General features: G+C 59.0%; 92 protein-coding genes and 2 pseudogenes. 56 read left to right on the forward strand and 38 right to left on the reverse strand.

The window, feature by feature from the left end:
* Window positions 1–181 precede the first annotated feature (181 nt).
* Complete coding sequence (xylB, locus tag KGB21_RS15455) at window positions 182–1,678, forward strand: xylulokinase (protein ID WP_223505595.1); 1,497 nt, start codon at window positions 182–184, stop codon at window positions 1,676–1,678.
* Window positions 1,679–1,691: 13 nt separating this feature from the next.
* A complete protein-coding gene (locus KGB21_RS15460) occupies window positions 1,692–2,630 on the forward strand; it encodes a carbohydrate kinase family protein (RefSeq protein ID WP_223505596.1) in 939 nt (312 codons plus the stop codon).
* Window positions 2,631–2,728: 98 nt separating this feature from the next.
* Here KGB21_RS15460 and KGB21_RS15465 read toward each other — a convergent pair whose 3' ends face one another.
* Complete coding sequence (locus tag KGB21_RS15465; protein ID WP_223505597.1) at window positions 2,729–4,030, reverse strand: OprD family porin; 1,302 nt, start codon at window positions 4,028–4,030, stop codon at window positions 2,729–2,731.
* A 342-nt stretch (window positions 4,031–4,372) separates the two neighbouring features.
* Here KGB21_RS15465 and KGB21_RS15470 point away from each other — a divergent pair, with 342 nt between their 5' ends.
* Window positions 4,373–4,645 (forward strand): DUF2790 domain-containing protein, encoded by a 273-nt coding sequence (locus KGB21_RS15470; protein WP_223505598.1) that lies wholly within the window; start codon window positions 4,373–4,375, stop codon window positions 4,643–4,645.
* A 90-nt stretch (window positions 4,646–4,735) separates the two neighbouring features.
* Window positions 4,736–5,131, forward strand: coding sequence for a hypothetical protein (locus tag KGB21_RS15475; protein ID WP_034146574.1), 396 nt, complete (start codon window positions 4,736–4,738; stop codon window positions 5,129–5,131).
* On the opposite strand, the gene KGB21_RS15480 is transcribed toward KGB21_RS15475, so the two are convergent.
* Window positions 5,128–5,400, reverse strand: coding sequence for a DUF1652 domain-containing protein (locus tag KGB21_RS15480; protein WP_223505599.1), 273 nt, complete (start codon window positions 5,398–5,400; stop codon window positions 5,128–5,130). The genes KGB21_RS15475 and KGB21_RS15480 overlap by 4 nt on opposite strands.
* Window positions 5,401–5,706: 306 nt before the next feature.
* Here KGB21_RS15480 and eco point away from each other — a divergent pair, with 306 nt between their 5' ends.
* Window positions 5,707–6,189 (forward strand): serine protease inhibitor ecotin, encoded by a 483-nt coding sequence (gene eco, locus KGB21_RS15485; RefSeq protein ID WP_223505600.1) that lies wholly within the window; start codon window positions 5,707–5,709, stop codon window positions 6,187–6,189.
* Window positions 6,190–6,251: 62 nt separating this feature from the next.
* Here eco and ilvA read toward each other — a convergent pair.
* The 3 genes and pseudogenes from ilvA to KGB21_RS15500 all read right to left on the reverse strand — a co-directional run.
* A pseudogene (gene ilvA, locus KGB21_RS15490) lies at window positions 6,252–7,247 on the reverse strand (threonine ammonia-lyase, biosynthetic); the annotation flags it as partial.
* Between the two features lie 460 nt (window positions 7,248–7,707).
* Window positions 7,708–8,631: a magnesium transporter CorA family protein gene (locus KGB21_RS15495; RefSeq protein WP_223505602.1), complete on the reverse strand. Its 924-nt coding sequence runs from the start codon at window positions 8,629–8,631 to the stop codon at window positions 7,708–7,710.
* Window positions 8,632–8,638: 7 nt separating this feature from the next.
* Window positions 8,639–10,213 carry a RimK family protein gene (locus KGB21_RS15500; protein WP_223505603.1) on the reverse strand — a complete coding sequence of 525 codons (1,575 nt, stop codon included), beginning with the start codon at window positions 10,211–10,213 and terminating at the stop codon, window positions 8,639–8,641.
* A 92-nt stretch (window positions 10,214–10,305) separates the two neighbouring features.
* On the opposite strand from KGB21_RS15500, the pseudogene rimI reads away from it, so the two are divergent.
* Window positions 10,306–10,749 (forward strand): annotated as a pseudogene (rimI, locus tag KGB21_RS15505) (ribosomal protein S18-alanine N-acetyltransferase); the annotation flags it as partial.
* A 121-nt stretch (window positions 10,750–10,870) separates the two neighbouring features.
* Here the strand turns inward: rimI and KGB21_RS15510 are convergent.
* Complete coding sequence (locus tag KGB21_RS15510; RefSeq protein WP_223505604.1) at window positions 10,871–12,007, reverse strand: PQQ-dependent sugar dehydrogenase; 1,137 nt, start codon at window positions 12,005–12,007, stop codon at window positions 10,871–10,873.
* A 50-nt stretch (window positions 12,008–12,057) separates the two neighbouring features.
* On the reverse strand, window positions 12,058–12,402 hold the full coding sequence (locus KGB21_RS15515; RefSeq protein ID WP_223505605.1) for a hypothetical protein: 345 nt from the start codon (window positions 12,400–12,402) through the stop codon (window positions 12,058–12,060).
* A 193-nt stretch (window positions 12,403–12,595) separates the two neighbouring features.
* Here KGB21_RS15515 and KGB21_RS15520 point away from each other — a divergent pair, with 193 nt between their 5' ends.
* Window positions 12,596–13,456: a Ku protein gene (locus tag KGB21_RS15520; RefSeq protein WP_034146582.1), complete on the forward strand. Its 861-nt coding sequence runs from the start codon at window positions 12,596–12,598 to the stop codon at window positions 13,454–13,456.
* Window positions 13,457–13,574: 118 nt separating this feature from the next.
* Here the strand turns inward: KGB21_RS15520 and lpxO are convergent, their stop codons facing one another.
* Window positions 13,575–14,474 carry a lipid A hydroxylase LpxO gene (gene lpxO, locus KGB21_RS15525; protein WP_223505606.1) on the reverse strand — a complete coding sequence of 300 codons (900 nt, stop codon included), beginning with the start codon at window positions 14,472–14,474 and terminating at the stop codon, window positions 13,575–13,577.
* A 136-nt stretch (window positions 14,475–14,610) separates the two neighbouring features.
* Here lpxO and KGB21_RS15530 point away from each other — a divergent pair, with 136 nt between their 5' ends.
* A complete protein-coding gene (locus tag KGB21_RS15530) occupies window positions 14,611–14,904 on the forward strand; it encodes a hypothetical protein (RefSeq protein WP_223505607.1) in 294 nt (97 codons plus the stop codon).
* A gap of 51 nt (window positions 14,905–14,955) precedes the next feature.
* Entirely contained in the window at window positions 14,956–16,542 is a 1,587-nt protein-coding gene (locus KGB21_RS15535; RefSeq protein ID WP_080757843.1) for an ABC-F family ATPase, read from the forward strand.
* Window positions 16,543–16,557: 15 nt separating this feature from the next.
* On the opposite strand, the gene KGB21_RS15540 is transcribed toward KGB21_RS15535, so the two are convergent.
* Window positions 16,558–16,740 (reverse strand): hypothetical protein, encoded by a 183-nt coding sequence (locus KGB21_RS15540; protein ID WP_223505608.1) that lies wholly within the window; start codon window positions 16,738–16,740, stop codon window positions 16,558–16,560.
* Window positions 16,741–16,775: 35 nt separating this feature from the next.
* On the opposite strand from KGB21_RS15540, the gene KGB21_RS15545 reads away from it, so the two are divergent.
* Both KGB21_RS15545 and KGB21_RS15550 read left to right on the forward strand, forming a co-directional pair.
* A complete protein-coding gene (locus KGB21_RS15545) occupies window positions 16,776–17,972 on the forward strand; it encodes an MFS transporter (RefSeq protein WP_223505609.1) in 1,197 nt (398 codons plus the stop codon).
* Window positions 17,973–18,138: 166 nt separating this feature from the next.
* Entirely contained in the window at window positions 18,139–18,567 is a 429-nt protein-coding gene (locus KGB21_RS15550; protein WP_223505610.1) for a tail fiber domain-containing protein, read from the forward strand.
* 19 nt (window positions 18,568–18,586) lie between these two features.
* Here KGB21_RS15550 and KGB21_RS15555 read toward each other — a convergent pair whose 3' ends face one another.
* The gene (locus KGB21_RS15555; protein WP_034146587.1) at window positions 18,587–19,624 is read right to left on the reverse strand and encodes an alpha/beta hydrolase family protein; all 1,038 of its coding nucleotides are present in this window, start codon (window positions 19,622–19,624) and stop codon (window positions 18,587–18,589) included.
* A gap of 167 nt (window positions 19,625–19,791) precedes the next feature.
* The gene (locus KGB21_RS15560) at window positions 19,792–20,403 is read right to left on the reverse strand and encodes an FMN-dependent NADH-azoreductase (protein WP_034146588.1); all 612 of its coding nucleotides are present in this window, start codon (window positions 20,401–20,403) and stop codon (window positions 19,792–19,794) included.
* 130 nt (window positions 20,404–20,533) lie between these two features.
* Between KGB21_RS15560 and KGB21_RS15565 the strand changes: the two genes are divergently transcribed.
* Window positions 20,534–21,442: a LysR substrate-binding domain-containing protein gene (locus KGB21_RS15565; RefSeq protein ID WP_223505611.1), complete on the forward strand. Its 909-nt coding sequence runs from the start codon at window positions 20,534–20,536 to the stop codon at window positions 21,440–21,442.
* Window positions 21,439–21,798 carry an MmcQ/YjbR family DNA-binding protein gene (locus KGB21_RS15570; RefSeq protein ID WP_034146590.1) on the forward strand — a complete coding sequence of 120 codons (360 nt, stop codon included), beginning with the start codon at window positions 21,439–21,441 and terminating at the stop codon, window positions 21,796–21,798. The genes KGB21_RS15565 and KGB21_RS15570 overlap by 4 nt, the downstream gene beginning before the upstream one ends.
* Before the next feature lie 113 nt (window positions 21,799–21,911).
* Here KGB21_RS15570 and KGB21_RS15575 read toward each other — a convergent pair whose 3' ends face one another.
* Together KGB21_RS15575 and KGB21_RS15580 are read right to left on the reverse strand one after the other, a co-directional pair.
* Window positions 21,912–22,340, reverse strand: coding sequence for a DUF1294 domain-containing protein (locus tag KGB21_RS15575; RefSeq protein ID WP_223505612.1), 429 nt, complete (start codon window positions 22,338–22,340; stop codon window positions 21,912–21,914).
* Window positions 22,337–23,167 (reverse strand): undecaprenyl-diphosphate phosphatase, encoded by an 831-nt coding sequence (locus tag KGB21_RS15580; protein ID WP_223505613.1) that lies wholly within the window; start codon window positions 23,165–23,167, stop codon window positions 22,337–22,339. Before KGB21_RS15580 ends, KGB21_RS15575 begins: the two co-directional genes overlap by 4 nt.
* Window positions 23,168–23,427: 260 nt before the next feature.
* Here KGB21_RS15580 and KGB21_RS15585 point away from each other — a divergent pair, with 260 nt between their 5' ends.
* The 9 genes from KGB21_RS15585 (at window position 23,428) to KGB21_RS15625 (ending at window position 32,071) form a co-directional block, all read left to right on the forward strand.
* A complete protein-coding gene (locus tag KGB21_RS15585; RefSeq protein ID WP_223505614.1) occupies window positions 23,428–25,062 on the forward strand; it encodes a methyl-accepting chemotaxis protein in 1,635 nt (544 codons plus the stop codon).
* A gap of 100 nt (window positions 25,063–25,162) precedes the next feature.
* Complete coding sequence (pnuC, locus tag KGB21_RS15590) at window positions 25,163–25,726, forward strand: nicotinamide riboside transporter PnuC (RefSeq protein WP_034146594.1); 564 nt, start codon at window positions 25,163–25,165, stop codon at window positions 25,724–25,726.
* Entirely contained in the window at window positions 25,723–26,253 is a 531-nt protein-coding gene (locus KGB21_RS15595) for an AAA family ATPase (RefSeq protein WP_223505615.1), read from the forward strand. Before pnuC ends, KGB21_RS15595 begins: the two co-directional genes overlap by 4 nt.
* A gap of 352 nt (window positions 26,254–26,605) precedes the next feature.
* A complete protein-coding gene (locus tag KGB21_RS15600; protein ID WP_223505616.1) occupies window positions 26,606–27,043 on the forward strand; it encodes a hypothetical protein in 438 nt (145 codons plus the stop codon).
* A 1-nt stretch (window position 27,044) separates the two neighbouring features.
* A complete protein-coding gene (locus KGB21_RS15605; RefSeq protein ID WP_034146597.1) occupies window positions 27,045–27,617 on the forward strand; it encodes a hypothetical protein in 573 nt (190 codons plus the stop codon).
* A gap of 51 nt (window positions 27,618–27,668) precedes the next feature.
* Window positions 27,669–29,207: a hypothetical protein gene (locus KGB21_RS15610; protein WP_034146598.1), complete on the forward strand. Its 1,539-nt coding sequence runs from the start codon at window positions 27,669–27,671 to the stop codon at window positions 29,205–29,207.
* 61 nt (window positions 29,208–29,268) lie between these two features.
* Window positions 29,269–29,949: a C39 family peptidase gene (locus tag KGB21_RS15615; RefSeq protein ID WP_034146599.1), complete on the forward strand. Its 681-nt coding sequence runs from the start codon at window positions 29,269–29,271 to the stop codon at window positions 29,947–29,949.
* 33 nt (window positions 29,950–29,982) lie between these two features.
* Window positions 29,983–30,744, forward strand: coding sequence for a hypothetical protein (locus KGB21_RS15620; protein WP_034146600.1), 762 nt, complete (start codon window positions 29,983–29,985; stop codon window positions 30,742–30,744).
* A gap of 46 nt (window positions 30,745–30,790) precedes the next feature.
* Window positions 30,791–32,071, forward strand: a complete 1,281-nt coding sequence (locus KGB21_RS15625; RefSeq protein ID WP_223505617.1) for a hypothetical protein — start codon at window positions 30,791–30,793, stop codon at window positions 32,069–32,071.
* A gap of 52 nt (window positions 32,072–32,123) precedes the next feature.
* Here the strand turns inward: KGB21_RS15625 and KGB21_RS15630 are convergent, their stop codons facing one another.
* Entirely contained in the window at window positions 32,124–33,449 is a 1,326-nt protein-coding gene (locus KGB21_RS15630; RefSeq protein ID WP_034146602.1) for a sigma-54 dependent transcriptional regulator, read from the reverse strand.
* Window positions 33,450–33,792: 343 nt separating this feature from the next.
* Here KGB21_RS15630 and KGB21_RS15635 point away from each other — a divergent pair, with 343 nt between their 5' ends.
* The 3 genes from KGB21_RS15635 (at window position 33,793) to nhaB (ending at window position 37,212) form a co-directional block, all read left to right on the forward strand.
* On the forward strand, window positions 33,793–34,059 hold the full coding sequence (locus KGB21_RS15635) for a hypothetical protein (RefSeq protein WP_034146603.1): 267 nt from the start codon (window positions 33,793–33,795) through the stop codon (window positions 34,057–34,059).
* A 283-nt stretch (window positions 34,060–34,342) separates the two neighbouring features.
* A complete protein-coding gene (locus tag KGB21_RS15640; RefSeq protein WP_223505618.1) occupies window positions 34,343–35,656 on the forward strand; it encodes a hypothetical protein in 1,314 nt (437 codons plus the stop codon).
* A 53-nt stretch (window positions 35,657–35,709) separates the two neighbouring features.
* Window positions 35,710–37,212, forward strand: a complete 1,503-nt coding sequence (gene nhaB, locus KGB21_RS15645; protein ID WP_223505619.1) for a sodium/proton antiporter NhaB — start codon at window positions 35,710–35,712, stop codon at window positions 37,210–37,212.
* Between the two features lie 62 nt (window positions 37,213–37,274).
* Here the strand turns inward: nhaB and KGB21_RS15650 are convergent, their stop codons facing one another.
* The 3 genes from KGB21_RS15650 to gnd are packed head-to-tail and all read right to left on the reverse strand — an operon-like array spanning window position 37,275 to window position 40,593.
* On the reverse strand, window positions 37,275–38,096 hold the full coding sequence (locus KGB21_RS15650; protein WP_223505620.1) for an HAD family hydrolase: 822 nt from the start codon (window positions 38,094–38,096) through the stop codon (window positions 37,275–37,277).
* A complete protein-coding gene (zwf, locus tag KGB21_RS15655) occupies window positions 38,093–39,616 on the reverse strand; it encodes a glucose-6-phosphate dehydrogenase (RefSeq protein WP_223505621.1) in 1,524 nt (507 codons plus the stop codon). The genes KGB21_RS15650 and zwf overlap by 4 nt, the downstream gene beginning before the upstream one ends.
* The gene (gnd, locus tag KGB21_RS15660; RefSeq protein ID WP_034146608.1) at window positions 39,613–40,593 is read right to left on the reverse strand and encodes a phosphogluconate dehydrogenase (NAD(+)-dependent, decarboxylating); all 981 of its coding nucleotides are present in this window, start codon (window positions 40,591–40,593) and stop codon (window positions 39,613–39,615) included. Before gnd ends, zwf begins: the two co-directional genes overlap by 4 nt.
* Before the next feature lie 274 nt (window positions 40,594–40,867).
* Here gnd and KGB21_RS15665 point away from each other — a divergent pair, with 274 nt between their 5' ends.
* The 4 genes from KGB21_RS15665 to KGB21_RS15680 all read left to right on the forward strand — a co-directional run bounded on the left by KGB21_RS15665 (window position 40,868) and on the right by KGB21_RS15680 (window position 45,787).
* Window positions 40,868–41,044 carry a DUF6026 family protein gene (locus KGB21_RS15665; RefSeq protein WP_223505622.1) on the forward strand — a complete coding sequence of 59 codons (177 nt, stop codon included), beginning with the start codon at window positions 40,868–40,870 and terminating at the stop codon, window positions 41,042–41,044.
* A 199-nt stretch (window positions 41,045–41,243) separates the two neighbouring features.
* Window positions 41,244–42,989, forward strand: a complete 1,746-nt coding sequence (locus tag KGB21_RS15670; protein WP_034146609.1) for a phosphoethanolamine transferase CptA — start codon at window positions 41,244–41,246, stop codon at window positions 42,987–42,989.
* Window positions 42,990–43,224: 235 nt separating this feature from the next.
* The gene (locus KGB21_RS15675; protein WP_223505624.1) at window positions 43,225–45,465 is read left to right on the forward strand and encodes a TonB-dependent siderophore receptor; all 2,241 of its coding nucleotides are present in this window, start codon (window positions 43,225–43,227) and stop codon (window positions 45,463–45,465) included.
* Window positions 45,466–45,571: 106 nt separating this feature from the next.
* Window positions 45,572–45,787 carry a hypothetical protein gene (locus KGB21_RS15680; protein ID WP_034146611.1) on the forward strand — a complete coding sequence of 72 codons (216 nt, stop codon included), beginning with the start codon at window positions 45,572–45,574 and terminating at the stop codon, window positions 45,785–45,787.
* Between the two features lie 131 nt (window positions 45,788–45,918).
* On the opposite strand, the gene KGB21_RS15685 is transcribed toward KGB21_RS15680, so the two are convergent.
* The 3 genes from KGB21_RS15685 to zapE all read right to left on the reverse strand — a co-directional run bounded on the left by KGB21_RS15685 (window position 45,919) and on the right by zapE (window position 48,293).
* Window positions 45,919–46,410, reverse strand: coding sequence for a GNAT family N-acetyltransferase (locus KGB21_RS15685; RefSeq protein WP_223505626.1), 492 nt, complete (start codon window positions 46,408–46,410; stop codon window positions 45,919–45,921).
* Window positions 46,411–46,573: 163 nt separating this feature from the next.
* Window positions 46,574–47,155, reverse strand: a complete 582-nt coding sequence (locus KGB21_RS15690) for a DinB family protein (RefSeq protein ID WP_223505628.1) — start codon at window positions 47,153–47,155, stop codon at window positions 46,574–46,576.
* A 19-nt stretch (window positions 47,156–47,174) separates the two neighbouring features.
* The gene (gene zapE / locus KGB21_RS15695) at window positions 47,175–48,293 is read right to left on the reverse strand and encodes a cell division protein ZapE (RefSeq protein WP_223505630.1); all 1,119 of its coding nucleotides are present in this window, start codon (window positions 48,291–48,293) and stop codon (window positions 47,175–47,177) included.
* A 170-nt stretch (window positions 48,294–48,463) separates the two neighbouring features.
* Here zapE and KGB21_RS15700 point away from each other — a divergent pair, with 170 nt between their 5' ends.
* Entirely contained in the window at window positions 48,464–49,516 is a 1,053-nt protein-coding gene (locus KGB21_RS15700) for an aldo/keto reductase (RefSeq protein WP_223505631.1), read from the forward strand.
* Between the two features lie 98 nt (window positions 49,517–49,614).
* Here KGB21_RS15700 and speB read toward each other — a convergent pair whose 3' ends face one another.
* Both speB and KGB21_RS15710 read right to left on the reverse strand, forming a co-directional pair.
* Entirely contained in the window at window positions 49,615–50,574 is a 960-nt protein-coding gene (gene speB / locus KGB21_RS15705; RefSeq protein ID WP_034146615.1) for an agmatinase, read from the reverse strand.
* Between the two features lie 13 nt (window positions 50,575–50,587).
* A complete protein-coding gene (locus KGB21_RS15710; RefSeq protein WP_034146616.1) occupies window positions 50,588–51,679 on the reverse strand; it encodes a polyamine ABC transporter substrate-binding protein in 1,092 nt (363 codons plus the stop codon).
* A 101-nt stretch (window positions 51,680–51,780) separates the two neighbouring features.
* Here KGB21_RS15710 and KGB21_RS15715 point away from each other — a divergent pair, with 101 nt between their 5' ends.
* The 3 genes from KGB21_RS15715 (at window position 51,781) to KGB21_RS15725 (ending at window position 54,937) form a co-directional block, all read left to right on the forward strand.
* On the forward strand, window positions 51,781–52,674 hold the full coding sequence (locus tag KGB21_RS15715; protein WP_223505633.1) for a LysR family transcriptional regulator: 894 nt from the start codon (window positions 51,781–51,783) through the stop codon (window positions 52,672–52,674).
* A gap of 260 nt (window positions 52,675–52,934) precedes the next feature.
* Window positions 52,935–54,407, forward strand: coding sequence for a nucleobase:cation symporter-2 family protein (locus KGB21_RS15720; RefSeq protein ID WP_034146712.1), 1,473 nt, complete (start codon window positions 52,935–52,937; stop codon window positions 54,405–54,407).
* Between the two features lie 59 nt (window positions 54,408–54,466).
* The gene (locus KGB21_RS15725; RefSeq protein WP_223505635.1) at window positions 54,467–54,937 is read left to right on the forward strand and encodes an LEA type 2 family protein; all 471 of its coding nucleotides are present in this window, start codon (window positions 54,467–54,469) and stop codon (window positions 54,935–54,937) included.
* A gap of 13 nt (window positions 54,938–54,950) precedes the next feature.
* Here KGB21_RS15725 and KGB21_RS15730 read toward each other — a convergent pair whose 3' ends face one another.
* Window positions 54,951–55,874: a carbon-nitrogen hydrolase family protein gene (locus KGB21_RS15730; protein ID WP_223505637.1), complete on the reverse strand. Its 924-nt coding sequence runs from the start codon at window positions 55,872–55,874 to the stop codon at window positions 54,951–54,953.
* 84 nt (window positions 55,875–55,958) lie between these two features.
* Here KGB21_RS15730 and KGB21_RS15735 point away from each other — a divergent pair, with 84 nt between their 5' ends.
* Window positions 55,959–56,867 (forward strand): LysR family transcriptional regulator, encoded by a 909-nt coding sequence (locus KGB21_RS15735; protein WP_223505639.1) that lies wholly within the window; start codon window positions 55,959–55,961, stop codon window positions 56,865–56,867.
* Between the two features lie 18 nt (window positions 56,868–56,885).
* On the opposite strand, the gene KGB21_RS15740 is transcribed toward KGB21_RS15735, so the two are convergent.
* Window positions 56,886–57,140 (reverse strand): hypothetical protein, encoded by a 255-nt coding sequence (locus KGB21_RS15740; RefSeq protein WP_223505641.1) that lies wholly within the window; start codon window positions 57,138–57,140, stop codon window positions 56,886–56,888.
* Window positions 57,141–57,303: 163 nt separating this feature from the next.
* Between KGB21_RS15740 and KGB21_RS15745 the strand changes: the two genes are divergently transcribed.
* Window positions 57,304–57,621: a YqjD family protein gene (locus KGB21_RS15745; RefSeq protein WP_034146622.1), complete on the forward strand. Its 318-nt coding sequence runs from the start codon at window positions 57,304–57,306 to the stop codon at window positions 57,619–57,621.
* A gap of 105 nt (window positions 57,622–57,726) precedes the next feature.
* Here the strand turns inward: KGB21_RS15745 and KGB21_RS15750 are convergent, their stop codons facing one another.
* Window positions 57,727–58,767: an Ldh family oxidoreductase gene (locus KGB21_RS15750; protein WP_223505643.1), complete on the reverse strand. Its 1,041-nt coding sequence runs from the start codon at window positions 58,765–58,767 to the stop codon at window positions 57,727–57,729.
* 241 nt (window positions 58,768–59,008) lie between these two features.
* Here KGB21_RS15750 and KGB21_RS15755 point away from each other — a divergent pair, with 241 nt between their 5' ends.
* Both KGB21_RS15755 and KGB21_RS15760 read left to right on the forward strand, forming a co-directional pair.
* On the forward strand, window positions 59,009–63,823 hold the full coding sequence (locus KGB21_RS15755) for a DUF6543 domain-containing protein (RefSeq protein ID WP_223505645.1): 4,815 nt from the start codon (window positions 59,009–59,011) through the stop codon (window positions 63,821–63,823).
* Window positions 63,824–64,013: 190 nt separating this feature from the next.
* On the forward strand, window positions 64,014–65,018 hold the full coding sequence (locus KGB21_RS15760) for a FecR family protein (protein WP_223505647.1): 1,005 nt from the start codon (window positions 64,014–64,016) through the stop codon (window positions 65,016–65,018).
* 54 nt (window positions 65,019–65,072) lie between these two features.
* Here the strand turns inward: KGB21_RS15760 and KGB21_RS15765 are convergent, their stop codons facing one another.
* On the reverse strand, window positions 65,073–67,418 hold the full coding sequence (locus KGB21_RS15765; RefSeq protein ID WP_223505649.1) for an acylase: 2,346 nt from the start codon (window positions 67,416–67,418) through the stop codon (window positions 65,073–65,075).
* A gap of 247 nt (window positions 67,419–67,665) precedes the next feature.
* Between KGB21_RS15765 and KGB21_RS15770 the strand changes: the two genes are divergently transcribed.
* Window positions 67,666–68,037 carry a fe2+ zn2+ uptake regulation protein gene (locus tag KGB21_RS15770; RefSeq protein WP_034146627.1) on the forward strand — a complete coding sequence of 124 codons (372 nt, stop codon included), beginning with the start codon at window positions 67,666–67,668 and terminating at the stop codon, window positions 68,035–68,037.
* 18 nt (window positions 68,038–68,055) lie between these two features.
* On the opposite strand, the gene KGB21_RS15775 is transcribed toward KGB21_RS15770, so the two are convergent.
* Window positions 68,056–68,244 (reverse strand): hypothetical protein, encoded by a 189-nt coding sequence (locus KGB21_RS15775; protein ID WP_034146628.1) that lies wholly within the window; start codon window positions 68,242–68,244, stop codon window positions 68,056–68,058.
* Window positions 68,245–68,637: 393 nt separating this feature from the next.
* Here KGB21_RS15775 and KGB21_RS15780 point away from each other — a divergent pair, with 393 nt between their 5' ends.
* From KGB21_RS15780 to KGB21_RS15845, 14 genes are all read left to right on the forward strand, one after another.
* Entirely contained in the window at window positions 68,638–69,084 is a 447-nt protein-coding gene (locus tag KGB21_RS15780; protein WP_223505651.1) for a DUF411 domain-containing protein, read from the forward strand.
* Complete coding sequence (locus KGB21_RS15785) at window positions 69,084–69,518, forward strand: YqaA family protein (protein WP_223505729.1); 435 nt, start codon at window positions 69,084–69,086, stop codon at window positions 69,516–69,518. The genes KGB21_RS15780 and KGB21_RS15785 overlap by 1 nt, the downstream gene beginning before the upstream one ends.
* A gap of 83 nt (window positions 69,519–69,601) precedes the next feature.
* A complete protein-coding gene (locus KGB21_RS15790; protein WP_223505653.1) occupies window positions 69,602–70,624 on the forward strand; it encodes an alpha/beta fold hydrolase in 1,023 nt (340 codons plus the stop codon).
* A 13-nt stretch (window positions 70,625–70,637) separates the two neighbouring features.
* On the forward strand, window positions 70,638–71,588 hold the full coding sequence (locus KGB21_RS15795; protein WP_223505655.1) for a D-2-hydroxyacid dehydrogenase family protein: 951 nt from the start codon (window positions 70,638–70,640) through the stop codon (window positions 71,586–71,588).
* Window positions 71,589–72,164: 576 nt separating this feature from the next.
* Window positions 72,165–73,751: a glycogen synthase GlgA gene (gene glgA / locus KGB21_RS15800; RefSeq protein WP_223505657.1), complete on the forward strand. Its 1,587-nt coding sequence runs from the start codon at window positions 72,165–72,167 to the stop codon at window positions 73,749–73,751.
* Window positions 73,752–73,763: 12 nt separating this feature from the next.
* Window positions 73,764–75,560 carry a malto-oligosyltrehalose trehalohydrolase gene (gene treZ / locus KGB21_RS15805; RefSeq protein ID WP_223505659.1) on the forward strand — a complete coding sequence of 599 codons (1,797 nt, stop codon included), beginning with the start codon at window positions 73,764–73,766 and terminating at the stop codon, window positions 75,558–75,560.
* Complete coding sequence (gene malQ / locus KGB21_RS15810; RefSeq protein ID WP_223505662.1) at window positions 75,557–77,635, forward strand: 4-alpha-glucanotransferase; 2,079 nt, start codon at window positions 75,557–75,559, stop codon at window positions 77,633–77,635. Before treZ ends, malQ begins: the two co-directional genes overlap by 4 nt.
* Window positions 77,632–80,394, forward strand: a complete 2,763-nt coding sequence (locus KGB21_RS15815; protein ID WP_223505664.1) for a malto-oligosyltrehalose synthase — start codon at window positions 77,632–77,634, stop codon at window positions 80,392–80,394. Before malQ ends, KGB21_RS15815 begins: the two co-directional genes overlap by 4 nt.
* A 31-nt stretch (window positions 80,395–80,425) precedes the next feature.
* Window positions 80,426–80,746, forward strand: coding sequence for a DUF2934 domain-containing protein (locus tag KGB21_RS15820; RefSeq protein ID WP_223505666.1), 321 nt, complete (start codon window positions 80,426–80,428; stop codon window positions 80,744–80,746).
* 210 nt (window positions 80,747–80,956) lie between these two features.
* On the forward strand, window positions 80,957–83,116 hold the full coding sequence (glgX, locus tag KGB21_RS15825) for a glycogen debranching protein GlgX (protein WP_223505668.1): 2,160 nt from the start codon (window positions 80,957–80,959) through the stop codon (window positions 83,114–83,116).
* A gap of 163 nt (window positions 83,117–83,279) precedes the next feature.
* Window positions 83,280–84,038 carry a PIG-L deacetylase family protein gene (locus tag KGB21_RS15830; protein WP_223505669.1) on the forward strand — a complete coding sequence of 253 codons (759 nt, stop codon included), beginning with the start codon at window positions 83,280–83,282 and terminating at the stop codon, window positions 84,036–84,038.
* Window positions 84,039–84,199: 161 nt separating this feature from the next.
* A complete protein-coding gene (locus KGB21_RS15835) occupies window positions 84,200–85,000 on the forward strand; it encodes an endonuclease/exonuclease/phosphatase family protein (protein WP_223505671.1) in 801 nt (266 codons plus the stop codon).
* A 276-nt stretch (window positions 85,001–85,276) separates the two neighbouring features.
* Complete coding sequence (locus tag KGB21_RS15840) at window positions 85,277–87,994, forward strand: autotransporter outer membrane beta-barrel domain-containing protein (RefSeq protein ID WP_223505672.1); 2,718 nt, start codon at window positions 85,277–85,279, stop codon at window positions 87,992–87,994.
* A 313-nt stretch (window positions 87,995–88,307) separates the two neighbouring features.
* On the forward strand, window positions 88,308–89,375 hold the full coding sequence (locus KGB21_RS15845; RefSeq protein WP_223505674.1) for an autotransporter outer membrane beta-barrel domain-containing protein: 1,068 nt from the start codon (window positions 88,308–88,310) through the stop codon (window positions 89,373–89,375).
* Window positions 89,376–89,498: 123 nt separating this feature from the next.
* Here KGB21_RS15845 and glgB read toward each other — a convergent pair whose 3' ends face one another.
* The 3 genes from glgB to KGB21_RS15860 form a co-directional block, all read right to left on the reverse strand.
* Entirely contained in the window at window positions 89,499–91,733 is a 2,235-nt protein-coding gene (glgB, locus tag KGB21_RS15850) for a 1,4-alpha-glucan branching protein GlgB (protein WP_223505676.1), read from the reverse strand.
* Between the two features lie 2 nt (window positions 91,734–91,735).
* A complete protein-coding gene (gene treS / locus KGB21_RS15855; protein WP_223505678.1) occupies window positions 91,736–95,077 on the reverse strand; it encodes a maltose alpha-D-glucosyltransferase in 3,342 nt (1,113 codons plus the stop codon).
* A 200-nt stretch (window positions 95,078–95,277) separates the two neighbouring features.
* Window positions 95,278–97,275, reverse strand: a complete 1,998-nt coding sequence (locus KGB21_RS15860) for an alpha-1,4-glucan--maltose-1-phosphate maltosyltransferase (RefSeq protein ID WP_223505679.1) — start codon at window positions 97,273–97,275, stop codon at window positions 95,278–95,280.
* A gap of 205 nt (window positions 97,276–97,480) precedes the next feature.
* Between KGB21_RS15860 and KGB21_RS15865 the strand changes: the two genes are divergently transcribed.
* Window positions 97,481–97,648 (forward strand): hypothetical protein, encoded by a 168-nt coding sequence (locus tag KGB21_RS15865; RefSeq protein WP_223505681.1) that lies wholly within the window; start codon window positions 97,481–97,483, stop codon window positions 97,646–97,648.
* 625 nt (window positions 97,649–98,273) lie between these two features.
* Here the strand turns inward: KGB21_RS15865 and KGB21_RS15870 are convergent.
* Window positions 98,274–98,777, reverse strand: coding sequence for an MgtC/SapB family protein (locus KGB21_RS15870; RefSeq protein WP_034146645.1), 504 nt, complete (start codon window positions 98,775–98,777; stop codon window positions 98,274–98,276).
* 121 nt (window positions 98,778–98,898) lie between these two features.
* Between KGB21_RS15870 and KGB21_RS15875 the strand changes: the two genes are divergently transcribed.
* From KGB21_RS15875 to mapR, 3 genes are all read left to right on the forward strand, one after another.
* The gene (locus tag KGB21_RS15875) at window positions 98,899–99,132 is read left to right on the forward strand and encodes a DUF3203 family protein (RefSeq protein ID WP_223505683.1); all 234 of its coding nucleotides are present in this window, start codon (window positions 98,899–98,901) and stop codon (window positions 99,130–99,132) included.
* 195 nt (window positions 99,133–99,327) lie between these two features.
* Complete coding sequence (gene ccoG, locus KGB21_RS15880) at window positions 99,328–100,740, forward strand: cytochrome c oxidase accessory protein CcoG (RefSeq protein ID WP_223505685.1); 1,413 nt, start codon at window positions 99,328–99,330, stop codon at window positions 100,738–100,740.
* A 141-nt stretch (window positions 100,741–100,881) separates the two neighbouring features.
* Entirely contained in the window at window positions 100,882–102,255 is a 1,374-nt protein-coding gene (mapR, locus tag KGB21_RS15885; RefSeq protein ID WP_223505687.1) for a GntR family transcriptional regulator MpaR, read from the forward strand.
* A 9-nt stretch (window positions 102,256–102,264) separates the two neighbouring features.
* Here mapR and KGB21_RS15890 read toward each other — a convergent pair whose 3' ends face one another.
* From KGB21_RS15890 to tpx, 7 genes are all read right to left on the reverse strand, one after another.
* The gene (locus KGB21_RS15890; protein ID WP_034146649.1) at window positions 102,265–103,011 is read right to left on the reverse strand and encodes an SDR family oxidoreductase; all 747 of its coding nucleotides are present in this window, start codon (window positions 103,009–103,011) and stop codon (window positions 102,265–102,267) included.
* Between the two features lie 211 nt (window positions 103,012–103,222).
* Window positions 103,223–105,304 (reverse strand): EAL domain-containing protein, encoded by a 2,082-nt coding sequence (locus KGB21_RS15895; RefSeq protein WP_223505689.1) that lies wholly within the window; start codon window positions 105,302–105,304, stop codon window positions 103,223–103,225.
* Window positions 105,305–105,618: 314 nt separating this feature from the next.
* Entirely contained in the window at window positions 105,619–107,100 is a 1,482-nt protein-coding gene (locus KGB21_RS15900) for an efflux transporter outer membrane subunit (protein WP_223505691.1), read from the reverse strand.
* Entirely contained in the window at window positions 107,097–110,204 is a 3,108-nt protein-coding gene (locus tag KGB21_RS15905; RefSeq protein ID WP_223505693.1) for an efflux RND transporter permease subunit, read from the reverse strand. Before KGB21_RS15905 ends, KGB21_RS15900 begins: the two co-directional genes overlap by 4 nt.
* Window positions 110,201–113,305 (reverse strand): MdtB/MuxB family multidrug efflux RND transporter permease subunit, encoded by a 3,105-nt coding sequence (locus tag KGB21_RS15910; RefSeq protein WP_223505695.1) that lies wholly within the window; start codon window positions 113,303–113,305, stop codon window positions 110,201–110,203. Before KGB21_RS15910 ends, KGB21_RS15905 begins: the two co-directional genes overlap by 4 nt.
* Window positions 113,302–114,618: an MdtA/MuxA family multidrug efflux RND transporter periplasmic adaptor subunit gene (locus KGB21_RS15915; RefSeq protein ID WP_223505697.1), complete on the reverse strand. Its 1,317-nt coding sequence runs from the start codon at window positions 114,616–114,618 to the stop codon at window positions 113,302–113,304. Before KGB21_RS15915 ends, KGB21_RS15910 begins: the two co-directional genes overlap by 4 nt.
* 178 nt (window positions 114,619–114,796) lie before the next feature.
* Window positions 114,797–115,297 carry a thiol peroxidase gene (gene tpx, locus KGB21_RS15920; protein ID WP_034146655.1) on the reverse strand — a complete coding sequence of 167 codons (501 nt, stop codon included), beginning with the start codon at window positions 115,295–115,297 and terminating at the stop codon, window positions 114,797–114,799.
* Window positions 115,298–115,343 lie beyond the last annotated feature (46 nt).

The following is a 115,343-nucleotide window of genomic DNA, read 5'->3' on the forward strand; positions in this document are numbered from 1 at the left end:
TCTACAGACAAGGTCAGGAGCAAGTCCTGCCTTCAGGAGCAGTCGGCCTCCCCCAGAAACACATCTTTGTGACAACGACGATGAGCTTAGCGGTTCTCATCGAGTGTTTGGCCAACATACAAGGAGCAAGCTTGCTCGCGATTGCCCAACCAAGATCCACCTGACACATCAAGGACCTGCCATGGCAAACCCACAACTCTTCCTCGGCATTGACTGCGGCACCCAAGGCACCAAAGCCGTCATCCTCGATGCTGTTAGCGGCGACGTCCTTGGGCAAGGTGCCGCCGCGCACAAGCTGATCAGCGGCACCAACGGTCGTCGTGAACAAGACACCGCGCAGTGGCTGGACGCTTTCACGCTCGCCACCCGTCGAGCGCTAGTGGCAGCCAATGTCGATGGCCAGGACATCCTCGGCATTGGCGTGTCAGGCCAGCAACATGGCTTGGTGCTGCTCGACGATCAAGGCCAGGTGCTGCGCCCGGCCAAACTCTGGTGCGACACCGAAACCACAGCGCAAAACGATCGACTGCTCAAACACCTGGGCGGCGAAAAAGGCTCGCTGGAACGCCTGGGCGTGGTCATTGCGCCGGGCTATACGGTCTCGAAACTGCTGTGGACCCAGGAACAGCACCCCGACGTATTTGCCCGAATCGCGGGCATCCTGCTGCCCCACGATTACCTGAACTTCTGGCTCACCGGTCGCTGCTGCAGCGAGTACGGCGATGCTTCCGGCACTGGCTATTTCAACGTGCGCACCCGCCAATGGGACTTGCAGTTGCTGCGTGACATTGATCCCAGCGGGCGCCTGCAAGCGGCGTTGCCGGAGCTGATCGATGCCCACCAAGCGGTCGGCACGTTGCTGCCGGGCATCGCCGAACACCTGGGCATCAATCCCTGCGCGCTGGTGTCCAGCGGCGGTGGCGACAACATGATGGGCGCCATCGGCACCGGCAACATCAAACCGGGCGCGATCACCATGAGCCTCGGATCATCCGGCACAGTGTACGCCTACGCCGAGCAGCCGAAGGTCAGCGCGGACGCCGCGGTCGCTACGTTCTGTTCCTCCAGCGGCGGCTGGTTGCCGTTGATCTGCACCATGAACCTGACCAATGCCACTGGGATGATTCGCGAATTGTTCGACCTGGATATCGAGTGTTTCAACGCCCTGGTCGCCCAGGCCCCGATCGGCGCGGAAGGCGTGAGCATACTGCCATTCCTCAACGGTGAACGTGTCCCCGCCCTGCCCCACGCCACCGGCAGCGTGTTGGGCCTGACCATGAGCAACCTGACCCGGGCCAATCTGTGCCGCGCCGTGGTCGAAGGCACAACCTTCGGTTTGCGTTTCGGGCTGGACCTGCTGCACCACAATGGCTTACAAAGCCGCAGCATTTGCCTGATCGGTGGTGGCTCGAAGAGCCCGGTGTGGCGACAGATCGTCGCCGACACCATGAACATGAAAGTCGTCTGCCCCGAGCAAAGCGAAGCCGCCGCCCTCGGCGCAGCGATTCAGGCGGCGTGGTGCACGTCGTGGGCAAACGGTCACGAGGACAGTCTGGCGCAACTGTGCGAGCGTTGCGTAAAGCTCGACCCGGCCTGTGAAACCTTGCCGATTGCAGAAAACGTGGCGGCCACGCGGTTGGCCTACGAACGCTATCAACAGCACGTCGCAACCCTTTAAAGAGCGATCAACTATGTATCTGGTGTGTGGTGAAGCGCTGTTCGATTTCTTCAGTGAAGACGATGTCAGCGGCCTGGCTTCAAAAGTGAATTTCAAGGCAATTGCCGGGGGCTCGCCGTTCAACGTTGCGGTGGGTTTGCGCCGTTTGGGCGTGGACGCGGCGCTGTTTGCCGGACTCTCGACCGACTACCTCGGCCGGCGCTTGCTGCAAGTGCTGCAAGAAGAAGGTGTACGGACGGACTATCTGGTGGACTTTGCCGCCCCCACCACCCTGGCAATGGTTGCGGTCGGCGCCAATGGCTCGCCGCACTACAGTTTCCGGGGTGAAGGCTGCGCCGATCGCCAACTCAAACCCGAGCATCTGCCGGAACTGAGACCTGAAGTGCGCGGTTTACACATCGGTTCGTTCTCGCTGGTGGTGCAGCCGATTGCCGACACGCTGCTGGAATTGGTGCGCCGGGAAAGCGGCAAGCGTCTGATCAGCCTTGATCCGAACGTGCGGCTCAATCCGGAGCCGAACATTGAGTTGTGGCGTTCGCGGGTGGCGACGCTGGTCGAGCATGCCGATCTGATCAAGGTCAGCGATGAAGATTTGAGTTTGTTATATCCCGAGCAAGATCCAGCGCGGGTGATTGAGGGCTGGTTGCAACACCGTTGTCAGCTGGCGTTCATGACCCGTGGGGGCGAAGGTGCGACGGTGTTCAGCCGGGTTCACGGTTCGTGGTCGGTGCCGGCCTGCCCGGTGGACATCGCTGATACCGTAGGCGCTGGCGATACCTTCCAGGCTGCGTTGATTGCCTGGTTGACCGAGCAACAACTGGATTCGATTGAGGGCGTGCGGCGACTGAGTCGCGAGCAGATCGACGGGATAGCCAGGTTCGCCGTGCAGGCGGCGGCGCTGACATGCAGCAAGACAGGGCCGGATTTGCCGTACCGCCATCAGTTAGCCTGACGCCTAACGTGTAGGAGCTGCCGAAGGCTGCGATCTTTTGATTTTGCTTCTCAAGATCAAAAGATCGCAGCCTTCGGCAGCTCCTACAGGGGCCCACCTTACAAAATCGAGAAGTTGTAGCTGACAATCAACCGCGTCTCATCCACGTCCCGGGCATATTTCTCGTAGTTGGTGCGATAGGTCGCATTGCGCAACCGCAGGCTGACATCTTTGAACGTCCCGCTCTGCACCACGTATTTGAGCTCGCTGTCGCGCTCCCACTCTTTGCCTTCCTGATCGCTGCCCGGCACCTTGATGTGATCGCCGTTCACATAGCGGGTCAGGAAACTCAGCCCGTTGATGCCGATGGCCTTGAAGTCATAGTCGTATCGCAACTGCCACGAGCGTTCCTGCGCGGCGGCGAAGTCGTTGACCTGCACATAGTTGACCAGATACGGATTGCTGCCATCCAGGTACGGCATCGAGTTGTCGCCGTTCATGCGCTGCCAACCGGCGCTGAACGTATGCCCACTGATGGCGTAAGCGAGCATTCCACTCAAGGCGCGGTTGTCGATGGCACCAGCGCGAGCGTCGCCGCTGTCGGCACTCTTGAGCAGGCGCAAATCGGCCTTGAGCAAGCCGCCGCCCAATGGCTGGTTGGCCAGCAAACCGAGGAAGTGCTGACGATAGATATCTTCCAGTTCGGCGTAATGATATTGGCCGGTCAGCCGTTCGTTGATCTTGTAATCGAAGCCGTACATGTCGAAATGATCGGCGGTGATGTTGCAGGCATAGCGCTTGTTCTTGCAGTGCACGCGGATGTCCTGGGAATCAGTGGAATCCCGGGCGGTGTACTTGTCCAGGCGTGCCGCCATGAAATTCAGGTCTTTCACTTCTCTGGACGTGAGCATCGCGCCGTTGAACATGGTCGGCAACAAGCGACCGTCGTTGTACTTCAGCAGCGGCACATCCGGGAGCAAGGCTCCGTACTTCAGCACACTTTGCGAGAAGCGGACTTTGGCGGTCAGCCCAAGCTTGGTGTATTCGTCCGCCGAACCGCGCGGGTCATTCCCGCTGGATGGCAGCAGCCCGCTATTGCTACTGTCGGGACTTGAATCGAGCTTGAACCCCGCCATGCCCAATGCATCGACACCGAAACCCAGCGCGCCTTCGGTGTATCCCGATTGCAGATTAAGAATGAAACCCTGGGCCGACTCTTCGCGTTTCGAAGCGCCCTGTTCGGTAGAAGTGTGCCCATCACGAAAGTCGCGGTTGAAATACACCGTACGGGATTCGATTTTCGCCGTGGTGTCGTCGATAAAACCGCTCGCTTGAGCCGGCCCGGTAAAACCGGCGCACAGGACTAAAGCGCCGAAGCCAAGTGACTGGCGCGCGGAGAGCAACGTAAAAGGGGGACGCATTAAAAACTCCAACAATGCAGCGTCTGCGCCAGGGCGCAATCAGCCAGAAATAGCCTTCATCCGATCCAATAAACGGGCCGGACTGAAGTGAAGACGCGGGGTGAACGACAATGATGGCAGAAGGCTTTTTATGACTGCAGACGACTTTAGTCTGAAAAATGACTGTATTTGCCGCCGAACGGTAGTGGCTAAACGACAGGTGGCGTTCAGACGGGTTAACCAATGCTTAATCGCGCAGTCCAACACTCTACTGGACCGCACGCCCTCAGAGTCCTCTGACGCCCAGTGCGGCAGGTTCGACGCCACGTCGAGCAAACTTGCGTCTGCACTGGAGATCGCCCCATGAACTCGCGCGCCTTGCTTGTTTCAATCGCCCTTGTCTGCGCCACATCAACCGGCATTGCACAGGCCGATGACACTGCCACTTCCGCAAATGTGCCGTCCTATCACTACGGCATGCCGCTGCACGTCGGCAAAGTGATTGACCTCAGCGAACCCGACACACTGGAATGCATAGTGGTAACGGCGAATATGAAGTACATCGACGATCAATCAGGCCAACCCGCAGAAATCGCCTACCGTAAACTTTCTGACGCCTGTCGTTATCAGAACTGACTGAAAAGTCTGAAATAGCACCTTGCGGTATTCGTGGGGCCATTCAGGCGCTATGCTCTAGCGCCTCCCACACTGCCGCAAGGATTCGCCATGCAGTTGTCGTTTCGTACGTTGTCGATTTTTACCGCCATTTTGTGTTTTTTGCTGGCGCTGGCCTGGGGCGTGATGCCCGACTGGTTGCTGGCTTCCTGGGATATTGAATATTCGCTGGCGGCAGGATTGATCGCGCGCCGTATCGCCGTGCTGTTCGTAGCGCTGGGCGTGATGTTTTATCTGGTCCGCAATGAGGCACCATCCGCTACACGCAATGCACTGACCCATGGCTTTGTAGTGGGATGCTGGGGGCTGGCAGTCTTGGGCTTCGGCGAATGGCTCAATGGCCACGTCGGACCGGGCATTCTGCTTGCTGTCGGAGTTGAACTGGCGCTGGGCCTGGCGTTTTTCCAGACCCGGCGCGTGTCGGTGGAATTTGAAACAACCGCTTAAAGTGCCTTGCGCATTCCTTGGCTATGCCCGGGCTCTGCGTAATGGTTCTGAAGATCGGAGCGCAGTACCGCTATCAGTTCGTTAATTTCCCGACAGCCATTGAGTTGCTGGGCATCGATTCCGGTTTTTAATAGATCGAGTTGATCGGTTTCACCATCGGCATACACTTTTACGGTCATCGATAAATCCGGCGACAGCGTGCATTGACAGCGTTTCGGTAGAAAACTGCTTTCAATAATGTTGCGCAGTTCCAAGGCAGAAAGAAACATGGCGACCCTCTCCTTTTTGTGAGATTGCCAAATCAACTATCGACGCTGGCTCATCTGAAATCCCGGTCAGCTTGAGAACAGCTACAGCATAAAACATGCCTTGAATTTCGCTGCACAGCTCATCGGTAAATCAAGGGCTTAATGTAAGGGCTTGTAAAAACCCTCATGCAAATTGCGAAAAAGGCCGCTGGCAACCCTGCAATTTGCACGCTGAGGCGAAAGGTTTGCATTGGCCGCTGACGCCGTCGAGAATAGCGCTCAGCCGATCCAGTATCCGCTCACCTCACACATACGCAAGGAGGCATCATGGGTTCATCGACCATCAGCACCACCGTTGGGCTGATTGCAATGACGCTGTCGAGCATCGTCAACGCGGCAAAACTCGAAGATGTCGCGCCCTTCCCGAAACCGGAAAGCGGCTTCACCCGCCAGGTCATACACCTCGCCCCGCAACCCCGTGAAGAAGACTTCCAGGTCGAAATCCTCGCCGGCAAGACCCTGGCCGTCGACTGCAATCGACAACGCCTGGGCGGAATCCTCGAAGAGAAAAACCTCGAGGGCTGGGGTTACCCGTTTTACCGTCTGGAAAAAGTCATCGGTCCAATGAGCACGATGATGGCCTGCCCGGAAGGCACCAGCAAACAAGACTTCATGCCTGTGGTCGGTGACGGTTTCATGCTGCGCTACAACAGCAAATTGCCGATCGTGCTCTATGTGCCAAAGGACATTGAGGTTCGCTATCGGGTGTGGTCTGCGTCCAGCAAAGTCGAGAAAGCCGTCGCCGAGTAACCGTGAAGCGGACGTGTACACATCCGCATATCGGCTGACTCGCTTCACGCCGGGGCGTCGCACAACGCGGCGCGCTCGGCCACATGCCGCAAACTGTCAAAATTGATATTGGCCCCCGAATCGATGGCCACGAAAGTCTTTCCACGGGCACCTCTTTGCGCCACATATTTCTTGATACCAGCCACCGCCAATGCACCGGAAGGTTCGGTGATCGAGCGGGTATCGTCATAGATGTTCTTGATGGCGGCGCAGAGTTCATCGTTGCTGACGGTGAGCACCTCATCGACGCAAAACCGACACACTTCGAAGCCGTAGGCACCGATCTGCGCAACCGCGACGCCATCGGCGAAGGTGCCGACATGAGGCAGAACGACGCGCTGATCCGCCTGTAATGCTGCTTGCAGGCAGGCTGAATGCTCGGACTCGACGCCGATGATGCGTATCTCGGGCCGAAGATATTTGACGTACGCCGCGATGCCAGCGATCAACCCGCCACCGCCCACCGGCACAAAAATCGCATCCAAAGCACCTTGGTGCTGACGCAGGATCTCCATGGCGACGGTGCCCTGCCCCGCAATCACATCCGGGTCGTCAAAGGGCGAAACAAAGGTTTTCCCGGTTTTTTCGGCCAGCTCCAGCGCGTAGGCCAGGGCAAATGGAAAACTCTCCCCGTGCAGCAACGCATCCGCGCCACGACTGCGCACCCCCAGCACTTTCAGTTCCGGTGTGGTGGCAGGCATCACTATCGTCGCGTCGATCCCCAATTCACGCGCCGCCAATGCCACGCCTTGGGCGTGATTACCAGCCGAAGCCGTGACCACGCCCCGGGCCTTTTGCTCAGCGCTCAGTTGCACCAGTTTGTTGTAGGCACCACGAACCTTGAAGGAAAACGTCGGTTGCAAGTCTTCGCGCTTAAGCAGGATTTGATTGCCCAAGGCCAAGGACAGTGCGGCTGCGGGTTGCAAGGGTGTGCGCACCGCCAGCTCATAGACCGGCGCGGCAAGGATTTTTTTGACGTAATGCTCAAGCAGGGTTTGTTGTTCGGTCGTGCAATTCATCTCAATCTCCTTATATCCGGATCTCCGATGTGGAAGCTGCCGAAGGCTGCGCTCTTTTGATTTTCAAAAGCAAAAGATCGCAGCCTTCGGCAGCTCCTACACGGATATTGCGGTCCGGTCGTTTCAAAACCCAGGAGACAGAAAATGAAAACCCGCCTCTAGGGCGGGTTGGGTGCTGCAGTCGTGAGCTAGCCCGCCAAATGAGGAATGGCGGTAATAATGCTTGGCTGGCAGCGAAATACGGTGGAAGTCATGTCCGGAAATTAGCCGGGCGTTGATGGCATGTCAATGGTCAATATTCTGGAACTCAACAGAGCTGATCCGGCCATTTCGGCTGATCTGGAAATTGCTATCGCCAGCAAGCCGGCTCCTACAGGTATTGCATCAACCCAAATCCCGACACGCTCCCCGATCCGTGGGAGCCGGCTTGCGGGCGATAGCGATTTGTCTGTCGCTCGAATTACTTCGCCAAGCGCTTGAGCCCAAGCACCATCACTCCCGCCCCAATCATCATCGCGGTCAAAAACAACGGATACGAAACCCACCACGGCGATCCCGCGGTCATCATGCTGAATTCCGACATGCCGCCAATGCTCGCAATCAGGTTCAGCGGCAGGAAAACCACGTTGATCAGCGTCAGTTTGCGCAGCAGGTTGTTCATGCTGTTGTTCATCAGGTTGCCCCGGGCGTCGATCAGACCGGAAAACACCGTCGAATAGATTTCTGCCTGTTTGTAGCATTGGTTGTTTTCGATGATCAGATCGTCGATCAGGCCAATGGCATGGGCGCCGAAGTGCTCCTTTTCAGCATGATTGCGCAGCCGGGTCAAGACCGCGCCGTTGCTGTGGATGGCGTTGATGTAATAGATCAGGCTTTCGCTGAGGTTGAACATCTGGATCAGGTGCTGGTTTTGCATCGACGCGTTGAATTTCTGCTGCAACTCCCGGGCTACCAACTTGATGACTTTGAGGTGGCCCAAGTAGTGATGGATGTTGTTGAACAATAGATCGAGCAGGACATCCAGCGGGGTGTTCAACGCCTGGCGCTTTCCGAGCCCGTTTAAAGGTGCGTCGTCCGTGGCAATCACCAGCAAGCGATCGGGGCAAAACAGTAACCCGCAAGACGACACTTCGAAGGCAAGGCTGCCGGCGCCCGAGTAATTCTCCGGGCGTTTCCAGATCAGGAACAGGTTGTCGGGGTGGAACTCGATACGTGAGACCTCGTCCGGGTCCAGCGCCGAGGCCAGCGCGTGGTCATCGAGTTTGAAATGGCTGTGCAGCAGGTCGCGCTCGGCCGAATCGGGATTGCTGAACAGCATGACTTCAGCGTCCATCCCATCTACCGCGTGCAGTGCGCCAAGAGTCAATTGAAAGCGCTTGATCATCGGCGGTTCACCAGGCCTGGCCGCGACGTTTGAGCTCCAGGCGCCGGATGAACTCTTCCAGCACCAGTGAATACAGATCGTCCTGCAAATAGGCGTCTTCGATGCCCGCGTCCATGTTCGGGTTGTCGTTGACTTCGATCACCACCACTTTGTCGCCAGACTGCTTGAGGTCGACGCCATACAAACCATCACCGATCAGATTGGCGGTTTTCACCGCCAGTTCCACCACTGCCCGTGGTGCTTCGTGAACCGCCAGGGTGCGGCATTCGCCGTTGATGTCCTGGCCCTTGGCCTTGTGGTTGTAAATCTGCCAATGGCCCTTGGACATGAAGTACTGGCAGGCAAAAATCGGCTTGCGATTGAGCACGCCAATGCGCCAGTCGTACTCGGTGTAGAAGAATTCCTGAGCCAGCAACAGCACCGAGTGTTCGAACAGTTCTGCGGTGGCTTCGAGCAAGGCCTGCTGGCTTTCAACCTTGATCACGCCCCGGGAGAAACAGCCGTCGGGGATCTTCAACACCAACGGGAAACCCAGCCGCTCGCCGACGCGCTCGAAGTCTTCGGGTCGTTCCTTGTAAAGGATTTCGGTCGCGGGCATGCCCAGTTGATGACTCCTGAGCAGGTCCGTTAGGTAGACCTTGTTGGTGCAGCGCAGGATCGACGCGGGGTCGTCCATCACCACCAGCCCTTCGCTCTCGGCTTTCTTGGCGAAGCGGTAAGTGTGGTTGTCGACGCTGGTGGTTTCGCGGATCAACAGACCGTCGTATTCGGCAATCCGCGCGTAGTCCTTGCGTTCGATCAACTCGACGTCGATGCCCAGCGTCCTGCCGACCCTGATGAAATTATCCAGCGCCTTGGGGTTTGACGGCGGCAAAGCTTCCTGCGGATCGTGCAGGATGGCCAGGTCGTAACGGGCCAGCCGTTTAGAACGTGGCACTCGCCAGATCTTGCGACTGAAACTGTCCAGCGAGTTGGCGAATTGATCTTCCTGGTCTTCGCGCAACTTATGCAACGCACCAGACTTGATGCCGACTATGTGCCAACCGTTAGTTCGACGAAACTCAACTAACAGAATGGGACAAGCGAATACTTCAAATATCTGTCTCGCCAAATCCTGTAATGGCTCGATATGCGTCTTGCCGAAATACAGGGTCAAGGTGAAGCCTTCGGTGTCACTGTAAATATGATGGCTGAGCGCTTTCCCCAAAGTCTTATCCAGATCATCCAGCGCCAGACCGTACAAGGATTTTCGGGTCAACTCACTGATGGTCCGGACCGACGGAATGACCTTGTGCCCACGGGCCTCCGCCAGCAGCGAGCAGTAATAGCCGTGGCCCAGGTACTTGTAGCTGCGGCAAAGGTTGATCACCTGAATACGTTTGCCCTGCTCGTTATCGCGGGTCTGCTCGAGGTATTCCTGGGCCGTGACGATGTCTTCGCTAGGAAAATAGGAAGCCCAGTCTTCCTTGCGTTCGACGATGATAATCAACTGGCTGGAAGTTCTACTCGGCTCATTTAAAAACGTTGCCGACGTTAAAGTTTGCTCCGATACTTCGCGCCAATGACCTTGTACCGCTGACATAGTGATGGATCCGTTGGAGAACTAGACCTTTCCTATTAAGCACGAACTTTTTTGAAAGTCTCGTTTCATTACGCAACTTTTACGGGGGTTATATGAGTCTGGTTATTCGGTTGGCGGTGATTGAAGATGTACCGGCACTGCTCAAGCTTGAAGAGCAATGTTTCACCACGGACCGGCTCAACCGTCGCAGCTTTCAATGGCTGATCACCCACGCACACGGGCAACTGCTGGTGGCGCAGCACGGCGAGCATCTGGTGGGTTACGCCGTGGTGCTGTTCCATCGTGGAACGTCGTTGGCGCGGCTGTATTCGATTGCGATCGATGCCCAGGCTCGGGGCTGCGGATTGGGCAAGCAGTTGCTTGATCGCGTCGAAGCGTGCGCGCAGGAGCACGATTGCGCCTGTTTGCGTTTAGAAGTGCGTATCGATAACCCGGGGGCGATCGCGCTGTATGAACGCAACGGCTATCAGCGCTTCGCATTGATTCATGACTATTACCAGGATCACGCCGACGCACTGCGCCTGGAAAAACGCATCGGACCAGCCATGGGGTAAACCTGTGGCGAGGGAGCTTGCTCCCGCTCGGCGGCGAAGCCGCAAAACCGGAGGGCGCTTCGCACCCCAGCGGGAGCAAGCTCCCTCGCCACAAAAGCGACGGTTACTTCAGGCCTATCTTGTAAAGTCCGCCATCCTCTTCATCGGTCAGCACATACAAATACCCATCCGGCCCCTGCCGCACGTCGCGGATACGCTTGTTGAATTCACCCAGCAAGCGTTCTTCGTGAACCACCTTGTCGCCCTCGAATTGCAGGCGAATCAGCTCCTGAGTGACCAACGCTCCGATAAACGCGTTGTGTTGCCAGGCCTTGAAACGGTCGCCGTCGTAGAACGCCAAGCCGCTTAAACCGGGGGACTTTTCCCAGACATGGTGCGGCCGAACGGTGCCTTCTGCGGTTTTGCCGTTGGCTTCCGGGATCGGCAAGCCAGAGTAGTTTTTGCCATGGGTAGCCAGCGGCCAACCGTAATTCTTGCCGCGTTCGATGATGTTGACCTCATCGCCCCCCAAGGGACCGTGTTCGTTTTCCCACAGGGTACCGGTCCACGGGTTGAGCGCCGCGCCTTGCGGGTTGCGAACGCCGTAAGCCCATATTTCCGGACGCACGCCGGCCTGGCCGACAAAGGGGTTATCGTTGGGCACCTTGCCGTCCGGATAGATCCTTATGACCTTACCCTGCAGCTTGTCGAGATCCTGTGCGGTGGGTCGGTCGTTGTTTTCCCCCAAGGTCACAAACAGATAGCCGTCCCGGTCAAACACCAGCCGCGAACCGAAATGGTTGCCGGAGGAGAGTTTGGGCTCCTGACGGAGAATCACCCGGAAATCCTTCAGCGTTGTCAGGTCTTCGGACAGCCGTCCGCGTCCCACCGCAGTGCCTGCCTTGTCTCCCTGGCCGCCGCCTTCGGCGTAGCTCAGGTAAACCATCCGGTCCTGCTTGAAGTCGGGTGAAAGCGCCACATCCAGCAATCCGCCCTGCCCCTTGGCCCAGACCTTGGGCACGCCATTGAGCGGCGCGGACAATTTGCCGTCGACCGTTACCACGCGCAGGTTGCCCGGACGCTCAGTGACCAGCATTCCCTGACGATCCGGAAGAAATGCCAATGCCCAAGGGTGCTCCAGACCTGTCGCAATCGGCGTGACTTCAAGCGTGCCCTGCTCGCTCTGCACCTCTACTGCGAGGGCCGGGAATGTGGTGATCATTAAGGCGCAGAAAGTAGCCAGAAAGGTTTTACGCAACATGCACGATTCCTTTTGTCATGAGGATGGCGACAGAACGGGAGTCCTGCCGTTCAAGGGCTGCGGGGCGGCGGATTGGGAATGAACTTCGGCGCGCTGGTGGGGGCCGGGCTGCCTTGGGGATAGCGATTGCCAACACCGCCGTTATCGAGGGTCGGCGGGCGTGGCACCGGCACAGTGTTCGGCCCCCGAATGGCCGGGGCGCTGGGTTGAGTGCCTTGCATGCTGTTGGGATTGGCCCGGCGGGTCGGGCTGTTGTACGGATTGTTATTGGTGCTGCCCGGCAGGTTTTGCGCCAGGTGTATCGGTGCGCCTGGCAAGTCGACGTCGGCATGAGCTATTTGACCGAGTACGCCGCTTAATGCCAGCACGATAAGGCCAGGTACGTATCGGTTCATGGGGCAGCCTCCCGAAGAGTGCGTGAATAGAGTCTTCGATAGCACGCTACGCCTAGGGTTCGGATTTGTTAACCCAAACTTTCCCGGCAAGATGTAACACGAAGTTGACGCACCGCCAGGACCGGGCTGCAGGCCGCTGAAACTTTTGTTCAAGGCGGCGGGTCACCTGAACATCACTCTCGGGAAGACGACCATGGCACGGGCAATCTGGAAAGGCGCAATCAGTTTCGGGCTGGTGCATATTCCTGTGGCGCTGGTTTCGGCGACGTCTTCCCAAGGGGTGGATTTCGACTGGCTCGACAGCCGCAGCATGGACCCGGTGGGCTACAAACGCGTCAATAAAGTCACCGGCAAGGAAGTGACCAAGGAGCACATCGTCAAAGGCGTGCAATACGAAAAGGGCCGCTATGTAGTGCTTAGCGAAGAGGAGATTCGCTCTGCGCATCCCCTGTCGACCCAGACCATCGACATTTTTGCTTTCGTCGACAGCGAGCAAATCCCGCTGCAGAACATCGACACGCCCTATTACCTGGCCCCGGATAAACGCGGTGGCAAGGTCTATGCGCTATTGCGCGAAACCCTGACGAAAACCAACAAAGTCGCGCTGGCTCGCGTGGTGCTGCATACCCGTCAGTATCTGGCGGCGCTGATGCCGATGGAATCGGCCATGGTCCTGGTGAAGTTACGCTGGCCGGCGGAAGTCCGCAGTCTGGATGAGTTGGCGTTAGGCCCGGACGTAACCAAGGCCGAGCTGGCCAAGGGCGAATTGGACATGGCCAAGCGCCTGGTGCAGGACATGACGGTCGAATGGTCGCCGGACGATTACCGGGACGAATTTGAAGACAAGATCATGGCGCTGGTGGACAAGAAAGCCCATGAAGGGAAAATTGAGGATGTTGAGACGGCCACTGGCGAAGAGGAACGCAAGACAGCGGATGTTATTGATTTGACCGAGTTGCTCAAGCGGAGTCTGGGTGGCAAGGGGGCGACCAAGGCAGCTGCCAAGCCCAAGGCTGCGGCCAAGCCGGCGGCGAGGAAGAAAGTCAGTAAGTGATGTGTGGGCTGTGATGGCCTCATCGCTGGCAAGCCAGCTCCTACAGTGGTTGGAGTGAGACATAGATTTCATCACACCGAAATACCCTGTGGGAGCTGGCTTGCCAGCGATGGCGTCATCAGACCATGACAAACACCGCCAGCAACCCACCAAAAAACGCCCACTTCTGCAGGTAATAGAGTTTGCGATTACGCTTTTTCAACGCTTTGGCCCGCAGGCGAATCTTGTAGATCTTGCCGAACAGCCGGTTGATACCCCCGACCTTGTCGCCCGCTTCGTTCGGCGCACCGGCAGCCGACATCACATTGCGGCTGAACCAGCCATTGAACGCCGCCGCCCAACGATATTTCATCGGTCGCTCCACATCACAGAACAGAATGATGCGGTTTTGCTGGGTGGTGTTTTCCGCGTAATGAATGAACGTTTCGTCGAACATCACCGCTTCACCATCGCGCCAGTGGTAGTTCTGGCCATCGACGTTGATGTAGCAACCGGCATCATTGGGCGTTTCCAGGCCCAGGTGATAACGGTATGAACCGGCATACGGATCGCGGTGGCGAACCAGTTTGGAGCCTGGCGGCAACTCGGCAAACATCGCCGCCTTGATCGAGCCGATGCTTTGCACCAATTCGGTGGTCCGCGGGCAGAGCTTCATCGCCGAGGGGTGACTGTCGCCATACCACTTGAGGTAGAAGCGCTTCCAGCCGGTCTTGAAGAAGGAGTTGAAGCCGACGTCGTCGTACTGGTCCGAGCGCTTGATTTCCCCGGCCCGCAACAGGTTCTGGCCTTCGGCGCGAATTTCTTCCCAATGGACCTGCAATGGACTCAGGTCGGGGAAGTCGGACGGATTGAGATACGGCTTGTTGGGGATTTTCGAGAACAGATAAAGGAAACAATTGATCGGCGCTAGAAACGTCGAATGGTCGCTCAGTTGGCGACCCAGCTTGTGGCGCACCTTCCCGCGCAAATGGACGTACGCGATGGATACAACATAGATAGCGGCAATGATGAGTTTCACGGAAATCGTCACATGTCAGAAGTGAACAAACTGCGCGCCCGACCAGTCAACGGCCCAAGGGTCTTGTGCAGCGTCTGAAAACGAAACAGCGGTCCCGGTAGCCCGTCCTTGAGCCGATGCCGAGGTTCGGCACCCAGTGAAAGATGGCATTTTAGCCACCGTCTGTAACCAATTGTTAGCTTTCAGATGTGAAAATCTGTCCGTTGATACCGGTGCGGCCTTATTGCCCTATCGTTTAAAGAGCCAGACCAGTACAATCGCCGCCAAACTTTACGCGCCCCCCTTGGTTGATGACGGGAACAATCCCGCCTCAGCGCACTTCGACTCGGGCCAAGCGCTCCACATGCTGCTGTCCACTTATTGCCAGATGGATCTTGCGCTGCTGCCCGGGATGTACTTCCCATGGCCGAACAGCGCGAACGGGTACTGATTCGGTACTGCCGCAACCCTAGCTACTCTGAATGCTTCGCAGGAAAAACCTTTGATTTCTACAGCTAACATCACGATGCAGTTCGGCGCCAAGCCGCTATTCGAAAACGTTTCGGTCAAGTTTGGCGCGGGCAACCGCTACGGCCTGATCGGCGCCAACGGTTGCGGCAAGTCGACCTTCATGAAAATCCTTGGTAGCGACCTTGATCCGTCCGGCGGCCAGGTCATGCTGGAACCGAACGTGCGTCTGGGTAAATTGCGCCAGGACCAGTTCGCCTACGAAGAATTCACCGTGATCGATACCGTGATCATGGGTCACGAAGAGCTGTGGAAGGTCAAGGCCGAGCGCGACCGCATCTACTCGCTGCCGGAAATGACCGAAGAAGACGGCATGGCCGTGGCCGAGCTGGAAACCGAATTCGCCGAAATGGACGGTTACACCGCCGAATCCCGTGCCGGCGAACTGTTGCTGGGCCTGGGTATCGGCATCGAGCAGCACTTCGGCCCGATGAGCGAAGTTTCCCCAGGCTGGAAACTGCGCGTATTGCTGGCCCAGGCGCTGTTCTCCGATCCTGAAGTGCTGTTGCTCGACGAACCGACCAACCACCTGGACATCAACACCATCCGCTGGCTGGAAAACGTGCTGACCCAGCGCTCCAGCCTGATGATCATCATCTCTCACGACCGTCACTTCCTGAACAGCGTGTGCACCCACATGGCTGACCTGGATTACGGCGAGCTGCGTCTGTTCCCGGGCAACTACGACGAGTACATGACCGTGGCGACCCAGTCCCGCGAGCAACTGCTGTCGGACAACGCCAAGAAGAAAGCGCAGATTTCGGAACTGCAATCGTTCGTCAGCCGCTTCTCGGCGAACGCCTCGAAAGCCAAGCAGGCAACCTCCCGCGCCAAGGCGATCGACAAGATCCAGCTGGCCGAGGTCAAGCCTTCGAGCCGCGTAAGCCCGTTCATCCGTTTCGAGCAAAACAAAAAGCTGCATCGCCAGGCGGTCATCGTCGAGCGCATGGCCAAAGGCTTTGATGGCAAGCCACTGTTCAAAGACTTCAGCTTCCAGGTTGAAGCCGGCGAGCGCGTGGCGATCATCGGCCCGAACGGTATTGGCAAGACCACCCTGCTGCGCACCCTGGTCAACGAACTGACCCCGGATGCCGGTAGCGTCAAGTGGACCGACGCCGCTGAGTTGGGCTACTACGCTCAGGATCACGCGCACGACTTCGAAGACGACGTCACCCTGTTCGACTGGATGGGTCAGTGGACTCAGGGCGAGCAGATGATTCGCGGCACATTGGGCCGCATGCTGTTCTCCAACGACGAGATCCTCAAGTCGGTCAAGGTCATCTCCGGTGGTGAGCAAGGTCGCATGCTGTTCGGCAAGCTGATCCTGCAAAAGCCGAACGTGCTGGTGATGGACGAACCGACCAACCACTTGGACATGGAATCCATCGAAGCGCTGAACCTGGCGCTGGAGAACTACCCGGGCACGCTGATCTTCGTCAGCCACGACCGTGAGTTCGTATCGTCCCTGGCCACCCGCATCATCGAGCTGAGCCCGGATGGCGTGACCGACTTCAGCGGCACTTATGATGACTACCTGCGTAGCCAGGGCGTAGTGTTTTAAGGGCAGCTGTTAGTTTCAAGCTGCGAGCTGCAAGTAAAAGCCCTGTCCTTGTGATGGGGCTTTTTTGTTTTTGAAGATCAAAAGATCGCCGCCTTCGGCAGCGCCTACAGGAGTCCGCGCTCCGATGTAGGAGCTGCCGAAGGCTGCGATCTTTTGATCGTTAGCCAGCTTCCTTTTATTCCACAGCCGCGCCATCATGCAGTTCTCCCACCGCCGCCCGCGAACGAGTCCTCATGACTGTGCAGCAAGTGCCTCCGCAAAGCTCCATGGCGATTACCCTGCAGATCGTCTCCATCGTTTTTTATACCTTTATTGCCTTCCTCTGCATCGGCCTGCCGATTGCGGTGTTGCCGGGGTATGTCCATGAGCAACTCGGCTTCAGTGCAGTCATTGCGGGCCTGACCATCGGCTCACAATACCTTGCCACCCTGCTCAGCCGCCCCATGGCCGGGCGAATGTCCGACACCATCGGCACCAAGCGCGCCATCATTTACGGCTTGTCGGGGATTGTGTTGAGTGGCGCGCTGACGTTGCTCTCAACGTTGTTGCAAAGCTTGCCGCTGTTGAGCCTGTTGATTCTGATTGCCGGCCGCTTGCTGCTGGGGATCGCCCAGGGTTTGATCGGGGTCGGCACCATCAGTTGGTGCATGGGCCAGGTGGGCGCCGAACACACCGCACGTTCGATTTCCTGGAACGGGATTGCCTCCTATGGCGCGATTGCCATCGGCGCGCCGCTGGGCGTGGTGATGGTTGATCAGTTGGGCTTCGCCAGCCTCGGGATTGCTCTGTCGGTGCTGGCGTTGGCGGCGCTGGTGCTGATCCGTAACAAACCGTCGGTGCCGGTGGTTCGTGGTGAGCGCCTGCCGTTCTGGGCGGTGTTCGGACGCATTGCGCCATTCGGTGCGAGCCTGAGCCTGGCGTCCATTGGTTACGGCACCCTCACCACTTTTATTACGTTGTATTACGTCAACCGAGGCTGGACCGGCGCGGCTTACTGCCTGACCGTTTTCGGCGTTTGCTTCATCCTGGCGCGGCTGATGTTCATTTCCAGCATCAGCCGTTTTGGCGGGTTCACTTCGGCCATTGCCTGCATGACCATTGAAACGGTGGGCCTGGTACTGCTGTGGCTGGCGCCGTCGACCGGTTATGCCTTGATCGGTGCCGGACTGACCGGATTCGGCTTATCGCTGGTCTATCCGGCGCTGGGTGTCGAGGCGATCAAGCAGGTGCCCAACTCCAGTCGTGGTGCGGGGTTAAGTGCTTATGCGGTGTTTTTTGATCTGGCGCTGGCGATCGCCGGGCCCTTGATGGGCGCGGTGGCGTTGAATCTGGGGTATGCGTGGATATTCTTCAGTGCGGCGGTGTTGTCAATCATCGGACTTTGCTTGACGGCATTCCTGTCTCGATTCAACGCACGCACAGCTCATTAAAACCAATTAACTACTAAGTAACGAATTATATATCAATTCAAATTTCACCCTGATAGCAATATTCCGCATCGATTAACTCAAAGCGCCACTGTTGTTTTACTCAATAACTTAGGCAAAATCCCAGGCGCTGCACTCGTACTGAATCGATAACTATCAAGAGAATAATATGCGTATATTGCCGCTTGCCTTCATCGCCCCAACTTTCGCGTTGGCTTTTTCTTCTATTGCACATGCGGAAACCTCCATTGAGCAGCAGATCTGTCATAACGGCGTGTGCTACGAAATTGGCGACGGGATTGGCGACGAGTGCTGCCCATTCAGCGATGAGCGTTTGAAGAACAACGTTCGACCAATGCAAAATGCTACGAAAGATCTTCTTAAATTAAACGGTGTTACATTTAACTGGAAGCGAAACGACCAAGCTGACATCGGCCTGATCGCTCAAGACGTGCAGAAAGTTTACCCGCAACTTGTTCGCACAGACGGCACTCACTTACAAGTTGACTACCAAAAACTGGTGGCACCTCTAATTGAATCGGTTCGAGAACTGAATACCAGGGTTCAAGTTCTGGAAACTGCTTTAGCCAACAAGTAACAGATACACGATCCGCCGATCACTGATCGGCGGTTTGCATCCCGGCCCGCGTCGACTTGCCCAAGGTGCGGGAGAAAAAGCGCCCGGCTTCGGTGATGAGGTTGCGGTGAATGTCTTCGCGGTCAACGCCATCGGCATCGGTGCAAAGAGCCGGCATGATGACGATCTGCTCGTCGTTGCACGGCGCCATGAATACGAAGTGCCCTGCCCCGGCCAGTAACTTGAAATCCGGCGCGGTGGGCAGCTTGCGCGCCAACGCCGCGGCGTTCTTGTCGACGGCCACCAGCTTGTCGCCGTCACCGCTATAAAGCAGAACCGGCACATGCACATCAGCCAGGGTATGGCGACCGAACTTCAGGCTTAACGGCGCCATCAGCATCAATGCGTGTACACGCGGATCGGCTACCGGTTGCAGGTCATCACGGTCGACGATCAGTTCGCCCTGCGTGTTGCACGCATCGCGGTCATCGGGACGTTCCTGGCAATAACGCCGCAGGCGATCCAGATCCGGTGTAGCACCGGACAAAATCAACGCTGTCTCCCCTCCCGCCGAATAACCAATCACGCCGACCTGATCGGCATTGACGAACGGTGCGAGCATGCGGTCGCCCAATGTCGCGGTGATGGCTTCGGAAATCTGGATCGGCCGCCCGTAGAGGTTACTCAACGTACCGAGACGGCTGTGGTCCTTGGAGTTGTCACCAGGATGGATTACCGCCACCACCACAAAGCCTTTGCGCGCCAGTGAAGTAGCGAGGTCATGCAGCGCCAGCGGGGTTCCGGTATTGCCGTGGGACAGCATCAGCATCGGGAAACGGCCCATGGCGACTTTCGTGTCTTCGCCGGCCTCGACCGTGTAACCCTCAAGCTTGCTGGAATGCTCTTGTTCGCTGGACGGATAAAACGCAATGGCGCGCATCGGCTGCAAGTCCAGCGGATCGAGAAAGCTCATCTCGTGGAAGCCGACGCTCCAGTGAGGGTGCGGCGCAGGCGCGGCGTGCACTGAATTCAGGCTGCTGAGCAGGCAAATCAGTAAAGTTGCACAAAGACGCACCATGGGATGCCCCACCTTGTTACCGGACTAGAGACGTGAACCTTGGCTGCATAACTTGGGCCACAACCTGAAACGACCAGAAACAAAAAACTCCGTACCTGGTACTTGCGTATCCAGAATACAGAGTTTTTTGAGGCTTTGCCTGAACGGCAGATGTCTCTATGCAAGCCTTACGCGGCGGCGAACAACTGCTCGCTGATTTGCGTGTGAGCATCGCTCATGGCTTTGTTGCGCACTTCGTCACCGTAAGCCAGGCCGTGGGCGCGGACGAATTCGATGTCAGTGATGCCGATGAAGCCGAACAGCACCTTCAAGTACTCTTCGTGGGCAACACCGGTCGCCTGGCCAGCATGCAGGCCACCGGAAGTCGAAACAATCACGACTTTCTTGCCACCGCACAGGCCTTCTGGGCCGGCTTCGGTGTAGCGGAAGGTCTGACCGGCAACGGCGATGCGGTCAATCCAGGCTTTCAGTTGGGTCGGGATGGTGAAGTTGTACATCGGTGCTGCAATCACCACGGCATCGGCGGCGAGGAATTCGGCCAGGGTCGATGCGCTCAGGTCTGCTTCGTGCTGTTGAGCGGCGTCACGCAACTCAGCGGTGGTGCCAGCGGCAACCAGCGTGGTCGAAGAGAAATGGCTGATGGCGTCGGCGGCCAAATCGCGGTAGGTCACCACGGCGGACGGCTCGGCGGCTTGCCAGGCTTTTACAACTTCGCCACTGAGCTGACGGGAAGCCGAGTTGTCACCAAGAATGCTCGAATCGATATGCAGCAGTTTCATGTGTGTTCTCCAGGTGAGGATCGCCGCCAGGGCGATCTGATGGAGACAATCCTACAGACGAAACCAATAGCTGATTAGCGTGCAACAATGCGATAGTTTGTCTCACTGATAGAACGATCGAGTCGCGCCAATGCAAGATCTGAACGACCTTTATTACTTCGCCAAAGTCGTGGAGGCCGGTGGTTTCGCGGCGGCCGGGCGTTTACTGGGCATTCCTAAGTCGCGCCTGTCGCGGCGCATCGCTGAACTGGAAGAGCGCCTGGGTGCGCGCTTGCTGCAACGCACCACCCGCCAGCTCAAGCTCACCGCCGTGGGCGAACGGTATCTGCGGCACTGCCAGGCGATGCTGCTGGAAGCGGAAATGGCCGACGAGGCGGTGGCCAGCATGTCCAGCGAACCTCGCGGGCGCTTGCGCGTATCCTCCCCCGTCGGCTTGGCCCACGAGATGCTGCCGGGGGTGATCAGCAACTTTCTGGAGAAATTCCCCCAGGTGCAACTGGAGGTGATGCTGGTCAACCGTCGCGTCGACCTGGTCACCGAAGGTGTGGATGTCGCTTTGCGTGTGCGTGAACCGGGCGACGAAGACCCGCTGCTGGTGACCCGCCGCTTGCGCCAGGCGCAGATGCTGATGGTGGCCAGCCCCGCGTTTCTGCAGGGGCATGAGATCAATCACCCCGATGATTTGAAAGGCCTGCCAGTGCTCGGCGCCCTCGAACCCGATCGCATGGTGCACATCCGCCTGGTGGATCGCCAGGGCAAAAGCCACGATTTGGCCATGGAAGCGCGTCTGGGCATCGACGATTTCATCGTGCGCAAGACCTGTACCCTCGCCGGCCAAGGTTTTACCACGCTGCCGATGATGTACTGCGAGCAGGAACTGGCCGACGGTTCGCTGGTGCAATTGTTGCCGGAATGGTCGCTGCCGGGTGGCTGGCTGCAAGCCGTCTACCCTCATCGACGGGGTGTCATGCCGGCCGTACGGGCCTGGCTCGACCATCTGATCGAAACATTCAATGCCTGCGGGGACCGATTGATATGAAGGCTGGACGCATGAGCGAAGAGGATGTCGCGGCTTTTTGCCTGGCGCTGCCCGGTGCACGGGAAGATTACAAATGGGGCGGCGTGCGGGTGTTTTCGATTGCTGGCAACAAGATGTTCGCCTTGCAGAACCTGCGAGGTGCATCGCTGGCTTTCAAGGTCGACAAGGACTTGTTTCTCGGCCATTGCGACCGTCCGGGCATTCATCCGGCACCTTATTTGGCGCGGGCCCAGTGGATCATCATGGCGACGCCCTACCCTTTGGGCGCTGAGGAATTGCAGGGCTTGTTGCGACGCTCCCATCAACTGGTCGTCAGCAAGTTGCCCAAAAGAACGCAGATCGGGTTGTTGCTGTAAAACGAATCACCTGTGGCGAGGCTTGCTCCCGCTGGGGCGCGTAGCGGCCCTCTTAAAAAGGGACTGCTGCGCAGTCCAGCGGGAGCAAGCTCCCTCGCCACAGGATTGCACCGTCAGAACAATGCGAGCAGATTTGCGCCGAGAAACAGCATGTCGATCCAGAACACCTGGTGCAGCAGCACGATCAACCAGAACACCAGTTGAAAAGAGACTTTGCGAGTCTTGTGCCGAAACACCTGCTGCGCCAGCAACGCACCCGGCCAGCCACCGGCGAATTCCATTGCATGCAGAACGTTTTCCGGCGTGCGCCAGGTGTCGGCGCGGGCCTTGCGTTTGTCACTCCAGTACAGCAAGAACGCCAGCACGCTGACGATGCCGTAGGCCGCCAAGGGAATCAGCGAAACCCCGCGCAGCCATAACGACATCGAACCGAACAGCGGCAGCGCGCACAAGATCGCAAACACCAGCCATTTCAGCCGTGGATTACGGATCCCTCCGCCGGAATCGCCTCCGCGATTATTGCGCGCAGTGCCATCACTCATGGCTTGGCCGCCGTCCAGTCCACCCAGCCAAACTGCCACGTCGCCAGAATCAGCAGGCCAAACGCAATGCGATACCAGGCGAATGCCGCATAGCTGTGGCTGGCGATGAATTTGAGCAGCCCGCGCACGGCAATCATCGCGAAGATGAAGGCGGTCACGAAGCCGATGGCGAACACCGGGAAGTCAGCCGGGACAAACAGCTTGTGGTACTTGTAGCCCGAATACACGGCCGCGCCGACCATGGTCGGCATCGCCAGGAAGAACGAGAACTCGGTGGCTGTCTTGCGCGACAAGCCGAACAACAGCCCACCGATGATCGTCGAGCCGGAGCGCGAGGTGCCCGGAATCATCGCCAGACACTGGGCGAAGCCGACTTTCAAAGCGTCTTTCCAGGTAATGTCGTCAACGGTTTCGGCATGCACTTCATGCTGGCGCCGTTCGGCCCACAACATGACGATACCGCCCACGACCAATGCGGTGGCGACGGTGACCGGGTTGAACAGGTAATGGTGAATCAGGTCGGCGAATACCACCCCTAATACTACGGCCGGCAGGAACGCGATCAACAGGTTCGCGGTAAAGCGCCGTGCACTGGGCTGGGTCGGCAAGCCGATGACCACGTCGAAAATCTTCCGGCGAAACTCCCACACCACCGCCAGGATTGCCCCGAGCTGGATAATGATGTTGAAGGCCATGGCACGCTCACCACCGAAGTCGAGCAGGTCGGCGACAATAATCTGGTGCCCGGTACTGGAAATCGGCAAAAACTCCGTCAGCCCTTCCACAACCCCAAGTATCAACGCCTGAAAGGCAGTCCAAAGATCCATCAATCCCCCAAAAGGCTGTGCGCCGGCGCATGCCCCGTTAATATTTTTCAAAACATTGACTGCGATCAGCATCGCTGAAGTCCCGCGTGCAAATAATCCACACAAACCACTGAAAATCACGTGAAAAATCACTTTGGTCTCAGGTTTTGTCGCGCGGGGCCGAAATCCTATCAGACAAGCCTGATGAGCGCTGCCGCGTAATAGGTACGGTAGAAGGCTGGTGATCATTTATGACAAGAACAAGAACGGAGCACCGCGTTATGAACAGCTTGCGCAATATGTCGATCAGCCGGCGGTTGTGGCTCATCTTGGTCGTGGCCGTCATGATGCTGCTGGCCTTGGGCGTGTTGATGCTCAAGCAGATTCACGACGACTTGTACGTCGCCAAGGCGCAGAAAACCCAGCACGTGGTGCAAACCGCCAGTGGGATTCTCACCTATTACCACGATCTGGAAACCGCCGGCACCCTCACCCGCGACGTCGCGCAGAAGCAGGCGCTGACGGCCATTCGTGGCCTGCGTTACGACCAGAACGATTACTTCTGGATCAATGATCTGACGCCAGTGATGGTCATGCACCCGGCCAACCCGAAACTCGATGGCCAGAACCTCTCGGCGATCCGCGACCCGGACGGTTTTGCGGTGTTCAACGAAATGGTCGCGGTTGCCAAAAGCAAGGGCGCGGGGATCGTCAACTACCGTTGGCCGAAACCGGGCGCAAGCGCGCCGGTGGAAAAAACCTCCTACGTCAAACTGTTCGAGCCCTGGGGCTGGGTGATCGGCTCGGGCGTGTACATCGACGACATGCAAGCCGAGTTCTATGGTCAAGTCTGGAAAGCCTCGGTGATCGGCCTGGCGATTGCGTTGGTCATGGTGGCGTTGGTTTTGCTGATTGCGCGCAGCATCGTCCGTCCGCTTCAGGAAACCGTGAACGCGATGGCCAACATTGCCAGTGGTGAAAGCGACTTGACCCGCAGCCTCGACACCCATGGCCATGACGAAGTCACGCAACTGGCCCGGCACTTCAATGCCTTCACCGCCAAGTTGCGCCAGGTGATCAGTGAGCTACAGCTATCCGCCAGCGCACTCGGCCAGTCTTCCAGCGAACTGGGCAACGACGCCACTCAGGCCCAGCATCGCAGCCAGCAACAATCACAACAGATGGAACTGGTTGCCACTGCTATTAATGAAGTGACCTACGGCGTGCAGGATGTGGCGAAGAACGCCGAACATGCCGCCAGCGAAATGCGCGACGCCGAAGCGCAGGCTAGACAAGGCCAGGTCAATATTGATGGCAGCCTGCAACAGATCGACACCTTGTCTTCCACCATCGATCAAGCCGTGGAAGTGATCCGGACCCTTGCTGCCGAAAGCACTCAAATCGGCAGCGTTCTGGAAGTGATCCGTTCGATCGCCGAGCAAACCAACCTGCTGGCCCTTAATGCGGCCATTGAAGCTGCCCGCGCCGGTGAGCAAGGTCGCGGTTTCGCGGTGGTGGCAGACGAGGTGCGGTTGCTGGCCCAGCGTACGCAGAAGTCGACCGCGGAAATCCAGTCGATGATCGAACGCCTGCAAAGTCATTCCGAAGCCGCGGTCAAGGTGATCGGCGACAGCAGCCGGGCATCGCAGTTGACCATCGAGCAAGCCGGACTGGCTGGCGCGAGCCTGAATGCCATCGGCCAGGCGTTGCGCAACCTCAACGGGTTGAATGCATCGATTGCCAGCGCGACTTTGCAGCAGGCCCATGTTGTCGAAGACATCAACCAGAACGTCACGCAGGCCGCCGGTCTATCCCACAGCACTGCGCTGGCAGCCGAACAATCCAGCGCGGCGAGTGTGCGACTCAAGGGGTTGAGTGAACAGTTGAACGGGTTGCTCAAGCAGTTCCGGGTTTAACCCGAAAAAGATCGCAGCCTGCGGCAGCTCCTACAGGGCTGCGATCTTTTGATCTTCGGGTACAATCCGCCCCCTCTTCAACTTCCCCCAAGGAACCCCCATGTCCGGGCTCGAACTGTTTGCCGCCGCCCTCGGTGTCATTGCCGTCTGGTTGACGGTCAAACAGAACCCCTGGTGCTGGCCGATCGGCCTGGTCATGGTGCTTATATATAGCTGGATCTTTTTCGAAGTGAAGCTGTATTCGGACATGTTGCTTCAGGTCATTTACGCCGGATTGCAGATCTACGGCTGGCGCCAGTGGACTCGGGCAGGCGTGGCGCAGCAAGGACGCGAGGTCAGTCGGCTTGGCAGCCAGTCGGTGTTGCTGGGGTTGGCGCTTGGGGCGATTGGCAGTTTGTTGCTGGGTGCTGCAATGGCTCACTGGACCGACGCCGCCCAGCCCTGGCTCGATGCGGCGCTGACCGGCTTCAGCCTGGTGGCGCAGGTCTGGATGGCGCAAAAGCGCGTTCAATGCTGGCCGCTGTGGATCGCTGTGGATGTGATCTTCGTAGGCCTGTTCGTTTACAAAGAGCTTTATCTGACCGCTGCTTTGTACGGTCTCTTCTTGCTGCTTGCGGTGCAGGGTTGGCGCGAATGGCGCGCGGCCCCGGCGTTGCGCACATGAAAATCCTGGTGCTGACAGGTCCCGAATCCAGCGGTAAAAGCTGGCTGGCCGCCGAGTTGCAGGCGCATTTTGGCGGGGTTCTGGTGGATGAGTATGTACGCTGGTTCATCGAACAGAATCCACGGGACACCACCCTGGCGGACATTCCTGAAATCGCCCTTGGCCAGCTGACCTGGGAGGACGAAGCTCGCGCCCGAGAACCACAGCTGCTGATCCTCGACACGCATCTGCTGAGCAACATTCTGTGGAGCCAGACCCTTTTCGGCGACTGCCCGGCCTGGATCGAACAAGCACTCCTGGCGCGGCAGTACGATCTACATCTGCTGTTGTCGCCGGAAAACGTCGAATGGACCGACGACGGTCAGCGTTGTCAGCCTGAACTCAGTGAGCGCCAGGCGTTTTTCAGCATGACTAAAGCCTGGCTGGAAAAGCATCGGCAACCCGTTCAAATCCTGCAAGGCGACTGGGCCACGCGGCGCATACAGGCGTTCGAGGCGGTAGGCGGGCTACTCGGCTACAAACCCTGATTTTGGGGGATTTCACCCAGCGCTCACCCTCTTTTGGGTGAAAAGTGTCCATTCCTGAAACAGCCATGCGCCTTCAAACGTCGCATTTGCGGCACTCTCGCCTGCAACGCCCTCATTTGTTAAAGGCTTGAAACACTCCCCCACAATCCCCGGTCTAGAGCCTCGCAAGCGATTTAGACGGTCCCGCGCACGAAGTTTTGTCTCACCGTTGTAACAGCTTGAAGAACAAGCTCCCGGACAAAACTCGTAAGCCTCTGATTTAAAGAAAGAATCAAAAACCGGCACACCTTCTGCTCTCTTCCTCGCAACGCTGATAAGGGCCAGCGTTTCATTCACAGAAGGAATTGCCGCCGTGGGGAAAATTGATCAACGCATCTTTAGACTACTGCTGATCGGATGCGCACTGGGCTCAACGGTCTGCCTGCCTGTCCAGGCTGACAACGGCATCATTATCATCACTCGTGATGTCCAGACGCGCAACGCAACGGTTCCGCCACTCGTTCCCGACCCGAACCCCACGACCGTCAATGCCAACCCGTCTCAACAGGTGCTCAAGCAAACGAGCGAGTTGAGCGACGGCGACTTTGCCGGTGTCGCCAGTGGTGCGGGCATCTCCCGCCTGGTCACTCAGAACACCAACAACCTGGGCGGCAATATAAGCACCCAGTCCCAGCTATCCAACCTCCCCGCCGGGCGTTCGGGAAACTCCGGTAGCGGCATCGCCAACATGGTGAATTCAAGCATCCAGCAAGGCATGGGCGCGATGAAAATCCTGACGGGAGACCGTTAAGATGAATCGCAAGCTAGTGCTTATCGCCATGTTTTGCAGTACATCGACTTTCGCCCAATCCCCAGTCATCGATAACGCCACCATCGACAATTCGGGCTCGCAATACCAGGGCAACCTTACGGTCAACCAGGCTGCCGGCGATCTACAGCAACAGGCCAACGCCCGGGCCATCGCCGTTGGCCGTAGCGCCAACGCGACCACAGAAATACGCCAACGCTTGCGTACGGTGGTCGACCCCAGGATCGACGCTCAATCGAGCATTCAAGGTGACTCCTTCAGCCACGGCAACGGCGCATTGGGCGTCAACCAGAGCTCTGGCGCGATTAACCAGCAAGCCAACGCACTGCGCATCAGCGTCGGTGCTCAGCCGCAAAGTCTCGACGACAGCGTCCTCATGCAACAGAACGTGGCGCTGCTCATCAACTCCGATCCAACTGACTCCGCACCCGGCCATCGCCAGGTCACTACCAGTGACCAGGCTTTCACCGGTAGCCGTGGGGTGATTCAGTTGAATCAGAGCGCCGGGGTGGGAAACCGAATGGCCAACACCTTCAGCGTACGGGTCGTGGATTGACCCAGATAGGTAAAAACAACACTTAACCTAAAATAAGTACGGAGAATCACCATGAAACCTTCGATGGCAATCAAGCCTCTGGTTTTCGCAATTGCTGCGGTCATGGCTGTTGCTGTACAAGCTGCCGATCGTCGTGACGGAAACCACCATGGAAATAATGGTAACGGTAACGGTCCAGGTCAACAAAACCAAACCCCTCCTGCAAGGATGCTTCCTATCTCCGCAACAGCCAATGCGACTGACCGGCAGAACAGTACCGGCAACAGCATCTGGAATGAAGGGACAGAAAACTCGGCCGAGATGAGCAGTTCGGCCGCAGGTGCGAGCGGCAACGTCGGTGTCAACGTGGCGGCCGGTAACGGCAACCAGCAAGACAACGCCGCCGCCATCGCCAACGCCGCCTCCGACAACGCTGCGATTGATAACAGCTTTGTCTTCGGCATGGCCAACGCCACCGCTGACGTGAGGCAAGTCAGCAACGATAACCGCGTCGACAACTTTGGCTCTACCAACTCTGCCGTGATGAGCGGCTCCGGCGGTGGCAGCAGCGGCAACGTGGGTGTCAACATTGCTGGCGGCGATCTGAACCAGCAGAAAAACACCATGGCAATTGCCAACGCCAATGCCCCACTGGGTAGCGCAACCGCCACCGCGTCCGCTGTTCAAAACGGTCCTGGCCTGACAGTGAATAACAACGCTGATCGGACCTACCGTGTGGATACGATCACCGTTACCAACTCGGCCAGCGGCAGTTTCTCCCGCGACAAGTCGTTCGAAGCCAGCGGCAGTCAAAGCGCTTCTTCGAGCTGGGCTAAAGCCGGTTCCAACAACAGCAGTGCAAGCGGTTCTCTGAGCGCCAGCCTGAGCGGGTCCAACAGTAGCAATGCGAGCGGTTCCAACAGCAGTTCTGCGAGCGGTTCCAATAGCAGCACTGCAAGTGGTTCCAACAGCAGCGCTGCGAGCGGGTCCAACAGCAGTAGTGCCAGCGGTTCTTCGAACACTACATTGAGTGCTTCCCTGGACGCTACTTTGGACGCTTCTACGGCGGCTTCCAATTCCTCTACTGTCAATTTTGGCTTCGGCGATCGCACCCGCAGCAGCAGTTCCGAGGCATCGCTTACCGCTTCGCTGGGCGCATCGCTTGACGCATCGGTAGACAAATCGTACGACAGAACTCGTGATTCCTCGTTCGACCGTTCGCGCGAATCCTCGTATGACCGGTCTCGCGACTCCTCATACGACAAGTCGCGTGAATCTGCGTACGACAAATCGCGCGATTCCTCGTTCGAGAAATCGTTCGATAGCTCGTACGAGAAATCGACCGCCTCTTCGTACGATAAATCGGGCAGCAAGTCGTCCGAATCTGCGTATGACAAAGCGAAAAGCTTCAGTGAAAGCAGCTCTTATGATTTGAGCAACACCTACTCCTATCAAGTGCTGACTCCAACTGGCTGGGCCAACCCTGTGACCAACACTGCAACCCTGAGCGGTTCGGTGAATGGCGGCAGCGGCAACCTGGGCGTCAACGTGGCTGCTGGTGTGGGCAACCAACAAAGCAACTCGCTGGCCATCTCCAACCAATCGTTCTAATGCTGTCTATGGAGGCCCCCTTACGGGGGCCTTTTCAAACATAACAATAAGGCATCCCATCATGCGCATTATCGCCTTGGCATTTCTGCTGTGCGTGGCCAGTGTGATCGAGGCTGCACAAATGCCGCTTTCCATCCTGCCGGGCGGAGCGGTGGTGTACAAACCAATCCAGAGCATCCGCGAGCGCAAGTTTGCCGACCTGGTGCAACAAAAAACCGACTTCAGTTGCGGCGCAGCTGCGCTGGCAACCATCTTGCGCCAAGCCTATTGGCTGGACGTGAATGAAGAACAAATCATTGAAGGCATGCTGGCGAACTCCGATCACGACCTCGTCCGAGTCCAGGGTTTCTCCATGCTGGACATGAAACGTTACGTGGAAAGTATCGGCATGCGGGCCCGTGGCTACCGGGTAGCACAGGACACCTTGAGCGAAATCAAAATTCCGGTAGTGGTATTGATGGATATCCGTGGCTACAAGCATTTTGTGGTCATGCAACGAGTTCATAACGGCTGGGTGTATATCGGTGATCCGGTACTCGGTCATAAACGTTACAAAGTCGACGACTTTGTAAAAGGCTGGAACGGCATCATCTTTGCCGTCATCGGCCAGGGCTACGACAAAACCAACGCGTTGCTCGACCCACCCCTGCCTTTGACCGCCAAGAACCGCGTCAACGCCTTCAGCCCGGTGCAAGACACAGAGTTGATGGATTTCGGATTCATCCAAAGCGACTTCTTCTAATAACAAGGGAGCACGACGCTCCGGGAGCATCTCATGAAGACTCCAATCTGGCTGGCCTTGGTTTGCCTGGCCGCCAGCCTGCCGACGCACGCAGAGACGTTTAAACCGATTGAATTGAATGATCAGGAACTGTCGGTCTTGCGCGGCCGCTTTGTCATGCCAGGACGGATCATCAGTTTCGGCATTGCCATGACCAGCACTTGGGAAAACGCCAAAGGTGAAGTGATCGGGGCAACGTCCTCGATGCAAATTCAACAATCGACCATCAAGCCACAGTTCTATGTATCGATGATCGACGAAAAAAGTACCGGCTCCTCCCGCTCACAAAATTCCAGCGTCGGCACCGGTACTGTCACCGGTGGCGGCGGACTCAACACCACTGAAGGCGTCACGCAGGTCGTGCGGGCGGCCGGCGACAACAACACGGCCTATAACAATGTTGATATCAACGTCAGCAAAGCCAGCCAGGCGTCAGCACAACCCGTTGCGCAACAGCAGGGCCAGGCGCTGGCCGCAGGTACGACGCTGGTCGGCGCCAATGGCGCGGGTTCGCTGAGCGTTTCCTCGACCGGTGCCGGTGTGCAATTCAACATCGTCGCCAATAACAATCAGGGCAGTACCGTACAACGCCTTGCCCAGGGTGGGCTGATGCAGAACACGACTTTGCTTGGCAGTAGCAACCAGGTCAGGAACCTCACGTCCTTCAATGTCGTGCTGCGTGACAACGTGGCGACAACCGGATCGCTGAACGGCAACCTGGACCAGCTCAGAGGCCTTCGCACTTCGGGATTCTGATCTACGCTCAGTCTCATCAGATGTAGTCAGAAGGGACGGCTAACCCATGCACCGATCTTTAACGTTAAGAACTATCGTTTGTTTGAGTAGCCTGGCCCCGGCCACATTGCTCTACGCAGCACCGGACCCCCAGGTAGAAGCACTAAAACAAGAACTCATGGAGCTTAAACAGCGTTACGAAGCACAGCAGAACGCGTTGATGGTACTTGAGCAACGCGTTCGCCAGGTTGAAGAAGCCCCTGCGACACCGGCCCCCAAACGCCTGACCAAATCCCCCGCCGAAACGCCCAAGGGTGGTCAGACGGTGGCCTCCGGTGCGCCTGGGACCTCAGGCAGTTCATACGGCCAGTCGCTAAAGGACGATTCGGAACCGGCACAAAGCGTGTCCAACCTGTATGACGAAGCCAGCGGCTTCTTCGGTGGCGGCAAGTTCAGCATCGAAACCGGCCTGACCTACACGCACTACGATACTCGTGCGCTGACGCTTAACGGTTTTCTGGCCCTGGACTCGATTTTCCTCGGCAACATCAACATCGACCGTATTAAGGCGGATAACTGGACCCTGGACCTGACCGCCCGCTACAACGTGGCACAGCGTTGGCAGTTTGACATTAACGTCCCTGTGATTTATCGAGAATCAACGTACTCCTCTGGCGGCGCAGGTGGCGCAGGCCCGGTAACGTCCGATGCCTCCGTTACCCGCGACCCCGCCATCGGCGATGTGAACGTTGGTGTTGCTTACAAGTTTCTGGATGAGTCAGCCAACCTGCCCGACGCCGTCGTGACATTGCGCGTCAAGGCGCCCACCGGTGATGACCCGTACGGCATCAAACTAATCGATGTCCCAGGCAACGATAACCTCGCGGTACCCGAGGACTTGCCGACCGGCAACGGTGTCTGGGCGATCACCCCGGGCATCTCGCTGGTCAAAACCTTCGACCCGGCCGTGCTGTTCGGCAGTCTGGCCTATACCTACAACATGGAAGACTCTTTCAGCGACATCAGCCCTACGGTCAACTCCAAGGTGCCCGGCGACGTGAAACTGGGCGACTCCTGGCAGATCGGTGGCGGCATTGCATTCGCCTTGAACGAAAAGATGAGTATGTCGTTCTCAGTGACCGATCAATTCGCCCGCAAGAGCAAGATCAAGCCAGACGGGGGTGATTGGCAATCGATCACCAACAGCGACTACAACTCCGCCAACTTCAACATCGGCATGACCCTGGCCGCAACGGATAAGCTGACGATCGTTCCCAACCTCGCAATCGGCTTGACCGACGACTCGCCAGACTTCTCCTTCAGCCTGAAATTCCCGTACTACTTCTGACCCATAGCAAAGCCCCGTTTCGACGGGGCTTTGTTGTGTAAAGATTTTGCGTTTAGCGTATCTGATGCTTGTGCAACAACCGGTAGAAGGTCGGCCTGGATATCCCCAACACCTTGGCGGCATTGCTCAAATTATCGCTGTGGCGGTTAAGCACGTCGCATAAGGCCTGGCGCTCAGCCTGGTGCTTGTAGTCCTCCAGCGTGCCCATCGTCGCGGCAACGACATGATGGTTGATCAGCCCCAGGTCTCGCGCTTCGATCTGACGGCCTTCGGCCAGCACCAACCCGCGACGTACCCTGTTGGCCAGCTCGCGAACATTGCCCGGCCAGTCATGCTTGCCCATGGCAACCAAGGCATCTTCACTGAAGCTACGCGGGCGGCGGCCGGTTTCATGGCTGTAAAAATGAGAAAAATGGTTGGCCAGCATCGACAGATCGCCGTTGCGCTCACGCAGGGGCGCGGTCGCGACCTGCAACACGTTCAGGCGATAGTACAAATCTTCGCGAAAGCGCTTTTTCTCAATCGCCTCCTCAAGATCGACATGGGTCGCGGCCAACACCCGAACATCCACGGGTATCGGCTGACTGCCGCCCACCCGCTCAATGTGCTTTTCCTGGAGGAACCGCAACAGGTTCGCCTGCAGTTCCAGAGGCAGATCACCGATCTCGTCGAGAAACAGTGTGCCGCCGTTAGCCGCTTCGATCCGTCCGACCTTGCGTTGATGGGCGCCAGTAAAGGCACCCTTCTCGTGGCCGAACAGTTCGGACTGGATCAAATGCTCGGGAATCGCTCCACAATTGATCGCGACAAAGGGCTTACTGTGACGCAGGGATTGTCGATGCAGCGTGCGGGCGACCAGCTCTTTACCTGTCCCGCTTTCACCGCGAATCAACACCGGCGACTCGGTAGGCGCCAGTTTGCTCAATAGCTTGCGTAATTCGCGTATGGGCTTGCTGTCGCCCAGCAGTTCATGCTCGAGCTTATCGATATGAACCGTGCCTTGCCCGCGCAAGCGCGCCATGCCGAAGGCTCGGCCCAGCGTGACCTGAACTCTGGAAACGTCGAACGGCAGGGTATGAAAATCGAAAAACCACTCGCAGACAAAATCCCCGACATTCTGTAGCCGAAGGACTTCCTGATTGAGCACGGCGATCCACTCGGTACCGCTGCGGCTGATCACCTCTTTGACCGCATCCGGGTGCTCAAGATGGAACGGTTGTAGTCGTAACAAGCCGACGTCACAGGATCGATCGGCGACGTTATCCAGCGTACAGCTGTCAACATCCCAACCCACGGAGCGCAATCCCGGTAGCAGGCGATGGCAGTCGTCGCAGGGATCCACCACTAATAGACGTCGTAAGGCAGGAGCTTCGCTCATGACTGTTCCTTGGCGCCAAATTCTAGGAAATTTTATTAAAAACAGTCATTTGGCAGACCTGGCTGTAACGTTAGCAAGAATTTGACGGGGTCTTGTATCGTTTGACTATAGGGCTATTACGTAACTAGTTATAAGAAGCTTGATGGTTAGTTACCTAACGAGTCCAAACCTTTCATTTAGCTTTCAATGCAGGTCGCTACATCGGGCATATCAAAGAAAGTTGAAATTTCTTTTGTTCAGGTGTGACCCGAACCGGGGTTGCGGGCATCAGTACAAGTAACTGCCGAACGGTAAGCCCAACCGTCGGCACATCACTTGATTGGGCATACAGAGAGAACATTCTATGACCGCCCCGCTCCGTATCAACGAAGCTCTTTTGATTGCCGACCGCGCATTCCAGCCTTTCCACTGCGTGGCCTGGGCGCCACAGGACGGCAACGGCGAACTCAGCCTGACCGTTATCGATCGCACAGAAAACAGTATAGGTCGCAAGCTGATCCCGATCAGTGCCTACACCGATCCGGCGCAACTTGAACAATTGCTCAAACAGGCCCGTGCAGAATTGAGCCAGGAAGGCTTCAAGCTTGAATCGTGGTCGATGCCGCACTAAACATTTTGCGGATTACTCCGGAGTAATCCGCGCCCTTCCCTGTCATTAGTTGGTTGGCTAACCGTGGCCATTTGTACTTTTGACACACTTCTATTTCAACTAAGCGCGCCTGAATCCTTTGCAGGCTTGCCAATGGTTCGAAAAGACAGTGTTGTGGCACACAGCGACCCTCCGCCTGTTAGTTATGACAGTTGTGCGTACGATCATTCAGGGATTGAATGTTCTCCATATACAGTCGCCGCCCCAACATCTGGATCAGGACGACTCGCAAGGAGATGCGTTCATGTCAATCCAGTCGGTTTATAAGTTCCCTGCCCCGCTTGATACCGCCGGGAAACTCGATACGAGCTTTGCCACCCATGGCAAGACCCAGGTGTACTTCGCCGGCAGCACTTCGAGCATGGCCAACGGGATAACGCTCGATTCCCAGGGTCGTTTACTCGTGGCCGCCAAGGTCGGAACACCTGGCGGTAGCCGCTTTGGCCTGGCCCGCTTGCTGGAGGACGGTTCGGCGGATCTGCAATTCGGCTATCAAGGGAGTGTCATCGGCCAATTCGAATCCGGTTTCGAAGCCATGGCGGGGAAGGTTCACGTGCTGCCCGACGGAAACATCCTGCTCGCCGGCCTGCACTACGAGAATGCGCACCGCACCCTCCCGGCCCTCGCTCTGTTTGACCAACAAGGTCGCCCGGCGAGACATTTTGGTGACAACGGTCGTTGCGTGGTGCGCCTACCCGGCAATTTGTCCCACGGTGTTCGCGATGCCTGGCTTCCGCCTGGCGTGCCGGGCGCAGAAGCCTGTGATATTGCCGTTCAAGAGGACGGTCGAATCCTGTTGGTGGCCAACCATCACTTCGAACTGGCCGATCACACCGGCATGCTCATACGACTCAAACCAGACGGCAAACTGGACCCCACCTTCAATGGTCGTGGTTTTGTGATGGTCAGGCACTTGCTGTTGAACACCTGGCTCAGCACCCTGCGGTTGCAAAGTGACGGTCGGATCCTGGTCGGCGGCTCAATCAATTTACCGGAAGAAGGTTTATTGGCCCGCTATCACACAGATGGCAGACTCGACGTCAGTTTTGCCGTGGACGGCTTCATGAGTTTCACGGCTCAGGGGCAAAGCGCGCAAGTCAGCCAAATCGTCCAGCAGGACAATGGCGATGTGCTTTGTTTTGGCAGCAGTCGAAACCCGATGCACTGCCTCGCCCTGAAAGTGCACAGCAACGGCCGCCCGGACCATCACTGCCATAGCGGCCAACCCCGGTTACTTGAAATTGGTAACACTGGCTGCCAGTGGACCGCGGCGCAGACGCAAGCGGACGGCAGCATTCTCACGGTGGGCGCGACGATTGGCGGTGTTGAGGCCGACTTCATTCTGGGTCGATATCGGCCTGACGGGCAGCTCGATCGCAACTTTGGCGACGGCAATGGATGGGTTCGCACTCGCTTGGGTCGCAGCCTGGATACAGCCACTTCAGTGGCGGTGCAGGCTGATGGAAGTGTCGTCGTGGCCGGCTATTCACTGGATGGCAACTATAAAGCGGTGGTCGCACGTTATTTGAATAGTCCAACGTATTTTTCCTGCACTTGATCTTCCGTTCTGCTTACGGCAACTTGCGCGCTTCTTAAGACAAGGAGTAGCCAATGTCCGGCTCCATGGTCCAGGCGTTCGCGCATAACTTTCTCGGTAACTCACCTCGCTGGTACAAGGCCTGTATCGTCGGCTTCCTGATTCTCAATGCCGTGGTGTTGTGGTCCGTAGGTCCGGTGGCAGCCGGTTGGCTGCTGGTACTGGAGTTCATTTTCACCCTGGCCATGGCGCTCAAGTGTTATCCGTTGATGCCTGGTGGTTTGCTGCTGGTCGAAGCCTTGCTGCTGAAGATGACCACACCACAAGCGCTCTACGATGAACTGGTGCACAACTTCCCGGTGATCCTGCTGCTGATGTTCATGGTGGCCGGCATCTACTTCATGAAAGACTTGCTGCTGTTTCTGTTCTCGCGCCTGCTGCTCGGCGTGCGCTCCAAAGCGCTGCTGGCGTTGATGTTCTGCTTTCTGTCGGCGTTTCTCTCGGCCTTTCTCGATGCACTGACCGTCACAGCCGTGATTATCAGTGCCGCCGTCGGGTTTTACTCGGTGTACCACCGCGTTGCCTCGGGCACCGATCCGCGTCAGGACAGCGCGTTCAATGACGACCAGCACCTGCCCAGCCTTCACCATGGCGACCTCGAGCAGTTCCGCGCGTTTTTGCGCAGCCTGCTCATGCACGGCGCGGTGGGGACGGCGTTGGGTGGGGTTTGTACGCTGGTAGGCGAGCCGCAGAACCTGTTGATTGGCCACGAAATGGGCTGGCATTTTTCCGAGTTCTTTCTGAAGGTCGCCCCGGTTTCGCTGCCGGTGTTGGTGGCGGGCCTGGTCACCTGCGTGCTGCTGGAAAAACTGCGCTGGTTCGGTTACGGCACGCTGCTGCCAGACAACGTTCGCGCCGTGCTGGCCAACTTCGCCGCCGAAGACAACGCCGAACGCACTGCGCGCCAGCGTGCAGCGCTCATCGTGCAAGGGCTGGCTGCGCTGATCCTGATCGCCGCGCTGGCGTTCCACGTGGCGGAAGTCGGCTTGATCGGTTTGATGGTGATCGTGTTGATAACCGCGTTCACCGGCATTACCGACGAACATCGTCTCGGCAGCGCATTCAAGGACGCCATGCCGTTTACCTCGCTGTTGGTGGTGTTTTTCGCCGTGGTGGCGGTGATTCACGATCAGCAACTGTTCACACCGTTGATCCAATGGGTATTGGCCCTGCCGTCCAATCAACAACCGGGCATGCTGTTTATCGCCAACGGTTTGCTCTCGGCGATCAGCGACAACGTGTTCGTGGCGACCATTTACATCACGGAAGTGAAGCGAGCGTTCCTCGCCGGGCACATGAGCCGTGAGCATTTCGAAACCCTGGCCATTGCGATCAACACGGGCACCAACTTGCCAAGCGTGGCGACGCCCAATGGCCAGGCGGCGTTTCTGTTTCTGCTGACGTCGGCGATTGCGCCTTTGATTCGGCTTTCGTATGGGCGGATGGTGTGGATGGCGTTGCCGTATACGGTGGTGATGGGTGTGCTCGGCTGGTACGCCGTAAGCTTCTGGCTATAACACCACAACCTTTGTAGGAGCTGCCGCAGGCTCGGGCCGCGTTCGGCAGCTCCTACAGGGGTTCAGCGTTTGAGGATATATCGCTCGATCGCCTGAGCCGCCCCGTCTTCGGTGTTGGCACCCGTCACCACATCAGCCTGGCGTTTCACTGCCTCCTCGGCCTGCCCCATGGCAATCGACAACCCGGCGCGATGGAACATGGCCGGGTCGTTACCACCGTCGCCCATGGCGGCTGTCTGCTCCAGCGGCACGCCGAGATATTCGGCCAGTGTGGCCAGCGCCTCACCTTTGTTGGCCTGCATCGCGGTGACGTCCAGATAAACCGGTTGCGAGCGTGAGACCTGGGCCTGCCCTTCCACTTTAGGCAACAGCTGCGCCTCCAGCTCAACCAGCAATTGCGCGTTGTTGCTGGCCGCGACGATTTTGTCGATGCGTGCAAGAAAAGGTTCGAAGCTTTCAACCGTCACCGGCGGGTATCCCAAGCCGTGCTGTTCCCTTGGCACCATCGGGCCGCACGGATCTTTCAGCAGCCAGTCGCCGCCACTGAACACCCAAACCTCGATGCCCGGTTGATCGGCAAACATCGCCAACGTAGTCAGCGCAGCAGTGACGGGCAAGTAATGCGCGACCAGCAGACTGCCATCCGGGTTTACCAGGGTGCCGCCATTAAAGGCGGCTGTCGGCAAATCGACACCCAGCGCTTCGATGGTCTGCAACATGGCTTTGGGTGGCCGGCCGGCAGCCAGGCTGAACAGCACGCCGGCTTCGCGCATCGAACGGACCGCGTCAATGGTGCGCTGGCTGAGGGTGTGGTCAGGCAACAATAACGTGCCGTCCATGTCACTGAGCAGCAAGCGAATAGGCAGTTGCTTCAGTTCACTCATCCGAGGCCGTGCCAGACGCGACCGTCGCGAGCCAGCAATTCTTCGGCAGCTTGCGGTCCGTTTTCACCGGCGGCATAGCCCTGCACACTCGCATCCTGCTGCCAGGCGTCGAGGAACGGTTGCACGGCGCGCCAGCCGTTCTCGATGTTGTCGGCACGCTGGAACAGCGTCTGGTCGCCGGTCAAACAGTCGTAGATCAAGGTTTCATAGCCGGTGGATGGCTGCATCTCGAAGAAGTCTTTATAGGCAAAGCCCAGTTCGATGTTGTCCATCTTCAGGGCCTGGCCAGGCCGTTTGGCCAACAGGTCGAACCACATGCCTTCGTTGGGTTGAATCTGGATACGCAGATACGTCGGCGCCAATTCATCAACTTCGGTATCCCGGAACTGCGCATACGGCGCCGGTTTAAAGCAGATGACGATCTCGGTGTCGCGCACGCTCATGCGCTTGCCGGTACGCAGGTAAAACGGCACGCCGACCCAGCGCCAGTTGTCGATCATGACTTTCAGGGCGACGTAGGTTTCGGTATTGCTGTCGGGCGCCACCTTGTCTTCCTGGCGATAACCCGGCAGTGGCTTGCCATCGACGTCGCCAGCGGTGTACTGGCCACGAACCGAATTGGCCCGCGCCTCCTCAACCGACCAGGGTCGAATCGCACCCACGACTTTGGCTTTCTCGCCGCGAACCGCATCAGCGCCGAACGCGGCCGGTGGCTCCATGGCGACCATCGCCAGCAACTGGAACAGGTGATTGGGCACCATGTCCCGCAGGGCGCCGGTGTGTTCGTAAAAACTGCCACGGGTTTCCACGCCGACGGTTTCGGCGGCGGTGATTTGTACGTGGTCGATATAGTGGTTGTTCCAGAACGCTTCGAACAGGCTGTTGGAGAAACGGCTGACCAGAATGTTCTGCACGGTCTCCTTGCCCAGGTAGTGATCGATGCGATAGATCTGCTTTTCCGTCATCACCTTGAGCAAGCAGGCGTTCAAGGCTTCGGCGGTTTGCAGATCAGAGCCGAAAGGCTTTTCGATGACCACCCGGCGGAACGCGTCGGGGCTTTCTTCGAGCAAGCCGGACGCGCCGAGACGTCGCACCACTTCACTGAAAAATCGCGGCGCGGTGGCCAGGTAGAACACCGCATTGCCAGTGCCGCTGTCGGCGATTTTCGCCGCCAGCGCTTGATAAGTGCTGTCGTCCAGGAAGTCGCCCTGGACGTAGCTGATGCCTTTGGCGAGGTTGGCCCACACGTCCGGATCAAGGGACTGATCGCCCTTGCCGACTTTGGCGGCCACCTCGTTGCGGATGAAGTCTTCGAGTTTTTTTGCGAAGCCTTCATCGCTGATGGCGTTGTGGTCAACGCCGATGATCCGCAGTCCATCCCCGAGTAAACCGTCGCGCTTGAGGTTGTACAGCGCCGGCATCAGCAGGCGCTTGACCAGATCACCGTGGGCGCCGAACAGAAACAGCGTGGTGGGTGGCGCGGGTTCAGTCTTGGATTTTCTGCGGATCCCATGAGTCATTTTTTCGGAGTCTCCACGTGGCCGCCGAAGCCGAAACGCTGGGCAGAAAGAACCTTGTCGCCAAACGTGCCTTGCCCACGCGAACGGTAGCGCGAGAACAACGAGTTCGACAGCACTGGCACCGGAACCGCTTGCTCCATGGCCGCTTCGATGGTCCAGCGCCCTTCACCGCTGTCCGCAACCGATCCGGAGAAGCCGTCGAGTTTCGGATCGCTGGCCAGGGCGTCGGCGGTCAGGTCGAGCAGCCAGGACGAGACCACGCTGCCACGACGCCAGACTTCGGCGATGTCGGCGACGTTCAGATCAAAACGCTGGTCTGGCGGCAGAATCTCGCTGGACTTGGTTTTCAGGATGTCGAAGCCTTCGGCAAAGGCTTGCATCATTCCGTACTCGATGCCGTTGTGGATCATCTTGACGAAATGCCCGGCGCCCGCAGGACCGGCGTGGATGTAGCCGTGCTCGGCACGATCATCATCGGACTGGCGGTCCTTGGTGCGCGGAATGTCACCCATGCCCGGCGCCAGGGTCTTGAACAGCGGATCAAGACGAGTAACGGTCTCGGCATCGCCGCCGATCATCATGCAGTAACCGCGCTCCAGGCCCCAGACGCCGCCGGAGGTACCGACGTCGATGTAGTGCAGGCCTTTTTCCGCGAGGGTTTTCGCCCGGCGGATGTCGTCCTTATAGAACGTGTTGCCGCCGTCGATGATGGTATCGCCGGCTTCGAGCAAGGTGCTCAGGGTGTCAATGGTCTCTTCGGTCGGTGCGCCTGCCGGCAGCATGACCCATACCGCACGCGGCTTGGCCAGGCCGGCGACCAGGGCCGGCAAATCGGCAACGCCGGTGGAACCCTCAGCAGACAAGGCTTCGACGAAGGCGGTATTGCGGTCGTACACAACGGTGGTATGCCCGTTGAGCATCAGGCGCCGCGCAATATTACCGCCCATGCGGCCCAGTCCAATAATCCCGAGTTGCATGTGCTGATGCTCCCTACTACAAATAAATGTGTGTCAATGGTTATAGCCCAACGCGACTAATGAGGGTTAGTCCAGAGCGTTGGCATGAAGTTTCCGGGCATTGTGCCCGATCCTGATTGATAACGTCGGGAATCGTGCCGAAGACACAACGACCATGAAAAATAAAAAAGTTCCCTTCGGGGGCAAAAGAAATCAAAATTGGCGCCGATAGTAGATTAGCCTCTGATTTCGGAAGCAGTCCTACAGTTGAGACACGCCATTTGCGAGGTGAGCAATGGGCACAGTACACACCGCACTGCCAGCACAAACCCTTTACGTCACTATCCGTCGCGACGAGTTGCGCCAGTTGAAAGACGAGCGCGATCAGTTGAAGCAAGAGCTTGCTCAACTGCGCTTGCTGGTCCAGGGCCAACAGCCCTTACCGGTGACCCAACGCGCTCCCCACGCCTGACGCTCCTCGCTTGAATCGGAAGCAGCCGTTCGCTGTTTCCGATACGCCATCGTTCCTTGCCTACGCTACAACTCACAAAGTTTTCACATTCCCTTGTTGATACTCCGGTTCCTTGTGGCCGCTCGGTTTCCGTGCGCCATCCGTTCGTCGGTGACTTCGGTGGCCTGACGGTGGAAGTGAATATTGGCTGGAGCGTGGAATGGCTTGGTTTAAACGCAGCGAGACGTCTGCGAAGGGTTTCGATTGGGCAGGGTTTCTCTGGTTGTTCCTGTTCTTCTGGTATTTTTCCGGTATCACCCAGCTGCTGATTCAACTGACGGGAACCTCCGGCTTTACCGGATTCCGCCAGGCATTTGTGATGAGTGCTATCTGGCTTGCGCCGATGCTGTTGTTCCCCAAACAAACACGTGTCATGGCGGCGCTGATTGGCGTGGTGCTGTGGGCTTGCTCCATGGCCAGCCTGGGTTACTTCTTCATCTATCAGCAGGAATTCTCCCAAAGCGTCATCTTCATCATGTTCGAGTCGAACGTGTCTGAAGCCGGCGAGTACATGACCCAGTACTTTGCCTGGTGGATGGTGCTTGCCTTCCTCGCTCACACAGCCTTTGCCTACTTCCTGTGGACACGCTTGCGCCCGGTGTACCTGCCTCGCGGCCAGGCACTGGTGGCTGCAACGGCCATTGTGGTGGCGGTGATCGGTTATCCGCTGGTCAAGCAAACACTGCGTACCGGCAATTTCGCCGACGGCTTCGAGAAGTTCGAAACCCGCATCGAGCCGGCAGTGCCGTGGCAAATGGCCGTGGCTTATCACCGTTATCTGGACACCCTGGCCGGCATGCAGGACATGCTCGACAGCGCCAGCAAAATCCCGCCGCTGCACAACCTCAAGGACTCGATGGCCAACCAGCCCGCAACCCTGGTGCTGGTGATTGGCGAATCCACCAACCGTCAGCGCATGAGCCTGTACGGCTATCCTCGGCAAACCACCCCGGAACTGGACAAGCTCAAGGATCAACTGTCGGTCTTCGACAACGTCATCACCCCGCGCCCCTACACCATCGAGGCGTTGCAACAGGTGCTGACGTTTGCCGACGAGGATAATCCCGAGCTGTACCTGTCGACGCCGTCGCTGGTCAGCATGATGAAACAGGCAGGTTACAAGACCTTCTGGATCACCAATCAGCAGACCATGACCAAGCGCAACACCATGTTGACGACCTTCTCCGAGCAGGCCGACGAGCAGGTGTACCTGAACAACAACCGCAACCAGAACGCCGCCCAGTACGATGGCGACGTGATCGAGCCGTTCAACAAGGCGCTGGCCGACGCTGCACCGCGCAAGCTGATCGTCGTGCATTTGCTCGGCACGCACATGAGCTACCAGTACCGCTATCCGTCGACCTTCGACAAGTTCAAGGACCGCAACGGCGTACCGGCGGGGGTGCGTGACGATCAACTGCCGACCTACAACAGCTATGACAATGCGGTGCTGTACAACGACTTCGTGGTCTCGAGCCTGATCAAGGATTACGCCAAGACCGACCCGAACGGCTTCCTGCTGTACCTCTCGGACCATGGCGAAGACGTTTTCGACTCTGCGGGTCATAGCACCCTCGGGCGGAACGAAAACAAACCGACGGCGCCGATGTACACCATTCCGTTCATGGCCTGGGCCTCGCCGAAATGGCGCGAAACCCATGACTGGAGCTTTGCCGGGGATCTGGGGCGGCCGTACAGCAGCTCGCATCTGATCCACACCTGGGCGGACCTGGTGGGCCTGAGTTTCGATGAACTGGATCGCAGCAAGAGCGTGGTCAGCGACAGCTTCAAGCCACGGCCATTGCTGATCGGCAACCCTTACGAGCGTCAGCAGCGGCCATTGATTGATTTCAGCCTGATCAAGCCCAAAGGGGCGCCAGTAGTGTCTGGAGTCGTTCAACAGTAGTTCTGATACAACGCAAAACCTGAGGGAGCGAGCCTGCTCGCGATAGCGGTAGATCAGTCAACATCAATGCTGACTGTTCCGACGCTAATCGCGAGCAGGCTCGCTCCCTCAGTTGTTTTGGGTTGTAGGAAACTTCGCAAGATAATAATTATTCTCGTTTAAGCCTAAATCCCTCTCCCCTCCTTCGTCTTTGAACAAACGGAATTTTTCCATCGACGACAAGGAGTCGGCTGCGATGTTCGCGCCTATCACCCGTTCCATGACTTTTACCCTCGGCCTGTTCAGTGTCGCTTTCAGCCCGGATTTGCTGGCTGAAACCGATCCTGAAAAAACGCCGCTGCCCACCACGCTCATGCTCGGCGCCACCAACGTGACCGCCCGGAATCTGGGCAGCACCACCGAAAACACTGATTCGTACACCACCGGCGCCATGAGCACGGCCACCCGCCTGCCCCTGTCGATCAAAGAAACACCGCAATCGGTGTCCGTCGTCACTCGCCAGCAAATGGACGACTTCAAACTCGGCACGTTGTCCGAAGCCATGAGCCAGACCACCGGGATTGTGGTGCAGCACAACGACTCGGATCGGGTCAGCTATTCCTCCCGCGGTTACACGATCAACAATTTCCAGATCGACGGGATGTTGAATACCTTCAGCTACATGAAGTCCGATTCCGACACCATCATCTACGACCGCATTGAAGTGGTACGCGGGGCCACCGGCCTGACCACGGGCGCGGGCGACCCTTCGGCCACCATCAACATGGTGCGCAAACGTCCGACCACGCAGTGGGAAGCCAAGACCGGCGTCAGTGGCGGCAGCTATGACGATTACTACAGCTATCTCGACGTTGGCGGTCCTCTGGCTTTCGATGGGCGCCTGCGCGGGCGCGGCGTGGTGGCCTACCGTGACAGCGATTCCTACCGGGATAAATACCAGCAGCAGCGGGAAGTCGGTTACGGAGTGCTCGAAGCCGACCTGACCGATGACACCGTACTGGCCGTGGGTTACGACTATCAGAACAAGCATGTGCAAGGCACGTCCTGGGGCACCGTGCCGTACTGGAACGCCGACGGCAGCAAGGCCAACCTTGGACGCTCGACCAACATGGCGACGTCCTGGAGTTCCTGGCCGCTCAAGGACAAAACCGCATTCGCCAACATCGATCATCAACTGGGCGGCGGATGGCAGCTCAAAGCCGCGTACACCCATCGCGAGAGCGATACCGACGGCAAGATTTACTACGCCGGTGGCGGCTTTCCGGAAGCTGATCGCAGCGGCATGGTTGCCAACGTCAGCCACATGATCGGCACGCAAAAGATGAAAGCCTATGACTTCAACGTGTCCGGTCCCTACACGCTGTTGGGCCGCGAACACGAAATGATGGTCGGCTATGGCGAAGCCGAACGCAGCGAAGAAAGTCCCTACACGCAAGACGGTCCAAGAGCCGCGGATTACGAAAACGTCCCGGACTGGAAATACATGGGCAACATCGGCAAGTTTCCCGACACCGTCACCCGCCTGACCGGAGCCAAGGACAGCACCCGGCAAAAGGCCGGCTACCTGGCCACACGCCTGACCCTCACCGATGAGATTCACGCCGTACTCGGCAGCCGCTACGGCAGCTGGAAAGCGTCGAGCACGACCAACAGCTATGACGACAACTTGCAGCTGAGCGGCGTCGACCACAGCAGCCAGCAACACAACGACATGTGGACGCCTTACGCCGGGCTGCTTTACGACCTGACCCCGGAGTACACCGCTTACGTCAGCTACACCGACATTTTCAAACCGCAAACCAACCGCGACAGCAGTCGCAAATACCTGGAACCGGTGGTGGGCAGTAACTATGAACTGGGTCTCAAGGGCAGCCTGCTGGAGGAACGGCTCAACCTTGCCACGGCGCTGTTCTGGAGCAAGCAGGACAATGTCGCGGAACTCGACGACTCGGTGCCGCCGGACCCGGTCACTGGTGAGGAGTTCTACACGTCAGGTGGCAAAGGCAACAAGGTCCAGGGTTTCGAAGCTGAATTGTCCGGCGAGGTTTTGAGCGGCTGGAACATGACGGCCGGCTACACCTACACCCACTCGGTCAACGGCGAAAAGGAACGCACCAACACCAACCAGCCGTTGAACATGTTCCGCTTCTCCACGGCGTATCACCTGCCCGGCGAATGGCAGGCGTTAACCGTGGGTGCCGCAGTGAACTGGCAGAGTGACGTCTACCGTAGCGCCAACCGCCCAGTGGGACGTCGCGCCGATGGCAGCGTGATCACCGAACGCACGGACATCGAGCAAGAGGCCTACACCGTGGTCAACCTGATGTCGCGCTACGAATTCGACCAACACCTCTCGGCGTCGCTGAACATCAACAATCTGTTCGACAAGAAGTATTACGACAACGTCGGTTTCTACAACGGTGTGTATTGGGGCGACCCGCGCACGGTGACCCTGAGTCTGGACTGGAAACTCTAAGGGTTATTCATTCCCATTTAACGGAATCGGCGGATAATGTGCGCTCGACATCGATTCATTGGTTCATGGACGAAAAGCATCCGACCGCTGTAGTGGGAGGCACACCATGAAACGCACCACGTTGATCCTCGCCGTCCTGATGACATTCGGCTCCGCCAGCGCTTTTGCCGAAGGCGGGGCCGAACGCATGCGCTACTACTACGAAACCCTGCGTTACAACCAGCAACTGGCCTTGGGCAACATCACGCAAAGTCAGGCGACGGAATTGCGAGTCCCGGACGACCAAACCGCGCAAATGACCGAATCCTACAGACCGAAATGATGGTTACACCGCTGATTGCCTTTCTGTAGGAGCGAGCCTGCTCGCGATGGACTCAAGGACAACGAGGGGTATCTGATGCCCCGCGTCACCGTTGACCTCCATCGCGAGCAGGCTCGCTCCTACAGTCAGGATTAAAGCGCCTTGATCCAGAACATCATGCGCCCGTGCGCCGGGTCGAACTCGCCCGGGGCAAAGCCGAACTTACCATAGGACGCCTGCGCCACCGCATTGCCTTCGAGCACTTCCAGGGTGATTTTGCAGCAGCCGCGCTGGCGGGCAATCTCTTCGACTTTCTGCAGCATGCGCTGGCTCAGCCCCAGTCCGCGAAACTTCGGCACTACCGCCACATCGTGCACGTTGACCAGCGGCCGGCAGGCGAAGGTCGAAAAGCCTTCGAAGCAATTGACCAGCCCGGCCGGTTCGCCGCCGACGAAGGCCAGCACACTGAACGCATGGGGACGCTTGGCCAGTTCACCCGGCAGGTGCTCCAGCACATTGGCCGGCAAAGAATGACCGCCACCCATTGGATCTTCGGCGTAACTGTTCAATACCAGGCCAATGGCCTCGGCATGCACCGGATTGGTGTAGCTGGCCTGAAGCACAAGAATTTCTGCGAAATCCATTTCCATCCTCGATTACACATTAGGTAGCCCCAGTACGTCACTCGCACTGGAAAGCGTGGCGAACATATCGCGGGCGTGGTTGTGCCGACAAGCCTTGAAGATCAAAAGATCGCAGCCTGCGGCAGCTCCTACAGGGGATTTGTGTAGGCGCTGACCTTTACTCTTAATGCCCCCAAACCAAAGCTTCGGTCCATCCCAGCTCGGCAAAATCCTCTGCCCGCAGCCGCGACTCACCCGCGCAAAAAAACTCGTCCAGTTGCGGCGGCTTGACCGAGGTGCCACTGAGCATCGCGTGGACCTGCCCCCGATGATGGATCTGATGCTCGAACAGGTGCGACAGCAGGCGCAAGCGGCTGTCGTATTGCGGCGTGTCGCGGGCGATGGTCACGACTTTGCCGAGGTCGGCATCGCGCATTTGCTCGCAATAGGCAATCAAGCGTCGGTCCACCTGGGCCTGTTCGCGCTTGAGGTCGATCGCTTGGCTGAACGGCTCATCGTCCTTGAAGAACACGTAACACTCGGGATGCGGATCATCGCCGCGCAACTCGCGCTCAAGGGCATCGACGTAAAACCAGTCGCACGTCAGGATGTGGTTGAGTGTTGCCCTGAGGCTGGGAAAGAAGCTGACTCGAGGCGCTACCAATTCATCCTGGCTCAACTGACACCAGGCCTTGGCCAGTCGGTGATTGGCCCATGCGTTCTGGTAGGCCATGGTCAACAAATGGTGAGACAGAGGTTGATTCATCTTCACGCCTCCTGGGATTTCACGCCTCGGCGAAACGCTGCAACTGCATTTCCTGAAGGCGGCTGAGGGTGCGGCGGAACGGAAATTCCAGGTAGCCCTCGGTGTAGAGCGAATCCATGGGCACCTGCGCTTCGAGGTACAGCGGCACTTTGCGGTCGTAGCACTCGTCGACCAGGGCGATGAAACGCCGCACTCCGTCGTCATGCACCGACAACTGCGGCAACTCGCGGTCACCGGCGACGACTCGCTCGACCCCGTCTTCAGTGCCCCGAGCGATACGCCCTTGCCGTTTTTGGGCGCTGAGGTTGGGTACGTCACTCAACAGAATAGCGCTGAAGGTGTCGCACAGGGCCATGAAATCCATCGCGGCAAAGGGCTGCTCGCAGAGATCGGCGTAACGACACCACAGCACTTTCTGGCTGGCCTGCAGCACATTGAGCGAACGGAAACCCACCTTGATCGGTTCGCTGGAAACCGCTTGGCCAACGGTCAGCACTTTGAACACGTCATCCAGTGCACTGGGCTGTCCCGGCGCGGCGACCCAGTAACGCTGCAAACCCTGGCCCGGATGCAAACGATGATCTTCCCCGCCGTCCACCGCGATCACCTGCATGTGCTGCTTGATCGCGACGATCGCCGGCATGAAACGGTCGCGGTTGAAGCCGTCGGCGTACAACTGATCGGGCGGCAGATTGGAAGTACAAACCACCACCACGCCCTGCTCGAACATCACCTGGAACAGGCGCCCGAGAATGATCGCGTCACCAATATCATTGACGAACAACTCATCGAAGCAGAGGACGCGCACTTCTTCGCTCAGTTCGTGGGCCAAGGCCTTTAGCGGGTCGGCGGTACCGGTCAGCTGAAATGAACGTTGGTGCACCCAACCCATGAAATGATGAAAGTGCTGACGCCGGGCCGGCACCCGCAGGTGTTGGTAAAACTGGTCCATCAACCAGGTTTTGCCGCGCCCGACCGGGCCCCAGAGGTAAACGCCCATGATCGGCGTCCGTCCCTCATGCAGTGCCTCGTGGCACTTCTGCAACGCCCAGACGGCATGTTCCTGGGCCTCGTCCTGGACGAAGCCCTTTTGTTCGATGGCGTGTTGCCAGGCGCTGAGTGGGGAGTCGACATTCATGCGCGGCAGTATGCCACCGCTCAACCGTGCCTTTCAGTGAAATGTCCGTCAGTCGCCTGCTTTTCAGCGAAGGGAAAAGCGCCTTGACGCTAGATATTATTGGCATCATATTTAATACATGTTGCCAAACATTTAAATCACGCCTCAGCGTTCCCTTCAGGAGTTATCCCATGCATTACAAAGTCTTTGGCCGTAAAGCCGGCTTGCGGGTTTCCGAACTGGCATTGGGCGCCGGCAACTTCGGCACCGGTTGGGGCCATGGCGCTGAGCGTGACGAAGCCAAGCGTATCTTTGATGGCTACCTGGAGGCTGGCGGTAACTTCATTGACACCGCCAACGGTTATCAGGGTGGTCAATCGGAAGCGATGCTCAGCGAGTTCATCACCGCCGAACGCGATCACCTGGTCATCGCCAGCAAATACACCTTAGGCACCACGCCGGCAGCGGGCATCTCCCACACCGGCAACAACCGCAAGAACATGGTTCGCGCCGTGGAAGAGAGCCTGAAACGGTTGAACACTGATCATCTGGACCTGTTCTGGGCGCACATGAGCGATGGCGTGACGCCGATGGAAGAGATTCTTCGCGGTTTCGACGATCTGGTACGCGCCGGCAAAATCCACTACGCCGGACTGTCGAACTTCCCCGCCTGGCGCATTGCTCGCGCCGATCTGCTCACCGAAGTGCGCGGTTTCGCGCCGATTGCGGCGATTCAGGTCGAGTACAGCCTGGCCGAGCGCACCGCAGAACGCGAACAATTGCCCATGGCCGAAGCGCTGGGCCTGGCCGCGACCTTGTGGTCACCGCTGGGTGGCGGCTTCCTCACCGGCAAATACCGCAACAGCGAAGGCGATAATCGCGCAAGCAAACTGGGGATGCTGGTTCACGCGGAGAAAAGCGCCCGTGAAACCGCCCTGCTCGACACCCTGCTGGCCGTTGCCGCAGAACTGGACGCCAGCCCGACCCACGTGGCCATCGCCTGGCTGCGGGAAAAAGCCAAGCGCTCGACCACAACGCTGATTCCAATCCTTGGCTCGCGGACCCGTGAACAACTGGATGCGACCCTGGGGGCGTTGAATGTGCAATTGGGTGTTGAGCAGTTGGCGCGGCTCGATGGGATCAGCGAAGTGGCGAAAGGCGTGCCGCATGAATCCATTGAAGGCTCGTTTGCGCGGTTTAGCGGGGGTGTAACGCTGGACCTGCCGAAAATCCCTGTGGCCTGAAAAAGCATCGCGGGCAAGCCCGCTCCCACAGGATTGACGCTATCCCTGTGGGAGCGGGCTTGCCCGCGATGGCGCCGGTAGACTCACCGCGATCGGCGTTACCGATCAACCTTATGCTTCGCCGCATAAAGGCACAGCATCTCCATCGCCAACGTCGCCGCCGCCAGCGAGGTAATTTCCGCACTGTCATAGGCCGGCGCCACTTCCACCACGTCCATGCCCACCAGATTGATCCCGCGCAACCCACCGAGAATCTCCAGCGCTTGCACCGTGCTCAAGCCACCGCACACCGGCGTTCCGGTGCCTGGAGCGAAGGCCGGGTCGAGGCAGTCGATATCGAAGGTCAGGTACACCGGGTTGTCCCCGACCCGTGCGCGAATGGCTTCGACAATCGCATCAATCCCACGCCGATGTACCTGCCGTGCATCCAGCACCTGGAACCCCTGATGATCGTCATTGGTGGTGCGCAAGCCGATCTGCACCGAGCGTGACGGATCGACCAGGCCTTCCTTCGCCGCATGCCAGAACATGGTGCCGTGATCGATGCGCTTGCCCTCTTCGTCCGGCCAGGTGTCGCTGTGGGCGTCGAAGTGAATCAGCGACAATGGACCATATTTACGCGCATGAGCCTTGAGCAGCGGATAGGTGATGAAGTGATCGCCGCCGAAAGTCAGCATCGCGCTGCCGGCATTGAGGATGTGCTCGGCGTGAGCCTCGATACATTCCGGTGTCGACTGCTGCGAACCGTAATCGAAGTCGCAGTCACCGAAGTCGACCACTGCCAGATGATCGAACGGATCGAAGGTCCACGGCCAATGACGCTCCCAGGCGATCCCGGCGGAGGCGGCCCGGATACCGCGCGGCCCGAAACGCGCACCGGGGCGGTTGCTGGTGGCGGTATCGAACGGCACACCGCTGACCGCGACGTCGACACCGCGCAAGTCACGGCTGTAGCGACGGCGCATGAAACTGGTGATGCCGGCGTAGGTGCTTTCGGCGGCAGTTCCGTAAAGGCTGTCACGGGTGATGGCTTGATCGTTCTGCATCGGCACGTCCATCTCGGGTTCCTTATTATTGGCGGGTACGGAATGTGGTCCACACGCGGGTGCGCTGGCGCATGTCCTTGAGGCTCATGCTGCGGTCGGCGTACAAGCGATCACGCACATCGGCGGGTGGGTAAATGTCCGGATCAGTGCGCACCGCCTCGTCCACCAGTGGCGTGGCGGCCTGATTGGCGGTGGCAAAGAACAAAGTGTTGGTCAGTGCCGCAACCGATTCGGGACGCAACATGAACTCGATGAACTGGCGCGCGGCTTCGGGGTGTGGCGCGTCCTTTGGGATCGCCAGGTTGTCCTGCCACACGAGGGTGCCTTCCTTGGGAATCCGGTAGGCAATTTCGTAGGGTTTATTGGCCTTGCGCGCCTGATCCGCGGCCAGGCTCGTATCGCCGTTGTAAGCCAGGGCCAGACACACGCTGCCGTTGGCCAGATCGTTGATCTGCCGCCCACTGGCGACGTACAGCACCGAAGGCTGCAACTGATGCAACAGCGCTTGCGCCGCGTCGAGATCATTTTTGTCGGTGCTGTAGGGATCCTTGCCCAGATAGTGCAACGCTAGGCCGATTACTTCTTGCGGCGAGTCAATGATCGCAATGCCGCAGTCTTTCAGTTTGCTGGCGTATTCCGGTTTGAACAGCAGATCCAGGCTATTGAGCGGCACGTTCGGCAGACGCTGCTGTACCGCTTCGACATTCAACCCCAGCCCCAGGGTGCCCCACGTGTAAGGCACGCCATATTGATTGCCGGGATCAACGGCCGCGAGTTTCTCCAGCAGGTCCGGGTCCAGATTGGCGTAGCCCTTCAGGCCATCGTGCGGAATGGCTTTCAGCGCACCGGCCGCCAAACCGCGGGCCAGGACACTGGACGACGGCACCACCACGTCATAGCCGCTGCCGCCCGTGAGCAGTTTGGTTTCCAACACTTCCGGTGCATCGAAAGTGTCGTAGCGCACGTGAATGCCGGTTTCCTGCTCGAAACGCTGCAAGGTTTCGGGCGCCACGTAGTCGGCCCAACTGTAGAGGTTGACGACTTTTTCCTCGGCCTGGGCCGTTGCGGCCATGGCAAGGAACAGCGCGGGTAAACACAGCTTGAACGAGGGAGCCATGACGAACACCTGACCAGAGGAAGTGGTGGCAGGATGCGTCGTCGGATACATTGGTGAAATATCAAGTTAATTAACCTGACATTACCCAGGAGTAATGTTTGATGCTCGGTCAACTCCACGATCTGGATCTGCAACTGTTGCGCCTGTTTGTCAGCGTCGTGGAATGCGGCGGCTTCAGCGCGGCCCAGGGTGAGCTGGGCCTGAGCCAGTCGAGTATCAGCCAGCAAATGGCCAAGCTCGAAACCCGCCTCGGCTATCGCTTGTGCAGTCGTGGCAAGGGCGGATTCAGGATCACGCCCAAGGGTGAACAACTGCTCAGCGCCACACGTAGCCTGTTCGACTCCATTGAAGCGTTCCGCCATCAATCCAACGGCGTGGCCGGACGCTTGATCGGTGAGGTGCGCCTGGGGCTGTCCGAAGCGTTGGACCAATCGGTGTTGCAACAGGTGGCCGAAGCGATCCGGCGCTTTCGCGAGCGCGATCAGTCGGTGCGCATCGAGTTGATCAGCGCCATGCCGGGGGACATGGAACGCTTGCTGTTGCAACAGCGGCTGGACCTGGCCATCGGCTATTTCTCGCAAGTGCAAAGCGCCTTTGACTACCGCGAACTGTTCACCGAAACCCAGCATCTGTATTGCGCCCCCGGCCATCCGCTATTCACCGATGACGCGCCGGATGACCAGGCGCTGCAAGCCTGCGACCGGGTTGATCACCCTTATCGCTTTCTGCGCAGCGACGAACCATTCCAGGGCAAGTTGTGTTCGGCGCGCTCGGAACAGGTGGAAGGCACCCTCGCCTTCATTTTGTCCGGAAAACATGTCGGGTATTTGCCGAATCACTTCGCTCGCAGCTGGGAAGACAAAGGCCTGCTCAGGGCCGTGCGGCTCGACAACATGAGTTTCGACGTCACGTTTCACCTGGCCCGCCATCGCGCCCAGGTGCCGGGGGATGCGCAGAAGGCATTTGAAGAGGATTTGCTAGAAGCATTTTCGTGAACTACCGAGATCTCTGTGGCGAGGGAGCTTGCTCCCGCTCGATTGCGCAGCAGTCGTAAAACGGGGACATGCGGTTTGACTGAAAAGACGTGATTGCAGGTTTTGGGGCCGCTGCGCAGCCCAGCGGGAGCAAGCTCCCTCGCCACAGAGGTTGGTGCAGCGTCGATATTGCGCAGTTCCAGTCATTGCCCTCAATTCACACTGCTGGCATCCTGCGCCTCCATTTTCTGACCCCGGCCCGCCCTCTGGCCCCCACAACCATGACTGTCTCTGAAAAACCTCCTGCCTCGCGCCACAGTGACCTGATCTACGGCCTCAACGACCGTCCGCATCTCACCGCCACGGTCTTCGCCGCCCTGCAGCATGTACTCGCCAGTTTCGTCGGCATCATCACCCCGACGCTGATCATGGGCAGCGCCCTGGGTCTGCAAAGCGAAATCCCCTACCTGATCAGCATGGCGCTGTTTGTTTCGGGCCTGGGCACCTTCGTACAGGCGCGGCGTTTCGGTCCGGTGGGTTCCGGGTTGCTGTGTCTGCAAGGCACCAGTTTCTCGTTTATCAGCGTGATTCTCAGTGCCGGGTTCATGGTCAAGGCGCGGGGCGGCGGCACTGATGAAATTCTCTCGACGATTTTCGGTGTGTGCTTCTTCGCGGCGTTCATTGAAGTGGTGCTGAGCCAGTTCATCGGCAAGCTGCGGATGCTGATTACACCTGTCGTGACCGGCACGATCATCACGCTGATGGGCCTGTCGCTGATCAAGGTCGCCATGACCGACATTGCCGGCGGATTCGGCGCGGTGGACCTCGGCGCAGCCAGTCATCTGGGCCTGGCGGCGCTGGTGCTCGGGACTATCGTGGTGTTGAACCGAGTGGATGTGCCGTTCCTGCGTCTTGGCGCAATTGTTATCGGCCTGACCCTCGGCTACGTGGCGGCCTGGTTGATGGGCCACGTCGACTTCGCCAGCCTGCCCGCCGTGCCACTGATGAGCGTGCCAGTACCCTTCAAGTACGGTTTCTCTTTCGATTGGGTGGCGTTCGTGCCGGTGGCGGTGATTTTCCTGGTGTCGCCGCTGGAAGCCGCAGGCGACTTGACCGCCAACTCGATGATTTCCCGGCAGCCGGTCAAAGGCCCGGTCTACATTCGCCGGATCAAATCAGGGTTGCTGGCTGACGGTCTCAACTCGGCCATGGCTGCCGTGTTCAACAGCATGCCAATGGTGACCTTCGCGCAGAACAACGGCGTGATCCAGCTGACCGGCGTTGCCAGCCGCTACGTAGCGTTTTTCATTGCCGGGCTGTTGGTGGTGTTGGGGTTGTTCCCGATGATCGGCGCGGTGCTGCAACTGATGCCGAAACCGGTGCTCGGCGGCGCCGAACTGGTGATGTTCGGCACCGTGGCGGTAGCCGGGATCAAGATCCTCGCCGAAGCCGGCCTGCATCGGCGCAACATGCTGATCGTGGCTATTTCCATCGGCATGGGCCTGGGTGTCGCAGCGGTGCCGGAAGTCCTGCGTGAGCTGCCAAAGGCGTTGCACAACATTTTCGAATCGCCCATCACCGTCGGTGCGCTGTGCGCAATCGTTCTGAATATCTTCCTGCCTGAAGAGTTCATTGAGCTGGAAGAAGACGATTTCGATCCGGAAGCCTCGATCCTTCAGGTCATGGAAAACCCGGATGTCCCGACCAAGGGTGAACCCGCGACCCCCGTGGCGGTCGCACAATTGAACCGCTAAACCACGCTCAAGGACTGAGCCGCCGGCGGTTCAGTCCTTTTTCCTAAGAGTTCACGCCCATGCGCAGTATCCACGCGGTCATCCTTTCCCTGCTGTTGCTCAGCTTGAGCGCCTGTGCGGTCTACCCCAACAACGATCCGCTGAACATCAACGTGGTCGACATCCTGCCGCTGCAAAGCCAGGACATGGAAGTACGGTTTGCGGTGAAGATTCGCGTGCAGAACCCCAATGGCACCAGCGTCAACTACAACGGTGTGGCGCTGGACCTTGAGATCAACGGCCATCCCTTTGCCTCCGGTGTCAGCGATCAGTCGGGTTCCATTGGCCGATACTCGGAAACGGTGTTGAGCGTGCCAGTCAGCGTGTCGGCGTTTTCGGTGTTGCGGCAAACCTATGGCCTGACCCAACTGCAGACCCTGAACAACATGCCCTACCTCCTGCGCGGCAAACTGGCGGGAGGGTTGTTCGGTACGCGGCGCTTCATGGACAGTGGCAAGCTCAGTTTGTCAGTGCCCACTATCGCCAAATAAACTCCTACAGGGGTTATGTGTTGAAGCGGACGCCGGGTTTGGCGCGTTCATCCACTGTCAATTCGAAGATGTCAGGGCGGGCGTAGTGACCGACGACGTCATAGTCGTATCGCGCGCGAATCAGGTCATCCGTGTCGATTTCAGCCGTGAGCAACCCCGCCTCGTCGCGCAACGGTCCGGCCAGAATGTCGCCCATCGGCCCGATGATCACGCTGCCGCCCGCAATCAGCGGTCGCTCGGCCGGCCAGTTGGCGATGTCCACGCCCAAGGCTTGCGGGGAATCCTGGACCTGACAGGCGCTCACCACGAAGCAGCGCCCTTCATGGGCAATGTGGCGCATGCTCACCTGCCACATCTCACGCTCATCCACCGTCGGCGCGCACCACACCTCCACGGCTTTGGCGTACATCGCGGTGCGTAGTAGCGGCATCATGTTTTCCCAACAGACCACCGCACCAATCCGTCCAACTTGACTGTCGATCAATGGCAAAGTCGAGCCATCGCCCTTGCCCCAGATCAAGCGTTCGGTGCCGGTCGGCATCAACTTGCGGTGCTTGCCGACCAGTCCCGCCTGCGGGTCGAAATACAGCGCAGTGCAGTACAAGGTGCTTCCCGCGCGCTCGATAACACCGAGTACCAGATTGGCGCCGGTGCGCGCGGACAACCCGGCCAATGCTTCGGTTTCCGCGCCGGGCACGTCGATGGCGTTGGCGAAATAACGGGCAAAGGCTTCGCGTCCTTCCGGTAACCGATAACCCAATTGCGTGCCGAAACCCTCACCTTTTGGATAGCCGCCGAGCAGCGCTTCAGGCATCACCACCAGTCCGGCGCCGTGCTCGATGATCTCGCTTTCATACGACAGGATCTGCTCCAGGGTCTCGGCCTTGCCACCGGGCAAAGCGCCAATTTGCAGCGCAGCAACGATAGATTTGGACATCGCGGTAACTCCGTTGGCATCAGGTATTGCTCATTCTCAAGCGCCACGGGATCATGAATAAAGCCCCGTCCACTGCTGAATGATATGAACCAAATGAATATCACCGACATTGACCTCAACCTGCTGAAAGTCCTCGAAGCCCTGCATGAAGAGTCCAGCGCCAGCCGCGCCGCGTTGCGTCTGGGCGTGACGCAATCGGCGGTCAGTGCGGCATTGCGGCGGTTGCGCGAAGTGTATGGCGATCAGTTGTTCGTGCGCACTGGGCGTGGGCTCGCGCCAACGCTCAAGGCCAATCAATTGAAACCGGTGGTCAGTGAGGCGCTGAACAAATGCCGGCAGAGCCTGGCGATGGTCGACCCGACTGCCCATCACTACGACGGCCGCTCCGTCACGGTGGGCATGTCGGATGATTTCGAAATTGCCTACGGTCGGCGATTGATCGAAGAAATTGCTCGCTGCGCGCCGAAGTTGCGGCTGATCTTTCGCCAGACCCACAGCCAGATCGTCGCCCAGGCCTTGATGGAACGCAGCATCGATCTGGCGATCAGCGCCGGCGGGTTTGCCGAGCGTTTGCTCAGCCGTCAGGTGCTGGGTGAAGGAAATTACTGGTGTCTGGTCGATCCGCGTAGTCTGAGCGAGGGACAGCAGACCATCAGCCTTGAGGAGTTCGTCGCGCGCGAGCACATCCTGGTGTCGTCGGGCGGTTTTATCGGCATCACCGACGAGGGCTTGGCGGCAATAGGCTTGAGTCGGCGGGTCTGTGCCTCGACCACACACTTTGCAGCGTTGCCGCATTTGCTCAAGGGCAGTGACGCAGTGGCGACCATTCCGGCGCATGCGGCGCGAAGCATCGCGGCACTCACTGGTTTGGCGCTGCTGCCCTGCCCTCTGGCCTTGCCGCGCTACCCGATCGAACTGGGCTGGCGTACCAGCACCCAGCTCGATCCGGTGGTGTTGAAAGTGCGTGAGGCGATCGTCGCAAGCTTTCTGTAGGAGCTGCCGCAGGGGGATTTATTTGTTGGCGGCCATCAGGCGATTGACTTCACTGCGCACCATGTTCGAGAACTCCGGCGGCGACATGCCATCCAGTTCGGCACGGACCCACTCGGCCCATTTGCCTTTGCGCTTGGCGCGCTCACCAAACAACCGTGCGGCCTCGCCCTTGGCTTTGCCCAAGTTGTTTTGCCAGAGTTCGAACAGACGGGATTTCTCGTCCTCAAGCGCAGCGCGCTCGGCAAGGGGTTTGTCGGCCAGATTGAAGCTCATGGGAATTTCCTGCTGCGTAAAATAGGCGACATCTTACACTGTAGGACGAATCGTCCTGCTCTGGATTTCTTCGGAAGTGGGCCGACGTGCGAAATCGCTGCAACTTTTTCAAGTGCGGCGGACTCCATTGTTCACTGTCCACTTAACTGCAAGGAGTACTTCAATGGCCCGTAGAACCGCCGCACAGGCTGCCGAAGAACAAATCAAGGACCAAGCCTTCAGCGAATTGCAGGCTCTGATCGAAGAGTCGGAAAAACTGCTCAAAAGCAGTGCCTCACTGGTCGGTGAGGAAGCGGAAACACTGCGTGGGCAAATCGCCCTGAAACTCCAGCAAGCCCGGGACTCGGTGACCAGCGTCCGTGACCGTACCAAACCAGCGGTCGAAGCCACTGAGTCGTACATCGGCGGACATCCTTGGCAAACCGTGGCTGTGTCGGCTGGGTTCGGACTGGTGGTCGGATTGCTGCTGGCACGCCGCTAATCCACACCCACAAATTTGTACGAGCCGGCTTGCTGGCGATTGCGTTCTTGAGGACGCCATCGCCAGCAAGCCGGCTCCTACAGGGTGAGAATTGCCTGCGCAAATTCAGAGCCCAGCCAATTCCCGCAGATCCGCCAACGTCTGTTCATCCAGCTCAATACCATTGGTTTGCGACTTGGCGCGCTGATGATGGCGACGATCACCCGGCAAGCGCTTGAGCCCCACGCCGTGCATCTGCCGGACCAGTTCCTGACTACGCTCGGCAAAACTCTGGCCAGCGGCTTTGTTCGGATCAATCACAATCAGCAGCTGACCGGTCCACGGTGTCTTCGCGCCGGGATGGTTTTTCCAGTCGAACTCGAACGAAAAATTCCCGCCAGTCAACGCCGCCGCCAGTAGCTCGACCATCATCGACAGCGCCGAGCCCTTGTGACCGCCGAATGGCAACAACGCACCGCCTTCGAGAATCGCTTTCGGGTCCTGAGTCGGCTGACCGAGGCCATCCACCCCCATGCCCGGTGACAGACGTTCGCCCTTGCGCGCAGCGATCTGCACGTCGCCATGGGCGATGGCGCTGGTAGCCAGGTCGAAAACAATCGGATCACCGTCGGCCCGAGGCGCGGCGAAAGCAATCGGATTAGTGCCGAACAGCGGTCGATCCGCGCCGTGGGGCACCACGCACGTCATGCTGTTGACCACGCTGAGCGCGACCAATCCTTCGTAGGCGAAAGGCTCGACGTCCGGCCACAACGCCGCGAAATGGTGCGAGTTTCGAATCGCCAGTACCGCGATGCCCGCACTGCGGGCCTTTTCTACCAGCAACGAGCGTGCAGCGGTGAGGGCTGGTTGCGCAAAACCGTTCTGGGCATCGACCCGGACAAACCCCGAAGCCACATCCTCGACCACCGGCACAGCCTGGCCATTGACCCAGCCGCTCTTGAGTGTCGACACATAACCGGGGATACGGAACACACCGTGGCTGTGGGCGCCGTCGCGCTCGGCGCCGGCGCAGTTTTCGGCCAGCACCCGAGCGACGTCGGCCGAAGTGCCGTGACGCAGGAATATCTTCTCAAGCAATGCCGTCAACTCAGCGAGGGACAGGTTTTGCGAGACAACAGTAGACACAGAATCGTGTGGCGCAGACATCTGAAGCTCCAGACTAATTATTGGAGGGGGCAACAGCGTACGTAGAGCGCCGATTAACAACGCGCGACGAGCAGCCTGTCAACTTTTAGATGAGCCAAAACGCGGGCCAATGCGCTGCAGCTTTCACAAACACTCATAGAATGGGCACTAACTATCTACCACCTTCACCCGTCCGACGCTTTTTAGTCTTGAGACTCAACTCATAGGCGCATTCATCAGCGCCCCCGATAGAGACTCGACGATGCCCACACCTCCCCTGTTTTTCCTCGAGGCCTTGCAGTCTCCCGGACTCTGGAACGACCTCGGCAAAACCCACGGGCTGACGCAAAAGGATTTCGAATGTCTCGCTCATGTGGAACTGGCCACCCAGACTTTGCGCGGCCAACAGACGCCACCGATGCTCGCTGAAAAAATCCTGCTCAATGCGCAGGGGCTGCAAGCGACTCCCCTCGCTGGCAGCTTTGTATTGAGCCCCACCCCGGAAACCGACGGGATCATCGTCTACACCCCGTACGGTGGTATTCAGAAGTACCACAGTCGCACAGACTTGACTGAACAGCTGGGGCAGAGGCTGAACGAGGCGGACGAAGACGACGCTCTGCTGGCGCTCATGTCGCTGGCCGAGCGCAAAGCCCTGGCAGCCAGCCACAACATCCGGGTGACCTATCAGGACATCGAGGCCGACGTATTCGAGGACCAGAGCGCTGCGATCGCACACAACCAGAAACTGAATGATCAAGCCATGCTGGTGGAGTTGCTGAAACTGCCCACCCTCGCCTCGTTGCTCAACGCCCTGCTGGACGAGTTGCTGCAGTCGTCCTTTCCAGGACTGGATCAAAGCAAGACTCAAGTCAATTTCTACACCTTGGCAGCCGCGGAGAATGCCAGCCAGGAAGGTGCTTCGACCCGGCATTGGCACAGTTCCCTGACACTGAGCGAAGCGGTGCTGCGTTACTACCGTCATCAACGCTGGCTAACCGGGCAGACTCATGAGTTCTCCCATCCTAAAAGAAAGCCCGACAACAGCGACCAGCAACAGTGGGAAAGCGCGGTCCAGACGGCTTCCCGCACACTGATCAGCCTGCTTTTCAAAGCACTGGAGAACTACTGGGACACAGCCGCCGTGGATGGCGCATCGCGCCGTGCGTTTTTCAGCCGGGCGATCCGTGAAAAGGCACGCGCCGATCTCCTACTCAGACGCGAGGCTGGCATCATCAGCCCCGATCAAAGCATGGCCTTGCACGCAATGATTCAGCCGACCACAACGGGTACCAGACGCCCGACGCTGGAAACCGTGCGCCTGTGGCAACGCGAGGCTGATTATGTCGAGCTGGCGGGTTCACTGATGATCAGCCACACCAATGCTTACCTTTACACCCCAAGCCAAGGGCTTCAGGTGCTGAAGGACTATCAAGACCTTAAAGCCACGTTGCTGAGCAAGTTCAGCGCGGCCGGCCACGAGGATGAACTGTACGGTTTGCTGACACTGGAAGAACGTAACCGCTTTCTTGGCTTCCAACAGCCGCATGTCTCAGGGGAAGCCATTTCCGGCTCCATTTTCGAATCCCTGTTCGAGGCGATCATTACCAAACAACGACAAAACATCGAATATGCCCTGCAGGTTTTTCGACACAGCGATGGCAACGTGAACATCCACGCTCTGTTCGACAAGGCACTGGACATACGCAGCATGATCAGCGAGCGCCTACTGACGTTCGATACCCTTGGGCGCTGGACGACGCGGCCGGTACTGGAGGGAAACCAACAACCCTCAATTGTGCGGGCTGACATCGCCGCCGCCTACGCAAAGACCTTCAGCGATATCGAAACCCTGCTCAGCGAAGAATTCTCGGCCCAACCGTTCTCCTCGCTGGCGTTGCAACAAAACTACCTGGAGCAGATAAAGCCCAAACTGGCCCACTCCCTTTCCGTCGGGATCCGTGGGGAAGCCAGCCTGCGGGTGCTCGATGGTACTTTGGGAGAATCCGACCAGGCGATAATCGATACGGTATTGGATCCCGACCACCAGGATCGCAACAACCGCCGCGCCTATAAAGGGTTTAGGCCTGATGCCTATTCACTGGTCCTTGAAAGTGCCGGGCAGCGAGAGTTGCTGCCCTTGGCCAACTGCGTACTGCTAACCGAACGTGGCGGGCTCGATCCCCAGCATTCGGGACGGGCCATCTTGTGGACCGGCGCAGCAGGGTTTGAGGTTTTTGGTTCGGTCAGCAGCGTAACCAAGGCACTGAATCACCGTTTGCTCGATTCTCGCCGGCGCCTGGAGATGCTGGAAAATCTCAGCCCCGCCCGGCGGAACCTCCACACGCGTTATTCCCTTGGGCCCCTTCAATTGATAGAAGGCAATATCCTGCAGCGACTTGCGCAGTTGTCAATTGAGCACTTTCTGGCCGCCTGCGAACTCATTCGTTCTGACAAGCTTGAGGAAGCCAAACAAAAAAAAGCGCTCAACGACCTGGTGAAGATGGGTATCGACACCAACTTGCGCAGAGCCAGGCAAATATCCAAGGCAATATCCCGCCAACAGTCCCTGCCCGCCTGGCTCGGCATGGCCCCGGTTGAAGAGCAGCAACTGCAATTCGAACTGTTGGAGCAATACCGCCACAGCGTTACCGATGACAAAGACTACCTGCACGGCATTCAACCGCTCTCGGAATACACCCACGACCGATTGAAGTCCCTGCTTGGCAGCCGATTCCCTGGAGAGTCGCTTTTACCCGACGAGATCGAAATCACGCCAAACCTGGCCTTGGCCGGGCCGTCTCGGTCCCTGACTGAGTTTGCGCTGAATCACATCAATATTGCTCAAGGCACCAGCTTCAAGATCACGTCGGCCAACACTAAAACGCTGCCTGAAGGACTGAACCAGGAGACCGTCCGGCAGCTTTTGCAGTCTCTGAACATCGAGAGTGACTATGCAAAGTCGGTCATCAGTAAATTGACCAGCACAGGTTCCGACGCGGACAGCCGCAAACTGCGTTTCTTCCAACAAGTGCCTTGGCAATTGTTACAACATGCCCACGCATTGAAATTGCTGCAACGGCTTTCCACGAGCGCCTTCGACCTGATCTGCCAGGTGCTGGACATGCCTGATGCGATTGCCCGTGCAGCGGTAAAAGGTGCCCACGCCATCGTCAGGCCGCTTGAGTTGCTCAAGACTGCGGGGGCCGCAGCCATTAAAGCCATCGGGCTTTATTTGATAAGCCCCGGCGCCGGACATTCCGGGTCCCACGTCCTGTATTCGCCTTACCACAGCGGTTCGATTTTCACCGAGTTCGAGAACGAGGCCGGTGTTGTTGCCGCGATAAATACGCCTGGGCCACTCCAGGATCTGGTTATTCGGCGCCTCCCCGAAAATCAACAATCGGTATTCACTAACCTGTTCAAGACGACTGTCGGAGAAGTGAGCGAACTCACCCTCGCGTCTTCGCCCATTGGCGGTAATCTGCTGAGCCAGTTGTACAGTGACAATGCCAGCCTTCTGGAGCAGTTACTCGGCAGTCGCACCGAAACGGCCGGACAGTCTGACTGGGAAGCGGCCAAACATCTGTTCAGCTCCGGCATCAAGCTGTTTTCCCATCTGCTCCCGGGCAAACTCGCTTATGTGCAGTTTTTGTGGCAGAGCTTCAAAGACTACGAAGACTCCGCCGAAGCATTGCAGGATCACCATTGGACACGGGCCTTGGAAAGTTTTATTGCCGGGACGGTGCAGATGGTTTCGCTGGGGCGCCTGTCGCTGGAGGAAGAGCTCGTGCCATCTGCGGAAACGACCGACACAGAGCCGGTCGCAACCAAGGTAACAGAACCACAATGGTCTCAACTCAAGCCGACTTCACCGGTGCGCACGTCATTACAGTCTTTTGAAACACCGACCATCGCCTTGAAAGACCTGAGTAAGGACAAGGACGATGAAACTTACCTCGATCCGGTCAGCAAACAACACTACGCCCCGATCGCAGGAAAAGTTTACCCCGTGGATAAACCCGGTGCGGTGTGGCAAATCCGCAACGCCAAACAGGACGGCCCCTCTCTTCTGAGCACATCGACCCGGAAAATGGTGATCGACCCCGACATGCATACCCTGCATTACGGAAAAGCCCTGTCAAAAATGCACAACCAATATGTGACCAGTCACGAGGTCACTCAAGTCCTGAACATCGAAGCGCGGGGCATGCAGGAAATTCGCGCCAATCACCCGGAAAAGGCACGCATGATCGTGCAGGCCATCGACATGGCACGCTATTACGCGTTCAACAGTTTGCACAATCTGGCACAGCAAAGTCGGCTCGTCCCAGGTACACGAATGGACACCTTCCTCAAGCGTTTTTTTGATATTGGCAGCGTTGACGCGGGTTTGATCGAAAAAATTAAAAAAGCCATCCTGCCTGTCTGTAACGCACTGGTTGACCCCAATGAAGATTTGATGAATACCGAGCGGTTTGTGGTCGGTTCAAACAAATATGCAACTTCCCCTATGATCGCTTTCGTCGTGGAGCGGGACTCAGGGAAGAATGTGCACTTCACCGAAAGGTTCTTCGACCAACAGCTCGATTGGTACAAGTCCTGTTTAACGGAACCGTTCAACGTCGATGGCCACAGCCAGGCCGCCACGCTGATTCATGAGTTCTCCCACCTTTTTTCAAAGACCGTGGACATTGCCACACTGGAGGCTCGTCGGCCATTCAGCGATCTCATCACGCCAATCACCGGATTCGGCCAAGCGATGAAGCGAACTCAGGTGGAATTCCAGCGAGAGGCGCTGTCCCTGGCGACACCACGGGAAGAACTGTTCGCTCGCTGGAATGACTCATTGCAAAAATGGGTCAGCCTGGATTCGATTCCAGGTTCGTACCACGTGGGTGAAGAAATTCTCAATGTCACTGGCGCCATGACAATGGCAGCGGCACGCGACGCCTTTTTGAGTTCGGAAAACCCTGACAAGCGAATCGACATCATTCTGCGCAATGCCGACTCGATTGCATTTCTGATCTGCGAAATGGGCCGGCAACTGGACCCGGTGCCTGCCTCTTCCACTTGAGCTTCATAAAAAAGTGCGCAGATCCGGGGATCTGCGCATGACTCTCTAGTCACGCACGTCATGAACTCTGCCCGGGTCTGTGTTTTCAACGTTTAAAATTAAAAAAATACACTTTGATGGGTAATTGCCATGACCGATGTTCTCCCCGCCTTCTCGCAAAGGTTAGAATGCGCGAAACCAGGATGAGTCAATGACCGACAATTCTCTCTCGCAAGCCGAATATGACGCTATCACCGATGCCGCCGCGCACTGGTGCATGCGTCTGCACGCCGAAGATTGCACCGAGCAGGAGCGCCTGGCGTTCGAACAGTGGCTGGATGCTCACCCGCTTCATGCGTTCGAATACGAGGCCATGCTGGAAATCTGGGAGGTCGCGGGGGATTTGCCACGCCCGGAAACAACGGTCGTGCCGATGGTCCGCGCCAAACTCCAGACGCCTTGGCGCACCTTCGGCATGGCCGCCGCGGTGTGTGCATTGGCGTTGCCCTTGGCAGCCTACAGCGGCTGGAACCTGGGTTGGTTACCCGACTCGTACCAGCACTTCGAAGCGACCAACAATGTCCGTCAGGTCACCCTGAAGGATGGCACTCAAGTCGAACTGAACCTGGGCAGCGAGCTGACGTACAGCAACTACAAGGATCGGCGTCAGGTCAGCCTGAAAAAGGGTGAGGCGTTTTTCAGCGTCACTCACGACACCAGCCATCCATTCGTCGTCAAAGCGGCCGAAGGCAAAATCCGCGTTACCGGGACCCAATTCAACGTCTGGATGTATGAAGATCAGGTGAAAGTGAACCTGATTGAAGGCTCGGTGCTGGTCAGCAGCAATGATGATTTGCCGGGAGACGGCTTGCGACTAGGCCCGGCGATGCAGGCAAGTTATCGCCATGGCGATTACATTCCGCGCATCAGCCAGACCTACGACAACGACAATTCGCTGGCCTGGCTCAACGGCAAACTGGTGCTCGATGATCTGGCGTTGAACGACGCGCTGCCATTGATCAACCGCTACCTGGAAACCCCGTTGCTGGTCGCCGACAACAGTACCGGCGCGATCCGTATCGGCGGGATCTACAACATCAAGGAACTCAACACCCTGGTAGCGACCCTGCCCAAGGTGCTGCCGGTCTACTTGACCCGCAACAAAGAGGGCAACCCGGTCCTCAACTCTATTCCGATGCAACCCCCGAAAAGCTGAAGGCCGCGACCCTGACGGGGGCGGCCTTCATTCCTTGTTCAAACACAATCGATCTTACTGTGCGGCCACGATCCCGGCCTTCTCATCCTGCTCGCGAATTGTTTGCGCCTGATACTGCGGATCGGACGTGATCTGCTGTTCAGTGAAAGGCAACACACTCAGCTGCTTCTTCGAAAATGCCACAGTCTGATCCCGAGAATACTTCGAGGACGGGTCACTGGACAGCGAGAACGCCAGCAACCCTTTAGCCTGCGGGCCTTTCTCATCGAACGTCACCACTTGCAAATAGCTTGTTCCGCTGACGACTTCGCGCTTGCCGTCGGATCGAGGCACGCTCTGAATCGCGTTGTAGACGCCCAGCGCACCCGGACCACCATGAATCGGGGTTTGCTGACCACCACTGCTGACCACCTGAATATCACCCCAGCGGCTGCTCTTGTTCAGCCCTGATGCATTGACCCGCTCTACCGAGGCCAGCATCGCCTGACGAAGCGCGGTCGCCACTTCCGGACGATCTACCGCGAGGCCACGCGGGGTATGCTGCGGGTCTTGCGGATCAAACGGGACGCGCCAGACGTCGGGCGCCTGCTCCAGTGGTTCCATGACATTCTGGAAGTGCACGAAGCCCAGACCGCTGTCCAGATTCGCCTTGCGATCCCAGGCCTTGAGGCTGGCACACAGCGGCGCCAGGGTTTTCCCATCGCTTCCCAACCCCTTTGCGCAGAATTGCAGCAGATCCGGCATGACTTGCGCCGCCTGATACACCTGATCGTCCATCACCATGTGTTGCAGATCCGCCGCCGCGATCGAGCCAGCCTTGGTCAGCGAGCTCAAACGATCCAGGGCAAAACGCGAGCGCAGGCCCAACGGCTGGCTGTCCTGACTGATCAGCGGCGAGAAACCGGTGAGTGGCTGCGCCGGGTTGGCCATCCACGCCGAATCGTTGGAGTGCTGCACAAAATCCTTGCGCAACAGCTGTGGCAACTTGTCCGCTGCATAAATGCCTTTCTGCGCGGCTTGTGGGTCGATGTCCCAGGCGCAGGCGCTGTTGGAGCCGTCGAGGACGATCATCTGCAAGCCAATTCGCGGATCGCTGCACTGCGCGAGCTTCTCGGCACTGACGTTCGGCACCACCGACAGGTTCATGTACAGCGTTTGCCCCTGATCGTCCGCCGCCAAGGTGTTCACCCACGGGATACCCTGGATTTTGTGCACCGAATCTTGAAATGCCTTGAGGCTGCCGGCGCGATTCATGGCGTACCACTGCTGCAAGACCCGGTCATTGTCCAGGTTGGCGTCGCGCAAGCTGTAGGCAAACTGGTTATCCCAATCCAGTTTTCCGGGCCACTGCACGATCGGGCCGAATTCAGAGCTGTAGACCACATGGGAAACGGCTTTCACCGAACCATCGGGCTGCTTCATATCAACCGTCAGGGTTTGCTTCTGCAGGGGCAAAGACTTGCCATCGAGCACGTAACGGGTCGGATCCTTGGGGTCCAGTTGCAGGCGATAGAGGGTGAAATGCTTGGACGAATCCACGGTGTGCGTCCAGGCCAGGTGCTGGTTGAAGCCAATATTGATCACCGGCAGGCCAGGCAATGCGGCGCCCATCACGTCCAGTTTGCCGGGAATGGTCAGGTGCATCTGATAGAAGCGCATCCCGCCCAGCCACGGAAAGTGCGGGTTGGCGAGCAACATGCCGCGCCCGTTAAAGGAGCGGTCGCTGCCCACCGCCACCGCGTTGCTGCCGCGATCAAGGGCGAAACGTTGCATGCGCGAAGCGGCTGCCTGGAACGTTGATGGCTCGCCAGTGATGCGAGCAACCGCGGCCGGCGGTGTGGCACCCGCCAAGGCTTCGGCGAACTGCCCAACCCCGCCTTCGACCAACAGGCGACGGGTCAGCTTGACCAGATCCGTCGCAGTGATTTCACGCACCCAGTCGCCCTGGCACTGCTGCGGCAAACCCTCGGCCCGACGCTCTGTCAGCAAGCGGTTATAGCCGGCCACGTAGCCTTCAACCAGCTCACGCACTTCGGGGGTTTGCGCTTGCCAGAATGCGTCAACGGCCTGCGGGGTGTTCAACCAATTGAAAAACAGATCGCTGACGCGGTTTTCGCGCTCCTCGACCGTGAACTGGTCCGGGCCGAAAAACCGTGAGCGCTGACCGTTCACCGTAACAATCTCGTTAGCCAACAAACACAGGTTATCCTGAGCGTAGGCATAGCCGATTCCGTAACCGAGCCCGCGTTCGTTTTCGGCACGAATATGCGGCACGCCGAAACTGGTCCGGCGGATATCGGCACTCGCCTGCTCCGGCTGATTGCGCGCATTCGCCGCAAGACTCAGCCCCAGAAACAGACCCGCCAGGCTCATCCTGGTCAATTGGCTGGAAATAATCACACTCGCTCCTGATCGAAAAACGATGGTCACAGTTCTGCGTACTGACACGCACTGCGCATCCTTTTAGGGACGAAGCACACGGAAAAAATTTAGGAGACAGGAGCGCCATCTGCGGCGTCTGACAGGTTGGTCACGCAATGATGACGAAATTTCTACATTTAAATCTTCATGATTTGCGTGGCTCATACGTCTTGTTACGTAAGAGCGCCCAATTTTTTCTGATCAGGCTCGGAAAAGGAGTTTTGCCATGTACAACTCGCAACTGCCAACGGACGGTAGCAACGCGCCAAAGAGCCCTTCCATTGGGGTCGGTGTTTTTGACCAGCGTACCGAGCGCCACGGTAACGAGCGGATCCGCTTCCTGCTCAAAAGCTTTGGCCTGCGAACCAGCCTGATTCGTCTTAAAGTCATCGACGCCTTGCTGACGGCCGCTGAAAGCGACCGCAGCCTGGGCGTGCGCGGCGTGCACACTCAGTTGCTGGAGCTGGATATTCCCCTGTCCTTCCTGAGTGTGCGCGAAGTGCTGAAACGCCTGTGCAGCGAAGGCGTGATTGTCCTCAATCCGGACAAAAGCTACAGCCTCGACCCGCGGGCCGCTGCCATGCTGCAACATCACTGATCAAGCCCTGGCTATTGCTCAGGGCTTGACCTTGCGGCGCATCACGCCATTGACGACGACCACGACCACCGCCACGCCAATGGCGATGTACTGGAACAGTTTTTCGCTGATGACGCCGGCGTTCTGCAAATACGACAGGCCAAACATGATCCCCAGCACCACGAGGGAGATCAGAATCGAGTATTTCAAACGTTGCGACTGGGTCATTAGCATTTCCTGAATGTAAGCCTGAACCTGAATAAATGTACCCGATTGAATGCCAAACCCTGTGGCGAGGGAGCTTGCTCCCGCTGGACTGCGCAGCAGGCCCATTTCTCGGGGCCGCTTCGCTGCCCAGCGGGAGCAAGCTCCCTCGCCACAGGTTGATCAGCGATGCAATCGGAGGCTCATGTTACAGCCGATGAAGCTTTTTGGCTTCACTACGGCAATAGCCCCGCCAAGCTGACAATCTTGTCATGTCCCCCTCATCTGCCTGACAGCTTTGATCTACGATGATAGAGCTGCACGGTTCTGTATCACTTCGAAACACTCCTTGAATGTCTGGCTGGCAAAACCGGTCAGAATGCTTTTTTTCGCCCGCAATCCGAGACCCATTCCGACATGCGAACCTCTCTGCGTCTAGCCGCCCTGAGCGCCCTGTTCATTTCATCCCTGGCCCAGGCCGCCGAGCTGATCCCCATCGAAGTCCACCGCGACGCCAATTGCGGTTGCTGTAAAAAGTGGATCAGCCACCTGGAAGCCAATGGTTTCAAGGTCGAAGACCACGTCGAAACCAACATGAGCGAATTCAAGCAACAACACGGCGTGCCAGCGCGTCTGGCGTCCTGCCATACCGGTTTGATCAACGGTAAATTCGTCGAAGGCCATGTTCCGGCCGATCAGGTATTGGCGCTGAGCAAGCGCAATGACCTGTTGGGCGTCGCCGCTCCAGGCATGCCAATGGGTTCGCCCGGCATGGAAATGGACGGCATGAGCGACGCCTATCAAGTGATCGGCCTGAAAAAGGACGGCACGGATGTCGTGGTGGCGGACTACCCCGCCCTTTGATTTTTGGCGCTTACCTCGGCTTGTTTCTGGCGGCTTTCGGGGCCGCGACCTTGCTGCCTCTGCAATCCGAAGCGGTGCTGGTGGGATTGCTGCTCAGCGGCAAGTATTGGCTGTGGTCGCTGCTGGCGGTGGCGACGCTGGGCAATGTGCTCGGCTCGCTGGTGAACTGGTGGCTGGGGCGCGCCATCGAGCGCTTTCAGGAGCGACGCTGGTTCCCGGTCAGCCCCAAGCATCTTGAAAAAGCCCGGGTTCACTATCAGCGCTATGGGCACTGGTCTTTGCTGCTGAGTTGGCTGCCGGTGATCGGCGATCCGCTGACCGTGGTGGCCGGCGTCATGCGTGAACCGCTGGGGCGCTTCCTGCTGATCGTGACCCTTGCCAAAGGCGCCCGTTATGGCGTGTTGGCCCTGGCGACTCTAGGCTGGATGGGTTGAACCAACCGTTGTTGCGATTGCCTGTTTAATGTCGCCCTAATCATGCCGATCCAGCATCGACGGATTTTCAACGGAGTTCACCTATGCACCCTACCCTTTCCCGCTGGCTGCCTGGACTGCTGCTGACCGCTGCGCTGCCGGCCATCGCCGCCGAGGGCCCGGCCTATGGTCCGGAGCTGCAAGGCTTCGAATATCCCTACACGGTCAAGCATTTCGCCTTTGAGTCCCAAGGCAAATCCCTGCAAATGGGTTACATGGACGTTGCCGCCCATGGCAAGGCGAACGGGCGCAGCGTGGTGCTGATGCACGGCAAGAACTTCTGCGGTGCTACCTGGGAAACCTCGATCAAAGCCTTGAGCGACGCCGGTTACCGGGTCATTGCTCCGGACCAGATCGGTTTCTGCACCTCCAGCAAACCGGACCACTATCAGTACACCTTCCAGCAACTGGCGAGTAACACCCAGCAACTGCTCAAAGCCTTGGGCATCCAGAAGGCCAGCCTTCTCGGGCACTCAACCGGCGGCATGCTTGCCACCCGTTATGCGCTGCAATACCCCGATCAGGTCGAGCAACTGGCCTTGGTCAACCCCATCGGCCTGGAAGACTGGAAAGCCCTCGGCGTGCCCTACCGAAGCGTCGATCAATGGTACGAACGTGAACTCAAGCTCAGCGCCGACGGCATCCGCACTTATGAACGCAACACTTATTACGGCGGCCGCTGGAAGCCTGAATTCGATCGCTGGGTAGACATGCTCGCGGGTCTGAACAAAGGCCCGGGGCATACACAAGTCGCGTGGAACTCGGCGCTGATCTACGACATGATCTTTACCCAACCGGTTTTTTACGAATTCCAGAACCTGAAAATGCCAACGCTGTTGCTGATCGGCACGTCCGACACTACCGCTATCGGCAGTGATATCGCATCGTCCGAGGTCAAGGCGAAAATCGGCCATTACGACGTACTCGGCAAACAAGTGGCGAAACTGATTCCCCAGTCGACGCTGGTCGAATTCCCCGGCATGGGCCACGCGCCGCAGATGGAAGAGCCAGCGGAGTTTCACAAGGCGTTGCTTGACTGGCTGAACAAAACCAATCCCGTGCATTAATGAGGTAAGGCTGATGGCGGTGCAGATCGCAGTAATTGACGATTGGCAGGATGTGGCGCGTAACGTGGTCGACTGGTCGCAGCTGGATGACATCGGCCAGGTGACTTTCGTCCATGACTACCCCGCCGACAACGAAACCCTGGCCCAGCGCCTCGGGGCCTTCGAAGTGATCTGCGTAATGCGCGAGCGCACCCGGTTCGATGCGGACCTGCTGGGCCGCTTGCCGAACCTCAAGCTGCTGCTGACCGGCGGCATGCGCAACGCTGCACTGGACCTCAAAGCCGCCGCGCTGGGCATTCAGGTGTGCGGTACCGACAGCTATAAACACGCCGCCCCGGAACTGACCTGGGCCCTGATCATGGCCGCCACCCGCAACCTCGTGGCGCAAGCCAACGCCTTGCGCGCAGGTGTCTGGCAACAAGGGCTGGGGGGCGACTTGCATGGCAAGACCCTAGCGATCCTCGGCCTGGGCAGCATCGGCCAGCGTGTCGCGCAATTTGGCCAGGTGTTCGGCATGCGCGTGATCGCCTGGAGCGAAAACCTCACGGCTGAACGGGCGGCCGAGTTCGGGGTGACTTATGTCAGCAAGCAGGAACTGTTCGAACAGGCCGATGTGTTGTCGGTGCACCTAGTGCTCAGCGACCGCTCCCGTGGGCTGGTTGATGCCGAGGCACTGGGCTGGATGAAGCCCACGGCGCTGCTGGTCAACACCGCCCGGGGTCCGATTGTCGATGAAGCGGCGTTGATCAAGGCATTGCAGAAACGACGCTTGGCGGGCGCGGCGCTGGATGTGTTCGATGTCGAGCCGTTACCGCCCCACCATCCATTCCGCACGCTGGAGAACGTGCTGGCCACGCCGCACGTCGGGTATGTCAGCCAGCAGAACTATCACTTGTTCTTCTCTCAAATGATTGAGGACATTCAGGCCTGGTCCGCCGGGCAGCCGATCCGTCTGCTGACCTGACACCGCGTTACCGTTCATCGCGAGCAGGCTCGCTCCTGCAAGGTTTTGCAATCCCGCTGTAGGAGCGAGCCTGCTCGCGAAGAGGCCCGAACATACACCACACCTCTTGATTTCTTGCACCGCAACGGTGCATTACAACTGTTCACCCACGCACACTGATGTGACAGTTCTGCCTCTTTTTCAGCCATTTTCATAAAAAAAACTGCACTTCGTCGGTGCGATTGCCCTCCAATCCGGCACGTCCGTACCTCGTTAAACCGATTGTCGAACAATTTTGCCATCCGAGCTTTACCGCTCTAACTTCTGGCCTAGACTCAGTTTCGCGGGGTAAAACCGGCTGGTCACAAAGTGGAAAAATAATCGAAACTTTTGCTCCGCGTGATCGGTCGACTGAAAGGCAGGTGTGTTGCGACTGGTGCAATCTTTGCAATGGCTCATCCACCCAATCTGCTTCAGCGCATTTGGGCAGCGCTTTGCTCACCGATGCGTAGCGCTTTTGCGCCCGGCCACAGGAATTGGCCACGAAACACCGTTTGCCAGACCTAAAGAATTAGATCAACAACACGGGAGATTCATATGACCAGTGCGGCTTTAGATATTCAGGGAGAGCGTGCTCATCAACATGTCGGCGAATCGAGCGTCGTCAGTGCTCCCACTGCCCAATCGGTCAGCGTTCCCGTCACCAAGACGCTGACACCGGTTGCCAGTCAGAATCCCAACAAGAAAAAAGTGTTGTTTGTGACCTCGGAGATTGCCGATCTGGTGAAAACCGGCGGCCTGGGCGACGTCTCCGCCGCGCTGCCACGGGCCATGGCGCACCTGCATGATGTGCGGGTGCTGATCCCCGGTTATCCGCAAGTGATGCACAGCGAAAACCCGATTCATATCATCGGCGAACTCGGCGGCCACGCCGCGCTGCCTCCGTGCAAGATCGGGCGCATGGACATGCCTGATGGTCTGGTTATTTACGTGTTGATCTGCCCTGAACTCTACGAGCGTGAAGGTTCGCCCTACGGCGCCAACAACGGTCGCGACTGGCCGGACAACCATATTCGTTTCGCCCGCCTGGGCCTGGCAGCCGCCGACATCGCCGCCAACCTCGCACAAATTCACTGGTGCCCGGATCTGGTGCACGCCCATGACTGGCCGGCCGGTCTGGCGCCCGCCTACATGCACTGGCGTGGTCAGCGCACTCCGACGCTGTTCACCATTCATAACCTGGCGTATCAGGGCGTAACCAGCCTGGGCTCGTGCCCGGAACTGGGCATCCCCCATCACGCGTTGCAACAGGAAGGCATGGAGTTCTACGGCAAGATGTCGTTCCTCAAGGCCGGCATGGCCTATTCGAGCCACATCACCACCGTCAGCGCGACCTACGCCCAGGAAATTACCACCCCGGATTTCGGCTGCGGTCTCGACGGTTTCCTCGCCGCCAAGACCCAGCAAGGCCTGCTCAGCGGCATTCCCAACGGTATTGATGAAAGCTGGGACGCCGCCACCGATCCGCACCTTTTCTGCCCATTCAAAATTGGCGATTGGGACGGCAAAGCGGTCAACGCCGCCCATGTGCGGGAGCTGTTCGGCCTGGAAGACTCCGAAGGCCCGCTGTTCGCCGTGGTCTCCCGACTGGTCTATCAGAAAGGCCTCGACCTGACCGAAGCGGTGTCCGAGTACATCGTCAACAACGGTGGCCAGATCGCCATCATTGGCCGTGGCGAACCGGAAGAAGAACAGGCCATGCGCGAACTGGCCCTGCGTTTCCCCGGGCAGATCGGAGTGCGCATCGGCTTCAATGAAACCGACGCCCGGCGCATGTTTGCCGGTAGCGATTTCCTGCTGATGCCTTCGCGTTACGAGCCCTGTGGCCTGAGCCAGATGTACGCCCAGCGTTTCGGTTCGTTGCCAGTGGCACGCAATACCGGGGGCCTGGCCGACACCATTGAAAACGGCGTGACCGGTTTCCTGTTCGATGAATCCACGGTGGAGAGTTATCAGGAAGCCCTGAGCCGCGCATTCAAAGTCTTCGCCTTCCCTGGCCTGCTGCATGCCATGCGCTGCCGGGCGATGGCGGCGCCGTTCAACTGGTGCCAGGCGGTCGAACCCTACGCCGAACTCTATGAACAACTGGTGGCCAAGGCCTTGGGGAAATCGCACAAACAATAAGAGGTTTTTGAAATGCCGTTACGGACCCTTGAGACCTGGCCCCACGGCGCAACCAAACTGGACGCAGAACAAACGCAATTTGCGTTGTGGGCGCCCGATGCGTTTTACGTCAGTGTCGAACTGGAAAATGGACAATCCTTGCCATTGCTGCCTCAGGCCGATGGCTGGTTCGTGATCAACACCCGCTGCCCGGCGGGTACGCGATACCGCTACAACATCGACGGCGAACTGGAGGTGCCCGACCCGGCCTCACGCGCCCAGGACGGTGACATCGGCCAACACAGCTTGGTGGTCGATCCACTGGCCTATCAATGGCAACACAGTACGTGGCTGGGACGTCCCTGGAACGAAGCGGTGATTTACGAATTGCACGTCGGTGCGCTCGGTGGCTTTGAGGCCGTCGAGCAGCAGTTGGCGCGTCTCGTCGAGTTGGGTGTCACCGCGATCGAACTGATGCCTATCGCGCAATTTCCCGGTAACCGCAATTGGGGCTATGACGGCGTTCTGCCCTATGCACCCCAGGCGTCCTACGGTTCGCCCGAACAACTCAAGCACCTGATCGACACCGCCCACGGCCATGGCCTGGCGGTGATTCTCGACGTGGTCTACAACCACTTCGGCCCGGACGGCAACTACCTGCACCGCTACGCCAAAGGTTTCTTCCGCGAGGACAAGCACACGCCGTGGGGCGCCGCCATCGACTTCCGCCGGCGCGAGGTGCGGGACTTCTTTATCGACAGCGCCTTGATGTGGGTGCTGGAGTACCGGTTTGACGGCTTGCGCCTCGACGCGGTGCACGCCATCGAAGACCCGGACTTTCTCCAGGAGTTGGCAAAACGGGTACGGCAGCAAATCGACCCGTCGCGACACGTCTGGCTGATGTTGGAAAATGAAAAGAACCAGGCCAGCCTGCTGGAACAAGGTTACGACGCCCAGTGGAACGACGACGGCCACAACGCCTTGCACGTGCTGTTGACCGGCGAAACCGACGCCTACTACGCCGACTACGCGCAAAACCCCACCGAACAACTGGCACGCTGCCTGAGCCAGGGCTTCGTGTTCCAGGGCCACATCAATCGTCACGGTGAATCCCGCGGCGAGCCCAGCGGACATTTGCCACCCAGCGCGTTCGTGCTGTTTTTGCAGAACCACGACCAGATCGGCAATCGCGCCTTTGGCGAGCGCCTGCATCAACTGGCCCATCCGGATGCGTTAACCGCCGCCACCGCGTTGCTGCTGCTGTCGCCGATGATTCCGTTGATGTTCATGGGTGACGAGTTTGCCGCCGAGCAACCGTTTCTGTTTTTCACCAGTCACCACGGTGAACTGGCGGAACTGGTACGCGAAGGACGGCGCAACGAGTTTGCTGCGTTCAGCGCGTTTGCCGATCCGCATAAACGCGAACAGATCCCTGACCCCAACGCGCAACAGACCTTCGAAGCGTCTCGACCCGAGCTCAAGCCAACCCACCCATCGAGCCCGCATGATCTGTATCGCCGTCTGCTGCAACTTCGCCGCGAGCACATCGTTGCACATCTGCCCGGAGCCTATGCATTGGGGGCCGAAGTGTTGGCCAAAGGCGCAGTCAGCGCACGCTGGCGACTGGGCGATGGCAGTCAGCTGCGCATTGACCTGAACCTCAGCGACACGCCCGTGGTCCACACCCCACAGGCCGACGCTAAGCTGTTGTTTGAACACCCGGCGCAGTCAGCCGGCCTGTTGGAACAGGGCACGCTTGCCCCGTATTGCGCGCTAGTCAGCCTCACGGCCGCAGCCCCTTTGCTACCCCCGGATGGAGAGCGCCAATGAGTGATGCGCAACTGGAAATACTGGCCAGCCGAGCTGGTTTGGCGGTGGACTGGATCGACGCCAACGGCCGGCCGCAGAAAGTCGCTCCATCAGTGTTACGCGCGGTCCTGACCGGCCTCGGCCACCCAGCCGGCAGCGCCCAGGAAATCGACGCCAGCCTGCTCGAATTGCAAGCGGTGCAACAAACCCGACACCTGCCGCCATTGATCACCGCCGATTTTGGCGTCGGTCTGAATCTGGCGCACTTCTTCGAGCCGCTGACACCGTGCGAAATCCACCTCGAAGATGGCGCGCGGCTCAGCCTCAAACTGGATGCCGAGGCCGTATTGCCAGGGCTGATTCCGGTCGGCTATCAACACGTCAACATCGACGGCCAAAGCTTCACCCTGGCCGTGGCGCCCGCCCGCTGCTACAGCGTCGGCGATGCGGTGGACAGCCCGATCCCGCGCACCTGGGGCTTGAGCGTGCAGCTGTACTCACTGCGCCGTCCCGGTGATGGCGGTTTCGGCGATACCCAAGCCCTGGAAGACCTGGCTCGAGTGGCGGGCGAACGCGGTGCCGAAGCGCTGGCGATCAGCCCACTGCACGCCATGTTTGCCAACGATACGCACCGCTACAGCCCCTATTCGCCGTCCAGCCGTCTGTTTCTCAACAGCCTGTATTGCGCGCCGGGGGCGATACTCGGTGAGCGCGCGATGCGTACCGCCATCGACGCCACGGGCCTGGCCGCTGAACTCAAGCATCTTGAAGAACAGCCCCTGATCGATTGGCCTACCGCCGCCGAAGCCAAGCACCGACTACTGCAAGCGCTGTACGAAGGTTTCGTTCAGGGCGAACACCCGCTGCACGCCGACTTCAGCAGCTTTCGTCACGCCGGCGGTGAAGCGCTGGAAAACCACTGCCGCTTCGAAGCCATTCAGGAAACCCGCGCCGCGCAAGGCCTAAGCCTTGACTGGCGCGAATGGCCCGAACAGTGGCGAAACCCGCGCAGCGCCGCCCTCGCCGAGTTCGCCGAAGAGAACGCCGGACGCATCGGCTTCTTCGCCTTTTGCCAGTGGCTGATCACCCGATGCCTGGAGCGTGCGCAAGCCGCCGCCCGCAGCAGCGGCATGGGCATAGGCCTGATCGCCGACCTGGCCGTCGGTGCCGATGGCGGTGGCAGCCAGGCCTGGAGTCGTCAGGACGAATTGCTCGCCGCCCTCACCGTCGGTGCGCCACCGGATATTCTCAACCGCACCGGGCAGGGTTGGGGGATTTCCGCGTTCTCCCCCGAAGGTCTGGTGCGCAACGGTTTCCGCGCGTTCATCGAAATGCTCCGCGCCAACTTCGCCCACGCCGGTGGCCTGCGGATCGATCATGTCATGGGCCTGCAGCGCCTGTGGGTGATCCCCAACGGTGCACCGCCCGCCGATGGCGCCTATCTGTATTACCCGCTGGATGACCTGCTGCGATTACTGACCCTGGAGTCCCATCGCCATCAGGCCATCGTCCTCGGCGAAGACCTCGGTACGGTGCCGGACGGACTGCGGGAAAAACTCATTGCCCGTTCGATCCTCGGCATGCGGGTGTTGCTGTTTGAACAGGACAACACCCATTTCAAACCGATCCTCGATTGGCCGGACAACGCACTCGCCACCACCAGCACCCACGACTTGCCCACCCTCAATGGTTGGTGGCATGGCCGCGATATCGACTGGAATGCGCGCCTCAGCCTGATTGATGCCAACGGTGAAATCGAATGGCGCCAGCACCGCGAACGCGAGCGCGAAGGACTGCGCCGGACGTTGAGTGAGGACCCGCAAAACTTTCGCGAAGAGTCCCATGAGACTGACCAGATCCTCGACGCCAGCGTGCGTTTCCTCGGCCATACCCGCGCGCCGCTGGTGCTGCTGCCGCTGGAGGATGCGTTGGGCGTAGAACAACAGGCCAACCTGCCGGGCACCATCGATACTCACCCCAATTGGTCCCGACGTTTGCCCGGCAACAGCGAAGCCCTGCTCGATGATCCGGACGCCGCCCGGCGCCTGGAACTGCTCGCCTGTGCGCGGCTTCAGGCGGCCGAGCGTGACCAATGAATCCAGTCATGACCCAGCCGCTACGGGCCACCCTGCGCCTGCAATTTCATAAAGATTTCACCCTCGACGATGCCGTGCCGCTGGTGCCGTACTTCGCTCGTCTGGGCATCAGTCACGTCTACGCTTCGCCACTGCTGAGCGCTCGCGCCGGCTCCATGCACGGCTATGACGTGGTGGACCCGACCACGGTCAACCCGGAACTCGGCGGCGAGGCAGCGTTGCGCCGTTTGGTCAGTGCGCTGCGCGAGCAGAACATGGGGCTGATCCTCGACATCGTCTCCAACCACATGGCGGTCGGCGGTAACGACAATCCGTGGTGGCTGGACTTGCTGGAATGGGGGCGCCTGAGCCCGTACAGCGAGTTCTTCGATATTCAGTGGCACTCACCCGACCCGTTGATGGAGGGACAGTTGCTGTTGCCGTTCCTTGGCAGTGACTACGGCATCGCCCTGCAGGACGGCACCCTGAAGCTGCGCTTCGATGAGCGCGGCGCGTTTTACGTCGAGCATTACGATCATCACTTTCCCATTTGCCCCAGCGATTACGGCGAGCTGCTCAAGGCCGAAGCCGAGCCGCTCAAATTGCTCGCGGACCGCTTCAGTACGCTGAGTTACCAGACCGACGCCCACAACCTGGCGATTGCGTTAAAAGATGAATTACGCGAACTGGCCAGCCACCCCGCGGTTCTGCAAGGCATCGAGCACAACCTGACAGCCTACGACTCGCTGACCAGCGAAGGCTTCCAACGGCTGCACAACCTGCTGGAGCGACAAAGTTATCGTCTGGCCAGTTGGCGCACCGCCGCGGATGACATCAACTGGCGGCGGTTTTTCGATGTCAACGAACTGGGCGGTTTGCGCGTAGAGCGCCCCGCCGTGTTCGAGGCCACCCACGCGAAGATTTTCCAGTTGGTGGCTGAAGGGTTGATCGACGGCTTGCGCATCGACCACATCGACGGCCTCGCCGACCCGCGAGGCTACTGCCGCAAATTGCGGCGTCGGGTCGACAGCCTGGCACCGGGTCGGCACCTGCCGATCTACGTCGAAAAAATCCTCGGCGAAGGCGAAACCCTGCACCGCGACTGGTCGGTTGACGGCAGCACCGGCTACGAATTCATGAATCAGTTGTCGCTGCTGCAGCACGATCCTGAGGGCCAGCAAAACCTGAGTGAAGTCTGGCAGCGCTACAGCGAACGCCCGGCCGACTTCCGCCAGGAAGCGCAACTGGCGCGGCAGCAGATCCTCAATGGCTCGCTCGCCGGGGATTTCGAAAGCGTCGCGCAAGCCTTGTTGCAAGTAGCGCGGGATGACCTGATGACCCGTGACCTGACGCTCGGCGCGATCCGTCGAGCGTTGCAGGAACTGATCGTGCATTTCTCGGTGTATCGCACCTACATCAGCGCCCTTGGGCGTTCAGAACAGGACGAAGTGTTTTTCCAGCAAGCCATGGACGGCGCCCGGCAAACCCTCGGCGAAGCTGATTGGCCGGTGCTCGATTGCCTGGCCAATTGGTTGGGTGGCGAGCCTTGGCGCAAACGTCCTGCCGGTCGCCTGCGCAAGCGGCTCAAACATGCCTGCGTGCGCTTTCAACAACTGACTTCACCGGCCGCCGCGAAGGCTGTGGAAGACACCGCGTTCTATCGCTCGGCGGTGTTGCTGTCACGCAATGATGTCGGTTTCAGCACCGAGCAATTCAGTGCGCCAGTATCTGATTTCCATGAGGCCAACCTCCAGCGCCTGGAACTGTTCCCGGACAACCTGCTCGCCACCGCGACCCACGATCACAAGCGCGGCGAGGACACGCGCGCGCGCCTGGCCATCTTGAGTGAGCGCAGCAAATGGTGCGTCGAACAGATCGGCCTCTGGCGCGCCCTCGCCCGTCCGTTGCGCGACGATGACCAGATGCCGTCAGCCGGCGACGAGTTGATTCTCTATCAAGCGTTGCTCGGCAGTTGGCCGCTGGACCTGCGTCCCGATGATCAGCCGGCGCTTGAGGCCTATGCCCAACGCATCAGCCTATGGCAACGCAAAGCCCTGCGCGAAGCCAAGTTGCAGAGCAGCTGGAGCGCACCGAACGATGCTTACGAACAAGCGACCGAACGCTTCACCCAGCGCCTGCTGCTGAGCCCTGAAGGTGATCTGTTGCGCACTGCCCTGGCCAAGGTAGCCCGGACGATTGCCGTACCCGGCGCCCTCAATGGATTGGCGCAAACCTTGCTGCGCATGACCGTGCCGGGGGTGCCGGACCTCTATCAGGGCAACGACTTCTGGGACTTCACCCTGGTCGATCCGGACAACCGCCGCCCGGTGGATTACGCCAGCCGCCAACAGGCCTTGCAGCAAACGCTGGACCTGCCTGATTTGTTGGAGCACTGGCGCGACGGGCGCATCAAGCAAACCTTGATTGCGCAGACGTTAAACACACGTGCCGAGCACGCCGAGTTGTTTCGACGTGGGTCTTACCAGGCCCTCGTCGTCATCGGCAGCCAGGCACATCGGGTACTGGGTTTCGTGCGCGAATGGGAGGGAAAGCGCGCCATCGTCATCGTGCCGATCCATTGCGCGACGCTGCTGGAAAACAGTGCCGTGCCACACGTGGACGCGCCGCAGTGGGGCGATACCCGGGTCAATTTGCCGTTCATGAGCGCAGACGAAAATCTGAAGGGACTTTTTTCCAGCGTCACAGTCACAGAACACAGGGAGCTGATGATCAGCGCCGCGCTGGGGGATTTCCCGGTCAATCTCTTTATCCAAAACTAGCGACACTTGAGTTCAGTTCAGGAGCATTGCGATGAGTACCGACGATAAACGCATCCGCGAGTTTGCCTATCAGATCTGGGAGTCAGAAGGAAAACCCGAAGGTCAGGAAGCCCGCCACTGGGAGATGGCGCGCAAACTGGCTGAAGCTGAAGCCCTGGCGCCGAAAAAACCGGCGAAAGCCCCGACCGGCAAACCAGCCGTCAGCAAGACCGCCAACGGCAAGGCAGGCGAGATCAAAGTGGCCACGCCAAAGGCCAAAGCCAAACCGGCCGCGGCTTCGTCCGTCATTCCTCCCGGGGAAAAAGCCGCCGAGAAAAAGCCCCGCGCTGCGCGAAAACCGCCTGCGGTCTGACTTTTTCCAACTGTTGTTTTTACGCATTCCGTGGCGAGTCCGCTCGCCACTGTGAAAGCGCTCATCCTGAAAAAAATAACCTGTGGGAGCGAGCCTGCTCGCGATGACGGAACCAGATTCAACACATGTATTGCCTGACACGCCGCCATCGCGAGCAAGCTCGCTCCCACAGATTGCGGCGTATCTGTACCTCACTTTGCAGGAGCACCTATGACCAGTCCAAAGAAAGCCGCGCCAGCACCTCAAGCCGAGGCCTCGCGAATCCGGGAAGGCCTGCCCTTCCCGCTGGGTGCGACCTGGGATGGTCTGGGCGTCAACTTCGCCTTGTTTTCCGCCCACGCCACCCGGGTCGAATTGTGCATTTTCGACGACGCCGGCGAAGTGGAATTGGAACGTATCGAACTGCCGGAATACACCGACGAAATCTTTCACGGTTACCTGCCCGACGCCCATCCGGGCCTGATCTACGGCTACCGCGTCTACGGCCCGTATGACCCGGTCAACGGCCATCGCTTCAACCACAACAAACTGCTGATCGACCCCTACGCCAAACAACTGGTCGGCCAGTTGAAATGGTCCGAAGCTTTGTTTGGCTACACCATCGGCCACCCTGATGCCGACCTCAGTTTCGATGAGCGCGACAGTGCGCCTTTCGTACCCAAGTGCAAGGTGATCGATCCGGCGCATACCTGGGGCCACGATCATCGGGTCAGTGTGCCGTGGGACAAAACCATCATTTACGAGACCCACGTGCGCGGCATCAGCATGAGTCACCCTACGGTCCCCGAGAACGTGCGTGGCACCTTTGCCGGGTTGATGGTCGATGACGTGCTGGAACACATTCGCAAGCTCGGCGTTTCCTCCGTGGAATTGCTGCCGATCCACGCCTTCGTCAATGACCAGCACCTGCTGCACAAAGGCATGACCAATTACTGGGGCTACAACAGCATCGCGTTCTTCGCCCCTGACCCGCGCTACCTGGCCAGCGGCAAGATCGCCGAGTTCAAGGAAATGGTCGCGCACCTGCACGACGCCAATCTGGAAGTGATTCTCGACGTGGTCTACAACCACACCGCCGAGGGCAACGAGCAAGGCCCGACCCTGTCCATGCGCGGTATCGACAACGCCTCCTACTACCGCTTGATGCCCGACGACAAGCGCTTCTACATCAACGATTCCGGCACCGGCAACACCCTGGATTTGAGCCACCCGTGCGTACTGCAAATGGTCACCGACTCCCTGCGTTACTGGGCCTCGGAAATGCACGTGGACGGTTTCCGCTTCGACCTGGCGACCATTCTCGGGCGCTATCACGATGGTTTCGATGAGCGTCACAGTTTCCTCGTCGCTTGCCGTCAGGATCCGGTGCTGCGTCAGGTGAAAATGATCGCAGAGCCTTGGGATTGTGGCCCCGGCGGTTATCAGGTCGGCAAATTCCCGCCCGGCTGGGTGGAATGGAACGACCGGTTCCGCGACACCGTGCGCGCCTTCTGGAAAGGCGACGACGGCCAACTGGCTGACTTCGCCGCGCGCATGACCGGCTCCGGGGAAATGTTCAATCATCGAGGCCGGCGCCCCTATGCCTCGCTGAACTTCATTACCGCCCATGACGGTTTTACCCTCAATGATCTGGTGTCGTACAACGACAAGCACAACGAAGCCAACGATGAGAACAACCAGGACGGCAGCAACAACAATCTGTCTTGGAACCACGGTGTCGAAGGTCCTACCGACGATCCGGAGATCAATGAACTGCGCCAGCGGCAAATGCGCAACTTCTTCGCCACGTTGTTGCTGTCGCAAGGCACCCCGATGATGGTGGCCGGCGACGAATTCGCCCGCACCCAAAATGGCAACAACAATGCCTATTGCCAGGACAGCGAAATCGGCTGGGTCAATTGGTACGTGAGCGAAGAAGGCAAGGCACTGCTCAAATTCGTCAAACGCCTGATCAAGTTGCGCCTGGCCTACCCGATTCTGCGGCGCGGACGTTTCCTGGTGGGCAATTACAACGAGGACATCGGCGTCAAGGACGTCACTTGGCTGGCGGCGGACGGCAGCGAAATGACCACCGAGCATTGGCACGATGCGCACAACCGTTGTATGGGCATGCTGCTCGACGGCCGTGCGCAGGAAACCGGTATCCGCCGCAAAGGTGGCGATGCCACCCTGCTGCTGGTGGTCAACGCCCATCACGATGTCGTCAATTTCCTCCTGCCGGAAGTGCCCGATGGCGGTTTCTGGACCTGCATGATCGACACCAATCAACCGTCGATTCGCGGCCAGGAGCGCTTCGAATTCGGTCACGAATACTCGGTCACCGGACGGTCGTTGCTGCTGTTCGAATTGCAGCATGAAGAAGAGGAGTGACAGCTGCCGGATACACGGTCGATAAATATTGCAATTGAGCGCGCCCGGGACGCGACGAATACCCTGACATGAGCAATACTCGATGCGCGGCACTCCAGGGTTCGGAGCGCCGCGCTTCGTTATCAACCAGCCCGCGTGGCTCGCGTAACAAGGACGTAACCCCATGAAACCTGTTTCCATCAGTGAAAGCAGCGCCCCAGGGCAAATCTGGAACAGCGCCCCGCAACTCGAAAACATTCCGGTCATCAGCACCCAGTCTTTGGTGCCTGCGGGTGCGCGCGCGGTGGTGATTTCTGCGCATCCCGGCGATGAAGTGGTGATGTGTGGAGGTCTGCTGCAATTGCTCAGCGCCACCGGCCATCCCTTGCAATTGATATCGGTGACCGACGGCAGCGCCAGCCAACCGACTTCTGCGCACTGGTCGGAAAAACGCCTCAGCGTGTTTCGCTCCCAGGAAAGCGTCGAAGCCCTGCGTCGGCTCGGGTTGCCGATGCACAGCCTGAAATGGATTCGCGGCGGCTTCACCGACAACACCCTGGCCGAGCATGAGCAGGAACTGACGCAATTCATCAGCCGTTATCTACGCCCCGGTGATGTGGTGTTCAGCATTTGGGGCGAAGACGGCACCGCCGACCATGACGCTGTCGGTCGCGCCAGCTCCAATGCCGCGACCATCGCGGGAGCAACCATTAACGAAGTGCCGGTTTGGGCCTGGCACCTGGCGGCGCGGGATCACGGCTCCATCCCTTGGCATCGCGCGCGCAAAGTACGTTTGGACACCTGGACCGTCGCGCGCAAAAGCCACGCCACCCATGCTTATGCCAGTCAGCTCGATGGCGATCCGGCGATTGGCCTTGCACCGCTGCTGCCGCCTGTGGTGCTGGAGCGGATGCGCTTGCCGTATGAGATTGTGTTTGTATGAAAATCAAAAGATCGCAGCCTGCGGCAGCTCCTACAGGAGAACGCATTCCAATGTAGGAGCTGCCGCAGGCTGCGATCTTTTGACGTCTCGACGAATCGCGCTGAACTGCCCGCCCCGCCATCAGTCGCATACATAAGCGACCCTGATTCAGAGGAGTAACAGTGACCAGTAATCCCAAGCGGCAGCCAGAAGCGTCAGTGCCGTTGAACACCCCGCCGGCCATTCACCGATTGCGCGTGCTGACGGTCAACACCCACAAGGGTTTCACCGCACTCAATCGACGCTTCATCCTCCCGGAACTGCGCGAAGCGGTGCGCAGCACATCAGCGGACCTGGTGTTCCTGCAAGAAGTGGTTGGCGAGCATGAGCGCCATTCCTCACGCTACAACGATTGGCCGCAAACCTCGCAATACGAATTCCTCGCCGACAGCATGTGGAGCGACTTCGCCTATGGCCGCAACGCGGTCTATCCCGACGGTCATCACGGCAACGCGCTGCTGTCGAAATACCCGATCCGCGAATACCGCAACCTCGATGTCTCCATCACCGGGCCTGAACGTAGAGGGTTGCTGCATTGCGTGCTGGACGTACCGGGCCACGCCGAAGTCCATGCCATCTGCGTGCACTTGAGTTTGCTCGAAAGCCATCGCCACCTGCAGTTGCAGTTGCTCTGCCAACTGCTCGAATCCTTGCCCGACGATGCACCGGTAATCATCGCTGGCGACTTCAACGACTGGCAGCTCCAAGGCAACGCCGCCCTCGCCCGTCGCGATTACCTGCACGAAGCCTTCGAACGCCATCACGGCCGCCCCGCCAAAACCTACCCGGCGCGTTTTCCGCTGCTGCGCCTGGACCGTATCTACCTGCGCAATGCCAGCAGTCATGAGCCAAGAATCCTTGGGCACAAGCCCTGGACGCACCTTTCGGATCATTTGCCGTTGGCGGTGGAAGTGCACCTCTGAAACCCTGCTGAATCCTCTCCCAAGAGAGTGATTTTTCGCCCTACCTGTTATTTCTGACAGTAGCGACCGCAAAAAACTACTGCTACGGTTCTCACGTCCGTTACAACCAACCCAACGGACGTGCGACTCACAGTGGCCGTCGTTGCTGAAGGTGCTCCGCTACGGGAATGTTTCTTCCCGATGTTGTCTCGCAACCCGTGCTGCAATGGGCTCCTGATGCCTTGCTGCTTTTGACAAGCAGCAGCTCAGCCGCCGACCAATACGCGGGAGACAAGGATGAATTTTTCGAACGATCTGCCCAAATACCGTTACAGCGCCTGTGCCGTTTCGATCTGGCTGAGCCTCGGCTGGCCCCTCACCACTCAAGCGGCTTGCACCCTCACTCCCACGGCGGGCAATGACAACTTCACGTGTGACAGTGGCAGCAGCACAGCGCTGTCGGATCTTTCGGGCGATAACACCCTGACCTTTCCAACCAATGGCACCGGCACGATCAATGGCAACGTGACGTTCGGCGCGGGCAGCGACACGATCACCATGAATTCCGGCAGCATCACCGGCACGGTCAATCAAGGTGATGGCGCCGACAACTTCAGTATCAGTGCCGGCCAAATCTCCAAGGCTGTCAACCAAGGCAACGGCGTCGATAACTTCACCATGACGGGCGGGACCATTCAGTCCCTGGCCCAGGGCGATAGTCGCGATTTCTTTTTGATGACTGACGGCACGATCGTCGGCGCTTACGAGGACGGCGACACCGCCAGAATGACCGGAGGCACTATCGGCCGGGTCGACATGAAGCTCGATAACAACCTGTTCGATATGTCGGGTGGGCAAATCCTTGGCAACCTGGTCACCGGTTTCGGCACCGACACCATCATCGTCACCGGTGGCAAGATTGGCGGCAACATCAGTGTCAGTGGCGGCAACGACAGTGTCACCGTGACCGGTGGCGAGATCGTCGGCGAGATCCGCACCAGCGTGGGTGACGAAAAATTCGTTTGGGACGGCGGCGGTGAGATCCGCTCGGCAATTTTGCTGGAGGGTGGCAACGACAGCGCGATTTTACGCAACCTCGACGAAAGCACCCTTGCCCTGACTCCAGGCCTGAACGGTGGTCCCGGCAACGACGTACTGACCTTCGATCACACGACGACTGCCGGTGCCGCTCGCTACAGCAACTTTGAAGCCGTGAACCTGAACAACGGCTCGCGCTTCGACCTGGACGGTAGTCTTGTCCTGGGTGACAGCGCCAGCGGCACCGGTGTGTTCAACATCGACGCCAGCAGCACAATGACATCGACCCAAGGCAGCATCACACCCTTCACCGCCGGCCAACTCGCCACCTTGAACAACGCCGGGGTGATCGACCTGAGCAGCGGTAATACCCGCACCAACGACACGCTGACGGTGCAAGGCAATTACGCCGGCAGCGGCGGTCAGCTGCTGTTGCAAAGTATCCTCGGGGATGACAGTTCCCCCAGCGACAAACTGGTGGTCAACGATGGAACCATCACTGGCAGCACCACGATTGCCGTCACTAATCTTGGTGGCCTTGGTGCACTGACCCAGCAGAACGGCATCCAGGTGGTACAGGCCCAAGGCACCGCAACCAGCGACAACGCTGCCTTCACCTTGAACAACACACCGCTGTCGGTCGGGGCCTTCCAATACTCCTTGTTCAAGGGCGGCACCACCGCTGACAGCGTAAACAGTTGGTACCTGCGCTCGTCCGTGGTGTCCGTGCCGCTGGTCGAAGTGCCCAACCCCGACCCCGCCTTGCCGCCGATTCTGGTGCCACCGCTCGTAGTGCCCAACCCGGACCCGGCCCTGCCACCGATTCTGGTAGCACCGGTCGCGGTGGCCAACCCGGATCCGACCTTGCCACCGATTCTGGTCGCACCAGCATCAGTGCCGAACCCGGACCCCACTCTGCCCCCCATTCTGGTACCACCGGATGCAGCACCGCTCGCGACGCCGGTCGCCGCTGCCGGGTCGCCACCTCTGCCGGTTGCCGTACCCGGCGCCGCACCGATTCCCCTGTACCGTCAGGAAGTGCCGGTCTGGTCAGTATTGCCGTCTGCGAATGCGCAACTGGCACTGACCGCCCTCGGCACCTTCCACGATCGCCAGGGCGATCAACGCCTGCTGACCGAAACCGGAGCGTTCGGCGCGGGCTGGGGCCGGGTGTATGGCAAGGATCTCGACCAGACCTGGGCCGGCACCGTGACGCCACGGCTCGACGGTTCACTCAATGGATTTCAGGTGGGCAACGACCTGTTCGGCTCGCAAACTGCTGGCGGGCAAACCCAGCGCACCGGGTTCTTCGTGGGTCACAGTCGCTTGCAAGGCGATGTCGACGGTTTCAACCAGGGCTTCGAAGGCAAGCGCGCTGGCAAGGTGGAGCTTGAGGGCGACAGCGTCGGTCTCTACTGGACCCTGACCGACCCGGCAAACTGGTACGTCGATACCGTGGCGATGTACACCTGGCTGGACGGTGACAGTCATTCCGACCGTGGCCTGAAGATCGACAACAAGGGCCACGCCGTGACCCTTTCTGCAGAGGCCGGCTACCCTTTTGCGCTCGCGAACAAATGGGTGCTCGAACCCCAGGCACAAATCATCCATCAACAGGTTTCACTCGACAGCCAGAACGACGGCGTTTCAACGGTGAAGTTCGACTCCGATCCCGCCTGGACCGGACGGCTCGGTGCGCGACTCAAAGGCAGTTACGACGTCGCCGGCCTGCCCTTGGAACCCTATCTGCGCGCCAACCTGTGGCACACGTTTTCCGCGACCGATACGGTCACCTTCGCCAGCACCACCGATATCGACACTGAACAAAAGTCGTCCTATGCCGATCTTGGCGTCGGTGCCGTGTTGACTCTGGCCCCTTCCGTCAGCGTCTACGCCAGCGCGGATTACAGCAGCAATATCGACAGCAATCAGCAGCGCGGAATGTCCGGAAATTTCGGTGTGAGGATTAGCTGGTAATACGAAGCAAACGCTCTAGCTCGTGACTATTTTGACGATTTTGCCAATAAACAAGAACTTAGGCATGCGTCGAAAATCAGTCACTTACATGACCAAAAATACCCCTACCACTTATCGGCCATTTTCTTGACGCAGTGGCAGGGGTCTTCTTAGCTACACCGTACTACCCCCGGCATCAACATCAGGGACAAGCCCGCCAAGACACCCGCTAAACCGGGCGGTCCTCGGCTTGCTCCCATCCATCGGTCGCCCCTCATTCGGGGTAGGAGAGACGACAAAGCGAGAACGGCATGCGATTGCAAGGTAGACCCCCATGAAAACCTCATTCACCCAACAAGAGATCAAAGTTACTTTTTGCACTGTCTCGAGTTCACTCCTGCTGTGCTCTTCCATGGAAGTGCAGGCCTCCCCGGCCGAGGAAGAAGCAACGCCCTGGTATCGCCAGGACGTTCCGGTACTTACCTTGCCCGCCCTCGACACCACGTATCCCGGCCGTTTCAGCCCTCACCCCGATATGCGAAGCAGCCACTTCATCACCGAAGATGCAACGCCCTCTGCCTGGGACCAACTCTATGGAAAAGCTTCACGCCAGGCACAAAACGATGCCTTGGCCCAGGGCTTCTCCATCCCCGGTTCCGGCGAACTCAAAAGCCCGGCGATCCTGACCTTAAAGAGCGGCAGTGGTCATACTCAACGGGTCGGCCTGATCGGCGGCACCAGCCAGTTCCAGGCCAACAGCAATGGCTTGGTGACCAATCGCGCCATGTCTGATCCGAACACCAACACCCTCAACCTGCAAGGCGAAAGCCTCGGCGCTTATTACAGCTTGACCGGCCCGCAAGGCTGGCACGTCGACTTGTCCGCCAGTGGTGGCCGGGTCAACGGTTTCAGCCGTAACGAACAAGGCGCCCGGCAAGCCGCCGAAGGCAGCGCGGTAACGTTGTCGGTCGAAGGTGGCTTTCCGATTGGCATCAGCGAAAACTGGGTGGTTGAACCTCAGGCGCAGTTGATCAATCAGCGCATCACCCTGGACACCCCTTATGCGGGCTCGGGCAATGCGTCCTCCAGCGACGTGACGTCATGGAGTGGTCGCGTCGGTGCCAAATTGAAAGGCAGTTACGACATCAACGGCCTGCCCGTCGAACCCTATGTGCGGACCAACTTGTGGCACACGGTGTATACCGGCAATACCGTGACCCTCGACGAGGTCGACAAGATCAGCAGCAGTCGCAAATCTTCGACGGTTGAACTGGGTCTGGGTCTGGTGGCCAGAGTGACACCCGCCGTGAGCCTGTATGTCAGCGCGGACTACAGCAGTGATGTGGATGACAACGACTTGAATGGTTTGATTGGTAGCTTGGGTGTGCGGATGCGGTGGTGAGGTTAAGTCCTCAAGATTCGCGTTGCTCAAGCTGACGCCATCGCGGGCAAGCCCGCTCCCACAGGGATCTCACGAAACCTGTGGGAGCGGGCTTGCCCGCGATGGCAGCGACGCGGTTTCGAATCAGCCCTCAGGACTCAATATCAACACCGCCAACGGCGGCAAATTCAGCACCAGCGACAACGCCTGCCCATGGCTCGGCGCTTCTTCGGTAAACGCCCCGCCACCGTTCCCATAGTTTGAACCGGCATAGGTCGCCGAATCACTGTTGAGCAACTCGGTCCAGCGCCCGGCGATCGGCACGCCTACGCGATAAGCCTCGCGGGGCACTGGCGTGAAGTTGGCCACCACCAGCACCGGCTTACCCTCCTTGCTCCAGCGCAGCCAGGCGTAAACGCTGTTGATTGCATCGTCGCCGATCAACCACTGGAAGCCCTGCGGCACATCGTCTTGTTCGTGCAGCGACGGTATTTCGCGGTATAGGCGATTGAGGTCGCCCACCAGTTTCTGCACGCCTTTATGTTCGGAGTATTGCAGCAGGTACCAATCCAGTTGCTGGTCGTGATTCCATTCGCGCCACTGGCCGAACTCGCACCCCATGAACAGCAGCTTCTTGCCCGGATGGGTCCACATGAAGCTCAGGTAGGCCCGCAGGTTGGCGAATTTCTGCCAGCGATCGCCGGGCATTTTGTCGATCAGCGAGTGCTTGCCGTGTACCACTTCATCGTGGGAGATCGGCAGGATGAAGCGTTCGGACCAGGCGTACACCAGGCCGAAACTCAGTTCGTTGTGGTGATGGGCGCGGTACATCGGATCTTGCTGGATGTAATGCAGCGAATCGTGCATCCAACCCATGTTCCATTTATAGGCGAAGCCCAGTCCGCCCTGTTGCGTGCTCTGGCTGACGCCCGGCCACGCGGTGGACTCCTCGGCAATCACCAGCGCGCCGGGCGCTTCCAGTGCTACCACGTCGTTGAGGTGACGGAGGAAATCGATGGCTTCGAGGTTTTCCCGTCCGCCATGGCGGTTTGGCACCCACTCGCCGGCCTTGCGCGAATAGTCGCGGTACAGCATCGACGCCACGGCATCCACGCGCAGGCCGTCGACGTGGAAATGCTTGAGCCAGTGCAACGCCGACGCCAGCATGTAGCCGTGCACTTCGGTGCGGCCGAGGTTGTAGATCAGCGTGTCCCAATCCTGATGGAAACCTTCCTGCGGGTTGCCGTATTCGTACAGCGCGGTGCCGTCGAATTGCGCCAGACCGTGGGTGTCGGTAGGGAAATGCGCCGGCACCCAGTCAAGGATCACGCCGATATCGGCCTGGTGACAGGCGTTGACGAAGGCTGCAAATTCATCGCCGCTGCCATAGCGGGCGCTGGTGGCGAACTGCGAGAGCAATTGATAACCCCACGAACCTCCGAACGGGTGCTCCATGATCGGCATCAGTTCGATGTGGGTGAACCCGAGTTCTTTCACATAGGGGATCAGCCGCTCGGCCAGTTCGGGCCACGTGTACTGACGGGCCACTTCACCCAAGTCGTCCAGTTCACATTGCCACGAACCGGCGTGCAGTTCGTAGATCGACAGCGGCGCGGTCGGACGCTGCCGTTCGCCCCGGGCCTGCATCCATTCCTGGTCTTGCCAGTCGATATTCAGCGGCGGTGCAACCTTCGATGCGGTGTCCGGCGGCAACGAGGTGGCCAATGCCATCGGGTCGGCCTTGAGCGGCAGAATGCCGTGGGCACCGAGGATTTCGTATTTATACGCCTCCCCCGCCTGCATGCGCGGGATGAACAATTCCCAGACCCCGGTGGGATGACGCAGGCGCATCGGATGACGGCGGCCGTCCCAGTTGTTGAAGTCACCGACCACCGACACCCGTTTGGCGTTTGGCGCCCATACGGCGAAACGCACGCCGTCGACACCGTCCACCGTCTTCAACTGCGCGCCGAGGCACGCGCTGAGATCGCGGTGATTGCCTTCGGCGAACAGATACAAGTCCATCTCGCCCAGCAACGGGCCGAAGCTGTAAGGGTCTTCGGAAAACTGCTCGCCACCGGCCCAGCGGGTTCGCAGTACATACGGCTGCGCCCGGTCAAAGTGGCCGACAAACAGCCCCGGCGTCTGCGTTGCTTCGAGATTGCCGAGTTCTTCTCCGGAATCCCTGGCCACCACCTGCACGCTCAACGCGTCCGGCAGATAAGCCCGAATGAACTGCCCACCGGCGCCATCGCCATGGGGACCGAGTATTGCAAAGGGGTCGTGATGCTCGGCGCGTACCAGCGCATCAATATCCCGCGCCCTGGGTAGCAGCGCTTCTTTGTGATGCTGACCCGTTTCCTTGTTCGAGAAACTCATGACTACTCTCCACCAAGATCGGAAAAGGGTTTGAGCCCATTCAATAACCCGTACAAACCGTGCAAGGGCACGGACAGCCAGGTGGGGCGATTCTCTGCCTCATAGGCCACTTCGTACGCTGCCTTCTCCAGGCCGAACAACGCCAGTGCGGCGTCTTCGCCTTCCGGATCTTGCCATGCATGACCAAGACTAGCTGCCGCCAGCCGATAAGCGTCGACAAATGCTTGTCGAGCTTCGCTCAGGTAGCGATCGGAAACCCGTTGCCGGGCCGCCCGTGCTTCTGCTGTGTTATCAACGTTGTGCACGTTAATGGCCATGGCCGCAGCGTAGTCGAAAGATCGCAAAACGCCGCTCACATCTTTATACGGACTGTGTTTGCCACGGCGCTCGTGCAGCGGTCGTGCCGGTTCGCCTTCGAAGTCGATCAGGTAGGCATCGCCCTTGATCACCAATACCTGGCCCAGGTGCAAGTCGCCATGTACCCGGATGCGCAAGCCGCCGGCGGTTTGTTTGCCCAGGGTTTGCACATGCGTGAGGATGGCTTTTTTGTTGTCCAGCAAACGACTGACCAGGGTTTTGTCCGCCGGGTGCAGTTCGTTTTGATGCTGCTTGAGCAACTTCAGCGCATGCTCGATTTGCGCCGAAACGTCCTTGGCCGAGGCCAGCGCATCTTTTTGCGTGGTGACCTGCGGAGCGAAGTCCGGGTTGTCGCTCGGCGCCGCCAGCACTTGATGCATTTCCCCCAGACGCTGACCCAGCATGCCGGCGAAATCTTTCAACTCGCCGAGCGCGTTGTAGTGTTGCTCCTGCTCGGACATGGCATCCGCCAACTCGTCGCGCAGCGCCCGTTCCAGGTTGTTCTGGGTCCATTCCCAGGCATCGCCCTGATTGCTCAAGTAGCCTTGGGCGATCATCAGCAAGTTGTCTTCGCCCTTGCTGTCCCGGCGTACGACCGAGCCCAGCAGCGGCGAGATGTTGCGGAAATCGGCGCCGGTCAGGTAGGCGCTCATCTCCAGTTCCGGGTGGACGCCGGACGCGACTTTGCGAATCAGCTTCAGCACCAGGCTGTTGCCAATCACCACCGAGCTGTTGGATTGCTCGGCGGACAGATAGCGCACTTCCGACTCAGCCGTCAGGCCCAGTTTCTCCAGCTCGGCAGTGGGTTCGAAACGGATCTCGCCACCGTCCGAAGGCAACACCAGATTGTCCTGCATGCCCTGCAACACGGTGCGAATGAAGTTTTCCAGACTGAACGCATCGGTGATCAAACCGACCTGCGGCCCGCGACGCACTCGTGACAACGCCAGTTGCTGCGGCAATGGCGTACCGACCTGATCCTCGGCAATGAAGCCGAACGGCAGTTGATAACGACTGGTCTGATCGCCGCTGGTGACTTCGATTTCACTCAACAACACTGGATGCAGCGCATCACCAAAACGCACGCCGTAGGCCAGGTTGACCTGGTCGATGGCCGCGTCCTTGCCGGCGAACCAGCGACGGTTCTGCAGCCAGCTCGGCAAAATTTCCTGTTCCAGGGTGTTGCGCGATGGCGCTTCCAGCAATTCCTCCATGCGTTTTTTCAGTACCAGCGTGGTGAAGTCCGGCAGGCTTTGCGCCGGTTCCACGTGCCAACTCGGCATCTGGTTTTCCGCCGCCAGCACGAACCAATAGAAACCGTAGGGCGCCAAGGTCAGGAGGAAATTCAGCTGGCCGATAGGCGGGAAAGCGTTACCGCCGAGCATCTCCACCGGCACCATGCCGACGTAGGCCGACAGGTCCAGTTCCGCCGCTTGCGCACTGCGCGACACGTTGGCCACACACAGTATGATTTCGTGCTTGCCGTCCGCCCCGGTGAATTCCCGGGTGTAGGCCAGGATCCTGCGGTTGGTCGGCGAGAGCATTTTCAGCGTGCCGCGCCCGAACGCCTTGGATTGCTTGCGCACGGCGAGCATGCGCCGGGTCCAGTTCAGCAACGAATGCGGGTCGCCGGCCTGGGTTTCGACGTTGACCGACAGGTAGCCGTATTGCGGGTCCATGATCGGCGGCAACACCAGGCTGGCCGGATCGGCGCGGGAGAAGCCGCCATTCCGGTCGATGGACCATTGCATCGGCGTGCGCACGCCGTCGCGGTCGCCGAGGTAGATGTTGTCGCCCATGCCGATTTCATCGCCGTAGTACAAGGTCGGCGTACCGGGCATCGACAGCAACAGACTGTTGAGCAACTCCACGCGCCGACGGTCGCGCTCCATCAACGGCGCCAGACGGCGGCGAATCCCCAGGTTGATCCGCGCCCGACGGTCGGCCGCGTAGTAATTCCACAGGTAGTCGCGCTCCTTGTCGGTGACCATCTCCAGCGTCAGTTCATCGTGATTGCGCAGGAAAATCGCCCATTGGCAATTGGCCGGGATTTCCGGGGTCTGGCGCAGGATGTCGGTGATCGGAAAGCGGTCTTCCTGGGCCAGCGCCATGTACATACGCGGCATCAACGGGAAGTGGAACGCCATGTGGCATTCGTCGCCGTTCAGGCCTTTTTTGTCGGTGTCGCCGAAATACAGCTGGGTGTCTTCCGGCCATTGGTTGGCTTCGGCCAGGAGCATGCGGTCAGGGTAATTGGCGTCGATTTCGGCGCGGATCTGCTTGAGGACGTCGTGGGTCTCGGGCAGGTTTTCGTTGTTGGTGCCGTCGCGCTCGATCAGGTACGGGATCGCGTCGAGGCGCAAACCGTCGATGCCCATGTCCAGCCAGTAACGCATTACCGACAGCACGGCTTTCATGACCTGCGGGTTATCGAAGTTCAGGTCCGGCTGGTGCGAATAGAACCGGTGCCAGAAGTACTGGCCGGCGACCGGGTCCCAGGTCCAGTTGGACTTTTCGGTGTCGAGAAAAATGATGCGCGTGCCATCGTACTTTTGATCGTCATCGGACCACACGTAGAAATCCCGCGCCGCCGAACCTTTCTTGGCTTTGCGTGCGCGCTGGAACCAGGCGTGCTGGTCGGAGGTGTGGTTGATGACCAGTTCGGTGATTACCCGCAAGCCGCGTTTGTGCGCCTCGGCGATGAAACGTTTGGCGTCGGCCATGGTGCCGTAGTCGCTGTGCACGCCACGGTATTCGGCGATGTCATAACCGTCGTCGCGACGTGGCGAGGGGTAGAACGGCAAGAGCCAGATGGTGTTGACGCCGAGGTCGGCGATGTAATCGAGTTTGGCGATCAGGCCGGGAAAGTCGCCGATGCCGTCGTTGTTGGAGTCGAAATACGATTTGACGTGAACTTGATAGATCACCGCGTCCTTGTACCAGAGCGGGTCTTTGATGAATGTGGCTGCCTTGGGTTTCTTCGCCATTTGAAACTCCTGATGAATTCGAATATCCGCTGAGCCGATCACCGATCTAAAAACGGGTTATTACCCGTGGCGAGGGAGCTTGCTCCCGCTCGGCTGCGAAGCAGTCGCAAAAACCGGTCAATCGCATGTTCCTGAAGAAAATGGGGCCGCTTCGCGACCCAGCGGGAGCAAGCTCCCTCGCCACAGGGTTGGTAGTGAATTCAAGATGAGGTAATCCGCCAAATCCCGAACGGATGCTGGGCCGGGTCGATCCGCATGAATTGGTATTTGCCGTGCCAGGTCCAGCGATGGCCGTTCATCAAGTCTTCGCCCTGGGTACTGGCATCGTCGGACAAGCCCATTTCCCACAGCGGCAATTCGAAATTCGCCTCCTGCGGGTGATGCGGATCAAGACTCACCGCCACCAGAATGAAGTTGCTGCCATCGGCGCTGCGCTTGCCGAAATACAGAATGTTGTCATTCCAGGCGTTGTAGACCTTCAGGCCCAGGTGCGTATGCAGCGCCGGGTTCTGCCGGCGGATGCGATTGAGCTGGGCGATTTCGGCAATGATGTTGCCCGGTGCGGTGAAGTCCCGTGGGCGGATCTCGTACTTCTCGGAATTGAGGTACTCCTCCTTGCCCGGCACCGGCGCCGCTTCACACAGTTCAAAACCGGAATACATGCCCCACAGGCCCGAACCCATGGTCGCCAGCGCCGCGCGGATGAGAAACCCGGCCCGTCCAGACTCATGCAGGAACGCCGGGTTGATGTCCGGCGTATTGACGAAGAAATTCGGCCGATAGCATTCGCGCCACGGCGATTCATTGAGTTCAGTGAAATAGGTAGCCAACTCTTGTTTGGTGTTGCGCCAGGTAAAGTAGGTGTAGCTCTGGGAGTAACCGACCTTGCCCAATCGCGCCATCATCGCCGGGGTGGTGAACGCTTCGGCGAGGAAAATCACCTCGGGGTACAGCGCCCGCACATCGGCGATCAGCCATTGCCAGAACGGCAGCGGCTTGGTGTGCGGGTTGTCGACGCGAAAGATCTTCACGCCCTCCTCGACCCAGCCGACCACAATGTCGCGCAACTCAACCCAGAGACTGGGAATCGCGTCCGCGGCATAGAAGTCGACGTTGACGATGTCCTGGTATTTTTTCGGCGGATTTTCCGCATATTTGATCGTGCCGTCCGGGCGCCAGTTGAACCAGCCGGGATGCTGCTGCAGCCACGGATGATCCTGGGAACACTGAATGGCGAAGTCGAGGGCGATTTCCAGTCCGTAATCGGCTGCTGCCGCCACCAGTCGGCGGAAGTCTTCGCGGGTGCCCAGTTCGGAATGAATCGCCTCGTGGCCGCCCTCTTCGCTGCCGATGGCATAAGGGCTGCCGGGATCGTCCGGCCCGGCAGTCAGCGAATTGTTCGGGCCTTTGCGGTAGCTGCGGCCGATCGGGTGAATCGGTGGGAAGTAAAGGACGTCGAAGCCCATGTCCTGAATCATCGGCAGACGCGAGTGCACGTCATTGAATGTACCGTGGCGCGCCGGATCGTCGGTGATCGAGCGCGGAAACAATTCATACCAACTGGCGAACTGCGCCAGCTCGCGCTCGACATCCACCGGGTACTCGGGGCTCAGGCTCAGGTAAGCGCGATGATCCGCCTGGGCCATCAGTTCGGCGCTACGCTGGTGCAGAAACAGCGCCACCTGCTCGGTTTCGAGCAGCCCGGACAATTCGTGGTGCAACGCGGCCAGTTGTTCGCTCAGTTGCCCTTCGGCACGTTCGGCAGCTTGCTGGACGTACAGACGACCTTCTTGCAACTCAAGGCTGACAGGAACGCCGGCGGTGTGCTTTTTCTCCAGTTCGTAGCGGAAACTGGCGAACTGATCGATCCAGGCTTCGATACAGAAGACATAGCGGCCCTGATCTTCCACACGGAACTGGCCTTGCCAGCCGTTATTGCCCAGATCGGTCAGGACTTCGCTATGCCAGACCTCATCGCCCTCGATGCGCCAACGTACGCGAACGGCGAGCTTGTCGTGACCATCGGCAAACACCTTGCTGGTCACCACCACGTCCTGCCCCACCACAGCCTTGACCGCGAACTGCCCGCCTTCGAGCGTCGGCATGGTGTTTTCGATCGCGATTCGTGGCAACAGAAGCGCCTGCGACAGCGGCATGTGCGGGTTGTAGCTCAACTCAGTCGGTTTTTCAGCAGTCATCGAGCATCACTCCTTTACGCCCCATGGACGCTCTTGTGTCTGGTTGTCGTCGGCACCGGAAGCCCCGCGCCGAATGAACTCACTTAGGTTCCGAGCGGCTGGCACCGGCAAAAGTTCATAGGCAATTGGCTGGAATCAAATCCTTCACACGGTGGTCAACCAACTTAAGCACGACTCACGCCATGTGCCACTGGAGGTTAGACCGATGACCAATCCTTTCCCCGCCGCAACACCCGACCCGAACATCGACGACCCGGTGATCCCACCCACCGATCCGCAACCGGTGCCCGAAGAAGAGCCGCCAGGCACCAACCCACCGCCGAGGGAAGAACCGCCGACGACGATGCCGCCGGTGATTGTGAATCCGGAGTGATGACAATAGACGGCTGCTGATGATCGTTTCCACGCTCCTCGTGGAAACGATCCATTAAAGAAATGAAAGACCCCTCCCAAAAGCGTGTAGTCCCGATCCTGTAGTAGGGTTTCCAATGGGTCGGCCCCTTACGAAAACTCCTCCCTTGCGTTTAGATAGCCATGTCCCTATAGCCGTGAGCGTGGCCAGCCATGAAAACACTGTTTTTCAACGTCGATAGCTTCCCAAACAGTGCGGGCGCCAGGAGAAAAGCGCTCAACCCTGGACGAATGACCGACGGCTGGCCTCATCTTGAAAACCTCAAACTACCAACTACTTTTTTTTCATACCGAACAACGCCTTGCGCAAACAACTTCCAGAAGCTCAATCATTAAAGAGCTGGAAAGTTGCCTTCTCCATCAAAGTTTCGACTTTAGCCACAACGAACTTTTGAATACCGACAGCAAAAAAGACGATTCGGAACCGTTTCCTGAGCAGGATCCGCCACCGACTTTGCCACTGGTAATCGTGAATCCATAACCGGCACTCATCCCTGTAGGAGCTGCCGAAGGCTGCGATCTTTTGATCTTGCTTTGCTTTGAATGGCCGAAGATCAAGATCAAAAGATCGCAGCCTTCGGCAGCTCCTACATTGGGTCTTTGTCTTTATCGATGAGTTTTACGATTCTTGGCATTACGCCGAGGATTGCCAGCGCCAACAGTGTGCTGACCACGGCCGTGGCTTCGCGGCCCAACCCGGCCGAGACGCCGATGGCGGCGGTCATCCATAAACCGGCGGCGGTGGTCAGGCCTTTGACGTGGCCTTCGTCACCTTCCTGGTTTTTCAGGATGGTGCCGGCGCCGAGGAAGCCGATGCCGGCGATCACGCCCTGCACCACCCGGCTCATCGCATCGGCCTGGGAACCGGACATCTGTGGCACCAGCACAAACAGCGCCGCGCCGAGGGCTACCAGCATGTGCGTACGTACGCCCGCTGCCTTGCCCTTGTGCTCGCGCTCGAAGCCGAGAATTCCGCCCAGCAGTGCCGCCATCAGCAGGCGCACGGTGATGCGGGTCAATTGTGCTGCGTCGCCGATGTCGGCGAATTCCGCTTGCAGGGTTACCCAGACTTCATGCCACCAGGCGTTCATGCAGTTGTCCTTGAGAAGAGCCATGGAGGATGGACCGCAGCGACCATTAATCGGTTGCACAGAACGATAGCGATTGCTGGCGACCTAACGCTTCAGTACCCGATGAAAAAAGGACCTCGCCATGACCGTGCGCATCGAAAACCAAACCTGCTTCTTCACCACTGAAAACGGCGAAGAGATTCGCCTGTGCCCTGACGTCACCATCGTCACTGACTCGGCCAAGGCCATGTCCGCGGTGGATATCAACGGCCAGCATATCTACATCACCGAAGCAGAAGCCGACGCATTAACCGTAGCAGGCGCGGTTGACGGTCGCCGGCATTTGAAGGCGACGGACAGTGATTCGGTGATTTGACTGATCCGCATCAAGAGCACCCGCAGGCGCCTGATATAGCTGCCCGCGTCCCACCGCGACAGGTGCTTCAACTTGTCGCAGGCCGGGGCTTGCACCCCATCTGATCCGGTTTTTATTGCAATACCTGAGTCTGTTATGCAAACAGATCGCCGCTCATAGTGCTCCTGCCTGATGGAGGCTGATGAGCGAAAGACCATGAGCGAAAGAATCCCCGTCCGAACCGTAGAAACATTCGAACCTTCACGCCCGAAGATGAAGGTCAAAACCAGCGACAACCTGATCCACACCCGCAGTTTCACCGGCCTGTTCCGCACCCTGCGCATCAGCGGCGCAGGCGTGCTGTTTTTGTTGTTCTTCGGCACGGTGTGGTTGAACTGGGGCGGCCGCCAGGCCGTGCTCTGGGATCTTTCCGAAAGTAAATTCCACATCTTCGGCGCGACCTTCTGGCCACAGGATTTCATCCTGCTCTCGGCGTTGCTGATCATCGCTGCGTTCGGCCTGTTTGCGATCACCGTGTTTGCGGGGCGGGTCTGGTGCGGCTACACCTGCCCGCAGAGCTCCTGGACCTGGATCTTCATGTGGTGCGAAAAAATCACAGAAGGCGAACGCAATCAGCGGATCAAGCTTCAAGCCGCACCCTGGGGCTTGAACAAGTTGATGCGCCGCTCGGCCAAACACACCTTGTGGCTGGCCATCAGCCTGCTGACCGGCCTGACCTTCGTCGGCTACTTCACACCGATCCGCCCGTTGGCCGAAGAACTGCTGACCTTGCAAATGAGCGGCATCAGTCTGTTCTGGGTGCTGTTCTTTACCGGGGCCACTTACATCAACGCCGGTTGGCTGCGTGAAGCCGTGTGCATGCACATGTGCCCGTACGCGCGGTTCCAGAGCGTGATGTTCGACAAGGACACCCTGACCATTTCCTACGACGTCGCCCGTGGCGAGAACCGTGGCCCGCGCAAGCGTGAGGTCAAACCGGCGGAGGTGGGCCTCGGTGACTGCATCGACTGTCAGCTCTGCGTGCAGGTCTGCCCGACCGGCATCGACATCCGCGACGGTTTGCAGATGGAATGCATCGGTTGCGCCGCGTGCATCGACGCCTGTGATTCGATCATGGACAAGATGGGTTACGCTCGCGGGCTGATCAGCTATACCTCGGAGCACCAGTTGCAGGGTGGCAAGACTCACCTGTTACGCCCACGATTGATTGGTTACACCGCCGTGCTATTGATGATGATCGCGGCCCTGGTGCTGGCGTTGGTCGAGCGGCCGATGGTGTCGCTGGACGTGAGCAAGGACCGTGGCCTGTTCCGCGAGAACAGTCAGGGGCAGATCGAAAACATCTACAGCCTGAAGGTCATCAACAAAACTCAGCAGCGTCAGGACTACCGTCTGACGTTGGTCGATGGCGATGGCTTCCAGTTGCAGGGCAAGACCGAATTGAGCCTGGCGCCCGGCGAGATTGTCGACGTGCCGGTGTCGGTGGCGATGACCACGGAAAGGCCGAGCAGTAGTTCGCAGAGCATCAGTTTCAGAATCGTCGACAGCGATGAACCCGGCATTTATAGCGAAGCGGCGAGCCGGTTTGTGGCGCCGATGAATCGTTGAGCCATTAAGATGCAAACCGTTGTGGCGAGGGAGCTTGCTCCCGCTGGGGTGCGAAGCGCCCCTAATAAATTGGCGACTGCTGCGCAGCCGAGCGGGAGCAAGCTCCCTCGCCACAGTATTCGATTCAATTGCGGGATCCCGATGAAACGCTACGAAAAATTCGCCGACGACATCGCTGAACTGATCCGCTCCGGCGTCCTCGGCCCTGGCCAGCGCGTGCCTTCGGTGCGCTACGCCAGCCAGACCTACGGCGTCAGCCCGTCCACCGTATTCCAGGCTTATTACCTGCTCGAACGCCGTGGCCTGATCCGCGCCCGCCCGCGTTCCGGCTATTTCGTCAACGCCCATGCACCGCGCCCGTTCTGTGAACCGGTGATCAGCAGCCAGGTCAACGAATCCACCGAAGTCGACGTCAGCGAATTGGTGTTCTCGGTCCTCGACTCGATCAAGGACCCGAACACCGTGCCATTCGGCTCGGCATTTCCCAGCCCTACCCTGTTTCCGCTGCAACGCCTGTCGCGCTCGCTGGCCAGTGCCAGCCGCGAGATGGATCCGCGCATGGTCGTCACCGACATGTCGCCGGGCAACCCGCAACTGCGGCGGCAGATCGCCCTGCGCTACATGGTCGGCGGCCTGATGCTGCCGATGGAAGAACTGCTCATCACCAACGGCGCCCTCGAAGCGTTGAACCTTTGCCTGCAAGCGGTCACCGAACCCGGTGACCTGGTGGCCATCGAAGCCCCGGCGTTCTACGCCTGCCTGCAAATCCTCGAACGACTGAAACTCAAAGCCGTGGAAATCCCCGTGCACCCCCGCGATGGCATCGACCTCGGCGTGCTGGCGCAAACCCTGGATCGTCACCCGATCAAGGTGTGCTGGTGCATGACCAGTTTCCAGAACCCCATGGGCGCGACCATGCCCGAGGCGAAGAAACAGGAATTGGTCGAGCTACTGCGTAGCCACCAAGTGCCGTTGATCGAAGACGACGTCTATGCCGAGTTGTATTACGGCCAACAGGCGCCCAAACCGGCCAAGGCGTTTGACACCGAAGGGCTGGTGATGCACTGCGGTTCGTTCGCCAAGAGCCTCGCGCCCGGGTATCGAATCGGCTGGGTCGCCGCCGGGCGCTATGCGCAGAAAATCGAACGGCTGAAGCTCATGACCTCCCTGTGCGCATCGATGCCGGCCCAGGCCGCCATCGCCGACTACCTGCAACACGGCGGTTATGACCGACACCTGCGCAAATTGCGTTATGCGCTGGAAGAACAGCAGAGCGCGATGTTGGCGGCCATTGCCCGGTACTTCCCCGCAGAGACCCGCGTCAGCCAGCCAGCCGGCGGGTACTTTTTGTGGCTGGAATTGCCGGCGCAGATGGACTCGCTGAAGTTGTTTCAGATGGCATTGGCGCAGGGCATCAGCATTGCGCCGGGGCCGATATTTTCGCCAGCGCAGCGGTTCAGGAATTGTATTCGGTTGAACTATGGCAGCCCGTGGGATGAGGCTGCGGTCTTTTGATCTTGATATTTACCGGCCACCACCCAAATCGACAAAAGTCCCCGTCGCATACGACGCTTTGTCCGACAGCAACCAGACAATCGCCTCCGCCACTTCATCCGGTCGCCCGCCTCGCGCCATCGGAATCGCCGACTCAAGCTTGCTGACCCGATCCGGATCACCGCTCAGCGCATGGAAATCGGTGTAGATGTAGCCCGGACGCACAGCATTGACGCGAATACCCTCTCCGGCCACTTCCTTGGACAGACCGATGGTGAAGGTGTCGAGCGCGCCTTTGGAAGCGGCGTAGTCGACGTACTCATTGGGCGCGCCCAGCCGAGCAGCGACGGAAGAGACGTTAACGATGCTGCCGCCCTGCCCGCCATGTTTGGGCGACATGCGCAGGATCGCGTGCTTGGCGCACAGAACGGGCGCCAGCACGTTGGTCTTGAGGATCTTGAGAATGCGGAACTCGGACATTTCGTCGACCCGCGACTTTTGCCCCACGGTGCCGGCGTTATTCACCAATGCGGTGACCCGGCCCAGCTCGGTGTCGACCCGCTGGAACAGCGCGATCACTTCGTCTTCAATGCTGACGTCGGCACGCACGGCAATGGCCTGGGCACCGAGGGCGCGGACTTGCTCCAGCACGCTTTGCGCGGCCTGTTCATCGGCCAGGTAGTTGATGCAGATCCGATAGCCTTGTTTTGCGGCCAACAGGGCTGTGGCGGCGCCTATGCCGCGACTTCCGCCGGTGATGACGATGACTTTGTCCATGCAAGCTTTCCCCGTTTAAAGCGTAAGCAGTCGGGGGCAAGAATAACCGTCATTTTCGGATTTTGCATGAAACTGTGGTGGGACACTGTGGCGAGGGAGCTTGCTCCCGCTCGACTGCACAGCAGTCGCAACATCAGGTTACTCGGTGGGACTGAAGAATTGTCGGGGGGCTGCTTCGCAGCCCAGCGGGAGCAAGCTCCCTCGCCACAGATCAAGCCAGCGCCAATTGCTCCGAACGGTGAATTTCCACCATGAAACGTTCGGCCGGCAACGGGTGACCCAGCAGATAGCCCTGCAACGAGTCGCACCCGAGTTGGGTCAGGAAGTCTTGCTGCGAGCCCGTTTCAACGCCTTCGGCGACGATCCGCAGACCCAGTGCCTGGCCGAGCGCAACGATGGCCGAAACGATAGCCGCGTCATCGCTGTCACGCTCCAGATCGCGCACGAAGCCGCGGTCGATTTTCAGTTCGTTGGCCGGCAGGCGCTTGAGGTACATCAAACTCGAGTAGCCAGTACCAAAGTCATCGATGGACAAATCGACGCCCATATCCGATAACTCTTGCAACACTGTCATGCTCGCGTCGGCATCGCTCATCGCCGTGGTTTCAGTGATTTCCAGGGTCAGGCTGTTGGCCGGCAAACGGTGCGTGGCCAGCGCCTTGGCGACGCTCTGCACAAGCCCTGCATGGCAGAACTGCAAGGCCGAAAGATTGACCGCGATACGCCAATCGGTATAACCGAGCACGTACCACTCGCGCATTTGCCGACAGGCTTCGTTGAGCACCCACTCCCCGATTGGAATGATCAGCCCGGTCTTCTCCGCGATCTCGATAAACTTGTCCGGCAGCAGCATGCCCTGGGTCGGGTGCTCCCAGCGCAGCAACGCCTCGGCGCCGACGGGCCGGCCATTATTGGCGTCGAATTTAGGCTGGTAATACAGGCTGAATTCGTCATGTTCCAGGGCATGGCGCAGGTCCTGCAGCAGTTGCAGTTGTTTACGCGCGTTGCTGTTCATCGAGGCATCGAAAAAGCTGTAGCCGTTTTTGCCCGCACCTTTGGCGTGGTACATCGCCGCGTCGGCGTTCATCAGCAGTTCGTGGGCGGTCGCGCCGTTTCCGGGATAGAGCGCAATGCCGACGCTGGCGGAGATCTGCAAATCATGGTCGGCAACCCGGAACGAGCGCGCGATCAGCCCGACCTGTCGAGCGGCCAGCGCCATGGCGTCGTTCGGCTCACTCAGTTGCACCAGCAGCACGAATTCATCGCCACCGATGCGGGCCAGCGTGTCCTGGGTGCGCAAATCCTCGCGCAGTCGCAGGCTGACTTCGCGCAACAGCTGATCGCCCATGTGATGACCGAATGCGTCATTGACCGGCTTGAAGCCATCCAGATCGATGAACATCAACGCAAAACACCCGCCCTCACCGTCGACCCGGGACATCGCCTGGTCGATACGATCGGCCAGCAATATCCGGTTTGGCAGACCGGTCAGGGTGTCGTGCAACGCCAGTTGGGTCAGTTCGCGGTTGGCTTCGGTCAACGACTGGGCAAGGCCGGCGGTGCGGGCCTCCAGGCGCGCATCGAGGATCGAAGTCAGCAAGGCAATGCTCAACACCGCCAGGGTGGTGATCAGCACGAGGTTGTCCAGGCCACTTCCGTTCAGACCGTTGACTGACGCGCCGCAGAAACTGCCGTCGGCGAAACGTGCAGCCGCCATGCCGGTGTAGTGCATGCCGACGATGGCAATGCCCATGATCACTGCCGCGCCAGCACGAATCAGGCGCACATAAGGCGCATGCTGTCGCAGGTGGAAGGCGATCCACAACGCGGCGCCGGACGCGCCGACCGCAATCAGCAAAGAGGTGCCGAACAGCGTCGGGTCGTAATCGATGCCCGGCTGCATGCGCATGGCCGCCATGCCGGTGTAGTGCATTCCACTGATGCCCGCGCCCATCACCAGCGCACCGAACCCCAGTTGCCAGGCCGGTAATTGTGGCTGACTGACCAACCACAGCGCGAAGCCGCAGGACAGGATGCCGATCAACAACGACAGCAGGGTAATGGAGACGTCGTAGCCGAGATCGATCGGCAATTTGAACGCAAGCATGCCGATGAAGTGCATCGACCAGACACCGATGCCCATGGCAAAAGCGCCACCCGCCGTCCAGAAATGCACGGCTCTGCCCTTGGCCGTGGCGATGCGCCCGGTCAGGTCGAGTGCGGTGTAGGAAGCAAGAATCGCCACACAGAGCGAGATGATAACCAGCGTGGGGGAATAACTACCGATGAGCATGTGACTTCTCGCGACGCCCCCGCAATGGAATTCATTCTCGGCTGGGCAAATGCGGCGATTGTACTGATTCCAAATGAGAACGCACTCACAAAATTAGCAAAGGGCCATCAGTCCGATGAAACGCTTGTTTTAAGGTTTCACGTTAACTGGACGAATGCCTTATCTCGATCATTGTGGCGAGGGAGCTTGCTCCCGCTCGGCTGCGTAGCAGTCGCAAATTCTGGGTAACTCGTTGGGACTGAATAATCGAAAGGGGCCGCTTCGCAGCCCAGCGGGAGCAAGCTCCCTCGCCACAGCCAACCCCCAAATTTGCGTTACTGGTTTTCGCTTACTTGGAGTTGCCCATCCCAGCCGCCACCCAGCGCGGCAATCAACTGCACGCTGGCAATCAAGCGACTCTGCAACAGGTCCAGCGCACTGCGTTCATTGTTCAAGGCCGACGCCTGGACCACCACCACGTCGAGGTACGCGATCACCCCGGCCTTGTACTGGTTCTGGGTCAGGCGCAAGGATTCGCGGGCTGCGTCCAATGCTTGCTGGCGCACGACGGCTTCGTCCTGCAGCACCTTGAGCTGAACGAGGTAGTTTTCCACTTCGCGGAAGCCGTCGAGCACGGTCTGACGGTATTTGGCCACGGTTTCATCGTAGGCCGCTTCGCTGCGGTCGACTTCCGCCGAGCGCTGGCCGCCGTCGAACAAAGTCATGGCCAGTTGCGGCCCGACCGACCAGAAGCGGTTGGGCACGCTGAACAAGTCTTTCGATGTACTGCTGCTGTAGCCACCATTCAGGCTCAGGGTCAGGTCTGGATAATAGGCGGCCTTCGCCACGCCAATGTTGGCGTTGGCGGCCACCACCGAACGCTCGGCGGAGGCAATGTCCGGACGCCGTTCCAGCAGCTGCGACGGCAGGCTCAAGGGCACCTCGGGCAATGCCGGGATGTTCGTGGTTTCAGCCAGTTTGAACTCCGCTGGCGGCAGGCCGATCAGTACGGCGATGGCGTTTTCAAGCTGCGCGCGTTGCCAGATCAAATCGATCATGTCCGCTTCGGTACTCTTGAGCTGAGTCTGCGCCTGCGCCACCGCGTCCTTGCCGGACACACCGGCGCGGTACTGGTTCTCGGTCATTTTCAGCGAACGCTGATAAGCCTCGACGGTGGCCTCCAGCAGACGCTTCTGCTCATCCATGACCCGCAATTGCAGATAGTTCTGCACCAGTTCCGACTGCTGACTCAAACGCATGGCCGCCAGATCGGCGAAGCTCGCCTCGGCGTTGGCGGTATCGGCTTCGAGGCCACGGCGCAATTTGCCCCAGACATCCGCTTCCCAACTGACGCCGGCCTGGGCGGTGTACGTGTCGCGAATACCGCTGGAAGAACTGGTCAAACTTGAACTACTGCTCCCGGTGCCCTGACTGGAGCGATTTTTCCCGAACGACAGATCCACGGTCGGAAAAAACGCTCCCCGGGCGCTGCGAACCAGCGCCTGCGCCTGGCGGAACTGAGCTTCGGACTGGGCAACGGTCTGGTTGGAGCTGTTGAGTTTCTCGATCAAGTCATTGAGTTGCCGGTCGCCATACAGCTCCCACCAGGCGCCACGGGACAGCGAATCGCTCGGATTGGCCTGACGCCAGCCCGCCGCCTCCTTGTATTGCGCCGGTTCCGCGGTTTGCGGACGCTGGTAATCCGGGCCGATGGCACAGGCGCTGAGCATCGCCACGCACAGCGACAGGCTCAGCAGACGCGAGCCTCGGGCGGTGATCAGCGGTGTGGCCAGGTTGAACAGCGAACGGTCAGTCATAGCGGAGTTTCCAGAGCAGCATCGGTACGCACTCCACGCCATTTATTGAAACGATGGCGCAGCTTGTCGAGATAGAGGTAAACCACCGGGGTGGTGTAAAGGGTCAGCACCTGGCTGAAGATCAATCCGCCGATGATGGTCAGGCCCAGCGGCTGGCGCATTTCCGCGCCTTCGGCACGGCTGAGCAGCAACGGCAAGGCACCAAGGATCGCCGCCAGGGTGGTCATCAGGATCGGCCGCAAACGTTGCAAACAGGCGTTACGAATCGATTCCAGCGGCGCCATGCCTTGCTGGCGTTCGAGCTGCAACGCCAGGTCGATCATCAGAATGGCGTTTTTCTTCACCACGCCGATCAGCAGGAACAAGCCGAGCAACGAAATCAGGCTGAATTCACCGCCCAGCGCATAGATCGACAGCAACGCGCCGACCCCGGCCGAGGGCAAGGTCGAAAGAATGGTCAGCGGATGGATGTAGCTTTCGTACAACACGCCCAGCACCAGATACACCGCCACCAGCGCACCCAGGATCATCCACGGCTGACTCTTCTGGGTCGCAGCGAAGGCGTCAGCGGTGCCGGCCATTTTCGCGATGACATCTTCCGGCAGGCCCACCGAGGCAATCGCCCGTTCGATAGCGGCACTGCCCTGCTCCACGGTCACGCCTTCGGCCATGTCGAAGGCAATGCTTTCCGAAGCGAACTGGCCTTCATGGCTGACGCGGTCGTCTTCCAGGCTGTTTTCGTAATGAGCGATGGTCGACAGCGGAATCCGCGCGCCGTCGGCGGTAATCACCTGCACCTGCTTGAGGGTGATCGGATCCTGGGCGTATTTCGGGTTGACCTCCATCACCACCTGATACTGGTTGAGGCTGTCATAGATCGTCGAAATTTGCCGCTGACTGTAGGCGTTGTTCAGCACCGCCGTGACCATGTCCATGTCCACACCCAGGCGTTTGGCCTGGTCACGGTCGACGATCAGCGTCACTTGCTGCGCCCCACGGCCCTCGCGGGCGTCAATCGCGGTCAGCTCCGGCAGGGCCTTGAGCGCGGTGACCACTTTCGGATACCACTCGCGCAATGCGCCCAGATCTCCGCTTTGCAGGATGTAGGAATACTGCGAAGAGGTCTGTTCACGACCGCCGCCGAATTGCAGGTCCTGGTCGGCCATCAGCATCAGTTGCGCGCCGGCAACCTTGGGCATTTCCTTGCGCAGGCGCTCAATGACCTTTTGCGCGGAAATGCTGCGTTCCTTGATCGGTTTCAGGCGCACCAGCATGAAGGCGTTGTTAGTGCCGTTGGTGCCACCGATGAAACCGGCAACGCTCTCTACGGCATCGTCCTTGAGCACGGCGCGGCGGAAAATTTCCATTTTCGGCTGCATCACGCTGAACGAAAGACCATCGTCACCGCGCACGAAACCGATCAGTTGCCCGGTGTCCTGCTGCGGTAGAAACGTTTTAGGAACCACTACATACAGCGCAATGTTCACACCAATTGTTACAAACAGACTGAGCAAAGTCAGGCGCTTGTGTCGCAGTACCCAGTCCAGACTAGTTGCGTATTTGCCGACCATCCACTCGTTCGCCCGCTGGCTCCAGCGTTGCAGGCGGTTTTCCTGGCCCGGCGTGTGCGGCTTGAGCCAGCGCGCGCAGAGCATGGGGGTCAAGGTCAGGGAAACGATCAGCGATACCACGATGGACGCCGCCAGCGTAATGGAGAACTCGCGGAACAAGCTCTCGATGATCCCCCCCATGAACAGGATCGACAGAAACACGGCCACCAGCGACACGTTCATCGACAACAGAGTGAAGCCAACTTCCTGGGCGCCGAGGTAGGCCGCCTTCATCGGCCGCACACCCGCGTCGATATGCCGGGAAATGTTCTCCAGCACCACGATCGCGTCGTCCACCACCAACCCCGTGGCTAGGATCAGCGCCATCAGCGACAGGTTGTTCAGCGAGAAGCCGTAGAGGTACATCACCGCAAAGGTGCCGACCAGCGACACGGGAACCGCAAGGGTCGGGATCAGCGAAGCACGGAAGTTACCGAGAAACAGGAACACCACCAAGATCACCAGCGCCACGGCGATCAGCAGGGTCATTTCCGCTTCGTGCAGCGTGGCCTTGATCACTGGCGAGCGGTCCATGGCCAGATTCAGTTTGACGCTGGCCGGCAGCACCGCCTGTAACGCCGGTAGCTGCGCCTTGATCTCGCTGACCGTCTCGATGATGTTGGCGCCGGCCTGGCGGTTGATCACCAGCAATACTGCCGCGTCGTCGTTGAAGAAGCCACTGTTGTAGCGGTCCTCGACGCCGTCGCTGACTTTCGCCACATCCTTCAGGCGCAAGGCCGCGCCGTCCGCGTAGTGAATGATCAGCGACTCGTAATCCTTGGCTTTTTCCAGTTGATCGTTGGCCTGCACCTGCCACAGGCGCTGGCCATCCTCCACCGAGCCCTTGGGCCGGCGCACGTTGGCATTGGCGATGGTGTTGCGCACGTCGTCCAGGGCCACGCCGTACTGATTCAGCGCCTGGGGTTCAAGCTCGATACGTACCGCCGGCAAGGAACTGCCGCCGATTTGCACTTCTCCGACGCCCTGCACCTGGGATAGGCTCTGGGACAGAATGGTCGAGGCCAAATCGTAGAGCTGGCCTTTTTCCAGGACATCCGAGGTCAGCGACAACACCATGATCGGCGCCTGGGAGGGGTTGACCTTCTTGTAGGTCGGCATGCTGCGCATGCCGCTGGGCAGCAGGTTGCGCGAGGCGTTGATCGCTGCTTGCACTTCCCGCGCCGCACCGTTGATGTCGCGGTCGAGGTCAAATTGCAGGATTACCCGGGTCGAGCCCTGGCTTGAGCGGCTGCTCATGGTGTTGACCCCGGCGATGGCGCCGAAGGAACGTTCCAGCGGCGTGGCCACCGTGGAAGCCATGACCTCCGGGCTTGCGCCCGGCAGACTGGCCTGGACCACGATCACCGGGAAGTCCATTTGCGGCAGCGGCGACACCGGCAACAGACCGAAGCTCACACCGCCCAGCAGCATGATCGCCAGGCTCAGCAACATGGTCGCGACCGGGCGCTTGATGAAAGGTCCGGAGAGGTTCATGGCTGCTCTACCGCTTCCACAGGCTCAGGCTTGCGACCCCAACGCCGACCCAAGCGGTCGAAATACAGGTAGATCACCGGCGTGGTGAACAAGGTAAGCACCTGACTCAACAGCAAGCCGCCCACCATCACCAGCCCCAGCGGTTGACGCAATTCCGCACCGGAACCGGTCGCCAGCATCAACGGTACCGCACCGAACAACGCCGCCAGCGTGGTCATCAAGATCGGCCGGAAACGCATCAGCGCCGCCTGATAAATCGCTGTTTCCGGGTCCATGCCTTGATTGCGTTCAGCATCGAGGGCGAAGTCGATCATCATGATCGCGTTCTTCTTCACGATACCGATCAACAGGATGATGCCGATGATCGCGATCATCCCCAGGTCGTTGCCGCTGAGGATCAACGCCAGCAAGGCGCCGACCGCCGCCGAAGGCAAGGTCGAAAGAATGGTGATCGGGTGAATGTAGCTCTCGTAGAGCACGCCCAGCACGATGTACATGGTCACCACCGCCGCCAGAATCAGCAGCAAGGTACTCGACAGCGAAGCCTGGAACGCCTCCGCCGCACCCTGGAACTGTGTCTGCACGCCAATCGGCATGCCGATGTCCTTCTGCACCTGTTCGATGATCTCGACCGCATGCCCCAACGCCACGCCGGGCGCGAGGTTGAACGACATCATCACCGCCGGGAACTGGCCGATGTGGGTGATCGCCAGTTGCGCCTGACGCTCTTCGATATGGGCCAGGCTGGACAGCCGAACCTGACCGCCATCAGTGGTCTTGACGTGGATTTGGTCCAGCGCCTGCGGGCCGATCTTCTCGCCGGACTGCGATTGCAACACCACGCGGTATTGGCTGGCCTGGGTGTAAATCGTGGAAATCTGCCGCTGGCCGAAGGCGTCGTACAGCGCATCGGTAATGTTCGACACCGACACACCGACCCGCGACGCCGCATCACGGTCGATCACCAGATAGACCTGCAAGCCCTTGTCCTGCAAATCGCTGGCAACGTCAGTCAGCTCAGGGCGATCCGCCAGGGCTTCCACCAGACGCCCGCTCCACAGGCTCAACAGCTCCGAATCCGGCGACGACATGCTGAATTGGTACTGCGTGCGGCTGACCCGATCCTCGATGGTCAAGTCCTGCACCGGCTGCATGAACAGTCGGATGCCCACCAGTTTGTCCAGTTCCGGTTGCAGGCGCGCAATCACTTCGGTCGCGCTCAGGTCGCGGTCGCTGTGGGATTTGAGGTTGATCAGCAAACGACCGCTGTTGAGCGTCGAGTTGTCGCCGTCGACGCCGATGTAAGACGACAGGCTCTCAACCGCCGGATCGGCCAGAATCACCTTGGCCAGTTCCTGCTGACGCTCGCTCATCGCCGCGAAAGAGATGGATTGCGGGGCTTCGGAAATGCCCTGGATCACCCCGGTATCCTGCACCGGGAAAAAGCCCTTGGGCACGACCATGTACAGGAACACCGTCAGCGCCAGGGTTCCAATGGCCACCATCAGGGTCAGCGGCTGGTGCTTGAGCACCCACTGCAACTTGCGCCCGTAAGCCGCGATCATCCAGTCGATGAACGCGCCACTGGCTCGATAGAAACGGCCCTGCTCTTCTTCCTTGGGTTCACGCTTGAGCAGACGCGCGCACATCATCGGCGTCAGCGTCAGGGAGACCACCAGGGAAATCAGGATCGCCACCGCCAGCGTGATGGCAAATTCACGGAACAGCCGCCCCACCACGTCCGCCATGAACAGCAACGGGATCAACACCGCAATCAGCGACAGGGTCAGGGAAATCAGGGTGAAGCCGATCTGTTTGGCGCCCTTGAGCGCGGCATTCAACGGGCTGTCGCCCTCTTCGATAAATCGGGAAATGTTCTCCAGCATCACGATCGCATCGTCCACCACAAAACCGGTGGCGATGGTGAGGGCCATCAAGGTCAGGTTGTTGACCGAGAAGCCCGCGAGGTACATCACGCCGAAGGTGCCGATCAACGACAGCGGCACAGCCACCGACGGAATGATCGTGGCACTGGCACGGCGCAGGAACAGGAACGTGACCATTACCACCAGGGCGATGGCGATCAGCAATTCGTGCTGTACGTCTTTGACCGAGGCGCGGATGGTTTGGGTACGGTCGGTCAGTACGGTGACTTCAAGGCCGGCCGGCAGGTTGTCGGTGATGCTCGGCAGCAAGGCCTTGATCCGATCCACCACTTCAATGACGTTGGCCCCGGGCTGGCGCTGGATGTTCAGCAGCACCGCCTGGTTTTCGTTGGCCCACGCCGCCAGACGTTCGTTTTCCGCACCGTCGACGATTTCCGCCACATCTTTGAGCCGCAACGGCGCGCCGTTGGCGTAGGCCAGGATCAGGTTGGCGTAGTCCTTGGGCGAGGTCAGTTGATCGTTTGCATCGAGCATCGAAACCCGGGTCGGGCCATCGAAGTTGCCCTTGGGCTGGTTGACGTTGGAGGCGCCGATCAGCGTACGCACGTCCGACAGGTTCAGGCCGTTGGCTGCCAAGGCTTCGGGGTTGACCTTGATCCGCACTGCCTGACGCTGGCCGCCGGCAATGCTGACCATACCGACCCCGCTGATCTGGGCGATTTTCTGCGCCATGCGGGTGTCGACAAGGTCGTTGAGCTTGGGCAACAGCATGGTCTTGGAGGTGATCGCCAATGTCAGCACCGGGGTATCGGCCGGGTTGACCTTGTTGTACACCGGTGGTGCCGGCAGGTCCTTGGGCAGCAAATTGGTCGCGGCGTTGATCGCCGCCTGCACCTGTTGCTCGGCCACGTCCATATTGATGTCGAGGCTGAAACGCAGGGTCAGCACCGAGGCGCCGCCAGAACTGGTCGACGCCATCTGCGTCAGGCCGGGCATCTGCCCGAACTGTCGCTCAAGCGGCGCGGTCACGGCGCTGGTCATGACATCCGGGCTGGCGCCGGGATACAGCGTCATGACGCGAATGGTCGGGTAATCGACTTGAGGCAAGGCCGACACCGGTAGCAAGCGATAGGCAATCATGCCGGCCAGCACGATGGCCAGCATGCTCAGGGTGGTCGCTACCGGGCGAAGGATGAACAGCCGCGAGAGATTCATGCGCCGCCCTTTTTCGCCTTGTCGACAGGCGCCGGTTCAGTCGAGTTGACCGCCGACTTGCCTTGCAGGTGACCCGCCGGGTTGGTCGGCACTTGCTGCGGGTCGTTGACCACTTCCACGTCACTGCCATCCTTCAGGCGATCGGTGCCCTCCAGCACCACGCGATCACCAGCGGAAAGGCCTTCGGTAACCACGGTGTTTTCACCGTCACTAGCACCGATTTTCAACTGACGGATCTTGACCTTCTTGTCGCCGTCCAGGGCATAGACGAACGTGCCGTTGGTGCCGAACTGGATCGCTGCGGAAGGCGCGAGCACCACACCTTTTAGGGTGTCCGCCAGCAGGCGCACATTGACGAATTGATTGGGGAACAGCGACTGGTCGCGGTTTTCGTAGCGTGCCTTGAATTTCAGGGTGCCGGTGGTGACATCGATCTGGTTGTCCAGGCTTTGCAGCACGCCGGTGGCTTGCAGTTTGGTATCACCGCGATCCCAGGCTTCGGCGGGCAGCTTGGCACCGCTGCGATAGCGCGCCAGCACCACGTCGAGGCTGTTTTCCGGCAGGGTGAAGGCCACGCTGATCGGCTGGGTCTGGGTGATGATTGCCAGCGCAGTGGTGTCGTTGGCCGCCACCAGGTTGCCGACGTCCAGTTGCCGCAGGCCGACGCGTCCGGCGATGGGTGCGCGGATGCGGGTGAATTCGAGATTGAGCTTGGCGTCGTTGACCGCCGCCTGATTGGTCTTGACCGTGCCCTGGTATTGGCCGACCAGCGCTTCGGCAGTGTCCAGGGTTTGCTTGGCGATGCTGTCTTCACGGTACAGGCCGCGATAACGCTCGACATCGACCTGGGCGTTTTTCAGTTGCGCCTGATTCTGCAGCAACGTGCCTTCGGCCTGGAGCAAGGCGTTCTGGTACGGGCGCGGATCAATCTCGGCCAACAGATCGCCAGCCTTGACCATCTGCCCTTCCTCGAAATAGATCTTCACCAGCTCACCGCCAACGCGGCTGCGCACGTTGATGGTATTGAGCGCGGTGACCGTGCCCAGTGCCTTGTAATACAGCGGAAAGTCACCAGTGACCGCCGGCGCCACACGCACCGGAACCGGCCCGGAAGCGCCACCGAAACCCGGACGCATACCGCCCGACCGGCCCGTCTGCCCGGCCACGCCTTTCTGCCCCGCGCCCTCTTTCGGCGCAGCGCTCCCGGGCCAGAACTTCCAGCACAGAACGGCGATGACCAACAGGACAAGCAGGCCAAACAGCCAGCGACGGGGACTACGGGAAGCGGAGGATTGCATTGAGTGATCAACCATTGGGCGCGTGGGCTTCTTTTACATGAGGCTGAACGATAAGCACTGGCGGGTCTTAAGCAAAGCGCCTTTACCGGCAATTTACCTTCGGCTTACGTAACAGGAGATTTGTCCAAGACACTGAAACACAAATGAAAACGGCCTGGGGAGGACCAGGCCGTTAACAATTGTAAAACTAGACTTACTTCAGTACAGCAAGGGCCGCTTCATAGTTCGGCTCTTGACCGATTTCGCTGACCAGCTCGCTGTGCAGCACGTTGTCGTTCTCGTCCAGAACCACGACGGCACGGGCAGTCAGGCCTTTGAGCGGGCCGTCAGCGATAGCCACGCCGTAGTTTTCGATGAATTCGGCACCGCGCAGGGTCGACAGGTTTTGTACGTTTTCCAGGCCTTCGGCGCCGCAGAAACGGGCTTGGGCGAATGGCAGGTCAGCAGAGATGCACAGCACCACGGTGTTGGCGACATCGTTGGCCTGGGCGTTGAACTTGCGCACGGAAGTGGCGCAGGTCGGGGTGTCGACGCTTGGGAAGATGTTCAGCACTTTGCGCTTGCCGGCGAAGTTTGCCAGGGTCACGTCGGACAGATTGCCGGCAACCAGGGAAAAGGCTGGCGCCTTGGAACCGGCTTGAGGCAGCTGGCCGTTGACTTGAACCGGGTTGCCTTTAAGAGTGACTTGAGCCATGAACGGAGTCCTTCTGAACGTTGGTGGTGGAGAATTTTGACGAGGC

The sequence above is a fragment of the Pseudomonas sp. GL-RE-29 genome, from assembly GCF_019947275.1.
Classification (GTDB): domain Bacteria; phylum Pseudomonadota; class Gammaproteobacteria; order Pseudomonadales; family Pseudomonadaceae; genus Aquipseudomonas; species Aquipseudomonas fluorescens_A.

Excerpts from the sequence above, each read along its gene's own strand:
- xylB (WP_223505595.1), top strand. The coding sequence starts at position 182 with ATGGCAAACCCACAACTCTTCCTCGGCATTGACTGCGGCACCCAAGGC.
- KGB21_RS15460 (WP_223505596.1), top strand. The coding sequence starts at position 1,692 with ATGTATCTGGTGTGTGGTGAAGCGCTGTTCGATTTCTTCAGTGAAGAC.
- KGB21_RS15465 (WP_223505597.1), bottom strand. The coding sequence starts at position 4,030 with ATGCGTCCCCCTTTTACGTTGCTCTCCGCGCGCCAGTCACTTGGCTTC.
- KGB21_RS15470 (WP_223505598.1), top strand. The coding sequence starts at position 4,373 with ATGAACTCGCGCGCCTTGCTTGTTTCAATCGCCCTTGTCTGCGCCACA.
- KGB21_RS15475 (WP_034146574.1), top strand. The coding sequence starts at position 4,736 with ATGCAGTTGTCGTTTCGTACGTTGTCGATTTTTACCGCCATTTTGTGT.
- KGB21_RS15480 (WP_223505599.1), bottom strand. The coding sequence starts at position 5,400 with ATGTTTCTTTCTGCCTTGGAACTGCGCAACATTATTGAAAGCAGTTTT.
- eco (WP_223505600.1), top strand. The coding sequence starts at position 5,707 with ATGGGTTCATCGACCATCAGCACCACCGTTGGGCTGATTGCAATGACG.
- KGB21_RS15495 (WP_223505602.1), bottom strand. The coding sequence starts at position 8,631 with ATGATCAAGCGCTTTCAATTGACTCTTGGCGCACTGCACGCGGTAGAT.
- KGB21_RS15500 (WP_223505603.1), bottom strand. The coding sequence starts at position 10,213 with ATGTCAGCGGTACAAGGTCATTGGCGCGAAGTATCGGAGCAAACTTTA.
- KGB21_RS15510 (WP_223505604.1), bottom strand. The coding sequence starts at position 12,007 with ATGTTGCGTAAAACCTTTCTGGCTACTTTCTGCGCCTTAATGATCACC.
- KGB21_RS15515 (WP_223505605.1), bottom strand. The coding sequence starts at position 12,402 with ATGAACCGATACGTACCTGGCCTTATCGTGCTGGCATTAAGCGGCGTA.
- KGB21_RS15520 (WP_034146582.1), top strand. The coding sequence starts at position 12,596 with ATGGCACGGGCAATCTGGAAAGGCGCAATCAGTTTCGGGCTGGTGCAT.
- KGB21_RS15540 (WP_223505608.1), bottom strand. The coding sequence starts at position 16,740 with ATGATGGCGCGGCTGTGGAATAAAAGGAAGCTGGCTAACGATCAAAAG.
- KGB21_RS15545 (WP_223505609.1), top strand. The coding sequence starts at position 16,776 with ATGACTGTGCAGCAAGTGCCTCCGCAAAGCTCCATGGCGATTACCCTG.
- KGB21_RS15550 (WP_223505610.1), top strand. The coding sequence starts at position 18,139 with ATGCGTATATTGCCGCTTGCCTTCATCGCCCCAACTTTCGCGTTGGCT.
- KGB21_RS15555 (WP_034146587.1), bottom strand. The coding sequence starts at position 19,624 with ATGGTGCGTCTTTGTGCAACTTTACTGATTTGCCTGCTCAGCAGCCTG.
- KGB21_RS15560 (WP_034146588.1), bottom strand. The coding sequence starts at position 20,403 with ATGAAACTGCTGCATATCGATTCGAGCATTCTTGGTGACAACTCGGCT.
- KGB21_RS15565 (WP_223505611.1), top strand. The coding sequence starts at position 20,534 with ATGCAAGATCTGAACGACCTTTATTACTTCGCCAAAGTCGTGGAGGCC.
- KGB21_RS15570 (WP_034146590.1), top strand. The coding sequence starts at position 21,439 with ATGAAGGCTGGACGCATGAGCGAAGAGGATGTCGCGGCTTTTTGCCTG.
- KGB21_RS15575 (WP_223505612.1), bottom strand. The coding sequence starts at position 22,340 with ATGAGTGATGGCACTGCGCGCAATAATCGCGGAGGCGATTCCGGCGGA.
- KGB21_RS15580 (WP_223505613.1), bottom strand. The coding sequence starts at position 23,167 with ATGGATCTTTGGACTGCCTTTCAGGCGTTGATACTTGGGGTTGTGGAA.
- KGB21_RS15585 (WP_223505614.1), top strand. The coding sequence starts at position 23,428 with ATGAACAGCTTGCGCAATATGTCGATCAGCCGGCGGTTGTGGCTCATC.
- pnuC (WP_034146594.1), top strand. The coding sequence starts at position 25,163 with ATGTCCGGGCTCGAACTGTTTGCCGCCGCCCTCGGTGTCATTGCCGTC.
- KGB21_RS15595 (WP_223505615.1), top strand. The coding sequence starts at position 25,723 with ATGAAAATCCTGGTGCTGACAGGTCCCGAATCCAGCGGTAAAAGCTGG.
- KGB21_RS15605 (WP_034146597.1), top strand. The coding sequence starts at position 27,045 with ATGAATCGCAAGCTAGTGCTTATCGCCATGTTTTGCAGTACATCGACT.
- KGB21_RS15610 (WP_034146598.1), top strand. The coding sequence starts at position 27,669 with ATGAAACCTTCGATGGCAATCAAGCCTCTGGTTTTCGCAATTGCTGCG.
- KGB21_RS15615 (WP_034146599.1), top strand. The coding sequence starts at position 29,269 with ATGCGCATTATCGCCTTGGCATTTCTGCTGTGCGTGGCCAGTGTGATC.
- KGB21_RS15620 (WP_034146600.1), top strand. The coding sequence starts at position 29,983 with ATGAAGACTCCAATCTGGCTGGCCTTGGTTTGCCTGGCCGCCAGCCTG.
- KGB21_RS15625 (WP_223505617.1), top strand. The coding sequence starts at position 30,791 with ATGCACCGATCTTTAACGTTAAGAACTATCGTTTGTTTGAGTAGCCTG.
- KGB21_RS15630 (WP_034146602.1), bottom strand. The coding sequence starts at position 33,449 with ATGAGCGAAGCTCCTGCCTTACGACGTCTATTAGTGGTGGATCCCTGC.
- KGB21_RS15635 (WP_034146603.1), top strand. The coding sequence starts at position 33,793 with ATGACCGCCCCGCTCCGTATCAACGAAGCTCTTTTGATTGCCGACCGC.
- KGB21_RS15640 (WP_223505618.1), top strand. The coding sequence starts at position 34,343 with ATGTCAATCCAGTCGGTTTATAAGTTCCCTGCCCCGCTTGATACCGCC.
- nhaB (WP_223505619.1), top strand. The coding sequence starts at position 35,710 with ATGTCCGGCTCCATGGTCCAGGCGTTCGCGCATAACTTTCTCGGTAAC.
- KGB21_RS15650 (WP_223505620.1), bottom strand. The coding sequence starts at position 38,096 with ATGAGTGAACTGAAGCAACTGCCTATTCGCTTGCTGCTCAGTGACATG.
- zwf (WP_223505621.1), bottom strand. The coding sequence starts at position 39,616 with ATGACTCATGGGATCCGCAGAAAATCCAAGACTGAACCCGCGCCACCC.
- gnd (WP_034146608.1), bottom strand. The coding sequence starts at position 40,593 with ATGCAACTCGGGATTATTGGACTGGGCCGCATGGGCGGTAATATTGCG.
- KGB21_RS15665 (WP_223505622.1), top strand. The coding sequence starts at position 40,868 with ATGGGCACAGTACACACCGCACTGCCAGCACAAACCCTTTACGTCACT.
- KGB21_RS15670 (WP_034146609.1), top strand. The coding sequence starts at position 41,244 with ATGGCTTGGTTTAAACGCAGCGAGACGTCTGCGAAGGGTTTCGATTGG.
- KGB21_RS15675 (WP_223505624.1), top strand. The coding sequence starts at position 43,225 with ATGTTCGCGCCTATCACCCGTTCCATGACTTTTACCCTCGGCCTGTTC.
- KGB21_RS15680 (WP_034146611.1), top strand. The coding sequence starts at position 45,572 with ATGAAACGCACCACGTTGATCCTCGCCGTCCTGATGACATTCGGCTCC.
- KGB21_RS15685 (WP_223505626.1), bottom strand. The coding sequence starts at position 46,410 with ATGGATTTCGCAGAAATTCTTGTGCTTCAGGCCAGCTACACCAATCCG.
- KGB21_RS15690 (WP_223505628.1), bottom strand. The coding sequence starts at position 47,155 with ATGAATCAACCTCTGTCTCACCATTTGTTGACCATGGCCTACCAGAAC.
- zapE (WP_223505630.1), bottom strand. The coding sequence starts at position 48,293 with ATGAATGTCGACTCCCCACTCAGCGCCTGGCAACACGCCATCGAACAA.
- KGB21_RS15700 (WP_223505631.1), top strand. The coding sequence starts at position 48,464 with ATGCATTACAAAGTCTTTGGCCGTAAAGCCGGCTTGCGGGTTTCCGAA.
- speB (WP_034146615.1), bottom strand. The coding sequence starts at position 50,574 with ATGGACGTGCCGATGCAGAACGATCAAGCCATCACCCGTGACAGCCTT.
- KGB21_RS15710 (WP_034146616.1), bottom strand. The coding sequence starts at position 51,679 with ATGGCTCCCTCGTTCAAGCTGTGTTTACCCGCGCTGTTCCTTGCCATG.
- KGB21_RS15715 (WP_223505633.1), top strand. The coding sequence starts at position 51,781 with ATGCTCGGTCAACTCCACGATCTGGATCTGCAACTGTTGCGCCTGTTT.
- KGB21_RS15720 (WP_034146712.1), top strand. The coding sequence starts at position 52,935 with ATGACTGTCTCTGAAAAACCTCCTGCCTCGCGCCACAGTGACCTGATC.
- KGB21_RS15725 (WP_223505635.1), top strand. The coding sequence starts at position 54,467 with ATGCGCAGTATCCACGCGGTCATCCTTTCCCTGCTGTTGCTCAGCTTG.
- KGB21_RS15730 (WP_223505637.1), bottom strand. The coding sequence starts at position 55,874 with ATGTCCAAATCTATCGTTGCTGCGCTGCAAATTGGCGCTTTGCCCGGT.
- KGB21_RS15735 (WP_223505639.1), top strand. The coding sequence starts at position 55,959 with ATGAACCAAATGAATATCACCGACATTGACCTCAACCTGCTGAAAGTC.
- KGB21_RS15740 (WP_223505641.1), bottom strand. The coding sequence starts at position 57,140 with ATGAGCTTCAATCTGGCCGACAAACCCCTTGCCGAGCGCGCTGCGCTT.
- KGB21_RS15745 (WP_034146622.1), top strand. The coding sequence starts at position 57,304 with ATGGCCCGTAGAACCGCCGCACAGGCTGCCGAAGAACAAATCAAGGAC.
- KGB21_RS15750 (WP_223505643.1), bottom strand. The coding sequence starts at position 58,767 with ATGTCTGCGCCACACGATTCTGTGTCTACTGTTGTCTCGCAAAACCTG.
- KGB21_RS15755 (WP_223505645.1), top strand. The coding sequence starts at position 59,009 with ATGCCCACACCTCCCCTGTTTTTCCTCGAGGCCTTGCAGTCTCCCGGA.
- KGB21_RS15760 (WP_223505647.1), top strand. The coding sequence starts at position 64,014 with ATGACCGACAATTCTCTCTCGCAAGCCGAATATGACGCTATCACCGAT.
- KGB21_RS15770 (WP_034146627.1), top strand. The coding sequence starts at position 67,666 with ATGTACAACTCGCAACTGCCAACGGACGGTAGCAACGCGCCAAAGAGC.
- KGB21_RS15775 (WP_034146628.1), bottom strand. The coding sequence starts at position 68,244 with ATGACCCAGTCGCAACGTTTGAAATACTCGATTCTGATCTCCCTCGTG.
- KGB21_RS15780 (WP_223505651.1), top strand. The coding sequence starts at position 68,638 with ATGCGAACCTCTCTGCGTCTAGCCGCCCTGAGCGCCCTGTTCATTTCA.
- KGB21_RS15790 (WP_223505653.1), top strand. The coding sequence starts at position 69,602 with ATGCACCCTACCCTTTCCCGCTGGCTGCCTGGACTGCTGCTGACCGCT.
- KGB21_RS15795 (WP_223505655.1), top strand. The coding sequence starts at position 70,638 with ATGGCGGTGCAGATCGCAGTAATTGACGATTGGCAGGATGTGGCGCGT.
- glgA (WP_223505657.1), top strand. The coding sequence starts at position 72,165 with ATGACCAGTGCGGCTTTAGATATTCAGGGAGAGCGTGCTCATCAACAT.
- treZ (WP_223505659.1), top strand. The coding sequence starts at position 73,764 with ATGCCGTTACGGACCCTTGAGACCTGGCCCCACGGCGCAACCAAACTG.
- malQ (WP_223505662.1), top strand. The coding sequence starts at position 75,557 with ATGAGTGATGCGCAACTGGAAATACTGGCCAGCCGAGCTGGTTTGGCG.
- KGB21_RS15815 (WP_223505664.1), top strand. The coding sequence starts at position 77,632 with ATGAATCCAGTCATGACCCAGCCGCTACGGGCCACCCTGCGCCTGCAA.
- KGB21_RS15820 (WP_223505666.1), top strand. The coding sequence starts at position 80,426 with ATGAGTACCGACGATAAACGCATCCGCGAGTTTGCCTATCAGATCTGG.
- glgX (WP_223505668.1), top strand. The coding sequence starts at position 80,957 with ATGACCAGTCCAAAGAAAGCCGCGCCAGCACCTCAAGCCGAGGCCTCG.
- KGB21_RS15830 (WP_223505669.1), top strand. The coding sequence starts at position 83,280 with ATGAAACCTGTTTCCATCAGTGAAAGCAGCGCCCCAGGGCAAATCTGG.
- KGB21_RS15840 (WP_223505672.1), top strand. The coding sequence starts at position 85,277 with ATGAATTTTTCGAACGATCTGCCCAAATACCGTTACAGCGCCTGTGCC.
- KGB21_RS15845 (WP_223505674.1), top strand. The coding sequence starts at position 88,308 with ATGAAAACCTCATTCACCCAACAAGAGATCAAAGTTACTTTTTGCACT.
- glgB (WP_223505676.1), bottom strand. The coding sequence starts at position 91,733 with ATGAGTTTCTCGAACAAGGAAACGGGTCAGCATCACAAAGAAGCGCTG.
- treS (WP_223505678.1), bottom strand. The coding sequence starts at position 95,077 with ATGGCGAAGAAACCCAAGGCAGCCACATTCATCAAAGACCCGCTCTGG.
- KGB21_RS15860 (WP_223505679.1), bottom strand. The coding sequence starts at position 97,275 with ATGACTGCTGAAAAACCGACTGAGTTGAGCTACAACCCGCACATGCCG.
- KGB21_RS15865 (WP_223505681.1), top strand. The coding sequence starts at position 97,481 with ATGACCAATCCTTTCCCCGCCGCAACACCCGACCCGAACATCGACGAC.
- KGB21_RS15870 (WP_034146645.1), bottom strand. The coding sequence starts at position 98,777 with ATGAACGCCTGGTGGCATGAAGTCTGGGTAACCCTGCAAGCGGAATTC.
- KGB21_RS15875 (WP_223505683.1), top strand. The coding sequence starts at position 98,899 with ATGACCGTGCGCATCGAAAACCAAACCTGCTTCTTCACCACTGAAAAC.
- ccoG (WP_223505685.1), top strand. The coding sequence starts at position 99,328 with ATGAGCGAAAGAATCCCCGTCCGAACCGTAGAAACATTCGAACCTTCA.
- mapR (WP_223505687.1), top strand. The coding sequence starts at position 100,882 with ATGAAACGCTACGAAAAATTCGCCGACGACATCGCTGAACTGATCCGC.
- KGB21_RS15890 (WP_034146649.1), bottom strand. The coding sequence starts at position 103,011 with ATGGACAAAGTCATCGTCATCACCGGCGGAAGTCGCGGCATAGGCGCC.
- KGB21_RS15895 (WP_223505689.1), bottom strand. The coding sequence starts at position 105,304 with ATGCTCATCGGTAGTTATTCCCCCACGCTGGTTATCATCTCGCTCTGT.
- KGB21_RS15900 (WP_223505691.1), bottom strand. The coding sequence starts at position 107,100 with ATGACTGACCGTTCGCTGTTCAACCTGGCCACACCGCTGATCACCGCC.
- KGB21_RS15905 (WP_223505693.1), bottom strand. The coding sequence starts at position 110,204 with ATGAACCTCTCCGGACCTTTCATCAAGCGCCCGGTCGCGACCATGTTG.
- KGB21_RS15910 (WP_223505695.1), bottom strand. The coding sequence starts at position 113,305 with ATGAATCTCTCGCGGCTGTTCATCCTTCGCCCGGTAGCGACCACCCTG.
- KGB21_RS15915 (WP_223505697.1), bottom strand. The coding sequence starts at position 114,618 with ATGGTTGATCACTCAATGCAATCCTCCGCTTCCCGTAGTCCCCGTCGC.
- tpx (WP_034146655.1), bottom strand. The coding sequence starts at position 115,297 with ATGGCTCAAGTCACTCTTAAAGGCAACCCGGTTCAAGTCAACGGCCAG.